Source organism: Paraburkholderia sartisoli (assembly GCF_900107685.1).
Lineage (GTDB): Bacteria > Pseudomonadota > Gammaproteobacteria > Burkholderiales > Burkholderiaceae > Paraburkholderia > Paraburkholderia sartisoli.
The window spans coordinates 513439-625245 of record NZ_FNRQ01000002.1; the positions used below are offsets into that span (position 1 = coordinate 513439).

114 protein-coding genes and 2 pseudogenes (1 of these 116 only partly in view) are annotated in these 111807 nt (G+C 62.8%); 48 read left to right on the plus strand and 68 right to left on the minus strand.

The window, feature by feature from the left end; translation table 11 throughout:
• Positions 1-43: 43 nt before the first annotated feature.
• A complete protein-coding gene (locus BLV45_RS09500) occupies positions 44-1645 on the minus strand; it encodes an APC family permease (RefSeq protein WP_090532115.1) in 1602 nt (533 codons plus the stop codon).
• A gap of 440 nt (positions 1646-2085) precedes the next feature.
• Between BLV45_RS09500 and BLV45_RS27000 the strand changes: the two genes are divergently transcribed.
• The 4 genes from BLV45_RS27000 to BLV45_RS09515 all read left to right on the plus strand — a co-directional run bounded on the left by BLV45_RS27000 (position 2086) and on the right by BLV45_RS09515 (position 4698).
• Entirely contained in the window at positions 2086-2325 is a 240-nt protein-coding gene (locus BLV45_RS27000) for a hypothetical protein (RefSeq protein WP_143130406.1), read from the plus strand.
• A gap of 303 nt (positions 2326-2628) precedes the next feature.
• Positions 2629-3249, plus strand: coding sequence for a ubiquinol-cytochrome c reductase iron-sulfur subunit (petA, locus tag BLV45_RS09505; RefSeq protein ID WP_090532118.1), 621 nt, complete (start codon positions 2629-2631; stop codon positions 3247-3249).
• 198 nt (positions 3250-3447) lie between these two features.
• Positions 3448-3777, plus strand: a complete 330-nt coding sequence (locus BLV45_RS09510) for a DUF1840 domain-containing protein (RefSeq protein WP_090532846.1) — start codon at positions 3448-3450, stop codon at positions 3775-3777.
• Positions 3778-4230: 453 nt separating this feature from the next.
• Complete coding sequence (locus BLV45_RS09515; RefSeq protein WP_143130407.1) at positions 4231-4698, plus strand: BspC domain-containing protein; 468 nt, start codon at positions 4231-4233, stop codon at positions 4696-4698.
• Between the two features lie 3 nt (positions 4699-4701).
• Here BLV45_RS09515 and BLV45_RS09520 read toward each other — a convergent pair whose 3' ends face one another.
• From BLV45_RS09520 to BLV45_RS09585, 14 genes and pseudogenes are all read right to left on the minus strand, one after another.
• Entirely contained in the window at positions 4702-5133 is a 432-nt protein-coding gene (locus BLV45_RS09520) for a MarR family winged helix-turn-helix transcriptional regulator (RefSeq protein ID WP_090532122.1), read from the minus strand.
• 119 nt (positions 5134-5252) lie between these two features.
• Complete coding sequence (locus tag BLV45_RS09525; RefSeq protein WP_090532124.1) at positions 5253-8423, minus strand: bifunctional diguanylate cyclase/phosphodiesterase; 3171 nt, start codon at positions 8421-8423, stop codon at positions 5253-5255.
• On the minus strand, positions 8420-9214 hold the full coding sequence (locus BLV45_RS09530) for a substrate-binding periplasmic protein (protein ID WP_090532126.1): 795 nt from the start codon (positions 9212-9214) through the stop codon (positions 8420-8422). The genes BLV45_RS09525 and BLV45_RS09530 overlap by 4 nt, the downstream gene beginning before the upstream one ends.
• A gap of 365 nt (positions 9215-9579) precedes the next feature.
• Positions 9580-10221 (minus strand): DsbA family oxidoreductase, encoded by a 642-nt coding sequence (locus tag BLV45_RS09535; RefSeq protein WP_090532128.1) that lies wholly within the window; start codon positions 10219-10221, stop codon positions 9580-9582.
• Between the two features lie 8 nt (positions 10222-10229).
• Entirely contained in the window at positions 10230-12617 is a 2388-nt protein-coding gene (locus BLV45_RS09540) for a DNA-binding protein (RefSeq protein WP_090532130.1), read from the minus strand.
• 209 nt (positions 12618-12826) lie between these two features.
• Positions 12827-13096, minus strand: a pseudogene (locus BLV45_RS09545) (transposase); the annotation flags it as partial.
• A 152-nt stretch (positions 13097-13248) separates the two neighbouring features.
• Positions 13249-13548 carry a type II toxin-antitoxin system RelE/ParE family toxin gene (locus BLV45_RS09550; protein WP_090532133.1) on the minus strand — a complete coding sequence of 100 codons (300 nt, stop codon included), beginning with the start codon at positions 13546-13548 and terminating at the stop codon, positions 13249-13251.
• Positions 13545-13802, minus strand: a complete 258-nt coding sequence (locus BLV45_RS09555) for a type II toxin-antitoxin system ParD family antitoxin (protein ID WP_090532135.1) — start codon at positions 13800-13802, stop codon at positions 13545-13547. The genes BLV45_RS09550 and BLV45_RS09555 overlap by 4 nt, the downstream gene beginning before the upstream one ends.
• Positions 13803-14109: 307 nt before the next feature.
• Complete coding sequence (locus BLV45_RS09560; RefSeq protein ID WP_090532137.1) at positions 14110-15363, minus strand: NAD(P)/FAD-dependent oxidoreductase; 1254 nt, start codon at positions 15361-15363, stop codon at positions 14110-14112.
• The gene (locus tag BLV45_RS09565; RefSeq protein WP_176954111.1) at positions 15360-15725 is read right to left on the minus strand and encodes a non-heme iron oxygenase ferredoxin subunit; all 366 of its coding nucleotides are present in this window, start codon (positions 15723-15725) and stop codon (positions 15360-15362) included. The genes BLV45_RS09560 and BLV45_RS09565 overlap by 4 nt, the downstream gene beginning before the upstream one ends.
• A gap of 52 nt (positions 15726-15777) precedes the next feature.
• Positions 15778-16842 carry a fatty acid desaturase gene (locus BLV45_RS09570; RefSeq protein WP_090532139.1) on the minus strand — a complete coding sequence of 355 codons (1065 nt, stop codon included), beginning with the start codon at positions 16840-16842 and terminating at the stop codon, positions 15778-15780.
• 497 nt (positions 16843-17339) lie between these two features.
• Positions 17340-17729 (minus strand): SirB2 family protein, encoded by a 390-nt coding sequence (locus BLV45_RS09575; RefSeq protein WP_090532140.1) that lies wholly within the window; start codon positions 17727-17729, stop codon positions 17340-17342.
• 155 nt (positions 17730-17884) lie between these two features.
• Positions 17885-18394: an Rrf2 family transcriptional regulator gene (locus BLV45_RS09580; RefSeq protein WP_090532142.1), complete on the minus strand. Its 510-nt coding sequence runs from the start codon at positions 18392-18394 to the stop codon at positions 17885-17887.
• A 234-nt stretch (positions 18395-18628) separates the two neighbouring features.
• Positions 18629-19000 carry a hypothetical protein gene (locus BLV45_RS09585; protein ID WP_090532850.1) on the minus strand — a complete coding sequence of 124 codons (372 nt, stop codon included), beginning with the start codon at positions 18998-19000 and terminating at the stop codon, positions 18629-18631.
• Positions 19001-19329: 329 nt separating this feature from the next.
• Here BLV45_RS09585 and BLV45_RS09590 point away from each other — a divergent pair, with 329 nt between their 5' ends.
• Positions 19330-19668: a hypothetical protein gene (locus BLV45_RS09590; RefSeq protein WP_090532144.1), complete on the plus strand. Its 339-nt coding sequence runs from the start codon at positions 19330-19332 to the stop codon at positions 19666-19668.
• A 98-nt stretch (positions 19669-19766) separates the two neighbouring features.
• Here the strand turns inward: BLV45_RS09590 and BLV45_RS27825 are convergent, their stop codons facing one another.
• Complete coding sequence (locus BLV45_RS27825; RefSeq protein ID WP_245753175.1) at positions 19767-20132, minus strand: hypothetical protein; 366 nt, start codon at positions 20130-20132, stop codon at positions 19767-19769.
• On the opposite strand from BLV45_RS27825, the gene BLV45_RS28210 reads away from it, so the two are divergent.
• Both BLV45_RS28210 and BLV45_RS09600 read left to right on the plus strand, forming a co-directional pair.
• The gene (locus BLV45_RS28210) at positions 20022-20321 is read left to right on the plus strand and encodes a helix-turn-helix domain-containing protein (RefSeq protein ID WP_407670999.1); all 300 of its coding nucleotides are present in this window, start codon (positions 20022-20024) and stop codon (positions 20319-20321) included. The two genes, BLV45_RS27825 and BLV45_RS28210, sit on opposite strands and share 111 nt — an antisense overlap.
• Positions 20212-20631, plus strand: coding sequence for a hypothetical protein (locus BLV45_RS09600; RefSeq protein ID WP_407671000.1), 420 nt, complete (start codon positions 20212-20214; stop codon positions 20629-20631). The genes BLV45_RS28210 and BLV45_RS09600 overlap by 110 nt, the downstream gene beginning before the upstream one ends.
• Positions 20632-20658: 27 nt before the next feature.
• On the opposite strand, the gene BLV45_RS09605 is transcribed toward BLV45_RS09600, so the two are convergent.
• From BLV45_RS09605 to BLV45_RS09620, 4 genes are all read right to left on the minus strand, one after another.
• Positions 20659-21147 (minus strand): RidA family protein, encoded by a 489-nt coding sequence (locus BLV45_RS09605; RefSeq protein ID WP_090532148.1) that lies wholly within the window; start codon positions 21145-21147, stop codon positions 20659-20661.
• Positions 21148-21221: 74 nt separating this feature from the next.
• The gene (locus BLV45_RS28215) at positions 21222-21353 is read right to left on the minus strand and encodes a hypothetical protein (protein ID WP_407670991.1); all 132 of its coding nucleotides are present in this window, start codon (positions 21351-21353) and stop codon (positions 21222-21224) included.
• 71 nt (positions 21354-21424) lie between these two features.
• Positions 21425-22279, minus strand: coding sequence for a phytanoyl-CoA dioxygenase family protein (locus BLV45_RS09615; protein ID WP_245753176.1), 855 nt, complete (start codon positions 22277-22279; stop codon positions 21425-21427).
• 264 nt (positions 22280-22543) lie between these two features.
• A complete protein-coding gene (locus BLV45_RS09620; RefSeq protein ID WP_090532152.1) occupies positions 22544-23593 on the minus strand; it encodes a LacI family DNA-binding transcriptional regulator in 1050 nt (349 codons plus the stop codon).
• Positions 23594-23754: 161 nt separating this feature from the next.
• Between BLV45_RS09620 and BLV45_RS09625 the strand changes: the two genes are divergently transcribed.
• Positions 23755-24564, plus strand: coding sequence for an SDR family oxidoreductase (locus BLV45_RS09625; RefSeq protein WP_090532154.1), 810 nt, complete (start codon positions 23755-23757; stop codon positions 24562-24564).
• 92 nt (positions 24565-24656) lie between these two features.
• Here BLV45_RS09625 and BLV45_RS09630 read toward each other — a convergent pair whose 3' ends face one another.
• The 6 genes from BLV45_RS09630 to BLV45_RS09655 form a co-directional block, all read right to left on the minus strand.
• Complete coding sequence (locus BLV45_RS09630) at positions 24657-25670, minus strand: LacI family DNA-binding transcriptional regulator (RefSeq protein WP_090532156.1); 1014 nt, start codon at positions 25668-25670, stop codon at positions 24657-24659.
• Positions 25671-25706: 36 nt separating this feature from the next.
• Positions 25707-26789, minus strand: coding sequence for an ABC transporter ATP-binding protein (locus BLV45_RS09635; RefSeq protein ID WP_090532158.1), 1083 nt, complete (start codon positions 26787-26789; stop codon positions 25707-25709).
• A 3-nt stretch (positions 26790-26792) separates the two neighbouring features.
• Positions 26793-27704, minus strand: a complete 912-nt coding sequence (locus tag BLV45_RS09640) for a carbohydrate ABC transporter permease (protein ID WP_090532160.1) — start codon at positions 27702-27704, stop codon at positions 26793-26795.
• The gene (locus BLV45_RS09645) at positions 27704-28612 is read right to left on the minus strand and encodes a carbohydrate ABC transporter permease (RefSeq protein ID WP_090532162.1); all 909 of its coding nucleotides are present in this window, start codon (positions 28610-28612) and stop codon (positions 27704-27706) included. Before BLV45_RS09645 ends, BLV45_RS09640 begins: the two co-directional genes overlap by 1 nt.
• Before the next feature lie 8 nt (positions 28613-28620).
• Positions 28621-29871: an ABC transporter substrate-binding protein gene (locus tag BLV45_RS09650; RefSeq protein ID WP_090532164.1), complete on the minus strand. Its 1251-nt coding sequence runs from the start codon at positions 29869-29871 to the stop codon at positions 28621-28623.
• 66 nt (positions 29872-29937) lie between these two features.
• The gene (locus BLV45_RS09655) at positions 29938-31317 is read right to left on the minus strand and encodes a GH1 family beta-glucosidase (RefSeq protein ID WP_245753177.1); all 1380 of its coding nucleotides are present in this window, start codon (positions 31315-31317) and stop codon (positions 29938-29940) included.
• Between the two features lie 293 nt (positions 31318-31610).
• Between BLV45_RS09655 and BLV45_RS27475 the strand changes: the two genes are divergently transcribed.
• Positions 31611-31751 (plus strand): hypothetical protein, encoded by a 141-nt coding sequence (locus BLV45_RS27475; RefSeq protein WP_176954112.1) that lies wholly within the window; start codon positions 31611-31613, stop codon positions 31749-31751.
• Positions 31752-31890: 139 nt separating this feature from the next.
• On the opposite strand, the gene rarD is transcribed toward BLV45_RS27475, so the two are convergent.
• Positions 31891-32772 carry an EamA family transporter RarD gene (rarD, locus tag BLV45_RS09660; protein ID WP_090532166.1) on the minus strand — a complete coding sequence of 294 codons (882 nt, stop codon included), beginning with the start codon at positions 32770-32772 and terminating at the stop codon, positions 31891-31893.
• Positions 32773-33300: 528 nt separating this feature from the next.
• On the opposite strand from rarD, the gene BLV45_RS09665 reads away from it, so the two are divergent.
• On the plus strand, positions 33301-33612 hold the full coding sequence (locus tag BLV45_RS09665) for a high-potential iron-sulfur protein (protein WP_090532168.1): 312 nt from the start codon (positions 33301-33303) through the stop codon (positions 33610-33612).
• 100 nt (positions 33613-33712) lie between these two features.
• On the plus strand, positions 33713-34753 hold the full coding sequence (locus BLV45_RS09670) for a tellurite resistance/C4-dicarboxylate transporter family protein (protein WP_090532170.1): 1041 nt from the start codon (positions 33713-33715) through the stop codon (positions 34751-34753).
• A 62-nt stretch (positions 34754-34815) separates the two neighbouring features.
• Here the strand turns inward: BLV45_RS09670 and acs are convergent, their stop codons facing one another.
• On the minus strand, positions 34816-36756 hold the full coding sequence (gene acs / locus BLV45_RS09675) for an acetate--CoA ligase (protein ID WP_090532172.1): 1941 nt from the start codon (positions 36754-36756) through the stop codon (positions 34816-34818).
• Positions 36757-36836: 80 nt separating this feature from the next.
• Positions 36837-37415, minus strand: coding sequence for an acetate uptake transporter (locus tag BLV45_RS09680; protein WP_090532174.1), 579 nt, complete (start codon positions 37413-37415; stop codon positions 36837-36839).
• A gap of 608 nt (positions 37416-38023) precedes the next feature.
• On the opposite strand from BLV45_RS09680, the gene BLV45_RS09685 reads away from it, so the two are divergent.
• Positions 38024-40141 carry a TonB-dependent siderophore receptor gene (locus tag BLV45_RS09685; protein ID WP_090532176.1) on the plus strand — a complete coding sequence of 706 codons (2118 nt, stop codon included), beginning with the start codon at positions 38024-38026 and terminating at the stop codon, positions 40139-40141.
• Positions 40142-40249: 108 nt separating this feature from the next.
• Here the strand turns inward: BLV45_RS09685 and BLV45_RS09690 are convergent, their stop codons facing one another.
• From BLV45_RS09690 to pdxR (BLV45_RS09700), 3 genes are all read right to left on the minus strand, one after another.
• Positions 40250-40729: a VOC family protein gene (locus BLV45_RS09690; protein WP_090532178.1), complete on the minus strand. Its 480-nt coding sequence runs from the start codon at positions 40727-40729 to the stop codon at positions 40250-40252.
• Positions 40730-40946: 217 nt separating this feature from the next.
• On the minus strand, positions 40947-41222 hold the full coding sequence (locus tag BLV45_RS09695) for a winged-helix domain-containing protein (RefSeq protein WP_176954113.1): 276 nt from the start codon (positions 41220-41222) through the stop codon (positions 40947-40949).
• A 67-nt stretch (positions 41223-41289) separates the two neighbouring features.
• Positions 41290-42819: a MocR-like pyridoxine biosynthesis transcription factor PdxR gene (gene pdxR / locus BLV45_RS09700; RefSeq protein ID WP_090532183.1), complete on the minus strand. Its 1530-nt coding sequence runs from the start codon at positions 42817-42819 to the stop codon at positions 41290-41292.
• 189 nt (positions 42820-43008) lie between these two features.
• Between pdxR (BLV45_RS09700) and BLV45_RS09705 the strand changes: the two genes are divergently transcribed.
• Positions 43009-43761, plus strand: a complete 753-nt coding sequence (locus BLV45_RS09705) for an SDR family oxidoreductase (protein WP_090532185.1) — start codon at positions 43009-43011, stop codon at positions 43759-43761.
• A 117-nt stretch (positions 43762-43878) separates the two neighbouring features.
• On the plus strand, positions 43879-44589 hold the full coding sequence (locus BLV45_RS09710) for an SDR family NAD(P)-dependent oxidoreductase (RefSeq protein ID WP_090532187.1): 711 nt from the start codon (positions 43879-43881) through the stop codon (positions 44587-44589).
• Positions 44590-44596: 7 nt separating this feature from the next.
• Here the strand turns inward: BLV45_RS09710 and BLV45_RS09715 are convergent.
• A pseudogene (locus BLV45_RS09715) lies at positions 44597-44860 on the minus strand (transposase); the annotation flags it as partial.
• Between the two features lie 7 nt (positions 44861-44867).
• Here BLV45_RS09715 and BLV45_RS28220 point away from each other — a divergent pair.
• The 7 genes from BLV45_RS28220 to BLV45_RS09750 all read left to right on the plus strand — a co-directional run bounded on the left by BLV45_RS28220 (position 44868) and on the right by BLV45_RS09750 (position 48114).
• Positions 44868-45335 (plus strand): hypothetical protein, encoded by a 468-nt coding sequence (locus BLV45_RS28220; protein ID WP_090532190.1) that lies wholly within the window; start codon positions 44868-44870, stop codon positions 45333-45335.
• A 109-nt stretch (positions 45336-45444) separates the two neighbouring features.
• Positions 45445-46152 carry a succinate dehydrogenase/fumarate reductase iron-sulfur subunit gene (locus BLV45_RS09725; protein ID WP_090532193.1) on the plus strand — a complete coding sequence of 236 codons (708 nt, stop codon included), beginning with the start codon at positions 45445-45447 and terminating at the stop codon, positions 46150-46152.
• A gap of 29 nt (positions 46153-46181) precedes the next feature.
• On the plus strand, positions 46182-46526 hold the full coding sequence (locus BLV45_RS09730) for a cupin domain-containing protein (protein ID WP_090532195.1): 345 nt from the start codon (positions 46182-46184) through the stop codon (positions 46524-46526).
• Positions 46527-46581: 55 nt separating this feature from the next.
• Positions 46582-46785: a hypothetical protein gene (locus tag BLV45_RS09735; protein ID WP_090532198.1), complete on the plus strand. Its 204-nt coding sequence runs from the start codon at positions 46582-46584 to the stop codon at positions 46783-46785.
• Positions 46786-46811: 26 nt separating this feature from the next.
• The gene (locus BLV45_RS09740) at positions 46812-47180 is read left to right on the plus strand and encodes a carboxymuconolactone decarboxylase family protein (protein WP_218133536.1); all 369 of its coding nucleotides are present in this window, start codon (positions 46812-46814) and stop codon (positions 47178-47180) included.
• Complete coding sequence (locus tag BLV45_RS09745; protein ID WP_090532202.1) at positions 47164-47739, plus strand: hemerythrin domain-containing protein; 576 nt, start codon at positions 47164-47166, stop codon at positions 47737-47739. Before BLV45_RS09740 ends, BLV45_RS09745 begins: the two co-directional genes overlap by 17 nt.
• A 93-nt stretch (positions 47740-47832) precedes the next feature.
• Positions 47833-48114 (plus strand): DUF6566 family protein, encoded by a 282-nt coding sequence (locus BLV45_RS09750; RefSeq protein ID WP_090532205.1) that lies wholly within the window; start codon positions 47833-47835, stop codon positions 48112-48114.
• Between the two features lie 140 nt (positions 48115-48254).
• On the opposite strand, the gene BLV45_RS09755 is transcribed toward BLV45_RS09750, so the two are convergent.
• From BLV45_RS09755 to BLV45_RS09775, 5 genes are all read right to left on the minus strand, one after another.
• Positions 48255-48515, minus strand: a complete 261-nt coding sequence (locus tag BLV45_RS09755; protein WP_090532207.1) for a ferredoxin reductase domain-containing protein — start codon at positions 48513-48515, stop codon at positions 48255-48257.
• Positions 48512-48778 (minus strand): hypothetical protein, encoded by a 267-nt coding sequence (locus BLV45_RS27010; protein ID WP_143130408.1) that lies wholly within the window; start codon positions 48776-48778, stop codon positions 48512-48514. Before BLV45_RS27010 ends, BLV45_RS09755 begins: the two co-directional genes overlap by 4 nt.
• Before the next feature lie 379 nt (positions 48779-49157).
• On the minus strand, positions 49158-49427 hold the full coding sequence (locus tag BLV45_RS09765; protein ID WP_090532211.1) for a DUF2249 domain-containing protein: 270 nt from the start codon (positions 49425-49427) through the stop codon (positions 49158-49160).
• A 35-nt stretch (positions 49428-49462) separates the two neighbouring features.
• Complete coding sequence (locus tag BLV45_RS09770; protein WP_090532214.1) at positions 49463-50005, minus strand: hemerythrin domain-containing protein; 543 nt, start codon at positions 50003-50005, stop codon at positions 49463-49465.
• Between the two features lie 33 nt (positions 50006-50038).
• Positions 50039-50455 carry an RrF2 family transcriptional regulator gene (locus BLV45_RS09775; RefSeq protein ID WP_090532216.1) on the minus strand — a complete coding sequence of 139 codons (417 nt, stop codon included), beginning with the start codon at positions 50453-50455 and terminating at the stop codon, positions 50039-50041.
• Positions 50456-50769: 314 nt separating this feature from the next.
• On the opposite strand from BLV45_RS09775, the gene BLV45_RS09780 reads away from it, so the two are divergent.
• From BLV45_RS09780 to BLV45_RS09790, 3 genes are all read left to right on the plus strand, one after another.
• Positions 50770-51003: a hypothetical protein gene (locus BLV45_RS09780; RefSeq protein ID WP_090532218.1), complete on the plus strand. Its 234-nt coding sequence runs from the start codon at positions 50770-50772 to the stop codon at positions 51001-51003.
• Between the two features lie 54 nt (positions 51004-51057).
• Complete coding sequence (locus BLV45_RS09785) at positions 51058-53385, plus strand: nitric-oxide reductase large subunit (RefSeq protein WP_090532221.1); 2328 nt, start codon at positions 51058-51060, stop codon at positions 53383-53385.
• Positions 53386-53500: 115 nt separating this feature from the next.
• Entirely contained in the window at positions 53501-53764 is a 264-nt protein-coding gene (locus BLV45_RS09790) for a DUF2249 domain-containing protein (protein ID WP_090532223.1), read from the plus strand.
• Between the two features lie 120 nt (positions 53765-53884).
• Here the strand turns inward: BLV45_RS09790 and BLV45_RS09795 are convergent, their stop codons facing one another.
• Both BLV45_RS09795 and BLV45_RS09800 read right to left on the minus strand, forming a co-directional pair.
• Positions 53885-54742: a PA4780 family RIO1-like protein kinase gene (locus BLV45_RS09795; protein ID WP_090532856.1), complete on the minus strand. Its 858-nt coding sequence runs from the start codon at positions 54740-54742 to the stop codon at positions 53885-53887.
• A gap of 317 nt (positions 54743-55059) precedes the next feature.
• Positions 55060-55776, minus strand: coding sequence for an SDR family NAD(P)-dependent oxidoreductase (locus BLV45_RS09800; RefSeq protein WP_090532225.1), 717 nt, complete (start codon positions 55774-55776; stop codon positions 55060-55062).
• Between the two features lie 124 nt (positions 55777-55900).
• Here BLV45_RS09800 and BLV45_RS09805 point away from each other — a divergent pair, with 124 nt between their 5' ends.
• Positions 55901-56818, plus strand: a complete 918-nt coding sequence (locus BLV45_RS09805; RefSeq protein WP_090532227.1) for a LysR family transcriptional regulator — start codon at positions 55901-55903, stop codon at positions 56816-56818.
• A gap of 709 nt (positions 56819-57527) precedes the next feature.
• On the opposite strand, the gene pdxR (BLV45_RS09810) is transcribed toward BLV45_RS09805, so the two are convergent.
• A complete protein-coding gene (gene pdxR / locus BLV45_RS09810; protein WP_090532229.1) occupies positions 57528-58940 on the minus strand; it encodes a MocR-like pyridoxine biosynthesis transcription factor PdxR in 1413 nt (470 codons plus the stop codon).
• Between the two features lie 90 nt (positions 58941-59030).
• Here pdxR (BLV45_RS09810) and BLV45_RS09815 point away from each other — a divergent pair, with 90 nt between their 5' ends.
• The 3 genes from BLV45_RS09815 to BLV45_RS09825 are packed head-to-tail and all read left to right on the plus strand — an operon-like array spanning position 59031 to position 60613.
• Complete coding sequence (locus BLV45_RS09815; RefSeq protein WP_218133538.1) at positions 59031-59489, plus strand: GNAT family N-acetyltransferase; 459 nt, start codon at positions 59031-59033, stop codon at positions 59487-59489.
• Positions 59486-60130 (plus strand): FMN-dependent NADH-azoreductase, encoded by a 645-nt coding sequence (locus BLV45_RS09820; protein WP_090532233.1) that lies wholly within the window; start codon positions 59486-59488, stop codon positions 60128-60130. Before BLV45_RS09815 ends, BLV45_RS09820 begins: the two co-directional genes overlap by 4 nt.
• A gap of 51 nt (positions 60131-60181) precedes the next feature.
• On the plus strand, positions 60182-60613 hold the full coding sequence (locus tag BLV45_RS09825) for a carboxymuconolactone decarboxylase family protein (RefSeq protein WP_090532235.1): 432 nt from the start codon (positions 60182-60184) through the stop codon (positions 60611-60613).
• Between the two features lie 195 nt (positions 60614-60808).
• On the opposite strand, the gene BLV45_RS09830 is transcribed toward BLV45_RS09825, so the two are convergent.
• From BLV45_RS09830 to BLV45_RS09845, 4 genes are all read right to left on the minus strand, one after another.
• Positions 60809-63349, minus strand: coding sequence for a branched-chain amino acid ABC transporter ATP-binding protein/permease (locus BLV45_RS09830; protein WP_090532237.1), 2541 nt, complete (start codon positions 63347-63349; stop codon positions 60809-60811).
• Positions 63346-64215 (minus strand): branched-chain amino acid ABC transporter permease, encoded by an 870-nt coding sequence (locus BLV45_RS09835; protein WP_090532239.1) that lies wholly within the window; start codon positions 64213-64215, stop codon positions 63346-63348. The genes BLV45_RS09830 and BLV45_RS09835 overlap by 4 nt, the downstream gene beginning before the upstream one ends.
• A 32-nt stretch (positions 64216-64247) precedes the next feature.
• Complete coding sequence (locus BLV45_RS09840) at positions 64248-65546, minus strand: ABC transporter substrate-binding protein (protein ID WP_090532240.1); 1299 nt, start codon at positions 65544-65546, stop codon at positions 64248-64250.
• A 166-nt stretch (positions 65547-65712) separates the two neighbouring features.
• On the minus strand, positions 65713-66609 hold the full coding sequence (locus tag BLV45_RS09845) for an NAD-dependent epimerase/dehydratase family protein (protein ID WP_090532858.1): 897 nt from the start codon (positions 66607-66609) through the stop codon (positions 65713-65715).
• A 114-nt stretch (positions 66610-66723) separates the two neighbouring features.
• Here BLV45_RS09845 and BLV45_RS09850 point away from each other — a divergent pair, with 114 nt between their 5' ends.
• Entirely contained in the window at positions 66724-68508 is a 1785-nt protein-coding gene (locus BLV45_RS09850; protein WP_090532242.1) for an FAD-dependent oxidoreductase, read from the plus strand.
• 261 nt (positions 68509-68769) lie between these two features.
• On the opposite strand, the gene BLV45_RS09855 is transcribed toward BLV45_RS09850, so the two are convergent.
• The 6 genes from BLV45_RS09855 to BLV45_RS09880 all read right to left on the minus strand — a co-directional run bounded on the left by BLV45_RS09855 (position 68770) and on the right by BLV45_RS09880 (position 75121).
• Positions 68770-69624: an IclR family transcriptional regulator gene (locus tag BLV45_RS09855; protein WP_090532245.1), complete on the minus strand. Its 855-nt coding sequence runs from the start codon at positions 69622-69624 to the stop codon at positions 68770-68772.
• Positions 69625-69887: 263 nt separating this feature from the next.
• The gene (locus BLV45_RS09860) at positions 69888-70721 is read right to left on the minus strand and encodes a sugar phosphate isomerase/epimerase family protein (protein ID WP_090532246.1); all 834 of its coding nucleotides are present in this window, start codon (positions 70719-70721) and stop codon (positions 69888-69890) included.
• A 61-nt stretch (positions 70722-70782) separates the two neighbouring features.
• Complete coding sequence (locus BLV45_RS09865; RefSeq protein ID WP_090532247.1) at positions 70783-71394, minus strand: NIPSNAP family protein; 612 nt, start codon at positions 71392-71394, stop codon at positions 70783-70785.
• Positions 71394-73142, minus strand: coding sequence for an FAD-dependent oxidoreductase (locus BLV45_RS09870; RefSeq protein ID WP_090532248.1), 1749 nt, complete (start codon positions 73140-73142; stop codon positions 71394-71396). The genes BLV45_RS09865 and BLV45_RS09870 overlap by 1 nt, the downstream gene beginning before the upstream one ends.
• 120 nt (positions 73143-73262) lie before the next feature.
• On the minus strand, positions 73263-74072 hold the full coding sequence (locus BLV45_RS09875) for an SDR family NAD(P)-dependent oxidoreductase (RefSeq protein ID WP_090532860.1): 810 nt from the start codon (positions 74070-74072) through the stop codon (positions 73263-73265).
• Between the two features lie 11 nt (positions 74073-74083).
• Positions 74084-75121: a Gfo/Idh/MocA family protein gene (locus BLV45_RS09880; RefSeq protein ID WP_090532862.1), complete on the minus strand. Its 1038-nt coding sequence runs from the start codon at positions 75119-75121 to the stop codon at positions 74084-74086.
• Between the two features lie 196 nt (positions 75122-75317).
• Here BLV45_RS09880 and BLV45_RS09885 point away from each other — a divergent pair, with 196 nt between their 5' ends.
• Positions 75318-76160, plus strand: coding sequence for a shikimate dehydrogenase family protein (locus tag BLV45_RS09885; RefSeq protein WP_090532250.1), 843 nt, complete (start codon positions 75318-75320; stop codon positions 76158-76160).
• Positions 76161-76249: 89 nt separating this feature from the next.
• On the opposite strand, the gene BLV45_RS09890 is transcribed toward BLV45_RS09885, so the two are convergent.
• On the minus strand, positions 76250-78031 hold the full coding sequence (locus BLV45_RS09890) for an FAD-dependent oxidoreductase (protein WP_090532865.1): 1782 nt from the start codon (positions 78029-78031) through the stop codon (positions 76250-76252).
• A gap of 538 nt (positions 78032-78569) precedes the next feature.
• Between BLV45_RS09890 and BLV45_RS27480 the strand changes: the two genes are divergently transcribed.
• Entirely contained in the window at positions 78570-79031 is a 462-nt protein-coding gene (locus BLV45_RS27480) for a hypothetical protein (protein WP_176954114.1), read from the plus strand.
• A gap of 16 nt (positions 79032-79047) precedes the next feature.
• Here BLV45_RS27480 and BLV45_RS09900 read toward each other — a convergent pair whose 3' ends face one another.
• Complete coding sequence (locus tag BLV45_RS09900) at positions 79048-80499, minus strand: NCS1 family nucleobase:cation symporter-1 (RefSeq protein ID WP_090532253.1); 1452 nt, start codon at positions 80497-80499, stop codon at positions 79048-79050.
• Between the two features lie 400 nt (positions 80500-80899).
• On the opposite strand from BLV45_RS09900, the gene BLV45_RS09905 reads away from it, so the two are divergent.
• Entirely contained in the window at positions 80900-81592 is a 693-nt protein-coding gene (locus BLV45_RS09905) for an NnrU family protein (protein ID WP_090532255.1), read from the plus strand.
• Positions 81593-81979: 387 nt separating this feature from the next.
• On the plus strand, positions 81980-82768 hold the full coding sequence (locus BLV45_RS09910; protein ID WP_090532256.1) for a sulfite exporter TauE/SafE family protein: 789 nt from the start codon (positions 81980-81982) through the stop codon (positions 82766-82768).
• Between the two features lie 46 nt (positions 82769-82814).
• Here the strand turns inward: BLV45_RS09910 and BLV45_RS09915 are convergent, their stop codons facing one another.
• Together BLV45_RS09915 and BLV45_RS09920 are read right to left on the minus strand one after the other, a co-directional pair.
• Positions 82815-83063: a hypothetical protein gene (locus BLV45_RS09915; protein ID WP_090532258.1), complete on the minus strand. Its 249-nt coding sequence runs from the start codon at positions 83061-83063 to the stop codon at positions 82815-82817.
• Positions 83064-83166: 103 nt separating this feature from the next.
• Positions 83167-83514: a BON domain-containing protein gene (locus BLV45_RS09920; RefSeq protein WP_090532260.1), complete on the minus strand. Its 348-nt coding sequence runs from the start codon at positions 83512-83514 to the stop codon at positions 83167-83169.
• A gap of 544 nt (positions 83515-84058) precedes the next feature.
• On the opposite strand from BLV45_RS09920, the gene BLV45_RS09925 reads away from it, so the two are divergent.
• The 5 genes from BLV45_RS09925 to BLV45_RS09945 all read left to right on the plus strand — a co-directional run bounded on the left by BLV45_RS09925 (position 84059) and on the right by BLV45_RS09945 (position 88244).
• A complete protein-coding gene (locus BLV45_RS09925; RefSeq protein WP_090532261.1) occupies positions 84059-85543 on the plus strand; it encodes a TAXI family TRAP transporter solute-binding subunit in 1485 nt (494 codons plus the stop codon).
• Between the two features lie 185 nt (positions 85544-85728).
• Entirely contained in the window at positions 85729-86376 is a 648-nt protein-coding gene (locus BLV45_RS09930; RefSeq protein WP_090532263.1) for a 2-hydroxychromene-2-carboxylate isomerase, read from the plus strand.
• A gap of 217 nt (positions 86377-86593) precedes the next feature.
• The gene (locus BLV45_RS09935; RefSeq protein ID WP_090532265.1) at positions 86594-87586 is read left to right on the plus strand and encodes a LysR substrate-binding domain-containing protein; all 993 of its coding nucleotides are present in this window, start codon (positions 86594-86596) and stop codon (positions 87584-87586) included.
• 17 nt (positions 87587-87603) lie between these two features.
• Positions 87604-87861, plus strand: a complete 258-nt coding sequence (locus BLV45_RS09940) for a type II toxin-antitoxin system RelE family toxin (RefSeq protein ID WP_090532267.1) — start codon at positions 87604-87606, stop codon at positions 87859-87861.
• The gene (locus BLV45_RS09945) at positions 87858-88244 is read left to right on the plus strand and encodes a helix-turn-helix domain-containing protein (RefSeq protein ID WP_090532269.1); all 387 of its coding nucleotides are present in this window, start codon (positions 87858-87860) and stop codon (positions 88242-88244) included. The genes BLV45_RS09940 and BLV45_RS09945 overlap by 4 nt, the downstream gene beginning before the upstream one ends.
• A 96-nt stretch (positions 88245-88340) precedes the next feature.
• On the opposite strand, the gene xdhC is transcribed toward BLV45_RS09945, so the two are convergent.
• From xdhC to xdhA, 3 genes are read right to left on the minus strand one after another with little or no spacing between them, the layout of a single operon-like run.
• Positions 88341-88934, minus strand: a complete 594-nt coding sequence (gene xdhC, locus BLV45_RS09950; RefSeq protein ID WP_090532271.1) for a xanthine dehydrogenase accessory protein XdhC — start codon at positions 88932-88934, stop codon at positions 88341-88343.
• Between the two features lie 10 nt (positions 88935-88944).
• The gene (gene xdhB, locus BLV45_RS09955; protein ID WP_090532273.1) at positions 88945-91326 is read right to left on the minus strand and encodes a xanthine dehydrogenase molybdopterin binding subunit; all 2382 of its coding nucleotides are present in this window, start codon (positions 91324-91326) and stop codon (positions 88945-88947) included.
• Between the two features lie 25 nt (positions 91327-91351).
• Complete coding sequence (xdhA, locus tag BLV45_RS09960; protein WP_090532275.1) at positions 91352-92863, minus strand: xanthine dehydrogenase small subunit; 1512 nt, start codon at positions 92861-92863, stop codon at positions 91352-91354.
• A 386-nt stretch (positions 92864-93249) separates the two neighbouring features.
• Here xdhA and BLV45_RS09965 point away from each other — a divergent pair, with 386 nt between their 5' ends.
• A complete protein-coding gene (locus BLV45_RS09965; RefSeq protein ID WP_090532276.1) occupies positions 93250-94461 on the plus strand; it encodes an MFS transporter in 1212 nt (403 codons plus the stop codon).
• A gap of 84 nt (positions 94462-94545) precedes the next feature.
• On the opposite strand, the gene BLV45_RS09970 is transcribed toward BLV45_RS09965, so the two are convergent.
• The gene (locus BLV45_RS09970) at positions 94546-95766 is read right to left on the minus strand and encodes a pyridoxal-phosphate-dependent aminotransferase family protein (RefSeq protein ID WP_090532278.1); all 1221 of its coding nucleotides are present in this window, start codon (positions 95764-95766) and stop codon (positions 94546-94548) included.
• A gap of 671 nt (positions 95767-96437) precedes the next feature.
• Between BLV45_RS09970 and BLV45_RS09975 the strand changes: the two genes are divergently transcribed.
• Together BLV45_RS09975 and BLV45_RS09980 are read left to right on the plus strand one after the other, a co-directional pair.
• Positions 96438-97442: a LysR family transcriptional regulator gene (locus BLV45_RS09975; RefSeq protein ID WP_090532280.1), complete on the plus strand. Its 1005-nt coding sequence runs from the start codon at positions 96438-96440 to the stop codon at positions 97440-97442.
• A 39-nt stretch (positions 97443-97481) separates the two neighbouring features.
• A complete protein-coding gene (locus BLV45_RS09980; RefSeq protein WP_090532281.1) occupies positions 97482-98486 on the plus strand; it encodes a 2-hydroxyacid dehydrogenase in 1005 nt (334 codons plus the stop codon).
• On the opposite strand, the gene BLV45_RS09985 is transcribed toward BLV45_RS09980, so the two are convergent.
• Complete coding sequence (locus BLV45_RS09985; protein ID WP_407671001.1) at positions 98483-99079, minus strand: plasmid fertility inhibition factor family protein; 597 nt, start codon at positions 99077-99079, stop codon at positions 98483-98485. The genes BLV45_RS09980 and BLV45_RS09985 overlap by 4 nt on opposite strands.
• Positions 99080-99272: 193 nt before the next feature.
• Between BLV45_RS09985 and BLV45_RS09990 the strand changes: the two genes are divergently transcribed.
• Both BLV45_RS09990 and BLV45_RS09995 read left to right on the plus strand, forming a co-directional pair.
• Positions 99273-100067 (plus strand): crotonase/enoyl-CoA hydratase family protein, encoded by a 795-nt coding sequence (locus BLV45_RS09990; protein ID WP_090532283.1) that lies wholly within the window; start codon positions 99273-99275, stop codon positions 100065-100067.
• A gap of 201 nt (positions 100068-100268) precedes the next feature.
• Entirely contained in the window at positions 100269-101450 is a 1182-nt protein-coding gene (locus BLV45_RS09995; RefSeq protein ID WP_090532867.1) for an MFS transporter, read from the plus strand.
• Between the two features lie 81 nt (positions 101451-101531).
• Here the strand turns inward: BLV45_RS09995 and fahA are convergent, their stop codons facing one another.
• Complete coding sequence (gene fahA, locus BLV45_RS10000; protein ID WP_176954115.1) at positions 101532-102854, minus strand: fumarylacetoacetase; 1323 nt, start codon at positions 102852-102854, stop codon at positions 101532-101534.
• The gene (gene hmgA / locus BLV45_RS10005) at positions 102851-104173 is read right to left on the minus strand and encodes a homogentisate 1,2-dioxygenase (RefSeq protein ID WP_090532287.1); all 1323 of its coding nucleotides are present in this window, start codon (positions 104171-104173) and stop codon (positions 102851-102853) included. Before hmgA ends, fahA begins: the two co-directional genes overlap by 4 nt.
• 237 nt (positions 104174-104410) lie before the next feature.
• Here hmgA and BLV45_RS10010 point away from each other — a divergent pair, with 237 nt between their 5' ends.
• Positions 104411-105226, plus strand: coding sequence for an EAL domain-containing protein (locus tag BLV45_RS10010; protein ID WP_090532288.1), 816 nt, complete (start codon positions 104411-104413; stop codon positions 105224-105226).
• 67 nt (positions 105227-105293) lie between these two features.
• Here BLV45_RS10010 and BLV45_RS10015 read toward each other — a convergent pair whose 3' ends face one another.
• Complete coding sequence (locus BLV45_RS10015) at positions 105294-106079, minus strand: IclR family transcriptional regulator (protein ID WP_090532870.1); 786 nt, start codon at positions 106077-106079, stop codon at positions 105294-105296.
• Positions 106080-106163: 84 nt separating this feature from the next.
• On the opposite strand from BLV45_RS10015, the gene BLV45_RS10020 reads away from it, so the two are divergent.
• Complete coding sequence (locus BLV45_RS10020; RefSeq protein ID WP_090532291.1) at positions 106164-107354, plus strand: acyl-CoA dehydrogenase; 1191 nt, start codon at positions 106164-106166, stop codon at positions 107352-107354.
• Positions 107355-107469: 115 nt separating this feature from the next.
• Here the strand turns inward: BLV45_RS10020 and BLV45_RS10025 are convergent, their stop codons facing one another.
• The gene (locus BLV45_RS10025; RefSeq protein ID WP_090532293.1) at positions 107470-108108 is read right to left on the minus strand and encodes a peroxiredoxin; all 639 of its coding nucleotides are present in this window, start codon (positions 108106-108108) and stop codon (positions 107470-107472) included.
• 365 nt (positions 108109-108473) lie between these two features.
• Here BLV45_RS10025 and BLV45_RS10030 point away from each other — a divergent pair, with 365 nt between their 5' ends.
• The 3 genes from BLV45_RS10030 to BLV45_RS10040 all read left to right on the plus strand — a co-directional run bounded on the left by BLV45_RS10030 (position 108474) and on the right by BLV45_RS10040 (position 109859).
• Positions 108474-108776, plus strand: coding sequence for a DUF883 family protein (locus BLV45_RS10030; RefSeq protein WP_090532295.1), 303 nt, complete (start codon positions 108474-108476; stop codon positions 108774-108776).
• A gap of 126 nt (positions 108777-108902) precedes the next feature.
• Positions 108903-109289, plus strand: a complete 387-nt coding sequence (locus BLV45_RS10035; protein WP_090532297.1) for a phage holin family protein — start codon at positions 108903-108905, stop codon at positions 109287-109289.
• Between the two features lie 75 nt (positions 109290-109364).
• Complete coding sequence (locus BLV45_RS10040; RefSeq protein ID WP_090532300.1) at positions 109365-109859, plus strand: DUF3318 domain-containing protein; 495 nt, start codon at positions 109365-109367, stop codon at positions 109857-109859.
• A gap of 97 nt (positions 109860-109956) precedes the next feature.
• Here the strand turns inward: BLV45_RS10040 and BLV45_RS10045 are convergent, their stop codons facing one another.
• The 4 genes in view from BLV45_RS10045 to BLV45_RS10060 are tightly spaced (at most 53 nt apart) and all read right to left on the minus strand, a layout consistent with a single transcriptional unit that may run on beyond the window.
• Entirely contained in the window at positions 109957-110385 is a 429-nt protein-coding gene (locus tag BLV45_RS10045; RefSeq protein ID WP_090532873.1) for a type IV pilin protein, read from the minus strand.
• Positions 110386-110402: 17 nt separating this feature from the next.
• A complete protein-coding gene (locus BLV45_RS10050; protein ID WP_090532302.1) occupies positions 110403-110879 on the minus strand; it encodes a pilus assembly PilX family protein in 477 nt (158 codons plus the stop codon).
• 53 nt (positions 110880-110932) lie between these two features.
• Positions 110933-111739 carry a PilW family protein gene (locus BLV45_RS10055; protein ID WP_090532304.1) on the minus strand — a complete coding sequence of 269 codons (807 nt, stop codon included), beginning with the start codon at positions 111737-111739 and terminating at the stop codon, positions 110933-110935.
• On the minus strand, positions 111736-111807 hold the end of the coding sequence (locus BLV45_RS10060) for a type IV pilus modification PilV family protein (protein WP_090532306.1). The gene runs 360 nt beyond the window's last position; the window shows 72 of its 432 coding nt (coding positions 361-432); its start codon lies beyond the right edge, outside the window — the gene reads right to left on this strand; it ends in the stop codon at positions 111736-111738. The genes BLV45_RS10055 and BLV45_RS10060 overlap by 4 nt, the downstream gene beginning before the upstream one ends.

Genomic DNA, 111807 nt, shown 5'->3' on the forward strand with positions numbered 1-111807 from the left:
CGCGGTGCGACAGACATCTTCATACAGAGATGAGCGATCACACCTAGCTCGTCCGGTCCATCCGCTCCATCATGAGCAATGTTTCATCCGCGCCCAGCGCGCAGCGCATCGCGAGCGCCATCACGATCACGCTCCATATCGACACCAGCAGAATGTCCCAGCCAAAGCCGATCACGCCGCGTCCACCGCCGATGCCGCCGAGCCACGACAGCAGCCAGATTCCGCCGAACCAGGGCAGCAGCCACGAAATGTTCTTCCAGCCAAACGCAGCGGCGGGTTTGCGCATGACAAAGTGGTAATACAGGGCGTACAGCACGAACCCGATCGCGACCATCGAGAAGAGGAAGCTATTGGTCTTCAATCCCGTCCAGTAGATCACAAGGTTGCTGCAGATGAACGCGAGCGGTGCGATAACGGATGCGCCCGTCATGCGGAACGGCCGCTTGAGTTCGGGCAGATTGCGGCGCAGCACGAGTAGCGCGATCGGGCCCAGCCCATAGGTCAGCACAGTAATGGACGTGATGTAATTCACCATCTGCTGCCATGCGGGAAACGGCAGCAGGAAAATTGCGCCGACCACCCACATCACGAGCACCGACAGCCACGGCACCTTGTTGCCATTGAGCCTCGTGAGCCATCGCGGACCTGCATCCATTTCGCCGGCGGCGAACAGGATGCGCGAACCGCCGGTGACGTACATCAGCCCTGTACCGCCCGGTGAGATGTACGCATCGATGTAGAGCAACGTCGCCATCCAGCCGAGCCCGAGGGATGCCGCGAGGCCTGCGAACGGCCCCATCTCACCCTTGAAGCTCAGATTGGCCCAGCCATGCGCCAGGTCCGCCGGCGTCAGCGCCCAGATGAACGCGACCTGAAGCATGATGTAGATCGCAGCTGCGATCAGTACCGCACCGATGACCGCGAGCGGGATATTGCGGTGAGGATTCGCCGTTTCTCCGCCGAGGTCGATGGCCGTGCGAAAGCCGAGATAACTGAAGACGATCCCGGCCGCCGGGAGAGCCGTGAACATGCCTGACAGCTTGTAGGTATCAGGCGCCGCGCTCATCACCGACCAGTGCGTGCTTGCCATCATCAGCCCGGCGATGGTGAGCACCGGCACCAGAATCTTCCACCACGTAATAGTCGAATTGACGTTGAGCAGCCATCGAACCACCATCAGGTTCAGCAGCGCCATGACTCCGAGAAGCGCGGCGCACGCGACAAAGCCGGTCGTGGTCAGCAGGCCTTCGCTGCCAGGGCGGATGAAGTACGGCAGGTAGTTGTTCGCATAGGTCACGATCGCTTCGGTTTCGACCGCCGGCACCGGCACATACGCGAGGAAGAGCAACCAGCACCAGATGCGGCCGAGGCCCTCGCCATGACTCGCATGGCTCATATGCACCAGCGCGCCGCTACGCGGAAACAGCGCAGCCAGTTCCGCAAAACACAGCGCGATCAGCATGATGATGACCGCGCCGAGAACCCAGCTTCCGATGCTTAACGGACCTGCGATTTTCGCCGCGTGGTACGCGCCGAATAGCCAGCCCGAACCGATAATGCTCGTCGTGCTGGCCAGTAAAAGTCCTACGACTCCGGCATCGCGCCGTAATTTCCCCGATAACGTCAGGCTTGAGATAGTGCTCATTCTGGCCTCCCCGCTCCTTGATTCGCCGGCGTATGTTTTCTTTTTTTTCGCGGCTGCGACGGTCGCGCTCTTCACGTTGTTCGACGCGGAAGGGTCGCGACTTCATGCATGGTTGGACAGAACCCGATGCAAGAAAATCCCTGAAATAGTTAATGACGGGACATAGGCCGCCTTGCATCGTCTGCTATCCGGTCGGGTACCCGGCAACCTTCTTTTTGCGGCAGCCAGGCCGATATTGGAAATATGTCACTTTGTGACCTATCATGGTGTTTCGACCGTCAATTTTCCACATTCTTTCGTCGATGAAAGAATGTGGCTCCGGTATGTTCAAGCGAAACCCGACCGGCACGTGTTGCGGAAATCGAAGCGTGAAATACTGCCTGATAGCGTTTTTCACGGGCCTGTTCGCGTCAGTTGCGTGTACGTCCACAGGTGCGCACATGGAACGCAGCATCGACGTCGCGATGGCTAGCCCTGTGAATCTGGATTCGCCACATGGGCCGAACGACGTTGCGCCCGGGAAGGCTGATCTGGCGCGTATCACCTATACGCCCACACGATCGAAGCACGGATCGGCGATCTCCCCCGCCTTGCTAAATAATGAAAACTACAATGGCGATCGGCGCGCACGCTTACGCGGTGACAGGTTCGAATGGCAGTGGCGCGGAAATCAGAAATGATTGTTTAACGCGACCCACTACGTCGGTCCATTGCCGACGGTAACGCCACGCTTAATGCCACTAACGTACGTGGACGGGCGACGCCCCGCGCTCAAGGACGTGCGTACGGTCGAACTGTCAGGATACTCATTCGACGGGGTCACTCTCCCGCTCAAACTCCGTTCGCGCGATACATGTCCCTTTGGGTATCGCGGTTAGAAAAGCAGGTGCATCGTAAGGTCGTTGACATTTCGTACCTGCCCCGAACGCGTCGACGCAATGACACTCAAACACATATCGGCGCTCGAATAGATGGAGTGCGAAATGAGCGAGTATCAATGCGAAATCCCGAATGTCGATCGCCGCAAATGGCTGATCGCAACATCGATTGCTGGAGGTGCTGGAGCGGTTGCCACGCTGGTGCCATTTGTCGACTCGTTCGCCCCGTCGGCCATGACCAGAGCCGCTGGCGCACCTGTTATCGCGGACATCAGCAGGCTTCAGCCCGGCGACATGATGACCATCGCGTGGCGCGGCGTGCCAGTGTTTCTCGTCAACCGGACGGAGAAAATGCTCGCCGACGTCGTGACTGCGAGCCCGATGGTGGCCGACCCCACGACACAGCACCCGTTTTCCATGCCGCTGCCGGCGTACTGCGGGAACCTGTACCGGTCTCGCGAGGATCATCGGAACATTCTCGTCGTCGTGGGTGTCTGCACGCATCTCGGCTGCACACCGCGCCCCCGGTTTCAGGAAGGCCCCCAGGCTAACCTGCCAGACAACTGGCCGGGAGGCTTCCTGTGCCCTTGCCATGGCTCCACGTACGATCTCGCCGGGCGCGTATTCAAGGACAAACCGGCACCGCAAAACCTGGATGTGCCGCGCTATATGTTTGCGTCCCCAGAGAGCGTGCTGGTTGGACAGGATGAACACGGAGAAGCCTGAGCGATTGCTTTGAATTTATCACGTTATGATATAAAATTCAGGCAGGTCTTCTCATGACCCTGTCTGGAGCTGCAAGGGCCGATACCGGACCAGAAAAATAATGTGCGGAGCCTGCGCGCGCCAACGGGGAGGACACGCTCCAGATCCAGTAAACAGGACTCCGCCATGCTGAAGACCTCTACGCAAGGAGGTTCCATCATGCTGGTCACATTCCAATCCACGGCCACACCTGACGTCGTCATGCTCAGGAACCTCGCTCAATACCTCCTTGGCCTGATTGGCAAGCGCCTGGATGCGCGCGGGGTGATCGCGCACGACGAATTGCCTCATATGATTGCCCGTCTGGAAACGGCCATTTCCGGGGAGGCGCGCGCCGAAACCGCGCTCGAAACACTCCATACCGTCCGGGGTGAGCATCGCTACGACATGAATGAAGATCGTGGCGGGGTTGCACACCGTGCGTGGCCGCTGCTCGACATGATGCGTGAGGCCCAAAAACGGGATGCCGATATTATCTGGGGCCTATAGGGGACGCTAGCGAAGGCAGATTAACGATCGCGACACCCTCCTGTTTTTCGACGCGTGCTGCTTCATGTGGCAGTTCGCCTGTACACGTGCGGCACGCTGGATGATCTCCCGGGTTTTTCCCAGTATCAGCCTTAAGTTTCGTTTAAGTCCTTCACAATACAGTCGCTCGTGCCCCAACGAATGATCGACTCGTCGTCTGGTCGTATCTTCGAGGGGGTCTGCGTGTCTTGATGCGTATATCCGTAACAGAACGCAGTTGTGAGCGTTTCCGGCAACTGGATTTCTCGGGGTGGCCTGCCAGCCTGCATCCCCTGTAGCGTGGCTGGCTTTCAGGACCCGTGCATACAGCCGGGTCCATTTTTTATCCTGCGGCGCGTGTGCTCTCGCGATTGCCATATCGCCGTCAAACATCTTCAGACTGGATCTGAAGAAGCGGGAGGATGGACTGACCGCATGTATACTCGTCGGCTATTTTGCTGCCTTGAGGTTCCCCGCTTTCGGCGGGCATCCCACTCCATGAAGATTATCTCCGCGTTTTTTCTGCTCCTCGCCTTTAGCCTCGCCTGCCACTACGCGGACGCACAGCCGCAAGACAGTTCTCCGGATGACTACGCCTATCTCAGGCGCATGCACGTTCCTGGCGTAGTCGTGAATTGCGTGGCCGCGTTCGACCGCTGGGTGAGGACCACGCCGCGCTATGACCTGTTCGTCATTTCGGAACGCCATGCGCTGAAGGCCACCATCCTGAAGGGCAAGCGGATTTCCCGTGACACGGCTCCACTGCCGGTCGACACCGTGGTGAAGACATCCGCTTTTGCCAAGGTTCGCGGCAAGTATGTGTGGATGCCCGTCAAGGCGACGTGCAATTTGTGGCACGGGCACGTGATCGGCCTTTCCGCACAGCCCGTGAATATCCACTGACCGTCATTCGTCAGGAGGCATCCGGTTGAACGCCCAGCCGAACGCCTCGATTTCCAGCTTGTGTTTTGACGCGAGCCGCGCGAGACACTGTTCCCCTTTGACTGTCAGGTGTACTTCAACCTGACGCCCGTCTGCCCTGCTCGCGCGCCGCGAGACAAGCCCGTTCGCTTCGCAGCGCGACACCAGCGCAACGGTGCCGTGCGGCGCCGCCTGAAGCCGCTCCGCCAGTTCCCCGACCGTTGCCCAGTCTCGCCCCGCGAAACCGCGCACGTGCAACATCAACTGATACTGCAACGACGTGACGCCCTCGGTATGCGTCACCTCTTCGGAGAAGCGAAGAAATCGACGCAGCTGATAGCGAAAAAGCGACATCGCTTCGAGATCTTCCTTGGCCGGCACGTCCGCTGAAACTGCAGTTTTCCTGCGCGTCGTCATGCTGTTGGTTCCCTTGCTCGAAATCGACTGGTTGATCCACCATCATACTCACGATCCTCCAGCCTGCGCGAAGCGGCGCGTGCGCACAACGACAAACCGCCCTTTCGACGCGAGCCGGATCAGTTCAACGTGCCTGAACCGACGCTTCGTTCATGGTTTCCTTCTGCCTGATTCGTTGCCTGACCTGTTGCCCGCGCGGCGCCGAAGCGGCTTGCAAACTCCTCGAAGGCTTCGATCGGCAGCGGCTTGCAAAAGAGGAAGCCTTGATACGCATGGCAGCCGGCCATCGCAAGGAAATCCCTTTGCGCTTCGTTCTCGACGCCCTCGGCGATCACGCCCAGGTCGAAGCTTCGCGCGAGCGCGACGATGGTCCTCGCGATGTCGGCGTCGTTGGGGTCGTCCAGGATGTCGCGCACGAACGACCGGTCGATCTTCAGTTGATCGAGCGGCAGACGCTTCAGGTAAGAGAGCGACGAATAGCCGATGCCGAAGTCATCCAGCGAGAACGTCACGCCGTGCGCCCGAAGCGCCCTCATTTTTTCGATGATGTCCTCGACGTTCTCGACGAGCACGCTTTCGGTCAGCTCCAGCTTCAGCCTGTCCGCCCTCGCGCCGGTTTGACAGATGACCTTCAGCACGCTCTCCACGAAGTCGGGCTCCCGAAACTGGCGCGCGCTGACGTTCACCGCAATCGACAGATGCGCCATCGATGGACGCGTCGCCCACTGCGCGAGCTGGCTGCACGCGGACGCAAGAACCATCTGTCCAATCTCGAGGATCAGGCCGGTTTCTTCCGCGAGTGAAATGAATTCGCCCGGCGGGATCAGGCCGCGCACCGGATGCATCCATCGCACGAGCGCTTCGGCGCCGGTTATATGATCGCCGTCGACGACCTGCGCCTGGTAGTGCAGCACGAACCGGTTCTCCTCGATCGCGTTGCGCAGACCCACCTCCAGTTCCGCCCGCTCCAGCACGACGGTCTGCATCGCGGGGTCGAAGAAGCACATCGCGTTGCGACCGCGCTCCTTGGATTTGTACATCGCGAGATCGGCCTGCTTGAAAAGCTCGTCGGTGGAGGTTTGTTCTCCATCGAATACCGTCACGCCGATGCTCGCGGTGCTGCGGAACTGGACACCGCTCAACTGATAGGCGCTGCCCAGCACGGCAAGAATCCGCTCGCCCGCTGCCTCGGTCTGCGCAGTCGCCACCGCCTTGTCGAAACTCAGGTTCCCCAGCACGACAACGAACTCGTCGCCGCCGACCCGGGCGACCGTGTCGCCCTCGCTCACGCTGCTCGACAGGCGATAGGCCACCTGCCGCAGGAGCATGTCGCCCTTGTCATGGCCGAGCGTATCGTTGAGCGTCTTGAAGTGATCCAGATCGATGAACATCAGCGCGCCGCAGACCTTGTCCCGGTGACTGTTCGCCATCGACTGCCGCAGCCGCTCAAGCAGCAGCGCGCGGTTGGGCAGGCGCGTGAGCGTGTCGTAGAACGCGAGTTCGCGGATTTTCTCTTCCGACTTCTTGCGCTGCGTGATGTCGTGGTGCGTGCCGACGTAATGCGTCACCGCGCCGCCCTCGCCGGTCACCGCCGAGATCGTCAGCCACTTGGGATAGATCTCGCCGTTCTTCCGGCGGCCCCAGATCTCGCCCTGCCATCCGCCCACGCGACGAATGGTTTGCCACATCTCCTTGTAGAAAGCGGCATCGTGAAGGTCCGACTTGAGCAGTCGCGGCGTGCGCCCGACGACCTCCTCCGCGGCGTATCCGGTGCATTCGGTGAACGCCGAGTTCACGCGCAGTATCGTGCTCTCGACGTCGGTGACCATCATGGCTTCCTGCGAATCGAACGCCACGGCCGCGATGCGCAGCTCCGCCTCGATCTGCTTGCGCTCCGTGATGTCGCGGCCGCTCGTGCGAAAGCCGATGAAGCCGCCCCGTGCGTTGCTGATCGGCACCCACGAAATCGACAGCCACACGTGCGAGCCATCCTTGCGCACACAACGAAACTCGAGATCGTCGCCGCGATATCCCTGCAGGCCTTTCTGGAATTCCGGCGCCACGCGCGGGATGTCGTCCGGATGAATCAGCGTGCGGGAAAAGTCCGGCATCGCCATGCATTCCTCGACCGTATAACCCGTGTAGTGCTCGACTGACGGGTTGATCCAGCGCGGCTTGCCATCCGGTCCCCACCAGATCTCCAGATTCACGGTGCAGTCCGCGATCGCGCGGAATTTCTCTTCGCTTTCGCGCAGTTCCTGCGTCATGTTCGACGCCAGACGCATCGCGCGGCCGCGTCCCGTCATCATGAGCCAGGTGAGGAGCGTCAACAGCAGGCTTAGCCCCGTGCCGGCGCAGGCGATCAACACTTCGGCGTTACGCCCGAGGCGGGAACGGAATCCATCCAACGCGCTGATCGAGAGCGTCCAGTCGTGTCCGTTGACGACCAGATATTCATGGGTGGAAATCAGTGGCGTCGTGTGCCGGTTGCCCGGATTCGGCGTTCGATAGAGCAGCGCCGCCTCCGACGGTTCCACGCCGTCGTAGATCGCGAACGCGAGCCCGTCGGGCTGTTCGCCGTAGAGACTGGCGATCACGTCGTGCATGCGAAACGACGCGTAGACCCAGCCGGTAATGTGCTTGCGACGCTGCGCGACGTCGTCCTGCGGCTCGCCGGGTGCGTAGACCGGCAGGTACATGATGAAACCCGGCCTGAGATCGGAATCCAGATCGGCCGACAGACTCACCTTGCCCGAGAGCGTCGCCATGCCGGAATCGCGCGACTTTTCGAGCGCGCGCCGGCGCACCGGATTGTCCCAGGCGTCAAAGCCGGGTGAGCTGCGCACGACACCCACATAGGGCTCGCGCTGAATGACCGGCGCGTAGTCGTCGCGACGTCCCGGAGGCTGAATCGCGTAGCCGGTGACGCCCTCCTCGCGCATTTGCGCGACGTGCGCGTCCTTGCGCGCCGCCGGCACCCATTCGACGACGCCCACGGCATGAACCCCGGTAAAGTTCACGTCGAGATTGAGCGCGTTGACATAGCGGCGGAACTGCGCACGATCGATCGTGCCGCTCGTGGCGAACAGGCTTTGCACGCCGCGCAGCATGAGTTCATACGTCGCCATCCGCTGTTCGACACGGCTGACCGCATCGCCCACCGAATATTCGAACTGGGTGCGCAGTTCGTTGCGGGTGGCTTGCCGCTCGTGATTCCAGACGATCCACGTCAGGCACAGCGACGTCGACAGGACGAGCAGCGGCAACAGGACGGAACGCGCCCTGCTCATGGTGTGGCCTGAAAGTTGACCATGGAATTGGCGAGGTCCGGCTTGAAGTACTTGTCGAAGATGCGGCGCACCGTGCCGTCGGCGCGCATCTCGTCCACGAGCGCGCGCCATTTCTCCCGTTCCGCGGGCGACAGCGCCTTGTTCGACATGATCAGACCGTGCGGCACCGACGGATCGTTGAATTCGACGATCGTCGTCACGTCGCGAATCTTTTTCTCGTCGATCACAGGGTAATCGAAGGGCTCGATAATCATGCCCTGAATGTGGCGCAGGATGAGCGCCTTATACAACGGCTCCAGCCCGCCCGCCAGGCTGACACGGTTCTCCGACGCGAGCTTGTCGACCAGCGCGTTCGCCGAGGCGCTATAGCGGAAACTGCGGATCACGCCGAGCTGCGCGTGCGGGTCGTTCTCGAAGTCCGCGACGTTGTGAATGCCGGCGTCGTTGCGGACCAGCAAATAGTATTTGTTGCTGAAGTACCACGCGAATGACGCGTAACCCCTGCGCTCGTCGTTGGCGATGCCCGAGAGACTGAAGTCGAGCGCGCCGGATTCGATCAGCTTCCAGATCCGCGCGCGCGACATCAGGCTGACCTTGATCTGGCAACCGCTCCGGCGGATCAGTTCTTCCGCGAAATCCTTGTCGATGCCGCTATCCGTATCGAGCGAATAAAGCAGGCCATGGTCGTGCAAACCGAGTGTGAAGGGACGGGAGCAATCCGGTCCAGCCGCAAAGGCACTGCCTGCCCAACATACCGCCAGTAGCACACCGCCCAGCCAGTTTCGAATCACAGCGCCTCCGCAGCGGAACGTAGCATCCGTTGAATTATTGTCCGCAACCCGACCCGACGGGGCTTCCCGCCGGCCATGCCTGACAGATTCCAGCCTCTTCAGGTTTTGTGTGCCCGTCCCGCCTCCGGCGGTGAACACCCTGGAATCAGGTAGACAAAACCTCCATACGCATTATCGGCAATAGTTCAAGGTTCCTGAGCGACGCGCATGACTTTTTTGACGGGACGTGCAGAACCCGTCTATGCGGACAGCAAGACGACAGAAACTCCGCAGGCCGCATGTCAACGGGCGATGGCCGGGGTTCCGCCGTGGTACGGAGCGCACCGCCCAGGCTCGCGAAAGCGCCTTCCCGGAATGCCGGAACGTTACGCTTCGGACAGAATCTGCTGGATAGCCTGCTCGAAGGTTTCCACGGGTTGCCCTCCGGACACCAGATAGCGCTGGTTGAAGATGATCGCCGGCACCGAGTGGATGCCCATTGCCTGATATTTCTGTTCTTCGGCACGAACGTCGTCGGCGTAGCGTCCGCTTTGCAGCACGTCGCGGGCCTCCCCGGCGTCGAGCCCCACGGACCGGGCTGCTTCGACCAGGACTTCGTGGTCGCCCGGGTCCTTGCCCTCGGCATGGTAGGCCCGCAGCAGCGCCATTTTGAGCGGCAACTGCCGGCCTTCGATACCGGCCCAATGCATCAGGCGGTGCGCATCGAAGGTGTTATAGGCACGCGTACGCGGTCCGAACGCAAAGCCCACGCTCTCGCCCCGCTCGCGGATCATCGCTTGCGTTTCGGCGATCTGTTCCGGTGTGCGTCCATATTTCTTGCCGAGATAGTCGACGATGGCCTCGCCCCCTGGCCCCATCTCCGGATTCAGTTCGAAGGGATGCACGACGATCCGGGCGTCGACCGCATCGCCCAGGCGCGACAACGCAAGCTGAAGCGAAGACAGGCCGATCGCACACCACGGGCATGCGATATCGGAGACAAAATCGATTGTCAGTTGTTGTGCCATTGCGTTCCTCAACTATCCACTTTGGACATGACGGCCGTAGCCGGGTTATACCGGTAGCCCTTCTGGGCGAGTTGCTGAACCATCGTCGCGCCGATCAGTTTCTGCTGTGTGTCCCGGGACACCAGTTCGTGATCCGGCTTGACCCGCTCAAGCTCGGATGAGAGGCGCCGCAACAGCGCGACTTCTCCCGTGCTGCGCGCGTCGATGAACAGTATCTTCTCACCTGCCTGGCTGAGTCTTTGTTTCAGTTCCTTTGCATGCGCCACCCACTGTTCGGCATTGGCGCGAAGCTCGTTGAAGGCTTTTTCATGGGCCTGGGCCTGCGCCGACATCTGACGCTGCAATGCGTCGACGTCTTCCGTACCTGTGGATTCACCTGCGTGCATGGCAAGCTGCCGTGCGCGTTGACTTTCTATCGAGTCGGCTGCCTCGTGCGCGGCGAGACGCTGCTCCAGTTGCACGACGTGCTTTTCGGCGGCATCCGCGCGGTCCTTCGCGGCAGACGCTTCCTGCGAAACGCGTGCGAGTTCGGCGCTCGCGGCCGTCTTCGCCGCAGTCATGGCGCTTTCGCGTTCGCGGGCCTCTCCGAGTTCCCGGGTGACGCGCTGCAGTTCGGCGAGCTGGGCCAACGCCTCTTCCTTGCGCGCCGCGCCTGCCTTGCGCTCCGCCACAAATGCCGTACGGGCCTGATCCCGTTGAGCCTCCATCGCGGCAAGCCGTGCAACGCCCTCGTCCACCTCTGCTTTCGCGGCTTCAGCGCGCACTGAAGCCGCGCTTGCCTCCTGCGACCAGCGCGTCACTTCTTGCGACTTCGCCTGGCACGCGTCGCTCAACGTTGCGATCTCTTGCCGCGCTTCGTCTAGCTGCTGGGTCATCTTCGAAATCTCGTCGCTCTTGGTTGAGACAACCGTCGTCAACGCTTCATGCGCCTTGTGTGCTTCCTCAAGCGACGTCCTCGTCGCGTTCAGCGCAGCCGCTTCTTCCGACGCACGCTGCACGAGTGCCGCGATGCGTGTTTCGGCGGCTTCAGCGCGCGATGAGGCCGCACTCGCCTCTTGCGACTTCGCCTCGCAGGCGTCGTTTAGCTTTGCGATCTCCTGCTGCGCGTGATCAAGCTGACCGGTGACCTGCGCTATCTCGTCGCTCCTGCTTGAGACAACAGCGGCTAACGCTTCACGTTCCTTAAGCGCCGCTTCAAGCGATGCCGTGGTGGCGTCGAGTTTCGCCGCTTCCTCCGACGCACGCTGCACGAGTGCCTCGATGCGTGTTTCGGCGTCTACTACACGCGATGAAGCCGCACCTGCCTCCTGCGACCAGCGGGTTGCTTCTTCGGTTTTCGCCTGACACGCATCGCTTAAGGTCGCGATCTCCTGCCGCGCCGCGTCAAGCTGCTGATTGACCTGCGCGATTTCGTCGCCCCTGCTTGAGACGACCGCGGTCAACTGTTCGTGCGCCTGATGCGCCTCTTCAAGCGCCGATCTAGTGGCTTCCAGTTTCGCCGCTTCTTCCGAAGCGCGCTGCACGAGCTCCTCGATGCGCGTTTCGGCGGCTACTACGCGCGATGAAGCCGCGCCTGCCTCTTGCGACCAGCGGATTGCTTCTTCGGTTTTCGCCTGGCACGCGTCGCCCAGCTTTGCGATCTCTTGCCGCGCTTCGTCGCGCTCCTGCGTGATCCGCGTGATCTCTTCGCTCTTGCTTGAGACGACCTCCGTCAACGATTCATGTGCCTTGTGTGCTTCCTCAAGCGACGTCTTCGTCGCTTCCAGCACAACAGCCTCTTCCGATGCACGTTGTACGAGTGCCTCGATACGTGTTTCAGCGGCTTCGGCACGCGATGAAGCCGCGCCTGCCTCTTGCGACCAGCGGGTTGCTTCTTCGGTTTTCGCCTGGCACGCGTCGCCCAGCTTTGCGATCTCTTGCCGCGCTTCGTCGCGTTCCTGCGTGATCCGCGTGATCTCTTCGTTCCTGCTCGAGACTGTCGCGGCCAGTTCTTCACGCACCTTGCGCGCGGCCTCGACTTCTTCCAGTACCTTCTGAAACTCGGTAAGCGCCTCGTCCCGTTCTACCTGAGCGGCGGCGACATGCTCGTTCATCTCCGCCACGCGCTGACTGAAAACCTTCTCCGCTGCTTCGTGCGACGCCGTCCAGATGCGGCCTGCGGCGCTCATCATTGTTTCGACAAGGCCCTCGGGCAATCCTGCCTCGGCCGGAGGTTTCTGCGTCACGGGCTGTCGCGCTTCGCGCCAGCGCTGCAAGGCCGCTACGATCGCAACAAGCGAGCCGCCACGAACCTCCGACCAGATTGTGACCGGGGAAACTCTTCTGCCTTCTTCGACCATGCGATCTGCAATTGCAGCGACCTGTTCATCGGTGATCGTGTCTGCGTCCGTGGACATAAGCGCCTCAATAATCAAGGTGACCGGGCCAAACCGGGCCAGAGTAGATTTTTCTATACGTTACTACGTCCAGCGAAATTCAATTGAAAGAATAATGAAGGGTTTGTCATCCGGGCAAACCCTGCTGGACCTGCTCATGCAGGCAGGCAGCGCGCGCTCAAACACATGCGACGGGTCCGTTCCCTTGCGCAGGGTAACCGGCAAAATCAACGGTATGCGAGGTTCAGATGCACCTCTTCGCATAGACGTCGCTCGGACCGGATGCCAAAGCAGTCACCCACGATCAACATGTGGATCATGAGCTCTGGGGCAATTAATGGACGACCCATCGGGCTGTAGAACGGTGCGAGGTGCTGACGCAGATCTCGCAGGCCAAGGAAGCGATCGATACCTCTCAACAGGTGCGTTTACGGGACGTGGTTGCTGAGATTGAACGAGTAGAAGAGCTTGTCCTGTCCGCAATCCAGTCGACCCGTCATGACGATTCACTCCCGTCGTTTGATGTCTTCCAGGATACTCAACATTCTGCATCGACAACGACTTTTTCAATAGCCTCAGCCGATCTGCGCCATCGGATCAACACGTCGCGCGATCAGAAACCGCCATGGAAACTGAATACAGTCTTGCCGTGCTACGGAAAAAGAATCGCGGCGTAATCACGCGCACCGTGCAGGACGTGAAGAATGTCGATGCGCTCAGGCTCGCCGACGACGCGGTAGAAAATCTGGTAACGGCCATGGGCCCGGTGCCGCACGCCTCGATCTTCGTAGCGCGGCACAAGCGGGAAAGCGAAGGGTATGTCTGTGAGGCTCAGGCATTTGTCGCGCAGTTCACGCACGAAGCTCACGGCGCGGCGTGGATTATCCCGGGCTATGTAATCGCCGATGGCTTCCATCTCGGCCCTTGCGGCAGGCAAGATGCGAACGATCATGCCTTGCGGTCCACCATTGCCTGATACCTGGCTTCGAGCTGGTCGAACACTTCCTCGGCTGGCGCCCCCCGGCCGGCATCGGAATCGGCGATGCTGCGCTCTATCACGGCATCCAGCGCGACAAGCTGCGTCTCGCGGTCCTGAATCAGTCGCACGCCTTCGCGTAAGACTTCGCTTTTCGAGCCATAGCGGCCCGTTTCCACCAGCTTCGTGACGTACCCCTCGAGTTGCTGCCCCAAGTCTGCGCTAATCATGGCTGAGTCCTCCAGGTGACCAGGCCAATTCTATATCGCTTATCAACTATTATCAAATGGATGCGCGATGCGCCCAGTCTTAATTCGACTATCGATCTCGTCGGGCTCTACCGCAAACAAAAAAGATCGCGCCTGCGAGCCCTTACGATCGTATGCAGCATCGACTTCGGGCCCGCCAATGGGTGTCAATGATTCGGCTGATGCTGGCGAAGGTCGCTTACTGACCAAAGGAGCCCAATATCCCAACGAGATATGAGCCCTGATCAAGCTTGCCTGGGCGTCTAACCGAAGACCCGCAAACGTCAGCTCATAACGCATCCGCCGTCAGCAACGGCTTCAGTTTCGCCGAGCAATCCGCCAACACCGCTGGATCGATGCGTGCGCGGCGGCCGATCAGTTCCTGTGCGACGCGCACGTCGCGGGCGACCTCGCTCACCAGGCCGACACCGCTTGTGCCGACCAGCACGCCTTCGCGATCGAGCGCGAAGAACATCCGCGAAGCCGATCCAGTATCCCGTACCACACTCGTCGTGCCGAACGCCGGCATGCCGGCGATCTGAATCGTCATGTCGTACTGGTTCGACCAGAACCAGGGGACCGCCGAATAGGTCTCGCCGTAATCGAGCATGTTGCGCGCCACGATCCGCGCGTGATCTTCCGCGTTCTTCCAGCACTCGAGCCGGATACGGCGGCGGAACAGCCGGTGCGGGAACGAGCACACATCGCCGGCGGCGAAAATCCAGGGATCGTTGGTGCGCAGCGTGTCGTCGACCGCGATGCCGTCCGCGACATCGATGCCTGCCGCTTCCGCGAGCGCGGTGCGTGGCGTCACGCCGACACCCACGATCACCGCATCGCATTCCAGCGTGGTGCCATCGGAGAGCTTGAGGCCCGTCACACGCGTGTCGCCAAGAATGCGCTCGACCTGTGTCGCGAAGCGAACATCCACCCCCATCTGACGATGCCGCTCGACCAGATAACCGGCGACGACTTCCGGCACGGCTCGCATCAACGCACGCGCCGCCGCTTCGATGACGACCACTTCGCAGCCACGCGCGATCGCGGTCGCCGCGACTTCGAGTCCGATAAAACCAGCGCCAATCACCGCGATGCGCCGCCCCGGCGACAGTTCGCCGACAATCGACAACGCATCGGGCACGGCGCGCAACAGATGCACCCCGGCGAGCGCGGCGCCTGGCACGGCGAGCCGGCGCGGCTCGGCACCCGTCGCGATCAGCAGCCGGCGGTACGACACCGTGCGCCCATCGCCGAGCATCACCCTGCGCTCCGCGCGATCGATCCCGCTTACCGGCGCATCGACGCGCAGATCGATGCGGTTGTCGCGATAGAACGCCTCATCAAAAAGCGCGCACTGTTCGACGGTCCTTTGCCCGAGCAGCACGGCCTTGGAGAGCGGCGGCCGGTCATACGGCGCGCGTCCCTCGTTGCCGAGGAGCGTGATCTCGCCGTCCCAGCCGTTGTCGCGCAACGCATGAGCGGTACGCGCCCCGCACTGCCCCGCGCCCACGATCACCATCGCGGCATGTTCAGCTGTTTTCATGCGGCATCCTTTGCGGCCGTGGCAGGCACGCCGATCAGTACGTTGTGGCCTTCGACGCGCACCGGCCAGGTCTTCAGTTTCACGCAGACGGGCGGGCTCATCGGCCTGCCGCTGACGATGTCGAAACGGCCCTGATGAAGCGGACATTCGATCTCGCCGTCCACCACAAAGCCGTCCGCAAGATGCGCCTGTTCGTGCGTACACCAGCCGTCCGATGCATGAAAGCCATCCACCAGCCGGTACACCGCGTAGCTCGCGCCTTCATGATCGAAACGCAGCACGTCTTCTTCGTCGATGTCGTCGGTGGTACACGCGACGACCCACTTCGTGTTGTCGATATCGATTGTCAGAATGCCTCCCATGGATGCAAGAAGTGATGGATCTACAGAGATGTGAAAGCCGAAGCAGTCTCTTTCAGGTACCCGGCTGTGCAGCGAAAGCCTGTCCGCCCGGAGATGGATCGGGCAGCGTGCGCGCGATCACGTGGGCCGGATCGCGCCGTTGCTTCCACAATGCCGGCACCATCTCGCGATAGGTTGCGTAAAGGCCCGGATACGCGGGCGGCAACTGGTCCTTGATGGCGTCGTGCAGACGCGGCAGCGCATGGAACGGCACCATCGGCAGCAAGTGGTGCTCGAGGTGGTAGTTCATGTTCAGGTACAGGAAGCGAAACACCGGATTGATGTGGACGGTGCGTGTATTGAGCCGGTGATCCTTCACGTTGACGCCGAGCCCGGCGTGCTGCGTGAGACCCAGCAACTGGTGCAGCCAGCCGCCGTAGAAACGCGGCGTCCAGACGAACATCAGCGGCAGGAAGCTACGGAACACGATGGCGAGAACGATTGTCGCGACGATCACCGCGAGATAGATCCGCGACGACAAAATCATCTTCGGCTTCTCGCTGGCTGGCAGGAACGCTTCGGTCGCGGCGTCGATGCGGCCGAACGCGTGGCGAATGGTCTTGCGAATCTCGGCAGTGCCGCCGACGAGCGCAAAGAAATCGAGGAGAACCGGCAGCACCTTTGTCGGGCGCACCACCTGGATCTCCGGATCGCGGCTGATGAAGTAGGTGTGCGTATGATGCCGCGCGTGGCTCCAGCGCCACCAGTACGCCTCGCGGATCGTCATGAACGACGACAGGTGGTAGAACGCATCGTTGAGCCAACGCGTCCTGAACGGCGTGCCGTGCGCGAGCTCATGCCAGCGCGCGTCGCTCGACGAGTAGATCGTGCCATACACGAAGAACGCCGGCACGGCCCACCAGCTGCCCCAGCTGAACCCCGCGACAACACCCGATGCGATCAGCAGCGCAAGCCACAACCCGAAATTGCGCAAAGCCGGCGCGTCGCTGCGCTTCATCAGTTCCTTGAGGACAGCGCGCGGAATGCGCGGCTGATACCACTGCTCGCTGATGCGATCGTCGAACGTCTCATCTGTCAGGCCGGGTTTCGTGTCGCCGGGTAGGGGCGTCGATGACATGCTTGTCTCCTGTCGATCAGAGTTAGCGCTTTAGCGCTTACTCCGGTCCCATGCAAGAAGTTGCGGTCGATCAGAGTTAGCGCTTTAGCTGTCGACCAGAGTTCGCGCTTTAGCGCGTTACTCCGGTCCCATGCAAAGCTCTTACTCCGGTCCCATGCAAGTTATTGCGGTCTGTCTGCTGGCTGCGTGGGGCCGCCGTGTTTATGAACCAGCGGCACACGCCGCCCGGCTGGAATAAACACTACTTGATCGACAACCGGCGATCACGACGAAATTTGATGTCTTTCCATCAAGACCCTGCCTGGGGATTGCGGGCAACGCGTGTCGACTTCAGGGCGACCCGTTGCCTCTACTGTTCACCGTGCCTTGTCGGGAAAATCGATGGTCACCGCACTTCTTCAACACTGCTTTTCGACGTTACGCCTGGCTTGCCTGACTCTATCCGGGGTCGTTGGAGATCACACCCCGCAGCACACCAAAGCCGCGGGCGCACCTGCTCATATCCAGGTGAAGAATCCGAGCGGAAGATGGGTACGTGCCACGGAAACAATGAATGCGAAAACAACAATCGCTCCCAGCCAGCTTGCGACGCAGATAACCCGATTGCTACCGTGCTTTAGCGCGACACTGCCGAGCACCACATAAACAAGCAGCGCACCGAGTTTCGTGAGCAGCCAGCTCGCATTTGCCGCGAAGCCAATCATCATCGCAAGCCGCACCGCGCTCACAAGCAGTAACGTATCGACGACGTGCGGAATCACTCGCACAAAGCGCGTTTGCAGCAGGCGAGAGTTGAAGGCCCGCAGTATGCCTCGCGTGACGAAGCCACCCAGGCTGAGGGCTACGCAAGTAATATGGATCGAGCGGATGACAAGGAATGAATTCATGATTCAGCGTCCATGAAAAGACAGAAAGCGGCGGTGCCGCTGAAATTCCGCCCCACGTCTGGCTGTTGCCGTGTCTCTCTGCGTCTTGCCACACGTCATGAGATGTCGGCGCGTCAATCCGCCCTTTAGCGATGCGCAACAGTGCAAAATGTTGCTTACCGCTCGCGTCTATTCTGAGCCGCTGGCTTGCGCGGCGCGTCGTTCGCGGGCATTGGCGTGAACCGCACGGGCGACGACGCCTGCAGCAAGCGCGAAAGCGTCTGGCGCTTTTCGATCAGGTCCGCGATCGTCCAGTGATCGAGTACATCGAGGTATGCCTTGAGTGCCGCAGTCAGCGCACCGCGCAAGCCACATGCGGCCGTGATGACGCATTGATTGTGTCCGGTATCGAAGCACTCGACCATGTGAAAATCCGGCTCCATGCTTCTAACCACATCGCCGACAACAATTTTCGACGCGGTGCGGCCAAGGCGCATGCCACCTCGCCGTCCACGGACCGTCGCCAGATAACCGGCTTTGCCGAGTGCATGAACGATCTTCACGAGGTGATTGCGCGGTATGTCGAACGCGTCTGAAATCTCCTGGATCGTCACCAGTCGATCGTCCCGCAGCGCGACATACATTAGCGTGCGAAGGCTATAGTCAGTGTAATCCGTCAGCTTCATCGAAGTTCCCCGCGTCAACCTGAAACACCGCCCGTCCTGGGACGACATCTGCCTGGGCCATAAATTGCACGAATATCTGATATTTTCATGACATGAAAACTGCCGGATCGCGCCTGTTTTATGGAAACTATCGCCATAACATATATTACAGCCATATTGTATTTTCCGTGACCGCCTTATTCTGACGGTGTCGAAAGCCTGGCTGTCAGACGACCGCTGAACCGTAGGGAGCATTCACCCCTTCCTGGCCATTCGCTTGAGCGCCCATTTGTATCGCTCAACCAGCGCTTCGGCAGCGGCAATTGCCTGATCCCGCCAGCGATTCTCGGCGGCTTCGATCAAGACATCTTCACGTGCCAATACTTCAGGCATCCAATATGCCCGAACGGCGCCAACCGGCAAATAGCAGGTCTCCCGGTCAATCGCGCTAAACAGTTGAAACTCTGGCTCGCTTTCAACCCGGGTCCAGATTGCCAGCAGACAAATCGCCCGCGCGGTCTCGACGATTCCAAGCCGACCTTCAAGCAAATCCTTCGCTCTTGCATGAATCTTCCGGCAATGCTTCCGCCAAAGTGCCTCGTTCCGTATTCCTTCGGGGATTTTCATTTCCTTGTCCATCGCTGCCCTGTCGCTCCATCGAAACGTCTTGTCAAACGCACGACGATTTTATCGGCATGTACTGAGTGATCGATACGGGTTGGTCCGTTTATGATGTCAAGATTCGTCAAGCATGGCAGGCGACTCTCTCCACTTGATTGCTCTTGAGGACCGACTGCGGTCGATACGTTCGGGTTGATCTACCGCCCGCGCTGGAAATTGCGCAAATACTCATCCTGATGTCCTCCGGATTCACGCGCCAGCGCTTATAGTGGAATCGTGGTCGCCCCCGGGCGGCCTTCCACTTCGGTACACGTGTCTTTGACGGGGGCTATCGGATGACTACCTCTTCTGACTATGCAGGCGGTTCGCAGGACAGCACGCCGGAGTCGTTGCTGACGCTCGTCGAATTTCTCGAGCTCTCGCTCGACAAGGGCGCGCGCGTCGTGATGATGCGTCACGGTGCGGACGTCTGTTCAGTTTATGTCGGTGACCCGGCAAGCGAAGATGCCGGCCTGACTGATCATGGAACCATCGCGGCAGCAGTGGCCGACGAGATACTCGAGCGCACCCAGGCAGGGGTAAACCGGATAGCAATAGGCAACCAGACGTACCGGTTTATTCGAAGCTTCACGCACATCGGCAATGTCGGCGCAGTGGTGTTTGCTCCGACGTGATGGCTGAGATAACAGACCTCGCCTTCCAGCCCCTGCGAACCCGAAAGCGCACGGGGGTCGCTCTGGCAATCCGCTCATTGATGACCACCCGCATTCCTTCACATAAGCGACACACTGTTGCCGCGCCGCAAAGACACGCGCCCCGCCGAATCATCCGACGAAACGGGTGGTAACACCCCCACTTGACGGTACCCCATCCAGATGAAACGATTGCCGCCAGGAACCCGACCGTCGATGAAATACAAACACCGGGGCTGAGCGACCCGCACAAGACCACGACTCGCTAAAGCATTCCCGGCATCGTCGCGCTTTGCCTCGAAAGCGATGGTCTCGCCAACCTGAGCTTCGCCCAGATCGCACGAGAAGCGGGTGTCGGCGAAAGCACCGTTTTTCGCTACTTCCCGAGCGGGGAAGCGCTTCTCAAAGCCTGCCCGCAAGACGTAACTCAGGAACCCCGTTTCCAATGTAAATCTCCGGCTGAGGTCTCTCATGCTCTTTCACGCTTCCATCCCTGCCTGTCACCCCGAAAACGTCGCGCGTGTCATCGCCGAATTGTGGGGCGGATTTCATGCACCGTTCCCCTCGTTCCCCGATTCGTGGATGGCGATCGCAGGCGACGACCGCGGCTCGATCATCGAGACCTATCCGGCTGACCGTGTCATTTGCCCCGGTGATGCGCAGGAATCCTGCGTTGCAGGTACAGGCGCATCGGCGCAATACAGCGCGTTTCACATCGCCATCGCGAGTACGCTGACACCCGACGAGGTACTCGCAATTGGAAAGCGCGAAGGCTGGCGCGCGGTGCGGTGTACGCGTGGCGACTTCTTCGACGTCATCGAACTGTGGATCGAAGAGACAACCATGATCGAAGTGCTGACGGACGAAATGCAGAAGCAGTATCTTGCGTTCGCCACACCAGAAAACTTCCGCGCCTTTGCGGCAACCGCGGCCGCGCAGGCCTGAAGCGATCATCAGACAGGGCTACCCCGGCTACCCATCGATCTCGATCTCTGCCTCGCATTCGACGGGCACGTTGAACGGAAGCGCCACGCCAATGGCCGAACGCGCGTGTGTGCCGATGTCCGGCCCGAAGAGTTCAACGATGAGATCCGAGAAGCCGTTCGCGACCTTGGGCATCTGATCGAAGCCCGGCGCGACGTTGATCATCGCAAGGACACGAAGCCAGGCCGTAATGCGGTCCAGGTCTCCAAGCACCCGACGAAGGCTGGCCAGCTGCGCAAGCGCAACAAGACGCGCCGCCGCATAGCCTTCGTCCAGAGATATTTCGGCGCCCACCTTGCCGAACGGCTGGGCGATGGTTCCGTCCGGATTCAGGCCTACGTGTCCGGAGACAAACACCCGCGTGCCGCTTACGCGCACCCACGCAAACGGCAGCGACATGCGCATGTTCTCCGGCATCTGGAGTGCCTGCGGCAACGCAAGTCCCATTTGCGCGAGCTTTGCTTCGATCCTTGCCATGTCTGTCTCCTTGATCAGGCGAACGACCATCGCGTTACCTGTTACCCGATACTAAACCCGTTAGATCGCCGCAATCAGACTGCCAGCGCGAGCAGCGCGACTATGTACTCACGACGAAACTTGTCGGACTGGGTCCTGGCTATCTCGCGACGTCGGGCATCATCGACATCGTGCAAAGCATGCTCGACCGCCTTGCGCAGGCTCATGTTGATCGACTCAATCGCGCTCTGGTAACTGGCTTGTTCTGTCGACCATGCGCGTTCCCGCTGCGACGCACCTACCGCATCGCATTCCTGCGCCCCTCCGCATTGGTTGCGACGGTAATCTCTTCCAGATTCTGCGGATACGGATAGTGCATGCCAAGCAGTTGACGCATCACCGGACTGGCTCGCCTGACGAACGCTTCGCCTGCCATCGCCCTGAGATCTTCCATCGGCTTGACGAATTTCGGCAGGTATTGAATCAGCACCGCACTACGATCCTGCGCGCTGCGATTGGGCATCGCACAGTGCCACGTCGCGCCAAAGAACACGATGGCGTCGCCCGGCTCCGCTTCCATGCGCTCGCAGCGCTCGAAGAACCCGTCGGCTTCGGCCGGATAGCGCAGTTCGTGCTGCGTGTGCGGCACGAACGCGGTCGCGCCTGTTTGCGCCGTGAACGGATCGAGCGGAATCGTCACCTGGGCGTTAAGCGGAAACGACGTGTTGATCGCGAGCGGAAACGAATCCGGCGCGTGGAAATCCCAGTACGGGTAGTCGATATGCGGTTCCTGGCCAGGGCCATCCGGCAGGATGCGATTCGCCGCGATCGAACCCATGATGAAATCTGAACCCAGAAAACGCCGCATTGCATCGACGATCAGCGGCTGCTCCGACATCTGCGAAAACACGTCGCCCTTGGCGAGCAGGTTCCAGACGCGTCGTTGCAGATGCAGGCGCTGCTCCTCGGCCGCCTGCCCCTGAAAATGCGTGACGGTCTGCGCATGGTCTTCAGAATGCGCCATCACCACGCGCCGCGCTTCGGCAATCTGCGCCTCGCTAAAGAGCCCGCGAATGCGGATCGCGCCCGGGCCATGCGTCAACGCTTCAACAATCCCATCCGCTGTGGCAGCACTGCTATCGACACTGTTCACGACCGCCTCCTTCTCCATGCACAGCGCTCGCGGCTGCGTCATGAACAAGCATAAGAGACGAGATGGTCAAGTTGCAAGAATAATTGCACATTATATTTTCATGGAATTTATTTTCCATTTCGAAAGCGTTGTCTGGCGCGGCGGGGCTTCCTTTTTGATGGCAAGCCATCATTTTTCGGCGTGAAGGTCTGGCCGGCTTCAACTATCGTTATCGCTATCCCGGCCAGCGTCCCTGTTGCCTCGCGCCATCGGTGCCGCCGGCAGTCAGTCGCCAGGCGGAAGGTTTTCACGCAGCAGCACGGTCACCGGAATCTGCTGAGGAAACGCGACACCCGGATCACGGTGATAGTGCCGCAGGACGATTTCGATCGAGCGCATCGCTTCGCCTGCGGGATTCTGGTCGAGCACGGCGTCGAGCGTGCCTTCGATCAGCAGGCGCCGTGACGCTTCATTCAGCTCGTGGCCGATGAACACCGTCGAGCGGACGCGATCCAGCGAGAGGAGCGCCGCGCCGACGCCCTCGTCGCCGACGGAAATGTTGTAGATCCCGCGCAGGTCGGGATAACGCCGGAAAGCGTCGCGCGTCAGTCGTTCGGTCACGACCGATTGCTCGCGGCTCTCTACCGTTTCGACGATGTCGCAGTTCGGAAACCGGCGCCGCAGCACGGAACGAAAGCCGCTTTCGCGTTCTTCATGGCCGAGGAAATCATGCATGCCCGTGAGTACGAGCACCTTGCCGCCCGCGTCGCCAAGAAAGCGTCCCATGAGTTCGCCGGCCACGCGTCCCGCGCAACGGTTGTCGATGCCGACGTAAGCAAGCCGCCCCGTGCCCGGCAGATCGCTTGCAAGCGTGACGACCGGCATCGTGCGGCTCAGTTGCCGCAACGCGGTCGTGATGTCGGGATGCTCGTAAGCCACGATCACGAGTGCATCGGCTTTTTGCGTCGCGCGCCGGATCGTCTCGACGACAGATGCGGGCTCAAGACTCTCGAAGTACGTCACCGCGCAGATCACGCGCTGCGCCTCGAACGCCTTTTGCGCCACCTCGAAACCCTGCTTGAGCGACACGTAATACGGCGCGACAGGCTGCTGCAAAAGAATGGCGATGCGCAGCCAGCGCACCGAAACGGAATCGAGCGCGCGATCGATCCTGAGCTTGCGTGCCCATTCGAGCACCACCGCTTCTTTCTCACGCGATACGCCACCGCGGCCGTTCAGCACGCGATCGACGGTCGCCTCGCTCACGCCCGCGGCCTTCGCGATATCGGCCATGTTCGTTTTGCGGCGCGTGGTGCTGGACGTGCGGTTAGTCATGAATGGATCGCAAAGCCCGACAGGATCAGTAGCCGACGATGACACGATCATCGCATCACCACCGCGGCACATCAAGCCGCACATACCAGGTACCGTTGCGCAGGCATCAATCCGGAAAGTGACGGGTCTGCATGGATCAAACCTTGATGGAGAGACACAGGATGGGACAGTTCGACTCGAAGGTAGCCGTCGTCACGGGCGGATCACAGGGACTCGGCGCGGCAATCGCGGCGCTTTTCGTGGAGCGTGACGCGCGAGGCATCGTGATCTGCGGGCGCTCCAGGGAGAAAGGTGAAGCAAAGGCCGTCGAACTCAGCGAGGCGGGCAGCGCGGAAGTGCGCTTCGTGCAAGCCGACCTGTCACGCGTCGAGGACTGTCAGGCCGTGATCGCAAGCGCGGATCGACACTTCGGACGGGTGGACGTACTCGTCAACGCCGCGGCGATGACCGATCGTGGCACGATACTCGACACAACGCCGGAGCGCTTCGACAGCATCTTCGCGACCAACGTCCGCGCGCCGTTCTTTCTGATGCAGGAGGCGGTGAAGATCATGCGTCGCGAGAAAACGGAAGGCACGATCGTGAATATCTGCTCGATGTCCGCACTGGCGGGGCAACCGTTCATCTCGGCTTACTGCGCATCGAAAGGCGCGCTTGCCACGCTCACGCGGAACACGGCATATGCGCTGCTGCGCAACCGTATCCGCGTGAACGGCCTGAATCTCGGCTGGATGGCGACGGATGGCGAAGACCAGATCCAGCGCACGTATCACGACGCATCGGATGACTGGCTCGCCGAAGCCAGTGCCGCGCAACCCTTCGGCCGTCTCATCGATCCTGAAGAAGCCGCGCGTGCGGTGGCATTCCTCGCGAGTGCGGAGTCGGGTTTGATGACGGGTTCAATGGTGAACTACGACCAGTCGGTGTGGGGTGGCTTTGACGACACACCTCATCCGGTCAGGGCGCTTTAGCAGGACACGTTATCGGGTGGCATGCGGTTTCGCTCGACGACTGACACTTTCGCGAAAGCGCCGCGTGGCACGCCTGATTCCGATGAACCGTCTCAGGTGCGTCGCGGTGCGGCAACCGAAGCGCGCATCGTCACGGTCACGGGAAAGTCGCGGAAGATCTCCCACGACGTGCCGTAGCATTCGTTGACGAGCCAGCGCACCGCATTCTGCGTCAGCTCTTCGGTGGGGATATGGACCGATGTGAGTCCTGGCGCCGTATAGGCCGCGGAATAGTTGTCGTCGTAGCCGATCACCGACACGTCATGAGGCACCGATATGCCCGCCTGCTGAAGGCGTGCCAGCGCGCTGACAGCCATCGTGTCGTTGGCGCAAAAAAGCGCGGTGAAACGCCGCTTCGATTCGAGCAGCGTCTGCACACCGGCATAGCCGCCTTCCAGCGAAAAGTCCGATTCGACCAGCGCGACCGCGGAACGCGCAATACCGTGCCGCGCGAGTTCGTCGAAGAAACCATCGATTCGCGCCAGATTGTCCGAGGCGGAAAACGGGCCGGAAATCACGGCGATATCGCGGTGTCCATGCTCGACGAGCGTGCGCGCCGCAAGCACGCCGCCCAGATGGTGATTGGCGCAGAACGACGCTTCTGGCAGCTGTCCAGACGCGCGATTGAGGAACACCATGCGCGGATGCATGTTGTGCAGCTTCGCGATGTCTTCGTCGTGCAGGTCGTGGCTGATCACCACGACGCCGTCGCAGTCGCGCCCGATCAGAAACTGCACGGCTTCGATCGCACGCTCGCGCGGCGAAGAGTCGCCGGACCCCGTCGCCACCACGACGTGACGGTGCACCGCGCGCAGTTCGGTATCGGTCTGCTTGAGAATCGTGCCGTAGTAAGACCCAAAAAACGTCGGCACGAACAGCCCGATCATGCCAAGCGACTGCGTCGCCATCGCGCGGCCAATCGATGAAGGCCGGAAATTCAGCTGCTCGATCGCGGCCTGCACGCGCGCGAGCGCGTCGGCCGAAACCGGACCCTTGCCCGATATTGCCCGTGATGCCGTCGACATGCCGACCCCGGCTAGTGCCGCGACGTCTTTCAAGGTTGCCACGCGTGCTCCACTGGTCGATATGTATTTGTGCGCTCGCTACAGACGTACACCGCCTGCTTCGTCAAACAGCGAAATATGCTCGCCGTCGAGCGTGAAGCCCGCGGCTTCGTCCACCGCGAACGATGTCTTGTCCTGCGCGATGGAAGCGATCTGATTGCCATGATAGTCGAGCCAGACGACCCGATGGTTGCCCATCGGCTCGACGAGCGAAACGGTTGCCGAGTGCGCCGCACCGGCTCCGGGCTTCACGTCTTCCGGGCGAATGCCAAGCACGCACGGCGTATTCGCATCCGGCATTGCCTTGAACGGATAGTGCGACACGTCCAGCGCCAGGTGCGAATGACGGAACCATACGCCGTTCTCGCGGCGCTCGATCTCACCCTTTAGCAGGTTCATCGGCGGCGAGCCGAGGAACGTCGCGACAAACAGGTTGTCGGGTTTCGCGTAGATCTGCGCGGGCGTGCCGATCTGCTGGATCACGCCGCCGCGCATCACCGCCATGCGGGTCGCGAGCGTCATCGCTTCAACCTGATCGTGCGTCACGTAGATCATCGTCGCGCCGAGCTGCCTGTGCAGATGTTTCAGCTCGCGCCGCAATTCCGTGCGCAGCTTCGCGTCGAGATTCGACAGCGGTTCGTCGAACAGAAACACGTCGGCCTCGCGCACGATCGCGCGGCCGATTGCAACGCGCTGACGCTGCCCGCCCGAAAGCTGTGCCGGGCGACGCTTGAGCAGCGGCCCGAGTTGCAGCATTTCCGCGGCACGCCCGACACGGCGCGCGATTTCGTTTTTCGGCGTGCCGTTGATGCGCAGCGCGAACGAGAGATTGCGCTCGACGTTCATCGTCGGATACAACGCGTACGACTGAAACACGAGCGCGATGCGGCGGTCTTTCGGATCGGCCCACGTCATGTCCTGTCCGCCGATTTCGATGCTGCCGCCGGTCACGTCGATCAGGCCCGCGATGCTGTGCAGCAGCGTCGATTTCCCGCAACCCGACGGGCCGAGCAACACGAGAAATTCGCCCGGCTCGACATCCAGGTCAAGCGCTTCGATCACGGTATTCGCGCCGAGCTGGACCTTCAGGTTGCGGATCGACACATTCGACACGTTGGACATGCGTTAGCCCTTGACTGCACCGGAAGCAATACCGCGAACGAACCAGCGGCCGGAAATAAAGTAAATCGCGAGCGGCACCATCGACGTGAGGATCGTCGCTGCCATGTTGACGTTATAGAGCCGCTCGCCGGTTGTCGTGTTGATGATGTTGTTCAGCTGCACGGTCATCGGCAGGTTCTTCGTGCCGGCGAACACGAGGCCGAGAATGAAGTCGTTCCAGATGCCGGTGACCTGCATGATGATCGCGACGACGATGATCGGCACCGACATCGGCAGCATCAGTTGCAGGAAGATGCGCCAGAAACCGCCGCCGTCGATGCGCGCCGCCTTGAAGAGCTCGAGCGGAATCGACGCATAGTAGTTGCGAAACAGCAGCGTCATCACGGGCATGCCAAAGATCGTATGAATCACGACGATGCCGGGCAATGAACTGAAGAGATGAACGCTGGCCAGCACGCGCACCAGCGGATACACCATCACCTGCACGGGAATGAACGCACCGACCAGCAGGATCGCGAACAGCACACCCGCGCCACGCGGACGCCAGAACGACAGCGCATAGCCGTTCACCGCGCCGACGAAAATCGACAGGATGGTACCTGGCACCACGATGCGCACCGAGTTCCAGAAACCGACCCGGATGCCGTTGCAATCGAGGCCCGTACACGCGGATTGCCATGCGGTGCTCCACGGTTCCAGCGTGAAATGAACCGGTAACGCAAGCAGGTGCCCAAGACGGATCTCGGACATCGGCTTGACCGACGTCACGAGCATCACGTAAAGCGGCAGCAGGAAAAACAGCGCGGCGGTCAGCAAAAACGCGTAGACCCCCACGCGTGCCGGCGTGAAGCGCGAGCGCCGCCTGACAGCGGGAGCAGCAGGAACAGTGGAATGCGCGGGATGCGACACGTTCATCAGACGTCCTTGCGCAAGGCGGCGCGGCTGCGCACATAGAAGAACGGCGCGAGAATCGCGAGCACTGTCGTGAGCAGCACGATCGAGGCCGCCGAGGCGAGCCCGATATTCGCGCGTCCAAACAGGTAGTCCATGATGAATTTCGCGGGCACTTCGCTGGCCGTGCCGGGACCGCCCTGCGTCATCGCGACCACCGCATCGTAGAGTTTCACGACCATCACGAACAGCAGCACGAACGCGGTTGAAATCGACGGCCCGAGCATCGGCACGACGATACTTGCATAGACACGCCAGCGCGGAATGCCGTCGATGCGCGCGGCTTTCCAGATTTCGTCATCGACGCCGCGCAGGCCCGCCAGCAGCAGCGCCATCACGAGACCGGACGCCTGCCAGACGGTCGCGATCACGAGCGTATAGATCACATGGTCCTGGTCGACGATCCAGTCGAAGCGGGCATGCGTGAAGCCGAGCTTGTGCAGGACTTGCTGAATCCCGAGCTGCGGATTCAGGATCCACTGCCACACGAGCCCGGTCGCGACAAACGACATCGCATACGGATACAGAAACACCGTGCGCAGCGCGCCTTCCGCGACAACCCGCTGGTCGATAAAGATCGCGAGCAGCAGACCGATCACCATGCACGCGACGATAAAGCACGCGCCATAGATCACGATGTTCTGCAGCGACAACAGCCAGCGGTCGTTGTGAAAGAGCCGCACGTACTGCGTCACGCCCGCGAAGTCACCCGAAGGAAACGTTCGCGAATGGCTGAGCGAAACACGTGCGGTCCACAGCATCGTGCCCAGGTACGCGAACGCGACCGTGAGCACCATCGGTATCATTGCGACCCACGCAGCCAGCGGAAACCGCCTGCGTAGCCGGCGGGGTTGCAATGGAAGCGCGACCATCGCCGCCGTCAGCTCTTGAGCGCGCTGGCAAACGCCTTTTGCGCATCGTCGACCGACTGGTTCCTGTTCCAGAAGTTCGTGACCACGTCCGTCAGCGCGCCCTGCACGTCAGGCGGTATCAGCATTTCCGGATTCGGCAGCTGGCGCGACTTGTCCTTCATGATCGCGATGCCCTCTTTCGCGCACATGTCGAGCGACGACTGATCGACATCGGGACGAATCGGAATCGAGCCTTTCTTCGCGCTGAACGCGACCTGCGCCTGCGGCGAGGTCATCACCGTGGCGAGCAGGTTCTGCGCCTTGATCGCCGTCGCATTGTCGGTCTTCGGGAAGACGAACACGTCGCCCGCCACCATGTAGGGCGACTTCGGACCAAAACCCGGGAAGCAGCCGAAGTCCTTGCCCGGCACCTGCTTCGCCGCCGAGAATTCACCCTTCGCCCAGTCGCCCATGATCTGCACGCCGGCCTTGCCCGAAATCACGAGCGCGGTTGCGTCGTTCCAGTTGCGGCCCGGCGAGCCCGGATCGACGTAGTTATGCAGACGCTTGAACGTGGTCATCACGTTCCTGAACGCAGCCGAGTTCACCGCGTTCTGGTCGCGATCGCGATACACCTTCAGATAAAGATCCGTTCCGCCGACGTCCGCAAGCACGGCGTCGAACGTGATTTTTTCCTGCCACGGCTGGCCGCCGAGCGCGAGCGGAATCACGCCTGCCGCTTTCAGTTTGTCGAGATCGCCGAGGAACTCATCGAACGTCCTGGGTTCATCCGCGATACCCGCCTTCTGGAAGGCGGGCTTCGAATAGAAGAACCAGTTCTGCATGTGAATGTCGACGGGCGCCGCGTAGAAATGCCCGTTGACCTTGATGCTGTTCAGGATCGACTCCGGAAAGATCGCGTTCCAGTTTTCCTTTGCAGCCACGGTGTCGACGTTGTTCAAAAGACCCTGATCGATCAGGTCATGAAACTGCTTCGACGTATTGAACTGGGCCGCCGTCGGCGGATCACCACCCACGATGCGGTTGATCGCCGTGGAGCGCGCCTGATCGGCGCCGGCTACCGCATTGTCGATCCATTGCCCCCCAGCCTTGTTATACGCATCGGCGAACTGGCGGATCGCGGCCGATTCGCCCCCTGACGTCCACCAGTGAATCACGTTGGCCTTGAGCGGCTCGGCGGCGTGGGCGGCCTGCGCTGCAAGACCGCCCATCGCGAGGGTCGCGACGATGCCGGCGAGTATCTTTCTTCTACTGTTCATTCCGTCTCCTCCAGGCTTTGCGCCCGTGTTTCCAGACCGATACAGGGACAACCGGAAATAACCCGCTCAGGCGCGTGCGGCGCGCTCCTTCAGAAACTTCGCGATCAGTTCGGCACTGCGCTTGAAGGTGCGCTTCTGCGTATCGTAATCGACATGTACGATACCAAAGCGGCGCTCATAGCCAAACGCCCATTCGAAGTTGTCCATCAGCGACCACACGAAGTAGCCGCGAATATCCACGCCTTTTTTGATCGCTTCGTCGACGGCGGCAAGGTGGCGCTTGAGAAACGCAATGCGCTGCGCGTCGTCGACACGGCCATCGATCACGTTGTCATTCGACGCCATGCCGTTTTCCGTGATGTAGATGGGCGGCAAGGTGGCATAGGTTTCGTTAAATCCGGTCAGCAGATCGCGCAAACCGTCCGGATACACCTCCCAGCCCATCTGCGTGCGCTCGACGCCTTCCAGCGGCACTTCCGTGAAGCCGTGCGCGCCGTCGCTCTTCACGTTCGTGCGGAAGTAATAGTTGATGCCGAGGAAATCGAGCGGCGCGGCGATCGTCTTCATGTCGCCTTGCAGCACGAGCGGATCGGTACCCGGCCACAGTTCGAACAGGTCTTCCGGATACGCGCCCTTGAGCAGCGGATCGAGAATCCATGCGTTGTGCTGCACCTCGAAGAGATGCGCGGCACGGCGGTCGGCGGCACTGCCGGAATCCGGCGTGCCGCGCCCGATGTTGGCGACGATACCCTTTAGCGACGCCGGATCGTTCGCACGCAGCACCGGCATCGCCATGCCGTGCGCGAGCAGCAGATGATGCATCGCCTGCGTCGCAAAGCGGCCGTTCGCGAGACCCGGCGCGTGATGGCCGTTGCCGTAGCCGAGAAACGCCGAGCACCACGGCTCGTTCAGCGTCATCCATGCATCGACCTGACCCGCGAGTTCACGGCTCATCAGATCGGCGTAATCGGTAAAGCGGTACGCCACGTCGCGATTGAGCCAGCCGCCGCGATCTTCCAGATGCTGCGGCAAGTCCCAGTGATAAAGCGTGACGAACGTCTTGAGGCCCTTCTCCTTCAGGCGGCCCAGCAGGCGCCTGTAGAAATCGAGACCTTTCTGGTTCGGGCGGCCGGCTTCGTCCATGACGCGCGGCCACGCAATCGACAGACGGTACGCGTCGACGTTCAACGCCGACAGCATGTCGAGATCGCTTTCCCAGCGGTTGTAGTGGTCACAGGCGACAGCGCCCGTGTCGCCCGCCAGCACCTTGCCGGGAAGCGCCGAGAACGTGTCCCAGATCGACGGCAGGCGGCCGTCTTTCTGCGCGGCGCCTTCGATCTGGTAAGCGGCAGTCGCCGCGCCCAGCAGGAAATCCTTGCGCCAGAGCGCGGAATCGGACGGCGGCGAAAACACGTCGTCAGACAGAGCAGATACGTCGTTTGCCACGGATTCTCCTGCACGCATTCGTTTGAACGGATCGTTGCGGGGCGCGAAGTGGAAGCGCTTCCACAAGACGTGCAAAAGATAGCAGCGCGCAATTCGTCGCAGCAATCAGGGTTTGTCTTTAGAACGCGCACGGGAAATCCTCGCGGCGCGGCGTCGAGGCCGGATGCACACATGCGTCGGGACAAGGTCACCGGACTTCGCAAAAATGATGCGCGACAGCAACGCTGAAACAGCGCACACTCGGGAGTTACGAGGACCAACGGGTCAGCGATACACGCAACGGGAGTAGCGTCATGGCAAAAGGTCAACTACGCAGCAATCGCGAAGTCAAAAAGCCCAAACAGGCAAAGAAAACCGCACCGGCTTCGACACCGTTCGGCTCGACGCCGATCAAGGTAGCGCCCCACGTCGCCGAAGCGCAGAAAAAGCGCTGATTCATCGCATGACCGGGCGGCTACGCCGTCCGGGTTTCGCGAACGTCGCTCGACGTTCGCACCGCACGCCTTGCCTTCAACGCATCGTTTTCCTTCCGCGGATCGTCAGCACGACCGGCAGCGCATGTCAGCGTGAATGCTACGTTGCGCGCGCCGGAAACTTCGCGCGCCACACGCCTTCGAGCGAATACACCGCCAGCGCGATCCAGATCGCGCCATAGCCGGTCAACTGCGCGCCGCTGAACGGCTCGCGATAGATCGCGACGCCGATCAGCAGTTGCAGGGTCGGCGTCACATACTGGATCAGGCCGAGCATCGAGTAGGGAATGCGGCGTGCGCCGGCCGCGAACAGCAACAGCGGAATCGCGGTGATCGGCCCCGCCATCGCCAGCAACGTCTGAACGCCCCACGAAGCGCTGACAAACGCGTTGTCGCCCTGCGCGGCGAGCAACGCCAGATACAGCACCGCGACCGGAAAGAGCAGCACGGTTTCAAGCGTCAACCCTTCGAGCGCGCCGAGCTTCGCGGTCTTGCGCAGCAGCCCGTAACCCGCGAAGCTCACCGCGAGCGTCAGACTGATCCACGGCAAACGCCCGTTCTCCCACGTGAGCCACACGACGCCGGCGGTCGCGATCGCAACCGCGAACCACTGCATGCGCCGCAGACGCTCGTCGAGAAACGCGAGCCCGAACAGCACATTGATCAGCGGATTGATGAAGTACCCGAGACTCGCCTCCACGATATGACCCGCGTTGACGGCCCAGATATAGACACCCCAGTTCGTCGACAGCAGCACGGCGCTTGCCGCGAAGCGCGCAAGCAGACGCCGGTCGCGCAGCACCGGTCCAAGCCAGCGCCACTGCATGCGCACGGTCAGCACGATAAAGAGAAACAGCATCGACCACACCATCCGGTGCGCAAGCATTTCGAGCGCGGCGATCTGGTGCAACGACTTGAAGTAGAGCGGAAACAGGCCCCACAACGTAAAAGCGAGCAATGCGTAAGCGACGCCGGGATTCATTTTTATCGGACTTGCTGGTGAGCTGCGGGGTGAGCGACCCGCTTGTTGACGGACATCCGGACGACGGGCGCCTGGACGGGAAGTGCCGCTTCCGGTGATCCGGCACGTGGGTGTTCAGGATATTCGAATTCGGTGATGGGATTCCGGCCATTTTCCCATGCGCATTACCATCGACGCACCTGTCGATACCGTCGAAGGCGACGTCGTTCTGATACACACATTTTCATATCAACTGGCAGAAGATGCGCCGGTCCGCGTCCTTCACAACAGCGTCACGCACGGACACGAAATATATATCGCGTCGTGATAGAATTATTCAGGCATCGGCGTCATCCAGCCGATGTCGACGAAATCACAAAACACGCTGATTTCAAGGCACGCGAAGCGCCAGCGATCCGGTTATCCCATCGGTGGATATAGCGTGTGTTGTCCGGTCTTCGATGGATCGACAGGATCCGGTCAACGTGACCGGACAAAGGGCGACACGCCTTGCACCCGTCGGCTCCATTTTCTACAGGAGCCCATGTCATGGCCCTCTCTCGCCGGCGTTTCATGATACTTGCCGCATCCGTCGCATCAACGACGGTTCTTTCCACTGAGTCGCGCGCCGACGCCCCGTTGCTTGCCGAGAGCGATCCGACCGCACTGGCGCTTGGCTACAAGGCGGACGCTGCAAAAGTGGACAAGACCAAATTCCCCCGGTTTCAGGTCGGACAGACCTGCGCCAACTGCCAGCTGTATCAGGGCAAGCCTGGTTCGGTGACCGGCCCCTGCCCGACCTACGGCGGCAAGCTCGTTTATGCCAAGGGATGGTGTAACGCCTACGTGAAAAAGGCCTGAAGCCGGCGCGCCGATGCTCAGCCACATGCAGTCGAATCTGGTTGCATGAGCAAGCAACCGGCGAAGCGTCGAAGGGCGCGAGGGCGCGAGGGGCCAACGAATGTCGACGTTCGATCCTGGTCAATCCTGGCTGCGGGAGTTTCCACCGACGGCCTTCGCGATGGTCATGGCGACGGGCATCGTCTCGATCGCGGCGCATCTCCTCGGCTACGACACCGTTGGATGGATTCTGCTCGGCATCAATGCCGTGGCCTGGCCCGTCCTGCTTGCCATCACGCTATGCCGCCTTCTGCGCTATCCGCGTGCGGTGCATGCCGATATCGTCGATCACGGCCGCGGGCCGGGTTTTCTCACGCTCGTCGCGGCGACCGCGGTACTCGGCAGCCAGCTGTCGGCGTATCGTGTCCTGCCACAAGCGTTGCCGTGGCTGCTGGGTCTCGCAGCCGGGCTCTGGCTCGTCGTCGCGTATACGTTCCTCGCCGCCATGACCATCGGACAGAGGAAGCCCGGTCTGCACGCCGGACTCAATGGAACGTGGCTGCTGCTCGTCGTCGCCACCGAATCCATTGCGGTCCTCGCGACGGCCGTCTCATCGCGCCATGGCGCCTCCGTGCCACTCGACCTGCTGGCGCTCGCGGCGTGGCTGCTCGGCGGCAGTCTATACATGATGCTGATCACGCTGATTTTCTATCGATGGTGCTTCGTGCCCATGAGGGCCGCGGACCTCACGGAGCCGTGGTGGATCAACATGGGCGCGATGGCCATTACCACGTTCGCCGGCAGCCGCCTCATCCTGGCGAGGCACGACCTGGCGGGCTGGCCGGGCGACGGCCAACTCGTGCTGCTGGTCCTGACTACCGCGTGCTGGGCCATGGCGACATTCTGGATTCCCCTGCTCGCGGCCCTCTTCATCGAGAAGCACGTCATCATCGGCGATCCGGTGTACTACACGGCGGCCGAATGGTCCGTTGTCTTTCCACTCGGCATGTACGCTGCCGCCACCTACGCTTATGCCGGTGCCGCCCATCTTCCTTTTCTCGCCAGCGTCGCGAGGATCACCATTCTGATCGCCTTCGCGACGTGGATTCTGGCCGCAATCGGGCTGCTGCGCTCGGCCTTCAGACTGGTCAGCGGGAAATGACGAACCGTCACAGTTGATCGTGCTGGCCCATATGTCCGGCACTTTCGTTGCGTTGTTCCGCTTCAATGCGCTATCCGGTGATCGATCAGCTCCTTCACGACGCGTGGGTCCGCCAGCGTGGAGACATCGCCCAGATTGTCGTAATCGCCGTCGGCGATCTTCCGCAGGATGCGCCGCATGATCTTGCCTGAGCGGGTCTTCGGCAGAACGGGCGCCCACTGAATGAAGTCAGGACTGGCGATCGGGCCGATTTCCTTGCGCACCAGCGCCACCAGCGCGTCGCGCAACGCCTCCGCCGGCTCGACGCCGACCTTGAGCGTCACATACGCGTAAATGCCCTGCCCCTTGAGCGCGTGTGGATAACCGACCACCGCCGCCTCGGCGACGTCGGGATGCGTCACCAGCGCGCTTTCCACTTCGGCGGTGCCCAGCCTGTGCCCCGAGACGTTGACGACGTCGTCGATCCGTCCGGTGATCCAGTAGTCGCCGTCCGCGTCGCGATGACAACCGTCGCCGGTGTAGTACTTGCCTTCGAACTGGCTGAAGTACTGCTCGCGCATCCGGTTCGGGTCGCCATACACGTAACGCATCTGTCCGGGCCACGAATCGAGCATGCACAGGCCGCCGGTACCCGCGCCCTCGATCACGTCGCCGTTCTCGCCGACAAGCGCGGGCTGTACGCCGAAGAAAGGCCGCGTGGCCGCTCCGGGTTTGAGCGTCGTCGCACCCGGCAGCGGCGCGATCAGAATGCCGCCCGTTTCCGTTTGCCACCAGGTGTCGATCACAGGGCACCGTTTCTCGCCGACGACTTCGTAATACCACAACCACGCTGCTGGATTGATCGGCTCGCCGACCGTGCCCAGCAGACGCAGCGACTTGCGCGAGGTCTTCCTGACCGGCGCGTCTCCGGCGCGCATCAGCGCGCGGATCGCGGTTGGCGCCGTGTAGATGATCTGCACCCGATGCTTGTCGCACACCTGCCAGACCCGTGAGCTGTCCGGATAGTTCGGGACACCTTCGAACATCACCGTGGTCGCGCCATTGGCAAGCGGACCGTAGACGATATAGCTGTGTCCCGTCACCCAGCCGACGTCGGCGGTACACCAGTAGACGTCGCCGTCGTGATAGTCGAAAACGTACTGATGCGTGAGCGCGACGTACGTCAGATAGCCGCCCGTGGTGTGTACAACCCCTTTAGGCTTGCCCGTGGAACCCGAGGTGTAGAGGATATACAGCGGATTCTCGGCGTTCATTTCTTCTGGCGGACAATCCGCGGCGCTCTGGCTCATCAGATCCTCATACCAGTGATCGCGGCCTTCGCGCCATCCGACCTTGCCGCCCGTACGCCTGACCACTACGCACGTGTCGACCTTGGGGCATTTCGCCATCGCCGCATCGGCGTTTTCCTTCATCGATATCGGGGAGCCGCCTCGCATCCCTTCGTCGGCCGTGATGAGGATGGTGGAAGCGCAGCCCTGTAGACGGTTTGCGAGCGCCTCGGGGGAGAAACCGCCGAACACCACGGAGTGGATTGCGCCGATGCGTGCGCAAGCAAGCATCGCAACGGCCGCCTCGGGGATCATCGGCATGTAGATCGTCACGCGGTCGCCGCGTTTGACGCCGAGCGATTTCAGCACGTTGGAGAACTTGCAGACTTCGGTGTGCAGTTCGCGGTAGGTCAGCGTCCGGCTGACGGCGGGATCGTCGCCTTCCCAGATGATGGCCGCCTGATCGCCGCGCGTCAGCAAATGGCGATCGAGGCAATTGCTGCAGGCGTTCAACGTGCCGTCGTAAAACCACTTGATGTGCAGGTCGTCGCTGGCAAACGAGACGTCTTTCACGTGTGAATACGGCTTGATCCAGTCGAGACGTTTGCCGTGCTCGCCCCAAAAACCCTCTGGATCTTCTGTCGAATGACGGTACATCGCCTCGTAACGGGCCTTGTCGGCCCATGCATGCTTTGCCCAGTCCGCTGGCACAGGAAATATTTGATGCTCAGACATGGCCTCCTCCTTGAGGACGTGTACTGCCATGCCGGCGGCGGAGGCACCCCTGGGCGCGCTGCCCCGCCGGCGCCGGATCGCTACGCGATTTGTGGATGGGGTTCCACGTAGGGATGAGTGGGCAGCACGGTCCGCCCGAAGCTTTCATTGATGAGCATCGCGGCTGACGCGTAGAACGCCAGCAAGGCCGTGATCAGCCCCGTATAGCCGCCCATGTGCGTGGCGAGAAGAGACCCCGTCCACGCTCCGATCGCCAGAAGCAGATAGGTGATCCAGAGGACCAGGAACACGACCTGCACGGACGTACTGGTGTGCATGGAGCCAATCCACATATAAAACGTAAACACGCCCCACACCAGCAGATACCAGCCCACGAACGCTTCGGGCACCTTCGTGCCGAGGAACGCGACAAACAGCGCGAAGGACCACCAGAACGCGCCATAACTGAGGAATGCCACCATCCCGAGTGTATTGCCGCGTGGAAACTCGAGCACGCCCGCGATCATCTGCGCCGTGCCGCCGAACGCAAACGCCAGCGCCAGTACCAGGCCCAATGCATCGGCATTGAACCAGCCTGCGTTGACCATGCTGAGCATCCACGTTGTGAATGCAAACCCGGCGAGTCCGAGCGGCGCCGGGTTGGAAAGTTTGCCACCCATGATTTGCCTCCGTGTGGTCGTTGTTTCCGGTTTTCCGATTGCCATAGGTCGAGCCATCCGCGAGCAGGACACAACCACGGCGCCGTTGGGGCTCGCGTTGCTTCATCGTCTGTCATGGCGATGGGCCTCTGTAGATTATAGGATATATATCACGTTGTGATATATATCTCGTACCCCCCCGACGGCTGCCAGGTTGCGTCCCGGTCGACCCCATCCGCCCCGCCCCGCCTGTTGCATCGATGCCGCAATCGCGGCTTTTTTTGCGCCAAGTTGCCCACGCTTTCATTTTTCCTATTGAGAAAAGTTCTCATTTGATCTATAAACGCAAATCATTCGCATTTGCGTTTATAGATCCATCGCGTCGAACGGGATGTTCCAGCTTCGCGGATTTCAACCCGACGCTCGAGCCTGGGACCCCATCAAGGCAGGCTTTTGTCGCTGCAAATCCGGCTTTCACGATGTCCCGTGAGTCGTTCGGAACGCCACAAAAACAGACCAGACCAACCACACCAGCAGGAGAACCTATGTCTGAGCGCCGCGGAAGTACTCTGACGGCATCTTCGACCGGCAGGCTTGCCGATCGGATCAAATCACTGCGCCCGACCGCCATGGCGCTAGCCCTGCGCAGCGTTCCCGTTGGCTTTCTGCTGACCGGGATCGCAGTCGCCCCGACGACGCACGCCGCCGAAGACACGCTGCCGGCGGTCGACGTCACCGCGCACAGCGACACGGATACGACCGGCTACGTCGCAAAAGGCATGACAGCTGCAACGAAGACGAACACGCCGATCGTCGAGACGCCGCAATCGGTGTCGGTCGTCACGCGCGACCAGATGGACCAGCAGAACGCGCAGACGCTGAATGCAGCGGTGCGCTACGTTTCCGGTGTGACGACCGAAACGCGCGGCGGCGTCGCGACGCGCTACGACCTGCTGATGGTGCGCGGCTTCACCGCCGACACGTATCTCAACGGTCTCAAGCTGTTGCAGAACAACCAGTACGCGGTGCCGCAGTTCGATCCTTACCTCATGGACAGCATCGACGTGCTCAAAGGCCCGGTGTCCGTGCTCTATGGTTCGGCGCAGGCAGGCGGTCTGCTCGACCAGGAAAGCAAGATGCCGACGACGCGGCCGTTGCACGAGGTTGGCATCGAGTTCGGCAACTATGCACACAGGCAGGCAACGGTCGACCTGTCGGGTCCGATCGCGGGCGACGATCATTACCTGTACCGGTTCACGGGTCTCGTGCGCGAGGAAGACGGCCAGGTCCAGTCGACCCGAAACGAGCGTATCGCCATCGCGCCGGCATTTACGTGGCGGCCTGACGACCGGACCACGCTGACGCTTCTCGCCCTGTATCAGCACGATCCGCGCAGCACGTCATACGGCAGCGTGCCGCCGCAAGGTTCGGCGCAGCCCAATCCGAACGGCAAGCTGCCCTCCGACTTCTACGACGGCGATCCGAACTTCGAAAGCTTCAACCGTTCCCAGGAGTCGATCGGATACAAGTTCGAGCGTCTTCTCAACGACACGTGGGCCGTGCGCATGAACGGCCGCTATCTGCATCTGAGCCAGGACTACAAGAGCGTCTACGGAAGCGGGCTCGAACCCGATCTGCGCACGCTGGATCGCGGCACGGCGGCGTCGTCGGACACGCTGAACACCGTGTCGCTCGACAACCAGCTCGAAGGAAACTTCGCGACCGGCGCCGTCAGTCACACGCTGCTCGCGGGCTTCGACTATCAGCACCTGGCTTCGGGTTATCTCTGGGGCTTTGGTGCGGCACCGTCGCTCGACGTCTTTGCACCGGTCTATGGCCAGACGATCGATCCTCCCGCGCTGTCGATGAATCACGTATCGTCGACGCAGTACGGTCTCTACCTGCAGGATCAGGCGCGCTGGAACAACTGGCTGCTGACGTTGAGCGGCAGGCAGGACTGGTCACGCACCGATACGCGTAACGACACCTTCGGCACACAGCAGAATCAGTCCGATCGAGCATTTACGAAGCGGGCAGGCCTGACGTATCTGTTCAAGAACGGCATCGCGCCGTATGTCAGCTACACCGAGTCTTTCGTTCCGCAGGCGGGCACGGACCGCAACGGCCGGGTGTTCGATCCGGAGCGTGCGCACCAGTACGAAATCGGTATCAAGTTCCAGCCGCCGAAGTACAACATGCTGTTCACCGCGGCATTGTTCGACCTGACGCGCGAGAACCTGCTGACGACCGACCTCGTCAACCCGAACTTCCAGACGCAATCCGGTGAAGCGCGTTCGCGCGGGCTCGAGCTCGAAGCGAAGGCGAGCCTCACGGATTCCCTGAACGTGACGGCAAGCTATACGTACCTCGACACGAAGTACACGAAGGACAACAGCGGCCTTGCTGGCAAGTTCGTCGCAGCGGTGCCGCAGAACCAGGCGTCGGCATGGGCGTACTACACGCTCAACCGCGGACCGCTGGCAGGCTTGTCGCTCGGTGCCGGCGGACGCTACACGGGGACGACCTACAGCTCTGACAACTCGTTCCAGGTTCAGAGCTTCTTCCTCGTCGATGCGACGCTGCGCTACGACCTTGGCCGTGCGTCGTCGAGTCTCAAGGGCTCGTCGCTCTACGTCAATGCGCAGAACCTGTTCAACAAGAAATACGTCGCGTCGTGCTACTACGGGTCGTGGTGCGCGTATGGGTACGGTCGTCAGGTTTTTGCCGGCATGAACTACAAGTGGTAAAGACCGGGTCTTGACGCGACGTGTCTCAATGCGAAGGGACACCGTTCGATGAACGGTGTCCTTTTTTCTGGGCGAACCGCCGCGTCGGTGCGTCGGTGCGTCGGCGTGTCAATCAGCAGCGGCCGCTGCGCGCTCTATCGCGGCTATGTCGATCTTCTTCATTTTCATCATCTCGTCCATCGCGCGCTTTCCGGCATCACGATCGGACCCGCTAACGAGCTCGAGCAGTCGCCTGGGCGTGATCTGCCACGAAAAGCCCCAGCGGTCCTTGCACCAGCCGCAAGGCGCTTCCTCTCCGCCATTGCCGACAATGGCGTTCCAGTATCGGTCGGTCTCTGCCTGGCTATCCGTCAGGACCATGAAACTGACCGCCTCGTTTGGCTTGAAACCGGGCCCGCCGTTCAGCCCCACGAAGCGGCGGCCGAGCACGGTGAACTCGATCGTCAACTCCGGACCCTGCCCAATGCCCGGTATGGGGGATGCATGACCTGCATCGACATGGCTGTCGGGAAAGGTGGCGGCGTAAAACTCCGCCGCCTCGCGCGCTCTACCTTGATCGAACCACAGACATGTCACTAACTCGGTCATCGCAATCTCCTTTCAGAAAAACGCGTCGTCAACTGGCTTTGAGGGCAGCATCCTGATGCCCACGCCATTGGGCGGTGGCAGCGGGTGCAAAGGTGCTATCCCGGCTCATTATGATCTGCTGCGTGCGCGCCGGGAGCGGCCAGGCGGCGTTTGACCCGAACGGTTTTTGCACCCGATATTCGCCCGGCTCCCACCAGGCGTTCCATTTTCTGGCTGATCACTGATTGAGCCTCGTGTGCATATGCGTGACGTGCGCCGGATTCGAGGCGACAGCATTGTGCCCAATGTCGGTAATGCGCCAGTTGCCGGCTCCATGTTGCACTGCGAGCCCCCGGTCATCGAGAAGCAGCAGGTGGTGCCTGATGGCCTCGAAGCTCACGTCCGGGTGAGTTTTCCCGAGCGCTGCAGCAATCGAATCATCGTTCTCGTCGCCTTTTTCGCTTGCCTCCAGGACAGCGAGAATGCCCCACAAAAGGTCTTGATCCCGTTTCATCGTCGTCCCCTTTTCTGGTTGTCGGAATGTATAGCTTAGTCCAAACGCAGAGTCCGGAAAGACCTGCTCAGCCCTCCAGACACGCCCGCAACTTTCGCGCGAGACGCCCTGCTTCATCCGCATCGGCGATGTTCGCGAAACCCATCACGAGGCCGCGCAGCGTGTGCCGCGCGCGGCCATTCGCGTACCAGATCGAAAGCGGCAGCACCGCGAGCCCCGCTTCGCGGGCGCGCGAGGCGACGGCGACGTCATCGACCGGGCCATCGGGGCCTTCGGTGAACTGCATCGCGAACTGGATGCCACCGGGCGGCAAATCGACAATCAGCCGTTCGCCAAACGCCTGCTCCAGCGCATGCACGATCAGCACGCGCCGCCCGGCGTACAACGCGCGCATCCGCTTCAGATGCCGCGCAAAATGCCCCTGCCCGATGAAATCCGCCACCGCCGCCTGCAATAGCGTCGGCGATCCGGCGTTCATGCTGAACGCCACCCGCCCGACGCGCTCGACAGCCCGCTCCGGCACCACGACATACGCGAGCCGCAACCCGGGAAACATGACCTTGCTGAACGTGCCGCAATAGATCACGCGGTCGCGCTGGTCGAGGCTCTTCAAAGCCGGCAATGGCCGGCCCAGATAACGGAACTCGCTGTCGTAGTCGTCCTCGATGATCCAGCTGGACGCCTTCTCTGCCCAGTCCAGCAGCGCCACACGTCTTGCGAGCGACAGCGTGTGCCCGAGCGGGCTCTGATGCGACGGCGTGACCACGGCGAAGCGCGCCTGCGCATCCAGCAGGATGCCGCGCTCGACGTCGATGCCTTCGCCATCCACCGGCACCGGCACGAGCTGCACGCCGGTCTCGGCCAGAAATCCGCGCGCGAGCAGATAGCCGGGATCCTCGAACCACATGCGATCGTTTGGACGGGCGAGGCTGCGCAACACGAGTTCAAGCGTCGCACGGTAGCCGCCGGTGACGAACACCTGTTCCGGCAGGCAGGTCACGCCGCGCGACAGCCCGAGACAGGTGGCGATATGTTCGCGCAGCGGCCGGTAACCGGCCGGATCCGGGTACGCGAACATCGCAGGATCGCCGCTGCGCGCGCGACGCGAGACGAGCCGGTTCCATACCTTGCCCGGAAACGCATCGAGCGCGGGCAGCCCCGGTTGCAACGGTCGCGGCTCGCCGCTCATCGCAGCGGCGACGGCCTGCTGGCGCGGCGTCGGTTGACCGCCGCGCGATTCGCCCGGCGTCTCCGGCGTGCCAGCTCCCTCTGTGTGCTGGCCACCGTGCGCGTCCTGAACAGCTTGCGCACGCAACGAGCGCATCACCGATGCCGGCAGCGACGGCGATACGAACGTGCCCGCCGCGCCACGCATCTGCAGGTAGCCCTCGTCGACAAGGATCGTATAGGCCAGCTCGACCGTGCCGCGCGCCGTGTTCAGCTGCGTGGCGAGGCCGCGCAGCGCGGGCACCCGGTCGCCGGGATGCAGATGACCCGCGGCAATCGCCGTCCTGAAACGTTCGCAGATCTGCAGATGGATCGGCAACTGCCGGTTCCGGTCGATTTCGATGGTCAACGGAGGAGTCGGCACGGTCATGACGGTCTGGCGGGCAAGGGGCGCGGGAACAACATGGACTAGTCGGAGCGACGATTCCTGGCACTGTTCGACAGCGCATGATACTTCCACAATAGCCTCACGCGATGCAACGGCGGCGGACACTTTCACGCGATACGACACCCGCCTCGCGCGCCGCGCGTTCATTTACTCTCATCTGGAGAATCTGCCATGAAGATCGTCGTGATCGGTGGTTCCGGCCTGATTGGCTCACGTGTCGTCACGCTGCTGAGCGACGCGGGCCATGAGGCGCTCGCCGCGTCGCCGCGCACCGGTGTGAACGCCGTTACGGGCGAAGGCCTGAGTAACGCGCTCGTCGGCGCGGACGTCGTAGTGGATGTGACGAACGCGCCGTCATGGGAGCCGCAGGCGGTGCTCGACTTCTTCCGCACCTCGGCGCGCAATCTCGGCAAGGCCGAGGTGGCCGCGGGCGTGCGCCATCACGTCGCGCTATCCATCGTCGGCTGCGACCGCACGCCGGAAAACGCGTATTTCGCCGCCAAGGTCGCGCAGGAAGAAGTGATCGAAGCGGCCGGCGTGCCATACACGATCGTGCGCGCGACACAGTTCATGGAGTTCATCGGCGGCATCGCGGATTTCAGCACGGACAGCGGCACGGTGCGCATCGGCGACGGACTATTTCAGCCGATCGCCGCGGATGACGTCGCGACGATCCTCGCGCAGGTCGCGCTCGCCGCGCCGCTGAACGGCACGGTCCAGATTGCCGGCCCAGACCGCGCGCCTTTCGCGGAGATCGTCAGGCGTTATCTGAAATCGGCAAGCGACCCGCGCCCGGTGGTGACGGATCGCGAGGCGCGGTACTACGGTGGCCGTGTCGAGGAACACTCGCTCGTGCCGCTCGGCGACGCGCGGATTGGCCGCATCAACCTCGACCAGTGGCTGGCGCAGGCTAAAAAGGGTTGACTGCAAAGGCTTGACTGCAGGGTGATGCGAAACCTGAATCAATGCGTCTACATTTCCCTTGATCCGAACCGTCGGCCCAATCGACGTTAACACCATACATCAATTTTCTGGGCAAGCATGAGCGCGTCACAAAAGGTTGTCGTCGTTACTGGCGCATCGCAAGGCATAGGCGCCGAAGTCGTGAGGGCGTTCCGCAGGCTCGACTACCGCATTGTTGCGACTGCGCGCTCGATCAAACCATCGGACGACGAGAACATCCTGACTGTAGCGGGTGATATTGGCGATCCGGCGACGGCCCAACGCGTCGTTTCCGAAGGTGTCGCGCGCTTTGGCCGGATCGACACGCTGGTGAACAACGCCGGCATATACATCGGTAAACCGTTCACCCGGCACACCGCCGAAGACTTCGCCGCAGTGGTGAACGTGAATGTCGCGGGTTTCTTTTACGTCACGCAACTCGCGATCGCGGAAATGGAAAAGCATTCGGGCGGCCACGTGGTTAGCGTGACCTCCAGCGCAGCTGACGCTGCGATCAGCGGCGTGTATTCGGCATTGGCTGCCCTGACGAAGGGTGGTCTGAACGCCGCCACGAAGTCGCTGGCGATTGAATATGCCAGGAAAGGTATTCGCGTGAATGCCGTCGCGCCGGGGATCATCAAGACGCCAATGCACGCGCCGGAAACTCACGCAGCGCTGGGCGCGTTCCATCCGCTTGGGCGCATGGGTGAGATGAGCGATATCGCCGGTGCGATTCTGTTCCTTGATTCCGCACCGTTCATCACGGGAGAAATCCTGCACGTCGACGGTGGCCAGAGCGCTGGTCACTAAGCTCTGTTCACATTTTTACGAATGGTCCAAACGCATCGGCAAGCGACGCGAACACGAGGTCGCTGTCCGCGCGCTTGTCGTAGCGAGTGGAGACCCGGCGAAAATGCTTGATACGGTTGAAGAAGCGCCCGACCACATTGCGTGTGCGGTATAGCGTCCGGCGATAACGGCGCTTCGACTTGCGGTTCGAGCGCGGCGGAATAACGACCTTGGCGCCGGTGGAGCGAACCGCCTCCGCAAAGGCATCGGCATCGTAGCCTCTGCTGGAAATCGGGCTGATGTATTTCTGTCTGCGTTATTTTGCCGCCGATCGTCGCCCGTTCAGCGAAAAGCCTGGCCTGATCGCGTTCTGGCTTTATACCGCTGGCCTCGTGCTCTGGATCGCACTGAATTCCTTCCCGATTGGCTGGCCGCAGCTCGACGCCGTCTACGAGCATGGACTTGCTTACGTCCGTAGCAGCGAACTTCATCAGACGATCCTCTTCTGGCAATGGACCCACCTGCCTGGCAACGTCGTGTTTGCAATCGGCGCGCTGCTCATGGCATGGGACTTCATCGCCAAGGTTGCGCCTTTGGTGCTGAAGTCCATAACATGCCGCCCGGGCAATGCGGCGGCGGATGAATCACCCACAGGATTGCGACATGCGTGGCTCCGTTCTCGGGTTTGCCTGCCTGACAGGGGCTTCATGCTGAAACCCTGGAGCCGGAGTGGCAACCCCGGGTTTTCGATAAAAATCACGTTATGATGTATTTGAGTGTCGGCACGGCCTGTCCGGAACGGCGCTTCGAAGAGCGTCTTCAAGCGATGCAGCAGCTGCGTGGCCGCGCCGGTACGCAGAACGATCGGGAGATATCGTGAGCGAATTCAGGAAATTCGAAATCTACCGCTACGATCCGGATCGGGACAGCGGCCCTCACATGCAGACGTTCGAAATCGAGATCGCGCCAGGCGACAGGATGTTGCTCGATGTGCTGATCCGGCTGAAGGCAGTTGACGAGACGTTCAGCTTCAGACGTTCATGCCGCGAGGGCGTGTGCGGCTCCGATGCGATGAACATCAATGGCAAGAACGGTCTTGCCTGTATTACAAACCTGCGTGAACTGCCGCGCCATACGATCTTGCGGCCCCTGCCTGGTTTGCCGGTCGTGCGCGATCTGATTGTCGACATGACGGCGTTCTTCAAGCAATACCACTCGATCATCCCTTACCTGATCAACGATACCCCACCGCCCGAACGCGAACGCCTGCAGTCACCACAGGAACGCGACCAGCTCGACGGACTCTACGAGTGCATCCTGTGCGCCTGTTGCTCGAGCGCCTGCCCCTCGTACTGGTGGAATCCTGACAAATATGTCGGCCCTGCGGGACTCCTGCAGGCGTACCGCTTCCTCGTGGATTCGCGCGATGAAGGCACGAATGCGCGGCTCGATAATCTCGAAGACCCCTATCGGCTGTTCCGGTGCCGCTCGATCCTCAACTGCACGGACGTGTGCCCGAAGGGATTGAATCCGGCGAAGGCAATCGGTCAGATCAAAACCATGCTGGCACGCCGGGGCATTTGAATTACCGGGATCAGAAAGAGAGAACCGTTATGGCGACACCACGTGCGACACCCGGCGATCTGATCGACGTCCGGCCACTCGGTCCGGGCCTGTCGGGTGCCAGGTCCTTCACCCTCGCGCGGACCGACCATCTTGAGGTCGTCCGGCTCGTGCTGTCAGCCGGCAAGCGAATCCCGGAACATCGCGCGCCAGGCGAGATCACGGTGCAGTGTCTGGAAGGTTCCTTGAAGTTCGGTACGGATGTCGTCGTGCAGACCATGCGAGCAGGCGACCTGCTCTTTACCTTGCCCGGCCAGGCGCACTGGCTCGAAGCGCTTGAAGCGCTTGAAGATACGTCAGTGCTCGTGACACTTTATCTGCCGCAGGGTCGTTGACAGGACCGTCACGGCATCACACGCATGGATCGAGTCTCCACTGTCCGGAGCGCCAATGAAAGAAGACCAGCGTATCGCATTCCTCGTCACCCGCGATGGGATGACCGCAGCGGTGACATGGGTACGCCGCACGATGATCATCTATCGCAGTGCGGTGCTGGCAAAGAGTCACTACGCAAGCGGCCAGCTCTATCGCCGCGAGTTCATTGAGGCTTATTGCGCGTTCAAGAAGTGGCTTGAGACCCGATCAACCGGTTGACCAAAGTCGTTTTTTGCAGGAGGTGCATGATGGACGATTCGATGTATCCATTGCCGGGCACGCAAACGGCAGCTCGACGTAAGGAACTGGCTCCGGAGCCACTCGCCGCATTCAAGGCGTTTAGCGACACGGTTTTCGCGGACGGTGCGCTGCCGGGCAAGATGAAACAGCTGATTGCCGTGGCCGTCGCGCATGTTACGCAATGCCCGTATTGCATACGCGGTCATACGGCAAGCGCCCTGAAGCACGGAGCGACGCAGCAGGAAATCATGGAGGCGATCTGGGTTGCCGCCGAGATGCGCGCGGGTGCCGCGTATGCACACTCGGCACTGGCGATCGACGAAATGAACCGGCAACAGGCTGCGGGCGGAGCAGGTCATGGCGAGCATCATTGACAACCTGCGCGCCGAGCATGGCAAACTGGAACACCTCATACGGCTTTTCGACGATCAACTGACCGCCGTCAGTCGCGCGTCCCCCACGAAGACCGCGCTGCTGGTGGACGCACTTTACTATCTGACGCGCTTTCCGGACGTCAATCATCACGTACTCGAGAACCGTATCGTCGAAAAGTTGCTCGAGAAGCGCGCGCTCCCTGCAGGACTGGGAAGCGAAATCGAAGCGCAGCATGCAACGTTGGTCCGTGAGGGACACGAGCTGCTTCAGGCACTGGAATCGATGATCCGGGAAGAGAACATGTCGGGCGAATGGATCGACCTTCACCTGCGCCTCTACAGCGAACGGCTGCGACACAACATGGCCATGGAGGAACTGATGCTTTTCCCGATGGCGCTCGCCCATCTCGGCCCCGAGGATTGGGACGCGATTGCCCGCACAGGGCCTGTGCCGGTCGCTGATCCGCTGTTTCATACACCGGTGCATGAGCGGTTCATACAACTGCACCAGGTCATTGCGCGCGAGGCCGACTGTGGCTGCGAAGATCGCGATAGTTAAATTTCACGTCGACTGCTGGCGTCGCCGTTGCCCGTCACGGGCAACCCGATATGAGGCCGGCTACGCATCACGAACCGATGAAAGAGGCATCGAATGCAGACGGTGACCCAGGACTCGTGGAAGGGTCGAACGATCAGAATCTGCACGATCCCGGTCCGTCGTATCATCACGCCGGACTCCATACCCGACGGTTACATCTCAACCGTCAGGATCGAGCGAAACGGTGACGTACTGGTCGATTGGCATATGCCGTTTTTCGGCGAGCGTTGGTTAAGCGAGGGCGAGGCACGGCGGGACGCACTGGAGTACGCTGTGAAGCTCATCGATAGCGGCGTGTTGGGCGAACCACGGGAGTCGCGCGATCACGCCGCCTGATTCAAGGTGTCATGGAACGCGGTCGCTCCAGTAGCGCCTCCATGGCGATGGCTCCGGCTTTCATATGAACACGCAAGCAGTCGATGCCCTGGGCACCGCGCCCACCTGAACCTCGAACGGCGTAGGTAACCGGGACACGATCAGTAGCCGAAAAATGCTTCACTGCGGATATCATCATCCGACGTGCCCGCGCGATGTAGCATGTCCCGCATTCGCGTCGCGACCGCAATCCTGTCCTCGAATGGTGCGCTCACGATGGAAAACGTATGACGGGCACTTTGTGCTTCGGCGGCGACAGAATCGGGCAGGATCAAATCGATAGCCTGCCCTGCAGCGAAATGGAAAGCCATCGTGCCCGATGCAATGACCTCGCGGCCGATGAGCCTGGCTTCGCTCGTCATCGCGCCCCCTTGTCAACGGGGAAATGGGCATCGTTGTCGCAGCCCGTCAGGTCAGAAGGATGGGCTGGATAATGTCTGGTGCGACTGGCCGCGCGCGTGGGCGCGTCGTGCCAGCTGGCCCCGCTTGCTACCGGGTCGCGCTCTGTATGTACCGCCGGCGGATCGCTCGCCGGGAAACTCTCTTCGCCAGCCTCGTCGATCAGGTTCTCAAGGTGCTTTGTGCGCAAGTGCGCTGCACGCTCAACTTCAAGATTACGCTTCATGGTTTTCCTCCAGGATTGTCCTCGCCGGGATGATGGGCCGAGGCATGCCACTGACGCCCGATGTCGTCGCTCCGCGAAATCGAACGACAACGGTTTCAGTCAGCGGCGTCACGTGCGGCTTGCCTTGACACATGTGACACCTGTCAATCTCCACCAGGTTGCTGTTCAACAATGGTTGAAGGTCGGGCCACCCGGCGCCGACCTGCTCCGGCGCATGAGCGATGAGGATGAGCGTAGCGATCTCGTGTGGCGATAACATCGGGAAATTCGTCGTGCAAGCGCTGCGACTGGTCAGCAAGGAAGGTAGCCCCCCGCTCCTCTGCCGTCGCGGTGCCGGGCAGCATCACACGAGAGGCATCTGACAGATTCGGCGGTCATTTCAATCCACCGCATTCACCGAGAAATCGATCACGATGTTGCCCGGCTCGCGGGCGACGTATCCGATGCCCACGCGGGGCCCAAAGTGCTGCTCGATTTGCGCCAGCAACGGCAGTGGATCGTGATCGTTGACAAAACGCATCACCTCGCCCGGCTCCAGTGCATTGAGCGCACCGAAAATGGCGGCGTGACGGAAACGTCTGGCTACGCCACGCGCATCGAACACGTATTGCTGGGAAAGGATGGGAAGAACGTCTGCTGGGTTTCTCATGGATGCTTCTCCTGAAAATCGGTCGGTCGTGACCGTCATTGCGGCGTATGGGTGCGCCGCGCCACCATGGCCGCACTCAGCCTGTCCAGTTGCTGCTGATCCAGGCAGGCTTCGGCAAATGGCAGAATATGGCTCTCTTCCACGGCCATGTGGGAGCGGTAGGCGCCGACAAAATCGTCTACCGAGACGCGTTCGAGCGGCCTCGCTTTCCCCTGGGCGATGTCGGCAAGCACGGCGCGCAATCGCACCCACGCGGCCTCCAGGAATCGATGCTCGCCGAGCAGGGTTGCGATCCGTTCAGTCACCGGAGAGTCCAGGCGTCGACCGGCCTCGATCAGCATGGGAAAGAGATCCTGCTCCTCGTCAGCATGGTGATGCGGGCCCGCCACGTCGAAATAACGCATGATGTTTCTGGCTGCCTGCTGCGCCTGCGTATCCGCGCCATGCAGAGGCAGGTACGCTTCGAGTTTCCCGAGCGTGACGCACTGCGCGGCAATGCGCTCGTGACACGCCTTGAGCATTTCGACAGGTTCATCGAACGAGGGCGCGGGCTTGACCAATAATCTGTCTGATTTCATTTCACGTTACTCATCGTTTCGCTTCGTTTCGCTTCAGCCAGCCTCGCAGTCGGCTCGCGGGCGTGTCAGGTAAGGCCAGTATTGGCGTGCATGTAGCGCGAACGCCGCACACCAGCACACCCCGGCGCCGTTGATCCTCCGGCCACTCGCAAGCAACGGGCCGATAACGCGCAGGCAGGCGGCGGCGATCACCAGGCCATAACAGGCGATGTCGGAGGACCCTGAGATTTCCTCCGGGGCGCGTGCCGGACGGGCGCCACCGGTCCGGTCGCAGCTCGTCTCGATGGAGCCAGCCTGGCTGCGCTCATGGATGATCTTTTCCAGATGGTTTCGCGAAATCCCACAGGCTCCTGCGATTTCGTCGATCGTCGCAACGTCACCGAGGGGGTGCTTCAACGCCAGGTACATCATCACCCGCAGCGTGTAACCGGTGTAGACGGTGAGGTGCATGGTGTTTCCATCCGTGAAGCAGTGTCGCTGGCCCAATGGTGCCGGGTGATTCAATCGCGCCTGCATATAACATACATTAAAAATATCTCATTTAAGCGAGATTCACAACCCTGCTGGCCGATAGTCACCAGGCCAGATATGGAATCCCCCTAGTCTGCTCAAAATCGCTGCGACGCCTGGTTCTGCGGCAAATTGACTCGCATCACAGTCGCTCGTTTGTCGTTGTGCTAAAACATTTATTAATGATACATGTTTTAGCTGAAAATGCGACGGGCGCGCTGACCCGTTCTCAACTTTCAGCAAAGGAGCAAACCATGCGATTGATTCAGCGTTTGTGCCGATTCTTCCTCCCGGATGCCGACCTGCCGGAGCTTTTCCCCCCAGGCCTGGTTGTTCCGGGGGGCGTGCCTGACAGCATCCTCGATTCCCTTCGCGAGCACGTCATGGCTGGCAACGCCTCCCCGGACGGAAAGTCTGATCCGGCCGGCGCGAACGTGCCGGCGACCGATCTTGCGAGACGAAGACGCGTCAGTTCGTCGAAGGTCTAGCCACGCCCGTCATCCAGTCAATAAACGCAACTCTGCACTGCTCAGAATGCAACCATGAACACGAAAACACTTTCCGCCGATGATAATCGTCCGCAGGACCGGACCAGCCGGGTGCTGATCTGGATTCTCCTCGTTGTCACCACGCTCTGTTGGGCGGGCATGATCGTGGCAACGCGTGCCACCTATCAGCAGGCAGCGCCGCTGCCGCAGCAGATGGTCACGCCGCACGGCACCGTGGTAATGAGCTACGCCGACATCGTTGCCGGCAAGTCTGGCTTCCAGAAAGCCGACCTGATGGACTACGGCAGCCTGTACGGCATGGGTTCTTACTTTGGCGAAGACTTCACCGCCGAATACCTTGTTCAGTTGGCGAAGGAAGTACAGAACGATCTGGCGTTATCACGCTACGGCAAATCGTTTGACGCCGTCACGGCCGATCAGCAGGCAAGTGTCACACGCGCCATGCAGGCGCAACTCCAGGGTATCGATCTGAGCAGGCAGCAGATCGTGCTTCCCGACGAGGTGGCACACGCGATTCAGACGCTGCAACACCGCATCAGCGCGGCGCTGCTCAGTGACAATTTCGCGCAGGGGTATACGAGGGCGCGTGCGCTCGACGCGTCCAGCGCCGCACAGACGGCGAATTTCCTGCTCTATTCGTCGCTCACGACCGTTGCACGGCGCCCCGGCAAGAACTACTCCTGGACCGTCAACTGGCCGGCCGAGCCGCTGGTAGGCAATGCGCCCACTGCAGCAACCTTCGAATGGACATGGGCGTCCTTCGTCCTGATCTTTTTCGCGATCGGCGCGGTCCTGATGATCTTTCGCCTCTGGATCGAGCCGAAGGCCGGCAACGAAACGTTCGAGCCGGTGCTGCGGGGCTTCAACGAGCCCACACCCAGTCAACGGGCACTGTGGAAGTATTTTCTCGTGGTGGCCGCAGTCCTGCTGGTGCAGATCCTCGCGGGCTCGATCATGGCGCACTACTACACCGATCGCTCGAGTTTCTATGGCATTGAGGTCGACAGGTGGCTGCCGTTTGCGGCCTTGCGCAGCGTGCATCTGCAGGCGCCGATCGTCTGGATCGGCGTGAGCTGGATCGGTGCCGGCCTGTTCCTGGCGCCGCTGATCGGCAAACGTGAACCGGCCGGACAACGGATGTTGGTCAACCTGATTTTCTGGGTACTCGTCGTGATCGTGGCCGGGGCACTGCTGGGCGATTACCTCGGGGTGATGGGCCTGATCCAGGCGCACTGGTTCTGGTTCGGCAACCAGGGACTGTCTTACCTCGAGCTCGGTCGCTTCTGGCAGATTCTCTTCTTCATCGGTCTGGCCGTCTGGTGTCTGGTACTGCTGCGTGCATTCTGGCCGACGCTCAAGACGCTGTTCAGGCAGAGCGGCGGGACACTCTATGGTCTTTTCCGGATCGAGCACCTGCTTTGGATCAGCACGCTGAGTGTCACAGTGCTTTACGTGTTCGGCATGATTCCGCTCGGCTCACCCAATCCGTCGTTCTCGATTACCGACTTCTGGCGCTGGTGGGTGGTGCATCTCTGGGTGGAACTGGCCTTCGAGCTGTTCACGGCAGCAGTGACCGGCTACTTCCTGATGGCGCTCGGGCTCGTGTCACGACAGATGGTCGAGCGCGCGGTGTTGTTCGAGTGGATCCTGATTCTGATCGGCGGGGTGCTCGGGACTGGTCATCATATGTACTGGGCGGGAGAACCCGGTCTCTGGGTGGGCGTTGGCAGCATGTTTTCGTTCATTGAGGTCTTGCCGCTCTTCCTGCTGGTGCTGGAAGCCATCGAGCAGCAGCGCCACATCCGGCACGAAAAGGATTTCCCGTACCGGCTTGCCTACCTGTACATCCTCGGCTCGGCATTCTGGAACTTCGTGGGCGCCGGTGTGTTCGGCGGGGGCACGCTCAATGCGCCGCTGGTCAACTATTACGAGCACGGAACCTTCCTCACGCTGAACCACGCACACACGTCGCTCTTCGGCGCTTTCGGGTTGCTCGCCATTGGCTTGCTATACATGGTGCTGCGCTATCTCAACGGCAGCCGCCCCTGGAGCGACCGGTGTGGAGTCTGGGCGTTCTGGCTCTACAACGCCGGCCTCGTGATGTGGATCGTGATGAACTTCTACCCGATTGGCTGGCCGCAACTGGAGGCGGCCTACACGCACGGCTATGCCTATGCGCGAAGTCTCGAGTTCTACAACACCACCACTTTCTGGCAATGGATGCGCATGCCGGGTGACATCGTGTTCGCCGTTGCTGCCTTGTTGATGGCCTGGGACTTTATTGTCAAACTCCTCGCCGCGCGCAAGGCCACCCGCGCCGTCGCTTCGTCGTCCACCGTGACACCTGCGAGACCGTTATGAGCTCCCTTTACGAGAATGCCGCCGTGGGACGCGGCTCGCGAGATGCTCCGCTGGCCTGTGCATTGAGGTTTTTCGTGAATCTCATTGTGTTTTCGTTTCATTCTGGAGTACGAATATGTCTACCCTAACAATCCCTGCCGCCGTGATCGTTCTCGACCTCGGCACTGTTGATCCGCGCGAGCGCCATTCAATGGTTTTCGACACGTTTGCCGGCCTGCCCCCCGGCCAGGCCCTCGAACTCGTGTCGGACCACAATCCTGAGCCGTTGCTCGAGGAGTTTGCTGCCGAACTGCCGAACGGGTTCTGGTGGCAGGGCGAAAAGGGTGCCCTCGACCTGTGGCGCGTGCTGATTGGCAAACCCGCGACGGCGCTCGACTGATCCATGACGATCATGCGGCTCCGCTGCCATACTGGGGATCGGTGCTGCCGCTACAGCCATTACAGCGGTTCCGCTCTTGTTCTATTCCGTGCTCACACCCGTCGCGCAACCGGGGGCTGCTTACAGTTGCCGAAATGTGCTTACATGTCGCCGCACTCGCGCATCTTCCTCAAGACGCGTGTCAGCGAGTTCCTGCAGCACGCCATCGAGATCCACCGGTCGCGTGTCGACTTCGATGCGGCCTGTCAATTCGGCATCGACATGCAACTGGCCTGCTTCGAAGAGCGTCCAGATCTCCGTGCCATAACGCGTGGCGAGTATGTGCGGTGCGAACCGTCCGAAGTACGCGGCCAGGTTGTCGACGTCACGCTTGAGCATCGAGGCGGCTTCGTTGTTGCCGGCGGCATCGACGGCCTGGGGCAGATCGATGATCACCGGCCCATCCGCCGCCAGCAGGATGTTGTATTCCGAGAGGTCGCCGTGAATCACGCCCGCGCAGAGCATGCGGACAACCTGATTGAGCAGCAGTGCATGCAGTTCGACGGCGCGGGCTTCAGTCAGATCGACGTCGTTGAGCCGTGGCGCGACGTCACCCGTTGCGTCGACCACCAGTTCCATCAGCAACACGCCATCAGTACAAATATAGGGCTGCGGCACGCGCACGCCTGCGTTGGCGAGCCGGAACAGCGCGTCGACTTCGGCGTTCTGCCATGAGGCTTCCTGCATCTGACGTCCGTAACGCGTGCCTTTTTCCATTGCACGCGCCTGCCGGCTGTTCTTGACTTTGCGGCCGTCCCGATACGAAGCGGCCTGTCGAAAACTGCGCTGCTTCGCGTCCTTGTAGACCTTTGCGCAACGCGTCGATTCGCCGCTGCGCACGACGTAGACCGTTGCCTCCTTGCCGCTCATCAACTGGCCGATCACTTCGTCGATGAGTCCTTCTTCGAGAAGCGGCGCAAGTCGTTTGGGGATTTTCATGCGGCCGCCGGTCGCGGCGTGTGGGATGCGCATTCCACATGCGTGGATGGCGAATGGCCCGCTGAGGCATGCACGATCGACAAACCGGTGAATCGGGCGACCGGTACTGCCGGTCGCAAGCGTGTTGCGTGGGAAACGAATGGAGTCATGCCGGATTATAGGGGACGGCGAGGACGAGGCGCCGCAAATCTCGTGGCGCCCGCGTAGATGCATTGTCTCCAAAGTTCCAGACCACACACCGTTCGACCCGACGGGTAGCACGCGACCCAACTCTGCCGTTCGATCCTGGGCCATCAGTTTCACGGCTGAGCCGCCGTTCACCACGGGACAGTGCGGCCCTTGCGGTCGAGGTACTCGAGGCCAGGTTTTCCCCGCTTCGAGAGCAGCGTGTTCACGATGTCCGGAATGGTTTCCTCAAGGCCGAACGGCGCGTTCGGACCGCCCAGTGCCGTGCGAATCCAGCCCGGAGCCATCAGCACCAGGGCGCGTGGCTCACCTGCATGGCGAGCAGCGTAGCTTCGCATGTACTGGTTCAGCGCCGACTTGCTGCCGCGATAGACTTCAAACCCACCGCTAGTATTGCTGGCGATGCTGCCCTGCCCCGACGACATGACGCCGATGAGGCCGTCATGGGGAACAAGATCCTGCAGCGCCTCGACGATACGCATCGGGCCAAGTGCATTCGTGACCATCACGCGGATGAACTCCCCGGTGGATACTTCAGCGATAGTGTCATCCGGATTCGCATTGGCGGTGCCGGCGTTCACGAACAGGATGTCGAACACGCGGCCCGACAAGCGGGCACGGAGTGCCGCGATCTGCTCCGGTTCGCAGATGTCGACGGTCTCGACCTCGACGCGGCCCGGGTTCTCGTCGGCCAGGTCATGCAGTTGAGTTCGGCCTTCGCCCGATCGCGTGGTGCCGGTGACGTTCCACCCCTTTTTCAGGAATTCGGCGGCCATGGCGTGTCCGAGGCCACGCGATGCGCCGATGAGCAGAATGGTGGGGGTCCTGTCGCCACTTGAGTGTTTCATCAAGATTCCTTGAGATTGAACAGCCCTGATTCTGGTGGAAGATCCATCATTGCACCAGACGCGTGGGATGCAATAATTGATTGCATGAAAATCAACGGATAGTCAATGCAAGGAGCGACGTGATATGCAAGACGTGGACTTGAATCTCCTCGCCGCGCTGGATGTATTGCTCGCCGAGTGCAGCGTGACCAGGGCCGCGCACCGACTCGGCTTGAGTCCCTCTGCCATGAGCAGGACGCTTTCGAGACTGCGGATAGCGACAGGGGATCAGTTGCTCGTGCTGGCGGGCCGAACGCTGGTTCCGACACCGTATGCAGAGCAACTCAGCGAGCACGTCCATGAACTTGCCCGAAACGCGAGAGCCGTGCTTCAACCCGTCAACAGCACCCTGGACGTTGCCACACTGGAGCGGACGTTCACGATTCGTGCGAATGACGGCTTCGTCGAACTGGTCGGCGCATCGCTCATGGCCGCGATCACCGAAACCGCGCCCCACGTCCGTATCCGGTTCGTGTCAAAGCCTGACAAGGATGCGCGGCCACTTCGGGAAGGCATGATTGACCTGGAGGTCGGCGTACCCGGAACCACCGCGCCGGAACTGAGGACGCGGTTGCTGTTTCGCGACCGGTTCGTGGGCATTTGTCGAACTGGGCACCCTCTTTTGACAAGGGTGACTGCGAAACGCTACGCCAGCTACCCGCACGTGGTGGTGTCGCGCAAACGGCAATTCTCCGGCCCGGTAGACGATGCGCTGGGCCAGTTGAGTCTGCGCAGAACCATTGCCATGGTCGTGCTCACCTATGCCAACGCAATGCAGATCGCACGCCATTCGGATCTTCTCGGGCTCGTCCCGCATTCATGCCTGGGGAGTGCCTTGCTGGGCGATCATGTGGGTAGTGCGGGCGTTCAGTTCTTTGAACTCCCGGTACGAACGCCCGGGATCAGCGTGTCGGCCATCTGGCATCCTCGCCTCCATGCTGATCCTGCCCATCGCTGGCTGCGCGATACCCTCTTTGCTATTTGCAAAAATGCTGGTCCATGAGCCATGGTGAGCCACGACACGTCATCGCTGTGAAGCGGAGATATTCCACCAGCCACCCGCCTACCCTGAACGCCGCCTCTGCACATTAAGGGATGCTTAAATGAGACCCGATCTGGAAAAAACATAGTTCTAAAGCAACCACCTGCGTTTGCCGATAAGAATGATGCCGGAAATACGGCGTAATTTTTTGGAGGTAACTATGTCAATACAGGCAGTGGGGCAGCATTCGGCGCAGCAGGTCGCGTCGAACACGACAGCTCAAGGTACGCAGTCGGCAGCCGGAACCTCGTCATCCAGCACGGCGTCTTCGTCGACGGCTTCCGCTCACGCATCGTATGAGGTCAGCATTAGCAATGCTGCGCGTGCGGCGCTGGCTGAGGCGACTGAGACATCTGTTCAAACAGCGAAAGAGGCCGGCCATGGCGATCGCGTCGCGCAGCGGCTTCTGGCAAAGGAGCAAGCGGCAAAAGCAGCCTGATCGGTACTACCCGACCTAACCTGATGTTGAGTCACCTGCGCAAACCGCCGCGCTCGTCTGGCGGTTTGCGCAGCATCCCGTTCGCGCTGATCCCCGCCGGCGTCAGCGGTCATTACGTCGCGCACCCGCTGCTCGTTGACACCATGTGTGCATCCCATACGCCGTGTCGTCCAGGCGAGTCGACCGATGCGGAGCGTTGCTGGCGAACACGACAGCATAAGCAGACCCTGGTCAGAGAGCACTGGCGAGCGTCCGGGACAACGCGCTCGCCTCCTGGCTGGACCTGACATTGGTGAACCCAATCAACAGTCCCCGTCTCGATGTTGCTTCGGCGTACCAGGCCGACAACGCCTGCACCGATAGTCCAAGGCTTCGCGCACGCATCGCAATCGCGCCATCGTCCGATCCGTTGTCGAGCATCGCAAGAAGATGCATGCCACCGGCTTGCATACGAAGTTGCGCGCGCGGTTCCAATGCGGCGCTCAGCGCATCCGCGAGCGTCGTGCGACGATCCGCGTAGATGCTCCGCATCTTGCGGATATGCCTCGCAAAAGCGCCCTCTTCGATAAACCTTGCCAGGGTCGCCTGTAGCAAACGCGGACACTGATTCTGCATTCGGCCAGCGGTTTCGGCGAACCGGACGACCTGCTCTTGCGGCACGACCAGATACGACAGACGCAGCCCCGGCGCGAGCACCTTGCTAAACGTGCCCGTGTACAGCACGCGCCCTGACCCGGCGGTATCAAGACTTTTTAAAGCGGGAAGAGGTCGCCCGCGATACCGGAATTCACCGTCGTAATCGTCTTCGATAATCCAGCGGTCGCCGGCTCTCGCCCAGTCCAGCAACGCGTGTCTGCGTGAAAGGGATAACGACACGCCCAACGGACTTTGGTGACTGGGCGTGACCACCGCAAAACGTGCATTCGCGGCCATTTTTATACCGGCCTCGACGTCCAGGCCGTCGTCATCGACGGGAACCGGCAGCAATGTCATTCCCGCCTCGATCAGGAAGCGCCGCGCGATGAGATAGCCGGGATCTTCGAACCAGCCTGTGTCTCCATGGCGCAGTACGCCATGACAGATCAAATTCAGACTGGCGCGATATCCGGCGCAAATAAAAACCTGGTCCGGCGAGCAGGCAACACCACGCGAAACGCCTAAATACCCGGCAATGGCCGCGCGCAGCGGCGCATAACCCTGTGAATCGGGATAAATCAGATCGTGCAGGCCGCTTTGCCGCATCTCACGCGCGGCCAGCCGGTTCCAGACCGTTCGTGGGAAAACATCCAGCGCGGGAAGGCCCATTTCAAGCGGCAGCGGCATCAAGCCGGTATGCGTCAGCGACGGCACGGTTTCTGGCACGACGACGGCCTGCCCGGCCGGCTCAGGTAACCTGATCTGCGGTGACACCACCGTCCCTGCTGGCCCACGAGCAATCAGATAGCCCTCGCCGATCAGAAGCTGATACGCCGATTCGACGGTACCGCGTGCCAGGTTCAATTCCGACGCCAGTCCCCGCACCGACGGCACGCGATCTCCCGGCCGCAACACGCCATCCGCGATGGATTGGCGAATGCGCAGGTAGATCTGGCGATAGATCGGACTGTCCGCGGCGGCATTGATGGGGCTAAATGGCAGAGTCATGTCCCACTCAAATTCATATTTCTTGACCCTGTAGTGTATGACATCAATCGCTTAAAGTACGTCAACGATGACGAATGAAGAGGGATAGCGATGGCGCCAGTCATGGAACTTCGGGAACTGGACAACCCTGTGCTGCAGCAAAGAGGCTTCGCGCTGATGCGCGAGCTACGGCCTCATCTGACCGACCCGATTGCGTTTGGCGAACAGCTCGCGCGTCAGTACATGCACGGATACCGGCTGCTCGGTGCATGCATGGGTGAGCAGATTGTGGGTCTGATCGGTTATCGCGAGATGGAAAACCTGCTGTACGGCCGCTTTGTCTATGTCGACGATCTGGTAATCGACACAGGTGAGCGTCAGCGCGGCCTCGGTGCAACGCTCGTCACGGCGGTGCGCAACGAAGCGACCCGCCTGGGGTGTCAGCATCTTGTCCTCGATACCGGCCTTCATATGGCGTTGGCGCAGCGCTTCTACTTCCGTCAGGGCCTGCTCGCGCGCGGCATGCATTTTGTCGAGGCGTTGGGCGCAACTACAAAGGGTGCGGCATGAACGACTTTTTATTTTTAAGCGCGAGCCCGAATCAACGCACTTCAGCCGCGCACCGTTTTGCCGAGGCGCTGCTCGAAGGGTTTGGCAAAAGGCATCCGGCGACCCGCGTGAACCGACGCGATCTCGCGGCGAACCCGCTGCCACCGCTAAGCGCCGCATACGGGGCGGCGGTCGCCAGACACACGCCAGCAGATGATCCCGCCTTTCTGCACTCGGAACACCTGATTGCCGAGCTGGAGCGCAGCAACCACCTGCTGATCGCAACGCCGATGCATAACTTCACCGTGCCGGCAGCGCTCAAGCTGTGGATCGATTACGTGCTCCGGATTGGACGCTCTTTCGCGCCAGGACCCGACGGCAAGGTCGGGCTGCTAGCCGATCGTCCCACCTACATCATCGTCAGTTCCGGTGGATTTCACCAGGGACCGCAGGCCCGACAGCCTGATTGCCTGTCCGACTACCTGAGACTTGCATTGCGGACAATCGGCATCCGTGACTGCCACTTCATCTATCTGCAGGGGTTGGTCGGCGGTGAGGAAGCGGTGGCGACCGCATTTGCCAGCGCGCACGAACAGCTATCACAAACGCCGCTCTTTGCCGGTGTCGAACCACTGTCGAACGCACTGGTTTCATCGACGTGAATTTTTTGCTTCACCTCTTCTCCACTTTTTTCACGCTTTCAGAGTCCGATCATGAGCCAGCTTCGTCTTCCTTTTTCGACACTATCTCCGGCCGCCTATCAAGGTCTTCTGGCGACAAGCAACGCGCTTTCCGACAGCAGCCTCGGCCGGCCAATGGTCGAACTGATCTATCTGCGCATCTCGCAGATCAATGGCTGCGCATTCTGTCTGGGCAAGCATGCGTCGACGCTCCGTGATTCCGGTGTCACGCAACGCAAGCTCGACCAGCTCGCGGGCTGGCGCGTCAGCGAGCTGTTCGATGCACGGGAACGCGCCGCGCTCGCATGGGCAGAGACGTTGACGCACGTCGCAGAACAAGGTGCGCCCGACGAACGCTATGCCCCGCTGAAGGCACTCTTCTCCGATACGGAAATCTCGGATCTGACATTCGCCATCTCGTTGATGAATGCGTTCAATCGTCTCGCCATTGGCATGCTGCTGTAGGAAGCAGGCGCGTCGCCTGCGCCGCGTCAGCGAAAAACGCTCACCGCCTCGACCAGGGTTTCCTGTGAGAGAGGGTTAGCCGCGGAACCGACTGGGCGATTGCCATGCCGGCATGGCCTTCAATACCCGCATGCATGATCCGGCTGTCGTCCTGGAAGCCGCCGTCACAGTACGGCGACCCCCAGGATCCGGTCATCACGCCGTCCTGGCTTCGGGATGGGGCGCCGCGTCGTCATGCATGACGCCCAGCAGCCTTGCCTGCGTGAACTCGTCACGCTCCAGCGCTTCGGCGGTGTCCTGATACGCCACACGTCCGTTGACGAGAACATAGACGCGGTCCGCGATCGGCAAGACCATGTCCGCCTGATGCTCGACGATGATCACACTCGCGCGCTCGCGTAGACGCACCACTGCATCGAGCACCTCCTGCACGACAGCCGGCGCGAGTCCTTCGAACGGTTCGTCCAGCAGAATCGCCCTGGCCGGCGCCATCAAGGCGCGCGCGATCGCCACCATCTGCCGCTCGCCGCCCGAAAGGTTCTCGGCACGTGTGTCCTTGCGGTTCGCGAGACGCGGAAAGAGCGCATAGATTTCGTCGACACTCGCGCCGCCCTTGCGCGCCGCAAGCCGCAGGTTCTCGTAGACCGTCAGGTTCGGAAAGAGCCGCCTTCCTTCGGGCACCATCGCCAGACCGAGCCGGTTGATCACATGGCTCGGCTTGTTCGTGATGTCGTGCCCGTCGAACATGATCGATCCGGAATTGATCTGCACGACGCCCGTGGCCGCGCGCAATGTAGTCGTCTTGCCTACGCCATTGCGGCCGAGAATAGCCACCACTTCGCCTTCGTTCAACGTCAGGTCGAGGCCGTCGAGAATCGTATTGCCGCCGTAACCGGCCTTCAGGTTCCTGATCGTGAGGAGCGGTTTCGTCGCGGCTGCGCGCGTCACACGCGTGGTCACGCGCTCGCTGGCCGGGACCGTCAACTTCGAGCGCCCCATGTATGCCTCGATCACTTCCGGGTGGGCCGCCACTTCTGCCGGTGCGCCGTCGGCGATCAGATGCCCGCGATGCAGCACGCTGATGCGGTCGGAGATCGCCAGCACGCGATCGATGTCATGTTCGATCAGCACCACCGCATGATGATTTGCCAGCTCGCGAATGATCTTCGCGACGATTTCACGGTCCGCTTCCGCGAGGCCCGCGAGCGGCTCGTCCAGCAGAAGGACCTTTGCCTGAGTCGCAAGAGAGATGGCGATCTCAAGCAGACGCTGCTCGCCATGCGACAGGTTCTCGCACGTCGCGCCCGCCTTGCCGACGAGTCCAACCGCCGCAAGCAGCGACCACGTGCGGGCATTCTGTGCCCCGGAACCATGTGCATCGAGCCACATGCCGAGGCGTCCGCGCTCGACGGCCTGCACGGCCACGCGCACGTTCTCGAACACCGTCAGGTTACGGAACACGCTCAGAATCTGGAAGGAGCGGCTCATACCCAGACGCACACGCCTGAACATCGCGAGGCGCGTCACATCCTGGCCGTCGAAGATGATGCGTCCGGCCGTTGGCTGCAGCACGCCTGTCAGCATGTTGAAGAACGTGGTCTTGCCCGCGCCGTTCGGACCGATGAAGCTGTGCAGACGGTACGGAAACACGTCGAGGTCGATCTTGTCGGCGGTGACGAGCGAGCCGAACTGCTTCGACAGACCGCGTACCGACAGAATCGGCGTATTCGGGTCGACGTCGATACGTGTGCTCCGGTACGGCTCGATGACAGCGGGACGCGCGGGAATCGTGTCGCGCACGAGCGTCCAGCGCGGCTTCTTCAGAAAACGCTGGACCAGCCCCTGAATCCCTTCCGGCGAAAAGAACGCGAACGCGATGATGATCGGCGCGAACAGCAGCCACCAATGTTCAGTCAGGCCGCTCAGCTTGTCTTCGAGCAGGATGAAGGCGATCGCACCCCACAGCGGCCCAAGGAACTGATGCACGCCACCGAGCACGGTCATGAGCAGGCTGTCGCCCGCATGTTCCCAGCTCAGGTTGTTCGCATACGCGCCTTGCAGCATCAGACAGAGCAGGCCACCGGCATAACCGATGATCGCCGCCGAGATGACAAACGAAAAAAGCTTCAGGCGATACGTGTCATAGCCAAGGCTCGACGCGCGTTGCTCGTTGTCGCGCAGCGCCTGCAACGCGCGGCCGAACGGCGAGTGAACCAGCCGCCACAACGCCCATGCGACCGCCACCACCGTCACGCAGGCAAACACGTGGAACGCCGGGAAGGTCGCGAACATCGGACGCGGCACGTCCTGCAAGCCGTTTTCGCCGCCGGTCACGTCGGTCCATTTGAACGCGATCTCAAAGGCGATCTGCGAGCATGCGAGCGTGAGCAGCGAGAAATAGAGCCCTCGCCGTTTCAGCACGATCGCGCCGATCAGCAACGCCATCACCGCCGTGAGCACGACGCTCAACGCCAGGGCGAGCACTTCGTTGTGAACATAGTGCTGCAACGACACGGCGACGAGATACGTCGACGTGCCGAAGAACACCGACGCGCCGAACGGCACGAGGCCGGTGTACGCGACCAGCAGGTTCACGCCCATGCCGTACAGCGCGTAGATCGCCACTTGCGTGGCACGCTCGAGCGGCGTGCCGGTCAGTGCGAGCAACGCCGAGACGACGGCGAGGCAGATCGCGAGCAGCGCGACCGGATGCCGGGATACGAGTTTGAAGTTCATTCGAAGCGCTCCCAACGTTCACCGAAGAGCCCGCGAGGACGCACGAGCAGCACGAGCGCCATCAGCACATACATCGCGACCGACGAACCTTCGGGGAAGAACTGCACGGCCAGCGCCGTGACGATACCCACCAGCAGACCCGCCACCACCGCGCCCGCGAAAGAGCCGAGACCGCCGATGGTGACGATCACGAACGCCGGCATCACGGCGGCCGTCGCCATGCTCGGCGTGACGGTCAGGAGCGGTGCCGCGAGCAGGCCGGCGGCACCGGCCAGCAACGCGCCAAGACCAAACGCACCGGTCAGGACACGCGGCAGGTTGATGCCGAGCAGGCCGACCATCTCCGGATCACGACTGCCGGCGCGCAGGATGCGGCCGTACGGCGTGAATTTGAGGAACCACCACAACGCGAGCAGAATCACGACCGTCGTGACGAGCACGAACAGGCGGTATTTCGTCAGCAGGAGCGGTCCATAAACGAAGAGGCCCGACAGCGCGGCCGGCGGACTGAACGGCAAGCCGCCCGAACCCCACACGAGCCGGATCAGCGCGGTCAGTAGCAGGGACAGCGCGAACGTCACGATCAGCCCCAGCAGCGGCTCCTTGCCATATAGCCTGCGGATGAAGATCACCTCGATCAGCATGCCGGCCGCGGCGACCAGAACGGGCGCGAGCACGACCGACCACCAGCCGAACTGCGTCGACAGCGCGATCGCGAAGTACGCGCCGAGCGCGAACAGCGCCCCGTGCGCGAAGTTGACGATCCCGAGCAACCCGCAAATGATCGACAGTCCGATCGCGAGCAACACGTAAAGAAATCCCAGCACCAACCCATTGGCGATCTGGGACAAGACAATTTCTGCCATGTCCGTACTCCGGTACCAGCGTGCTTGAAGAATCAGGCCTGACGCGGCGGCATGTTGCAGCCGATTTCCTGGCGTGTTCCGTACAGCTTGTCGAGATCAGCGGGGTTCTTCGGCACGACCGACACCTGATCGAGCCAGTCCCACTTGTCGGTGATGTGGTCCTTGACCTTGAACACGGTCCAGCGACGGACCATCTGGTGGTCCCACGAACGGTAATAGGCAGGCATCGCGCCGTCGTCCAGCCTGACGGTTTCGAGGCTCGCCGCGATGTCCGCGCCGCCCGTGCTCTTCGCCTGCTTGATACCCTCCAGCAGCCCGCGTGCGGCGAACCAGCCAATCCACGCCTTGTCGGCGGGCGGCTTGCCGTACTTCGCCGTGTAGTTCTTGATGAATGCGACCTCGGCAGGCGTATGGCCCGGTGAGCTGAAGTGCCACGGCTTGCCGTAGTAGCCGGTCGCGGCGTCGGGACTGATCGACCAGAGGTCCGAGTCGCCGATGATCGGACACGCCACCGGAATCGTCCCCTTGAGGCCCATTTCGGCGTACTGCTTGAGGAACGTCGACAGGTCGCCGCCGGGCAGGCCCAGCACCACGACGTCCGGCTTCGACTGGCGGATCTTGAGGATGAAGGAGCTGAAATCCGTGGTGTTCAGCGGCGAGACGTCCGCGCCCGTCATGGTGCCGCCCGCTTCCTTCAGCAGGTCCGACATGGAGCGCTGGATGTCCTGCCCATACGCGTAGTTCGCGACGAGGAAGTGCCAGCGCTTGCCCTTCGCGAGGAGCGACGGCGCGAGCGCGCGGCACGTCACCGGCGTCGGCGCGAGCGTGCGGAACGTGTAGGGGTTGCAGCTGCTGCCGGTCAGTTCACGGGCCGCCGCGTTCGGTGCGATATAGGGCATTTTCGCGCGATTCGCCACCGAGGCCATCGCGAGCGACGTGCCGCTATTGGTGCCGCCGATCACCGCGACGACCTTGTCCTCGTCGACGAGCTTCTGCATGTTCTGCTGTGCCGATTGCGGGTTCGGTTCGTCGTACCAGATCAGATCGACGCGACGGCCGCGCACCTGGTTGCCGGCGTCGGCGAGCGCGAGCTTCACGCCGTTCGCGATCATCTCGCCCTGTTCCGTCCACACGCCCTGCTTCGCCATCACGAGACCCAGCTTCAGCGGCTGTTCACCCTGTGCCCGCACGAATGCTGGTGCGGCCAGCACCGCCGCGCCGCTCGCGAGCGTCTTGCCCGCCGCCGTCAGCCAGCTGCGTCGCGTCATGCCGCCCGAAGTCTCGCGCGTGGCGTCGCTGTCTTTCATGTCTTCACCGTGGTCCTGGCTCATCTGTCTCCGCTCCTGGTTGCACATCCACTGGATGTCAGCTAAGTAGTGTTGCTGCCGATGTGATTTTTGCGAATATTAATTTCAACTGGAATAATATTCAACAATTTCGAACCCTTACAGGGTTTTCATGAATATGCGAGATCCGTGCGGGCAGGTCGAACGCCGTCTACTGCCGTGTGCGGTAGAACGCGATCGTCTGCCGCAATCCCTCTTCCAGCGAAGTCGCGGGTAACCCGGGAAGCAGACGGGCGAGCATGGGGTCGTCCGGAAATTCCGTGGCGATGGGCAATGCTGACCCGCTGGCGTCAAGGCGAGCGCCGGGCGCCAGCGCGGAGATCTGCGCGATCACCGTGTCGACCGATGCGATCTCGCCGGCGAGCGTAAACACGTGGGCGCCTGGCGCTGTCGTGAAGAGCGCCGCTTCGTACGCGGCGGCCACATCGTCGGCGAAAACGAGGCCCGTCGATCCCGTGAACGGAATCGTGTATTGCTCGCCACGCGCCGCGGCGCGGCACGCGAGACTCGGCCCCGCGCTCGATCCGCTCTCGCGCCCCGCGCCATAAACGACAAGCGGCCGGAAACCGATGCTCGCGATGCCGCAGTCGTTCCAGTACGCCCGCGCCGAGCCCTCGCACGCCAGCTTGAAGGCGCCGTAGTGCGTCTCGGGATGCGGCTGCGCGCCGTCGTCGGGGCCGAAAACGCCGGCGCTGCTCGCGTAAAGCACGCTGCGTAAACCCGCCGCACGCGCGGCATCGAACACGTTCAGCGTGCCGATCAGATTGATTTGCGCGCCGCGTACGGGGTCGCTCGCGCAACCGGGCGTCAGCACGCCGGCCAGATGAATGACGCCGTCGCAACCCTGCAGCGCGCGCGTCACATCGCTGGCGACAGAAATGTCGCCCGTCATCCATTCCACTTCGCCTGCCTGCCGCGGCGCGAGTTCGCCCAGCAGGCGCGCGTCGCTGCGCAAGTCGAACGCCCTCAAGCTGACATTTCGCGCCAGCAGCCGTCGCATGACCCATGCGGCAAGAAAGCCGCTCCCTCCCGTCACCAGCACCCGCATCGTCCGCTCCTCCGATGTATGGAAATATTTGATTTTCGTCATTTATAGAATACCATTCCACTAAGAAAACTTGTTCTATTTATTTCCGCATCACGCGGAAGGAGACACGAAGGCATGAACGCGACGAGGCAAACACATTGGGACGAGGAAGTTGACCTGCTGGTGTTCGGTGCGGGCGCGGGCGGCATGACCGCCGCGCTGGTCGCGCATCACGAGGGCATCAAGGTGCTCGTGTGCGAGAAGACGGACGCCGTCGGCGGCATCACGTCCACCTCGGGCGGCACCACCTGGGTGCCGGGCACAAGCCTGAGCACGAGCGCCGGCGTACCCGACAGCGTCGACGACGCGCGGCGCTTTCTCGCGTCGGTGGTCGGCGATCGCGGCGGTGACGAAGCGCGCGAGGCGTTTCTGCAAAGCGGCCCGGCGGCGATCGACGAACTCCAGCGCATCAGCGACGTGAAGTTCGTCGCCGCCACGGCGCACCCGGACTACGTGACGGGCCCCGGCGCGGCCTTCGGCGGGCGGGCGTTGGCGCCGGTCGCATTCGACGGACGATTGCTCGGCGCCGAATTCGTTCGCGTGAGACCGCCGCGCAAGGAGTTCATGGGGCTGGGCGGCATGATGGTGGCGCGCACCGACCTCGACGCGCTGCTCGCGCCCTTCGCTTCGACGAAGAACTTCTCGCGCACGCTGGCCGTCGTGGGCCGCTATGTGATGGACCGGCTGCGCTATCCACGCGGCACGCAACTGGTCATGGGCAATGCGCTGGCTGCACGGCTCTTCTACAGCCTGCGCAAACAGAACGTGGAAGTCCGCTTTGAAACACCGCTGATTGAACTGGTGATCGAGCAAGGCGAAGTCACCGGCGCCGTGGTCGAACAGAAAGGCGCGGGAAAGAAGCGCATTCGCGCGCGTCGCGGCGTGGTGCTCGCCACCGGCGGCATTACGCGCCATCCGGTGTTGCGCAAACAGTTGTTCCCCGCGGGTGCCGGGCCGTTATCGCTTTCGCCGAACACGCATACCGGCGACGGCGTTGACAGTGCGCTGAAGATCAACGCACAGCTGAACGATGGGCACGACAGCCCGGGGCTCTGGATGCCGTGCTCGATCCTGCGCTCACGCGATGGTCAGGACAGCGTCTGGCCGCACATCATTCTCGATCGTGCGAAGCCGGGGCTGATTGCGGTGAACAGTCGTGGCGAGCGCTTCGTCAACGAGTCGGACTCGTATCACGACTTCGTGATGGGCATGCTGCGCGACAGCGAGAGCGGCGGCGGCAAAGGTGACAGCGTGCCGGCGCACCTGATCGTGGATGCGGCGTTCATTCGCGACTATGGCCTCGGACTGCTGATGCGCGAGCGAAGCCGCAGTCGCATCGCCAGCTTCGAAAAGGCGGGGTATCTGATCAAGGGCAACACGCTGGCTGAACTCGCCGCGAAACTGGGCATCGATGCAGCGGGACTCGAGCGCACCGTCGACACGTACAACCGCGATGCCGCGCAAGGCCAGGATCCCGCGTTTCATCGCGGCGCGAGCGTGGTGAACCGGTTCAACGGCGACGCCGCACAGAAACCCAACCCCTGCGTTCGTCCGATCGGGCCGGGGCCGTACTATGCCGTGACGGTCTGGCCGGCAGACCTTGCCTGTAGCGCGGGGCTCGAGGGCAACGCGAACGGCCAGGTGCTCGATAACAACGGCCACGCCATTCCAGGCCTGTACGCGTGTGGCAACGACCTCGCCTCGATCTTTCGCGGCACCTACCCCGGCCCGGGGACCACACTCGGTCCCGCAATCGTGTTTGGCTGGCGCGTCGCGAAATACGCGGCTCGCGCCGTGCCTGGCGCATCCGGGGCGAGGCAGTTAGACCCCGTCGCGCCGAAGCCGCGTGTGACTGTGTGAGATTTGTAGGGGTTTGACGGCGGTCGCCTTCGTGGCGTCCGCCCAGACCTTGCTTTGCACGAAGCGCAGGATCGTTTCCACTGTCAGTGGTTCAATACCGCGCACGCGGTACCGGGTCTGATGGATCGCGGACGAACGCCGCATGGGACGTGTGCCGAGCGCCAGCACGGTGAACGCACAAAGAGCCCCACGGCAGATACGCTACCGCCAGGACGAACATACCGCGAGCGCGCCTGATGACCAGGCCGACGCGCAGCACGGTCACGCTGCCTTGGGCCGCCCCTTGCGCCTCGCCACGACCGGCTGCGCGCTGGCCGCCGCGGGCACCACTTTCACGCTGCGCTTGAAATACGGCGAGCTGAGCGTGGCCGCGCCCATATCCGATGCCGCCTCGAGCAACACAGGCGCAAGCTCCTTCAGGCGCGCATCCGGCAGCCGGCTTGTCGGCCCGGCCAGACTCACCACGCCCACGGCCACGCCCGTCACCGGATGACGGATCACCGCCGCCATCGACGTCATCCCGACCTCGTACGTGTCGCTGGCGATGCCATAGCCGCGTTTGCGCGCGCCGGCCAGATCCTGGAGAAACTGCTGGATCGACTTCGGCGCTCTCGGCCCGGTCTGCCCCGCCTTGCCAATGCCGCCCTGGCGCGAAACCAGTTCGAGCGCCTCTTCGTCGCTCAGGGTCGAAAGCCACGCCTGCCCGCTCGCGGTGCAGTGAAGCGGCGGCTGACTGCCCATGTCCGGGTCATAGCGAAGACCGGATTTGGCCCCCTGCGCCTTCCCGACAAACGTGATGTGATCGTCCTCGACCACGCCGAGCCGCGCCAGTTCGCCCGACGCCGAAGCCAGCCTGTCGAGCACCGGTTGCGAAATATCGAGCACGCCTCCCGTGGACAGCCAGATCAGCGCAAGCGACACCAGCTTGAGCGCCAGCACATACTCGCCGTGCTCGTCCTGCCGCACATACCCTTCTTCGCCCAATTCCGCCAGCAAGCGATGGGTGCCGCTGCGCGGGATGTTCAGCGTGTCGGCGATGGCGGCCAGCTGCATGCTGCCGCCCTGTTTCGCCAGCAGCTCGATGATGGCCAACGCCCGCTCAAGATTTCCAGCCATATTGCACGCTCGTTCGACTTAGATACCGAATGAGAACACGATTCCACATCGGAACTCAAGCGAGGCAAATCCCGATGTGGCGCCTGTCAACTGCCCGGTGGCGGCTTCGGCCCGCAGCACCGGTCCACGACGTCACGCGCCCCTGAAAAACACCGCGGCGGCAGCCGCCTGCGCGGGGACCGCCAGCGCCAGGAGCGCCTCACCCAGGCACAGCATGCCTGCGCGTGCTCTTCAACGGACTGTGTCGGGGCCCGTCACGCGCATCAGCCCGCCGCTTCAATCCGTGCGAGCAGGTCGAGCGTCGCCTCGCGCAGCTTGCGGGCGCGTTCGAGCGCAGGCGCGGTTTTCGCCCATTGCTCCGTCGGCACTTCGATGCTGAGCGGCAGATGGGCGGGAAGCGCGCGCAGGATGCCGGCGAGATCGATGCCGCCTTCGCCCGGAATCATCCGCTCGCAGCGTGCCTGGAAGAGCAGCGTCTCGAGGTCGGTCGGGCGCTCCGCTGGACCATCGCAGAACTGCACGTAGCCAAAGTACTCGCGCGGCAATGCCGCGAGTTCTTCCGTCGACGAACCGGCACGGTCGAAGTGAAGCGGGTCGATGATGAGGCCGGTATTGCTGCGACCCGCTGCCTTCACGATGCGGGCGCCCTGCGTGATGTCCTTCGCGTGGGTCCACGGCATCGGTTCGAGCGACGGGGACAGCCCGAGCGGCTTCGCGAGGTCGCAGAGTTGCGCGAGCCGCTCCGCGGTGCGCGCTTCGTCGGGGTCGTTGCCCGCCACGAGCACATAGCGTGCGCCAAGCTCAGCGGCAGTCTCGAGCATGGGCTTGTACTCCGTTACATCCGTCTCCGGCTTCAGGCGGAGAATCTCCACGTCGAGCACCTTGATGCCCGTGTCCCGCAAGCGCGCAAGCGTTTCACGTTTCAACGGCGTGTCGCCGACGATCTCGTGCCGCACCTCCTGGTCGGTTGCGGGCAACAGGCGCAGCCCGACGTAGTCGTAGCCCGCCTGCGCCGCGCAGTCCACCATCTGCGGCGGCGTCAGTTCAAGCGCGGTCAGCGCCGAGAGCGAAAGCGCGCGCGCGTTGTGCCGTGTCATGTCGTCTCCTTCATTTCGATTGATTGCTTGTCCGGGTGTTCGTTTCATGCCTGGAGCGTGTTCAGCGCAGGGGCGAAAACGGCGTCGGCACGCAGATGGTGGATTCCATCGTGGTCAGATGCACGGGACCTCCCTTCGGCGGCCAGATACCGTCTTTCACCGCCTCGGCGCGAATCCGCGAACGTTCGTCGACGCTCGCGTACGACCAGATGTTGAGAAAGCGCGGCACGGTGCCGTCGAGCGAATACATCGCGCCGATCAGCGGCGAGCGCTGCGTGCGCTCGGGCAAGGCCTTTTCCCACGCGTCGATCGTGGGCTGCAGGCTCGCGAGCTTCGTCCCGTAGACGCGCATCTCGTAGATGCCGCCATGCACGGCAGGCTCGATCGGCGGCAGGAAGGGGAAGAGTGAGTAGCTGTCGATCTTCACGTCGGTGACGAACTCGCCGCAACCAAACGGATTGCCTTCGAGCAGCATGCGCTTGCGCTCGCCGATCAGCGCCGCTTCCGATTCGAAGCCGCGCAGCACCAGCACCTGCCCCAGCGTGCCGATGTCCGAGTACCAGCAGCCGAGCAGGGTTGAGCCGGGCTGCTTGCCGCTCGTCTTGATGTTCTCGAAAACCTGCGCGTTCGAGCCGATTTTCACGGTAAGCGTCACTACGTCATAGAGCGTCATTACGTTTGTCCTTGCGCATGATGTGAGGAATCTGCAACCGGATCCGCCTGAGTCAGACCGGCAAGAGAAAGGCCCGCGAGGTAACCGAATGTCATCGCGGGACCGAGTGTGATGCCGCCAGCCGGGTAACAGCCGCCCATCATGCTGGCGCTGTCATTGCCGACGGCGTAGAGACCGGCGACCGGCCGATGCGCGTCGTCGAGGACGCGGGCCCCGGCATCGGTCGCGAGCCCCGCGAACGTGCCGAGGCTGCCGGGAAGCAGTTTGACCGCGTAGAACGGTCCTGCTTCGAGCGGCGCGACGCACGGGTTCGGCGTGTGCCGGGCGTCGCCCTGCACGCGGTTGTAGGGCGTGGAGCCGCGATGAAACTGCGGATCGGTGCCTTCCTTTGCATAGGTGTTCCAGGCCGCCACGGTGCTAGCGAGACCTTGCGGATCGATGCCGCATTGCATGGCCAGTTCGACGACGCTATTGGCCCGCTTCAGATAACCCGAGCGACGGTATGGGCCGGTCGGAAACGGAAACGGCTTCGACACGCCCAGCCCGTAACGACGCTGGAAACGATGGTCGCACACCAGCCACGCGCACACTTCCTCGCCTTGCGGCGTCGTATCGAAGAGCGCGGTCATCAGGTCGTAATACGACGACGCCTCATTGGCGAAACGCTTGCCTGCGCGCGTCACCGCGATCACGCCGGGTTTGGCGCGTTCGATCAGATGCGGAAACGCCACCGGCGGCTCGCCCTTTCGTTGCGGCACGAGCGACACCGGCGCCCACGCCGCGGGCGCTTCGAGCGCGGCGTCGAAATGGCCGCCGATTGCCTCGCCGATGCGAATGCCATCGCCCGTGTTGGACGAAGGCGCAGCCGACCAGTGCTCGCGGCCCGATGGCGTGTAAGCGAAGGTTCGCGCGCGGCGCGCGACGTCATGCGGATAGCCTCCGCAGGCGAGCACCACGCCACGCGCGGCCCGCACTTCGTTCACGACGCCATCGATCTCGACGCTCGCGCCAACCACGCGGCCCGCTTCGCGAATCAACCCTACTGCCCTGGCGTTCGGGCGCAGATCGACATCATTGTCCGCGGCTGACTTCAGGAGCCGCGCAACCAGCGCGTGGCCGTTGACCAGATGCATCGAGCGGCCATAACGAAGCTTGTGGACGGCGAACGTCGTCAATCGCCGCATGACGTGCAGCGCGGAACGCAGGGAACGCGTCGCGTTGAAGAAATGACCGAGGTCGGCGCCAGAGGCGATCGCCATGCCGTTGAGCGTCGTGACGCCGAGTGGCGGCCGTAGCCTGTCGATCAGCGGACCCAGCTCGCGGCCGTCGAACGGCATCGCGCAGACCGAACGGCCGCCGGTTCCAGCACCTGGCGTTGTGTGGAAGTCGGGAATCCGGTTGCCGTCGACAAAACGCATCGACGTGTGCTGCTCGAAGAACTCGACCATTTGCGGACCGTGTTCCAGCAACGCATCGGTCTTGCCCGCATCGAAATGCGCGCCAAGCTCGTTGCGCAGATAGGTGCGCGGCGCCTCGACGTCCTCGGTGATGCCGGCGCGCACGGCGAGCGGATTGCGGGGTATCCACATCCATCCACCGGACCATGCTGTCGTGCCGCCGAAAACCGCCTCCTTCTCCGCAACGATCACGCGCAGCCCATGCACGGCGGCGGTAACCGCCGCGGCGAGGCCACTCGCGCCTGAACCCAGCACCAGCACATCACATTCGAGCATCGGTTCGCGCTTCATTGCCAATCCGCTTTCCCTGGAGAGACCCACCCTGTTTGTTGAATACTATTCCATTTTACTATTTTATTCAAACAAGGCTTAACCCTTATCTTCCCGGGCCCGGACAACGCCGGGCCGTGTTCAGGAAGCCGCCCGCCCCGGAATCGTTCCGAGCAGACGGTCACAGAGACCACCGTCGACGCGCAAGTCCTGACCCGTCACGTAACTCGATGCGGGCCCCAGCAGCCAGGCAACCGCCTCGGCGATGTCCTCCGGGCGGCCGATTCGCGCAAGCGGCACCAGTTCAGTCCGAAGGCGCTCGACTTCGGGGTCGTGATACAGGGACTCGGTAAGCGGCGTGCGGATCATCCCCGGAGACACGGTATTCACGCGGATGCCGTGCGCCGCCCACTCCTGCGCGAGTTGCCGGCACAGCATCGAGAGCGCGGCTTTCGCCGCCGAGTAGGCGCCATAGCCCGGATGCGGGAACGTGCCGGACATGGAACTGACCGCGACGATCGTGCCGCCCGCTTTGGCGAGATGCGCCCGTGCGGCACGTGCGAGCAGCCAGACTGCGCGGGTGTTGATGTCGAACGTGCGGGTCCAGTCGTCGAGCGAACCATCGGCCAGCGCAGCCGGCGCGGTAATGCCGGCGTTGCAGACGAGTCCGTCGAGCCCGCCGAGCGCGTCGCCTGCGTTTGCGACGAGACGCGCGCAGTCGTCAGGATCGGCGAGATCCGCGGCTAGTGGGAACGCCTCCGCGCCGGCCGCGCGCAGTTCGCCGACCAGCGCATCGAGCGATGCGCTCTTGTGCGAGCCCGCGGCCGCGATCGCGATGGGCGAACCGTCCTGTAGCGCGCGACGCACGAGCGTGTGACAGATCGCCCGCCCAATTCCGCCGCTCGCGCCCGTCACGAGCACGCGCCGCCGTTTGCCGGTCGCCGGTTGCATGCGCGCCTCCATCACAGGGACGGCGCGACGCGCCCTCCTGCTGCAACCGCGCGATGCACGGCGAAGGTCGCGGCGAGCGTGCGCGCCGCGTCGTCGCCCGAACACACCGGCGTTTCGTCACCCGCGATCACCGCCGCGAAATGGCGCAACTGCTCCGCGTACGGATCGCCGCTGTGCGGCGTGCTGCGCTCGACGGTCAACGGTTCGTGCCAGCCCTTGCCGCTGCGGTACTCCCAGATGTCGAGCTGTGGCAACGTCAGCGAGGCATCGGTGCCCGACAGAAAATGCGTGTTCACCTGCTGACGCGGATAGTGCGCAGCCTCCCCTGCCGCGAGATCCCAGTTCCAGGGCGATGCCGCGCAATCGGATACGGCCAGCGTGCCGAGCGCGCCATTCGCGAATCGCAGGACGACGGCCGCGGTGTCCTCGACTTCGAAGCCTCGTACCGCACTGGAGGTCAGCGCCTGCACGTCGACGATATCGCCGAGCAGGAAGCGCATCAGGTCGATGTCGTGGATCAGGTTGATCAGGACCGGACCGCCTCCCGCACGGCGGCGCCATTCGACGTCGAAGTAGGCATCCGGTTTGTAGAAGGTCGCGAGACCCGTCGCGGTGACGGGTCGGCCGAGGCGCCCCGACTGCACGATGTCGCGCGCGCGCCGCAGAATCGGGTTATGCCGGCGATGATGGCCGACGAGCAGCGGCACGCACGCCTCGACGGCGGCGTTATTCAGTTGCCGTGCCTGTTCGACGGTGTCCGCGACCGGTTTTTCCATCAACACCGGCACACCGCGTGCAATGCAGTCGAGCCCCACGGTGACATGCGTCGCATTGGGCGTCGCGACGATCGCGCCTTCGGGGCGCACGTCGTCGAGCATCGACCGGTAGTCGGCAAACCAGCGCAACCCCTGCTCGCGGGCGAAACTTTCTGCCTGTGGCGAGGGATCGGCGACCGCGACGATCTCGCACTGCGCATGGGCGCGCGCACGCTCGACATGCATGCGCCCGATGGCGCCCGCGCCGATCAACACCAAACGTCTCCTGCTCATCTGCTTCTCCTTGATTGAACCGCGTCCGCGCATCCGGCCGCGAAGCCTTCCGTTTCATTCGAAACACTCTTTTATTGTTGAATAGTATTCCAATAAAGATTAAAGTTCACGGAAAATATGTAGCAGCGAGGGTGGCAGACAAACCGTGCTCGCTGCGCGTGCGGCAAAATGGACACCACAGGAGGCAGAGAACAGCATGAGCCAGCAGAACGCATCTTCGTTTTCCCCGTCGCTCGACGCAGGCCTGAGCGGCGCGACGCGGATCTATTTCATTGTCGGCGACCCGATCGCGCAGGTCCGTTCGCCTGCCGGCGTCACGGCCGCGTTGCGGGCGGCCGGGCGCGACGCGCTGGTGGTGCCCGCCCACGTCGCGCCGGCCGATCTCCCCGCGTTCTTCGCGGGCGTGAAGGCGATGCGCAACGTCGACGGCGTGATCATCACCGTGCCGCACAAGTTCAGCGCGGCGGAATACTGCGCGACGTTTTCCGAGGAAGCGCGCTTCCTCGGCGCGGTCAACACGCTGCGGCGCACGCCCGACGGCAACTGGCACGGCGCGATGTTCGACGGCACCGGCTTCGTGGCCGCGCTGACGGATGCGGGTTGCGATCTGGCCGGCAAGCGCGCGCTGCTCGTGGGCGCGGGCGGGGCGGGATCGGCGATCGGCCACGCGCTGGTGAGCGCGGGCCTCGCGTCGCTCGACATCCGCGATAACGACACGGCCCGTACGACGTCGCTGACCGACCGGCTCAATGCGCTGCAACGCGGGAAGGTTCGTAGCGCCGCATCCGATGTGGAAGCGCATACGTTCGATGTCGTCGTCAACGCGTCGCCGCTCGGCATGCGTGCGGACGACCCGTTGCCGATCGATGTGTCGCGCCTTCAGGCGGGGACCTTCGTGGGCGACGTCGTCACGAAGCCGCCGGTGACACCGTTGATCGAAGGGGCGCGCGCACGTGGATGTCAGACGGTGACAGGCACGCAGATGTTCGGCCGTGTCTGCGACCGCATGGTCGAGTTCTTGCTGGACGCGCCGCAGTAAGGCCAACGCGGTGCGAAGCGCGCGTAGCGGGGACGCTACGCGCGCGCGTCACGTCTGTGAGTACGAAGTGAGGCGCGCAATCGCAGCCGTCAGTGTGCGGACGCTGGATCGGCTGCGGTCGTCTTTGGCGTCACGCTGCCGATGCTGCGCGCGTCGTCTTTTTCATGGCCCGTTACACCCGCCGCATGACGGCCGGCGATGTACCCAAACGTCATTGCAGGGCCGAGATTGATGCCGCCCGACGGATAGAAGCCCCCCATCACGCTGGCCATATCCGTACCCACCGCATACAGACCGGCAATCGGTTTGCCATCCTTATCAAGCGCCTGCGCGGACCCATTCGTCTTCAGGCCGGCAAAGGTGCCGAAGCTGCCCGGAAATACCTTGACGGCATAGAAAGGCCCGTGTTCGATCGGCGCGACGCAAGGGTTGGGGCCTTTGTGCAAGGGGTCGCCGCCTTTGCGGTTATATGGCGTCGAGCCGCGTCCGAATTGCGGATCCTCGCCGCGGCGTGCGTGTTCGTTGAAGCGCTGGACGGTTGCGGCCAGCGCATCCGGCGCGATGCCGCAACGCTGTGCGAGTTCTTCGATCGTCGAGGCGCGTTGCAGATAACCGCTACGGATAAACGAACCGACCGGCACCGGGAACGGCCGTGCATAGCCCAGACCATACCGGCGCAGAAACCGGTGATCGCAGATGAGCCACGAAGCCACTTCCTCGCCTTGCGGCGCTGAAGCGACCATCGCGGACGCGTAATCGTAGTAGCCGTCGGCTTCGTTAACGAAGCGTTTGCCGCTGGACAGCACACCGATCACGCCGGGCTTCGCGCGATCGATGATGTGCGGGAAGTGGCCCACGGTGCCGTCGGCATGTTCGACTCTGGATACCGGCGCCCATGCAACCGGCGACGCGACGTCCGTCACGAGACAGGCCCCGGCCGATTCACCCAGGCTGATCCCGTCGCCCGAGCAGCTTTGCGGCGGCAAGGCGAGGTGTTCGCGACCCGTCGGCGTGCGCGGAAAGAGCGCCTTGCGTCGCGTTATATCGTTGGGGAAACCGCCGGCGGCAAGTACAACGCCTCGCGCTGCACGAATTTCCACGTCACCCTTTTCTGTGGCGACAACCGCGCCACGCACCACGCCGCCCTCGACAACAAGGCGCTGGGCCGGTGCGGATTCCATCAGCGTGACACCCAGGTCCTGTGCCGACTTCGCGAGGCGCGCCACCAGCGCCACGCCATTGACCAGTTGCATCGCGCGGCCGTACAGCGCGAGATCGAGCAGATGCCGCGTAAAGCGCCGCGTCACGTGGAGGAATGACTTGAGCGAGCGCGTCATGCTGAGGAATGCCATCAGGTCCGCGCCGGCCATGATCGGCATGCCCATGAACGAGGTCTCGCGCATGGTCTTGCGCAGACGCTTGATCAGCGGCCCAACCTGCCGTCCGTCGCAGGGCGCGGCAATGACCTGATGGCCTTGCGTCGCCGCACCTTCAACGTTGCCATGCACATCAGGGATGCCGTTGCCATCCACGAATTGCAGCGAGGTGTGCTCTTCGAAGAAGGCGACCATGTGCGGACCGTTGTCGAAGAATGCGTCCACACGCTCCGGGTCGTAACGCTGGCCGAGTTCGTTCTTCAGGTAGGTGCGCGGCTGTTGCGGGTCTTCGTCGATGCCGGCGCGTTTCGCGAGCGGATTGCCCGGCACCCACATCCAGCCGCCCGACCATGCGGTTGCGCCACCGAACACGGCGTCTTTCTCCACGACGACTACCTTGAGACCATGCCATGCCGCCGTTGTCGCGGCGGCGAGGCCCGAGGCGCCGGAGCCGATGACGAGCAGGTCGCAGTCCATCTGATTTGAAGTGTTCATTTCCACGATTGCCACGAAATGCGCCCCTGGCGGGCGCTGAATGCTGTCATGGCCGGGTTCATCAACGATGGCGTCCCCGGAATGAGATGACTGATTTCCTCTGCGGCTTCGTGCAAGGCCGGTGCGTATTCGTGCAACCGGAATTCAGTCAGACGAAAAACGGATCGCGCATTGTTCGCGGGTAAGCAGATAACTAAATTGAATTTAATTCCATGTGGAATACTATTCCATAAACGGGCGACTTTTGTCAATGTCGGCCCTGGAAATTCACCGACCCACGCGATCGAAACCGGAACAGGAAAGCCGAAGAAGAACGTCTGTTCTCAACCAGACCCGGTGCCATTCGACATCGACCGCATTGGATCGATTGGCGAGTGAAGCGGTCTTGAAAACCGCGTACACGTCGTGGTGACGCGCGACGAAAACGTCATCGGGCGCGCAAGTGCGTGTAAATTCGAACCCAGTGGTTTGCGACCCGCCACTGCGTCGTCGAACCGGTCGCCATCGGAGTCGGTCCTTCAGTCTGACGGGAGCCGGTATGAGCACGAAGCACAGCAAGAAAGGACATCTCGAAGCCGCCGCGTCGCATCACGAGCAGGCTGCCCGGTATCACCGCGCGGCATCGAGGCTTTTCGAGGGGGGGCATGACTTTGCCCACGCCGCACACGAGGCGCTGATCGCCCATGGCCACACGTTGCACGCGATCGATCAGGCCCACGACGCTGGCGCGCACAGCACCAGCGCGCCGCCGCCGGTAACACCTGCCCCGACCGGCGCTGGCGCAACCAGCGAAGCCGCGGCAAAACATCACGCAGCGGCAGCGGAGCTTCACGACCAGGCGGCGCAGCATATGCGCCACGCCGTCAAGCTCTTCGATCAGGACCGTAGCGCAGTCGGCCACGACGCCCAGCTGGCGCTCTCGCTTGCGCTGCGCGCCTTGTCCCATGGCAACGAAGCGGCCCGACTGTTCGTCAAGCTCGCTGCCGGCGAAACGTCGTAAGCGATACCGGATGAATTCAAACCAGTGAGACCGCGGTGCGCGGCCGCAGCGTCGCCATGATCAGGTACATGCCGCCGCCGATCACCACGCCGAAGAACCACCCATAGGTATTCCACCAGACCGGCAGCAGGCTGGTCAGGTTGGGCAGGAAGGTCGAAAACACGCTGCCGACCGCCGCGGAGACCAGCGCATTGACGTTCCAGCCGCCTTCGTAGCGGTACTCGCCGTGCTCCTGGTAGAGCGCCGCGACGTTGATGTTGCCCCTCGCCACCAGGTAGTAATCCACCAGGATGATCCCCAGCAACGGACCCATCGTGGCGCCGATGGCGTTGACGAAGTGCGCGGCGTTGCCTTCCCACGGCGCGAACGGATAGAGTACGAGCGCGATGGCCGCGGCGACGTAGCCGCCCTTCCTGAAGCTGATCTGTTTGGGGAACACGTTGGAGATGTCGAACGCGGCTGAAACGAAATTGGCCACCACGTTGATGCCCAGCGTGGCGACCGCGAAGGTCAGCGCCGCGATGAGGGCCAGCACCCAGCTGTCGAACCTGGCCGAGATCTGTTCCGGGTGGAGCAGCACTTCGCCGTACACCTTGAAGGCGGCGATGGTGGTGATGCCGGCGACCAGCGAGAACGCGATCAGGTTAACCGGCAGGCCCCACAGATTTCCTTTCTTCACTGCGTTGCGGTTTTTCGCGTAGCGCGAGAAGTCGCAAAAGTTCAGGTAGAGCGCCGCGAAGTAGGTTATCCAGGTCGCACCCACGGCCATCAGCGCCCAGAACGAACCTGGCTCGCCGCTGACGCCGGCGTCCCTTGTCTTGTCGAGCAGCACGTTCATCGGAATGCCATGGGTGAACGAAAAGCCACCCGCCTTGATGCACAGGCCGATCGCGAGGATCAGCATCGCGACCCACACCGCCGGGCCGGCCCAGTCCTGGAATTTGCGCACTGTCTCCATGCCCTTCTGGATGATGAGCAGCTGCAGCGCCCAGATGATCACGTAGCAGATCACCTCCAGCCGTGAGTGGCCGAGCAGCTGTGGACCCTTGTGGAACGCCAGCATGCTTTCATTACGGACCAGCAACGCGACCAGCGCACCCGAAGCGGCTGCCGTCTGCGCGCCGTACCAGAAGCAGGCCACCACGGCGCGCACCAGCGCGGCCAGGTTGGCGCCCCACACGCCAAAGGAGGCGCGCGCCAGCACCGGATAAGGCACGCCGGTCTTTTCGCCGGCGTAGCCGATCAGGTTCATCAGCGCGAAGATCACGAGCGAGCTGAGCCCGATCGCCAGCACGAAGTTGATGAAGCTGCCGCACAGCAGGAACAGGCTGGCGGCGAGGTAATAGCCCCAGAGGCTGTGTACGTCCGAGGTCCAGACGTTGAAGATGCTGAAGGCGCCCCAGTTGCGCTTCCTGGAAGGGGCGAGATCGTCGTTGTAAAGATCGGGGGAAGGATTGCGGATTTCCATCTGTCATCTCCTGTGAGTTCGTGGAACTGAGGAAACACCGCCGGACACGCCTGGGTGGAAATGCTCCCGCGCCTGAAGCCAGTTGCCGTGTCGATTCGCATGGGTAAACCCTGACCGGGCAGCCGCCATTTCCACGCATGATGGGCGCCATCGCAAGTTCGTCGTTGTGGTCCACGTGAGCATCGTATGAAGCTATTATTGGCCGGTAAAGAGCGAAACAAAGCCGCTACGCGACTGGATGGTGTTTCGCGGCGCAAGAGTCCCGCGTCCCGTCGAATTCAAGGTTTGGCGAGAGCTGTGTTGTCGCGGTTTCGGCGAGAGCGAATGGCCAACCGCGCCGCACGGATCGCCAATGCGGGCAACACGGTCAGCCAGCGACATGACTTGAGGAGCCAGGCCAATGGGAAGCACCAGCGCAGTTGCAGCGGCGGCAGTCGCCTTCGTGGGCAGCCACTTTGTCCTGTCCCATCCGCTGCGCAGCCGCCTCGTCCGTGCGATTGGCGAAGCGGGATTCCAGGGCGTCTATTCGCTGGTGGCGATCGTGACGTTCGGCTGGCTGGTCGTGGCCTACCGGAGCGCGCCCCTGACGGCGCCGCTGTGGCCGGCCGGAAACGCGCTTTGGGCGGTCGCGTCCGTGGTGATGCTGATCGCGTCGATCCTTCTGATGGGTTCCCTGATCCGCAACCCGGCGCTTCCCACCGGCGGCCGGCCCGGCGCGTTCCCGGAAGCGGCGCGCGGCGTGTACGCGGTGACGCGCCATCCGATGATGTGGTCGTTCGCACTTTGGGGGCTGTGCCACATCGCAGTGTTTCCGGTGACGAAGAACATCATCGTCGCGGTGGCTATCGTCGTTCTCGCGCTCGTCGGCGCCGCGTTGCAGGACCGGAAGAAGGAACAGCTCCAGCCCGATCTCTGGCCCGCGTGGGAGTCGAAGACGAGCTACCTGCCGTTCGCGGCAATCGCCGCTGGCCGTGCGCGGCTGGGCGGATTCGGCCTGCACGCGCTGGTGGGCGGCCTCGTCGTCTGGCTCGTGGCGACCTGGGCCCATGCCCCACTCTCCGGGTGGGCCGCGGGCATCTGGCGCTGGCTGTAGCGTCTGATAGTCGCCTCGCACCCTGACTGCGGTCGTTCAACCGGTTCCAGCGAGTGCCTGCTGCTGGCCGAACTGTCTGACGTTATCCGCCTTCTGTTGCGGATCGACATGCACCATCCTGTCCCATAGAAGCCCCGGATACGCAGGTCTCGCAACCTGGGCACGCATTGCGCGCATCAACCGCTGAATCCTGACACCCGGCACTTTCGTGATGCGGATCCGGCCGGCATTCCGTCGAAGACACACGTGCCGTACGCAAGCTCGCCGGTTTTGCGACAATAGCGGATTGTCGACGCCGCCCGTTCGCGGGCATCCACCCGGTATTTCGCCCTCGCGGCGATCCGCCTTTTTTTCAGATCACCCACGGTCAGCGAAGCCACGACCTCGATGTCACTACCTCATATCACCCTGCTGTATTCGTTGTCGGGCCTCGGCGTCGGCTTTCTGGTCGGGCTGACGGGCGTCGGCGGCGGCTCCCTGATGACGCCGATCCTCGTGCTGCTGTTCGGGGTTCATCCGGCAACCGCCGTCGGCACCGACCTGCTGTACGCCGCCGCGACCAAGGCGACCGGCACGCTCGTTCACGGCCTGAAGGGTTCGATCGAATGGCGCGTGACGCTGCGGCTCGCCGTCGGCAGCGTGCCCGCCGCGACCGTGACGCTGATCCTGCTGCATCGCTACGGCATGGACAGCCACCACACCAGCACGCTGATCCAGGTCGTGCTCGGCGTGGCACTGCTGATTACCGCGGTGGCGCTCGTGTTCCGCCCGCAGCTCGCACGCCTCGCCGCGCGCCGCGAGCGACCCGAGGCGCCGCTGCGCACGTTCTGGCTGACGGTGCTGACGGGCGCCATCCTCGGCACGCTGGTCTCGCTGACGTCGGTGGGCGCCGGTGCGATCGGCGTAACCGTGCTGTTGCTGCTGTATCCGGCGCTGCCGACCAACCGCATCGTCGGCTCGGACATCGCGCACGCGGTGCCGCTCACGCTCCTCGCGGGCGCGGGACACTGGCTGCTGGGATCGATCGACTGGTCGCTGCTGGCGTCGCTGCTGGTGGGGTCGCTGCCGGGCATCGCGATCGGCAGTTATCTGTCGTCGCGCGCGCCCGATGCGCTGCTGCGCAACCTGCTGGCCGCCACGCTGACGTTCGTCGGCGCGAAACTGGTGATGAGCTGAACGGAACGCCGGGCGCGTGGCGCTCGGGCTGGCCTGGCGCGAATCGCTATTTGAAGAACCGGCAGGTCAGGTCGACCTCGAATTCCTTCACCCACTGGCCGACGCTGTCCGCGTGATACGACTGCGCACGGCCGCCATAGCGCCGCACGGTCACGAAGCGGCCATGCGCGCCGCTCGTGTCGTCGACAAAGTTCGTGATCTCGAACTGGCGCGTCGAAAAACCATACCGCTCGCACGCGAGTTCGAACGCCGCCTGTTCGCCGGTCGGCAGGTCGATGTCGTCCTGATGTGCCATGTCGCCTCTCCGCAAGCCCGTTCCCACAGTATGCGCCGCAAAAAAGACATTCTGTTGTCAGGCACACGGAGTCGCTCAGGCGACACGGCACAACGCCATCCGCTTACTGTTTGCGCACCGTCAGCTTGTTGCTGACCGACGTCACGCCGGCAACGCCCTTCGCCACCGTACCCGCCTTCTCGATCTGGCTCGCATCCGGCACCGCGCCGGTCAGCGTCACCGCGCCGCTGCGCGCGCGCACGGCGATGTTCGACACATCGACGGAGCTTTTGGCGAGCGCCTTGCGCACGGCGAGGCCCAGCGAGCGGTTCACCTTTTTCGTGGATTGCGCGGACGGCGCGGCCATCGTGCCGCTTGCCGCCATCGCGTCACTCGATTGAGCGTATGCGTTGCACGCCACCACGACGCACACGACACCACCCAGCGCCTTCAGAAAATCGACCGGTTTCATGACTTCTCCTTTTTACTTCGGTTAGACCGCATCTATCCGCGGCTTCGTTACGACTACGCGCGGCCCGGTCGCGCGGCGTCACGGGACGCGGCAGACGACGGCCGACCTTGGCTTCGACACGCAGTGCGAGAGGCAGGAGAGGAGGTGGCGACGCGACCCGGCAGACGACGCGTCGACCAGCCCGCTGCGGCATGACACGCGCTCCCGGTTCTCTTCTGAACGGCCGGATGGCGCGACGCACGCGTTGATGTGCAGCGGCGAAGCACAATTTAATCTAGCCGCGCCAGAAGCGCAAAGGGTTTTAGCGCGGGGCCTGTCGCGTTTGTGCCGCGCGTGTGGCGTGCCATGTACCGTTCGCGTCCGGGTCGCGTTCCGGCCGCGTACGGTTCACGATTTGTTACGCGTTTGTCCGGCGTCCGGGCCGCCCCGACTGTGGTCGGGCCGTCAATCTCATGTACCATCGGCGCGAGCACGCGCCGCCTCCCTGCTGGCATTGTCCGGCGTGTTTATTCACTGTCCGTCTGCCCTGCTGCCCCGTCGACCGATGAAGTTTTCCAGAGGCCGTACCGGCCCCACCAACCGGACCAGCCGCAAGCCACCCCGCCTCGTTGCCCGCTTCGTCGCGATCTCGTGGCGCGACCTGGCCGTCACGTTCGGCCCGATCCTGCTGATCAGCGCCGCCGCGATCTACCTTGCCGTGCGCCTGATCCAGCCCGCGCCGCCCAATACGCTCACCATCAGCGCCGGCCCCGAAGGCAGTTCGTTCTGGAACGCCGCGCAGAAGTACAAGGCGATCCTCGCGCGCAACCGCATCACGCTGAACGTGCTTCCGTCGGAAGGCGCGCTCGACAACCTCAAGCGCCTGTCCGATCCGGACTCGAAGGTCGATGTCGGCTTCGTGCAGGACGGCATCGCGCCGCCTGCGTCGATCAACGGCCTGATGTCGCTTGGCAGCGTCGCGTACGTGCCCGTCGCGATCTTCTATCACGGGCCGTTCGCGCAGCGGCTCTCGGAATTCAAGGGGCTGCGGATCGCCGTCGGCGCGGAGGGCAGCGGCACGCGCGAACTCGCGCTCGCGCTGCTGAAGGCGAACGGCATCGTGCCGGGCGGCACGACCAAACTGCTCGCACTGTCCGGCGACGACGCGGCGCAGGCGCTGATCGACGGCAAGGTCGACGCCGCGTTTCTCACCGGCGACTCCGCGCAGCCGCCGACGATGGCAAAACTGACCCGCACGCCCAACGTGCGGTTCTTCGACTTCACGCAAACGGATGCCTACACGCGGCGCTTTCCGTATCTGACGGCGATCACCTTCCCGATGGGCTCGTTCGATCTCGGCCGCAACCTGCCGGTGCTCGATATCCATACGGTCGCGCCGACCACCGAACTCGTCGCGCGTGATTCGCTGCATCCGGCGCTCTCGGACCTGCTGATCGAAGCCGCACGCGAAGTGCATGGCAAGGCGAATATCATGCAACGCGCCGGCGAATTTCCGGCGCCGCGCGCGCACGACTTCCCGATCAGCGACGACGCCGCGCGCTACTACAAGTCGGGCAAGAGCTTTCTGTACCGCTCGCTGCCGTTCTGGCTCGCGAGCCTCGCCGACCGGCTGATCGTGCTGCTGGTGCCGATCATCGTCGTGCTGATTCCGGGTCTGCGGCTGGTGCCTTCGCTGTACGCGTGGCGTGTGAAGTCGCGCATCTACCGCTGGTACGGCACGCTGATCGCGATCGAACGCGAATCGATGGGCGAAACGTCGCCAAAGGACAAAGGAGCATTGATCGCGCGGCTCGACGCGATCGAAGACGCCGTGAACGGTCTCAAGATGCCGCTCGCCTACGCGGACCAGTTCTACGTGCTGCGCGAGCATATTGGCTTCGTGCGCAGCCGTCTCGGGCATCAGCACGAGACGGCCGCCGGGGAGCCCGCCGAAGAGCCCGCCGCCGCCGCGCACGACGCCAGTCGCGACGATACGCACGACGACGATCCCGCCGCACCGCCACCCTCCGCGCCGACGCAGGCCACATGACCGCACGACCGCACGACCGGGATGTCGGCCCGCCACGGCACACGGAAACCCGCCCGGGAACCGCACTTTCAGTGACCGCTGAACAACCATCGACGCATGCAGGCTGCAGCCGCGGCCGCCTTTGCGTAAGATCAAGACAAAATCGCCGGGCGCGCGGGATCGGCGCCTGAATCCGGGAGACATCCATGACTCATGCCATCGACGCCACGCAGCCGCTGTGGTTTTACGACTTTGTCTCGCCGTTCACCTATCTCCTGCTCGAACAGCACGATAAATGGCCGGACCTGCCGTTCGTGCTGACACCTGTTTCGCTGCTCGACCTGTACCGGCACTGGGGACAGCACTCGCCCGCGATCGTGCCGGAAAAGCGCACGTTCATCTACCGGCATGCGCTTTTCAGGGCCGAGCAGCTGGGCATTACGTTCCGGATGCCGCCCGCGCATCCGTTCGACCCGACGAAGGCGCTGCTTCTCGCGACGGCCGCGGAGGCCGATTTTGTCTGCGTACGGGAAATGTTCCGCTTCATCTGGCGCGAGGGTCGCGACCCGTCCACCGAGGAGGGCTTCGCCGCGCTGTGCGAGCGCATCGGGCTGCCGGACGGCCCGGCGATGATCGAGCGCGAGGCCACGCAGGAACAGTTGCGCCGCAATACGGCCGAAGCGACGAAGCTCGGCGTGTTCGGCGTTCCCACCTTCTGGATGAACAAGCAGCTGTTCTGGGGCGAAGACGCGCTGCCGATGCTGCTGTACTGCGCGCGCACGCCGAACTGGCTGGATTCGAAGGAAGTGAAACGGATCAGCTCGCTCCCGTCGGGGTTAAAGCAGATCATCTGAGACGGGAACCGCGCGCCGCCGGGTGCCGCCGGGTGTCGTGATGCCGGCCATACCGCGCGCGCTATGGCCGGCGCGCCGCAAAGGACTAAGGTTATGGACTACGCAAGGTAGCCGGCGCGGTCCTGCCGCAGCGGGTTGCCCGGCGAATCCCTGCAACCGCCGTGTCGGACCTGTCGTACCGACACGGCCTGATACGGCCTGATACGTCTGCCCGCGCATGGACGAAACCACTGCTTCCCTCGATATCTGGCTCGTTCGCGTGCTGCGTACGCTGCTCGTCGAGCGCAGCGTCACGCAGACCGCGCTGCGCCTGAACCAGACCCAGCCGGCGATCAGCACCGCGCTGCGCAAGCTGCGCGAAACGCTGAACGACCCGATCCTCGTGCGCGGCAAGTCCGGCATGGTGCCGACCGAATACGGCGAGTCGCTGCTGGCTTCGGCGCAGTGTGTGCTGCGCGAGGTCGACTTTGTCGCGACGCCGCACGGCGACTTCGATCCCGCGCGCTCACGCCGCACGTTTCGCGTCGCGGCGCCCGATTACCTGAACGATTTCTTCATGCCGACCGTCATCGCGCAGTTCCGCGAGGCGGCGCCGCATGCGCGTCTGGAAATCGACTCGCTGTATCCGACGCTCGATCACACCGCCGCGCTCGACGCGGGCGAACTCGATCTCGTGATCGGCAACTGGGCGAAGCCGGATGCGCGCTTCGAGAAAAGCGACCTCTTTTCCGACACCGTCGTGTGCATGATGCGCGCGGATCATCCGCTCGCGAACGCGCCGCTTACGCGCGACGCCTATCTGGAAGCCGCGCATCTCGCGCCGACGCCGTACACCGGCGGCAACGCCGGCGCGATCGACGTCGGTCTCGCGAAGGCGGGCGCGCACCGGCGCATCGTGGCGACGCTGCCCTACTTCGGCCTCGTGCCGCAGGTGCTGCTGCAATCGGACCTGATTTTCACGACGACGCGCCGCTTCGCGATGCACTACGCGCACATGCTGCCGCTCGCGGTCGTCGAGGCGCCGATTCCGTTTCCGAGGATCAAGTGCTATCAGATGTGGCATCCGCAGCCGGACCGGCCGAGCGACATCGGCTGGCTGCGCGGCTTGATGGCACAGGTGTCGGATGCGCTGGTCGCGCGTGGCGCGGGACGGGGGAAGAAGGTGATACGGCAGCACAATGCTAACAATAATTGCAATATAGCCAAATAAAAGCTAACATTGTTTGCATGTATCAGATCGAATTCACGCGGCAGGCAGCACAGGCGTTAAGAACCATGCCGCGCAACATCGCCGCAACCCTACGCACGAAGATCGATGCGCTGTCAGTCGATCCTTATGCGCCGAACGCCAATGCGAAGAAATTGCAGGGACGCGAGGGTTACCGGTTGAGAGTGGGCGACTGGCGAGTTCTGTACCAGCTGGAAGACGATCGTTTAATCGTCCTGGTATTAGCCATCAAACCGCGCGGGAGCGCTTATCAATGAAACACATTCAATTCATCGAACAGAACGGACACGCTGCGTTCGCCGTTGTCCCTATCGATATCTGGAATCGCGTCAGCAAACTGGTGGAAGACGCGGAGGACATTGCCGCGTTTGACGAAGCCGTGCAAGACGCTGATGACTTTCGCATTCCTGCTGCCGTGCTTGATGCGGAGCTTGCTGGAGATCATCCCGTGAAGGCGTGGCGCATGTATCGCCGTCTGACCATTGACGCGCTGGCGGAAGCGGCGGGTGTGAGCAAACCCTATGTGAGCCAGATCGAAAACGGGAAACGCAAGGGCGGTAGCGATGTCTTTGAACGACTGGCGACGGCCCTTGACGTACCGGTTGACGCGCTGATCGACGGGGATGAAGCGAAGTCGTAGTTTTGAATGCGTCTTCACCGGGATCACGATCGACATATCCGGGGAGCGGGTCGCCCCGTTCACGTCGCCGGTCAGTGACGGCGCGCAGCAGAGGACTCAGGCCCGCACCGGTTCAGACGCTTCAGAAACGCAAAAGGCGACGGCCGCTTCCTGCGTACGCACCTTGAACAGCTCCGCCGCCACCGCGATCGCAATCGAGGGCGGCGCCTTGTCGACGATGCCCGGCACGCCGATCGGGCAGGTCATCTCGCTGAGCCGTTCCAGGCCGACGCCACGCTCGATCAGGCGGCGCTCGAACTTCACGCGCTTCGTCTTCGATCCGATCATCCCGAAGTACGCGAAATCGCGCCTTCGCATGATGCGCGCCGCCAGCGAAAAATCCAGCGCGTGGTTGTGCGTCATCACGAGGAAGTACGCGCCGGCAGGCGCGTGATCGACGATCGCCTCGGGCGTGTCGGTCGCTTCGACCTGCACGTTGGCCGGCACTTCGTCGGGGAAAAGCTCGTCGCGCTCGTCGACCCACTGCACGACGCACGGCAGGTTGCCCAGCAGCGAAACCAGCGCATGACCGACGTGGCCCGCGCCGAACAGCACGATGTGCATCGGCGGCAGCGCTGGCCTCGATGCCGCAGCGGCACGGCGCCGGCCAGACTGAAGCGGAACCCCGGGATTCGTCGCGAGCATGTGCATGACTCCCGTTCTAGCCGCGCCGGTCCGTGCTCACCGCACGGACAGCGCGCACTGCGTTGATGGCCTTGAGAATCTCCTCGCTCGTCGCGGGCGCGTTGAGCGGCGGATTGACCTTGTAGTCGCCGACGCTCGCCACCGCGTCGCGGATCGCGAAGAACACCGAGAACGGCAGCAGCAGCGGCGGCTCGCCGACCGCCTTCGAGCGATGGATGCTGTCCTCCGCGTTGCGGTTTTTGAACAGGTTGACGCGGAAATCCGGCGGCGTGTCGTTCACGGTCGGGATCTTGTACGTGGAAGGCGCATGCGTCATCAGCTTGCCGCCTGCGTTCCACCACAACTCCTCGGTGGTGAGCCAGCCCATGCCCTGGATAAAACCACCTTCGACCTGCCCGACGTCGAGCGCTGGATTGAGCGACGCGCCCACGTCGTGCAGCGCGTCGGCGCGCAGCACGCGCATTTCGCCCGTCAACGTGTCGATCACGACTTCCGACACCGCCGCGCCGTACGAGTAGTAGTAGAACGGCCGGCCCTGCAGCGTCGCCTGATCCCAGTAGAGCTTCGGCGTCGCGTAAAAACCGTCGGACCACAACTGCACGCGGGCCACATACGCCTTCGAGATCACTTCCTCGAACGGCACGACCGTCCCGCCGACGAGTACGCTGTCGTTCGCGAACCGCACGTTCGCGGCGCTCACTTCGCCCGCGCCGAACTTCTGCGCGGCGAACGTGGCGAGGCGCTCGCGCAGCTGGCGCGCGGCGTCCTGCGCGGCCTTGCCGTTCAGGTCGGAACCGGTGGAAGCCGCCGTCGCCGATGTGTTCGCCACCTTGCTCGTGTCGGTCGCGGTCACGCGCACGCGTTCGAACGGAATGCCGAGTTCGTGCGCGACGACCTGCGCGACCTTCGTGTTGAGGCCCTGACCCATCTCCGTGCCGCCGTGGTTCACGAGCACCGAACCGTCGGTATAGATGTGGACGAGCGCGCCGGCCTGGTTGAAGTGCGTCACGTTGAACGCGATGCCGAATTTCACCGGCGTGAGCGCAAGCCCCTTCTTCAGGATCGTGTTGTTCGCGTTGAATGCGCGGATCGATTCGCGGCGCGCGCGATAGTCGCTCGTCGCCTCGAGTTCGTCGATGAGTTCGTGGATGACGTTGTCTTCGACGGTCTGGCCGTACGGCGTCAGGTTGCGTTCGGTCTTGCCGTACAGGTTGCGGCGGCGCACGTCGAGCGAATCGAGGCCCGTCGAGCGCGCGACGTTGTCCATGATGTACTCGATCGCGAACGCGCCTTGCGGGCCGCCAAAACCGCGGAACGCCGTGTTCGACTGCGTGTTCGTCTTGCCGCACTGCCCGGCGATCGAAACGTCCGGCAGCCAGTACGCGTTGTCGAAGTGGCAGACGGCGCGCGTCATCACCGGACCGGACAGGTCGGCGGAGAAACCGCAGCGCGAAGTCATGTCGACCGAGACGCCATCGATCACGCCCGCGTCGTCGTAGCCCACCTCGTACGTGTAGTGAAAGTCGTGGCGCTTGCCGGTGACCATCATGTCGTCGTCGCGGTCCGGGCGCAGTTTCACCGGGCACAGCAGCTTCCACGCGGCGAGCGCCGCGCAGCACGCGAACAGGCCCGACTGCGATTCCTTCCCGCCGAAGCCGCCACCCATCCGCCGGCATTCGATCAGCACGTTGTGCGAATGCACGCCGAGCACATGCGCGACCAGATGCTGCATTTCGCTCGGATGCTGCGTCGAGCACCAGACGTGCATGCCGTCGTCGTCCTTCGGCACCGCGTACGAGATCTGGCCTTCCAGATAGAACTGTTCCTGGCCGCCGAGCGTCATCTCGCCCGCCTCGCGATGCGACGCGCGCGCGATCTTGCCGCCGGCGTCGCCGCGCGCGAGCTTCATCGGCGGCAGCACGTACGACTGCGCGGCGCGCGCCTGCTGCGCCGTCAGCACCGCGGGCAGCTCCTCGTAGACGACCTGCGCGCGACGCGCCGCGAGCCGCGCCGTTTCGTGCGACGTGGCGACGACGATGAACATCGGCTGGCCGACGTACTGCACGACGCCATCCGCGAGCACCGGATCGTCGTGGATGATCGGGCCGCAGTCGTTCGTGCCGGGAATGTCGTCGGCGGTGAACACCGCGACGACGCCGGGCGTCGCGCGCACGGCGTCGAACGACATCGACACGATCTTCGCATGCGCCTTCGCCGACAGGCCGAGCGCCGCGTGCAGCGTGCCGGCGACGACCGGAATGTCGTCGGTGTAGGTGGCGCGGCCGCTCACGTGCAGATGCGCGGATTCGTGCGGGCGCGACACATGGACCTGCGTGAAATCGGCGAGATCCTCGCGCGCCTGGGCGTCCTTCAGGAACGGTTCAGCCTGCTGGTTCATTTGAATGTTCTCCGTATCCTGTTCGTTACGCGCCCGCGGCTTCGACCGCGCGGACGTCGAGCGCTTCCTTCGGCAGCGGATCGTGCGGACGCGTCTCCAGCCAGAAGCGGTACAGCGTGTTCTTCGCCGTTTCGAGACGGTATGCGTCGGTGGCCCGCATGTCCGAGAGCGGCGCGTAGTCGTTGCCAAGCGCGAGCATCGCGGCCTGCGCGGTCGCTTCGTGCCAGACGGCGTCGTTCAGCACGGCTTCGGCGTGCGTCGCGCGCTTCGGCGTCGCGGCCATGCCGCCGAACGCAATGCGCGGCTCGCGCACCGTCTCGCCATCGGCGATGAACGAGAACGCCGCGCACACGGCGGAAATATCGGAGTCGAAGCGCTTGGAAATCTTGTATGTGCGGAACTGCAGGTTCGCGCGGCGGCCGGTGCGCGTCGGCACCTTCAGGCCAACGACGAACTCGTGCTCCGCCATGTCCTTCTTCTGATACGCGAGGTACAGGTCTTCGAGCGGCAGTTCGCGCTCGACTTCATTGCCGCGCAGCACGACGCGCGCGCCGAGCGCGATCAGGCCCGGCATCGAATCGCCGATCGGCGAGCCGTTCGCGATGTTGCCGCCGAGCGTGCCCGCGTTGCGGATCGGCAGCGACGCGAAGCGCTTCCACATTTCCGTCAGCTCCGGATAGTGCTTCGCGAGTTCGGCATACGCGCGCTCGACCGTCACGCCCGCGCCGATTCCAATCCAGTCGGCGGAGGTTTCGATGTGCTGGAGCGCCTCGATCTGCCCGACGTAGACGATATCGCCCAGGTCGCGCATCTGCTTCGTGACCCACAGGCCGATATCGGTGCTGCCCGCGAGAATGCGCGTCGCCGGTTGCGCGGCCTTGATCCGCGCGAGCGCCTCGATAGTGCGCGGCGCGTCGAACTGCTGGCCGGCGTACTCATAGTGGAAGGTGTCGGTGCGCTGGAGCGTGGCCAGCGTGCGCGCGAGCGTCGCGATATCGAGCGGCGCTTTCGGCGGCGGCGCATCGAACATGCGCACGGCCGCGTCGACGATCGGACGATAGCCCGTGCAGCGGCACAGGTTGCCCGTCAGCGCGTTGCTGATATCCGTGCGCGACGGCACGGTTTTGTTCGCGCAGGCATGCTCGTGACCGTGCTTTTCGTACAGCGACCACATCGACATCACGAAGCCCGGCGTGCAGAACCCGCACTGCGAGCCGTGACAGTCGACCATCGCCTGCTGCACCGGATGCAGCGAGCCGTCCGGCTGGCGCAGATCCTCGACGGTGAAGAGCGCCCGGCCGTCGAGCGTCGGCAGGAACTGGATGCATGCGTTGACCGACTTGAAGTTGATGCCGCCCGCTTCGTCACGCTCGCCGATCACGACCGTACACGCACCGCAGTCGCCTTCGGCGCAGCCTTCCTTCGTGCCCGTGCAGTGCGCGTCTTCGCGCAGGTATTGCAGGACGGTGCGGGTGACGGGCGCGTCGCTGACTTCGCGAATCGCGTTGCGGTGATAAAAGCGGATCGGCTGGCTCATGTCTCTTCCCTGTTTCTCTGCGTCCGTGGGGACGGTCATGCAGTTGATGTCTCGAAAACTAACACCATCAATATTCACAACCCATAGCGGCGATCGCATGCGGGGCATATCGTTGCGATGATAAATCGCTCAGGGATTTACCTCATGGGCTTATATTGAACTGTCCGTTATGGCATGTTTCTACGTTTTATATGGTTTTATGTCATACACAATTGAAGAGCATGAAGACGCGTAGCCTGGAATTTCGATAAAACCGGTTACCTGATCTGGCCTTTTTCCATTTGGCACCGTTTTCCGGCGACGGAAAATATTAAGCAAATTCTGCAGAACGTCCCATTCCATGGGAAAATCACGACCTTCTGCCGTTTTCAAGTCTCGTTTTCCCCATGTCCGTCGACTCTGCCTCATCCCGCAGCGAATTTGCGACCACGCTCCAGATCATTCCGGTCGTCTTTTTTACGTTTCTTTGCTATCTGACGATCGGCATCCCGCTTGCCGTGCTGCCGGGTTACGTCCACGACAACCTCGGTTACAGCGCGATCCTCGCGGGTCTGGCAATCAGCGTGCAGTATTTCGCGACGCTCGCCTCGCGCCCCATCGCTGGCCGCTCGGCCGATACGCTTGGGCCGAAGAAAACCGTCACCATCGGCCTGATCGGCTGCGGCGCGAGCGGCGTGCTGCTGCTCGCGGCCGTGCTGTGCGTCCACTGGCCGGCGCTCAGCCTCGGTTTGCTCGTGATCAGCCGCCTCGTGCTGGGTTTCGGCGAAAGCCTGTGCGGCACGGGCGCGATTCTGTGGGGCATCGGGCGTATCGGCATCGCGCACAACGCGCGTGTGATTTCGTGGAACGGCATTGCGACGTACGGCGCGCTCGCGATCGGCGCGCCGCTCGGCGTGGCGATCGTGCATACGGTCGGATTCGAGGCGCTCGGTTTTGTCGTGATCGCGCTGGCAGCACTTGGCTTCTATCTGGCCCGGCCGATCGCGCCGGTGCCCGTCGTGCATGGCGAACGCATGTCGTACCGCAGCGTGTTCACGCGCGTGCTGCCGCACGGCATTGGGCTCGCACTCGGGTCGGCCGGTTTTGGTTCGATCGCCACCTTCATCACGCTCTTTTACGCGGCGCGCCACTGGCCGAACGCCGCGCTTTCGCTGACCGTGTTCGGCACGCTGTTCGTCGGCTCGCGTCTGCTGTTTGCGAACACGATCCGCACGTATGGCGGTTTTCGCGTGGCGATTGCATCGTTCGCGTTCGAGTGCGTCGGGCTGCTGATGCTGTGGCTCGCGCCCGAGCCGCATTTCGCGCTGGCGGGGGCCGCGCTCACCGGCTTCGGCTTCGCGCTTGTGTTTCCCGCGCTGGGCGTCGAGGCGGTCGCACTCGTGCCGCCGGCGAGCCGCGGCGCGGCGCTTTCCGCGTATTCGGTGTTTCTGGATCTGTCGCTGGGGATTACCGGGCCGCTCGCGGGCTATATCGCGGGGGAGTTCGGGTATGCATCGGTGTTTCTGTTTGCCGCGATTGCCTCGGCCGCGGCGGTCGTGCTTTCGATGATGCTGTATCTGCGACACACGCGTGTATCGAGGGCGCCGGCCGCGCTGTGAATCCGCCGTGAATCTTCAGGCGTTGCAGTCGAGCGCCTGACAAAAAAGCCCGTGCTGATTATTTCAGCACGGGCTTTTTTGCATTTACGCGGCGCGGGCGGCGCTGCGCGATCCGTTCGACAGCGACTTTTCCAGCGCGGCGACGCCGGCTGGCAGATCGATTGCGACACCGAGATCGACCATCGTGCGACCCAGCGCGTGCAGCGTGCGGAACAGATTATGTTCGCGGCACTGCTCGCCCATCTGTCCGATACGCACGATCGGCAGGCCGAACGAGCCCGAGATTTCGACCTGATGCTGGCGCGAGATGTGACCGCAGATATCGCCGGGACTCAGGCCTTTCGGCACCTCGATGCCCACCACCGAATTCAGGCGGCATGCCGGCGGCGCATAGAGCTTGAGGCCCATGGACGCGACACCTTCCTGCAGCGCGACCGAGCATTTCAGGTGACGGGCGAAGCGCTTTTCGAGCGTTTCCGCGCAGACGAGCCGGAGCGCCTCGTGCAGCGCGAGCACGCCCGAGACCGGGGCCGTGTAGTGATACCCCGCGTTATGCCAGAAGTTTTCCGCGAGCGACGCATCGAGACACCAGTGCGCGTTCGATTGCGTCCGCGCTTTGACGCGGGCCCATGCTGCATCCGAGAACGCGATCAGCGACACGCCGGGGATCGACGAAAGGCCTTTCTGACCACCGGTGATGACGGCGTCGATGCCCCACGCGTCCATTTCGAGCGGCATGGTGCTGAGCGTACAGACCGCATCGACGATGACGAGTGCGCCAGCGGCTTTCGCGAGCGCGGCGATGTCCTTCAGGTGATGATTCCAGACCGTGTTGGACGTTTCGCCCTGCACGACCGTGACGATTTCGGGGCGCTCACGGCGAATGGCATCCGCGATCTGTTCGAGGCTGGCGACTTCGCCGTCGGGGACATCGAGCGTGGACACGTGGGCGCCGACACGGCGTCCCATTTCCGCCATCCGTTCGCTGAAGAAGCCGTTCTTGATGGCGAGCACGCGGGTGCCGTTCCACGCGAGATTGGAGATGGCCATTTCCATGGCCGCCGATCCCGGACCCGCGACGCCGAGCACCCACTTCGAGTCCGTCTGGAAGACATAACGGGCCATGGTCTTGACCTGGCCGATGACCTTGACCATCGTGGCGCCGAGATGGTTGATGACGATCGTATTCGCCTTGGCGACGGCGGCCGGAATCGGCACCGGGCCGGCGCCCATCATCAGGAGAGGTTCTTCGGGAAGGATTGCGTCGAGGGACTCGACAGTGGGGCAAGGGATGAGGGTCGACATTCAGTTCTCTGGCGTTCAGCGGATGCTTGCTGCTTTGCGGTTTGGTGCTGCGACGGGTTTTCGATCATTCACCGTTATGCGGCTTTGCGCAAGGGGGTTCGCCGGTTTTGTTGTCGACGGGCGTTGTCCTTTCGCGATGTTTTATTTAATAAAAAACCTTGAAAAATCCCGAAAGAAACGTTCTTAAAGGTGAATGGCAACAACTCTGCACTCGAACGTTCGCCTTCCCCGTTCAGGAATTTGACGAACATCATTCGATTTGGCGTTTATCGCACTTCGATGACATGCGCGGCCCATGATGGCAGCGTGGCGCACTTACCGGATGCAGACGGAAACCACATCAAACAGGCGACAGATAACGATTCCTCGTGACATTGCCCATGCCCCGAAAAACCACCAGACGCCCGGTTGAGCCGGATTTTAATGCATCGTGGATTAAAGAAAATCGATTCCGTTTTCTGCTTCGGCACAGCAACGTATCGATGTTTTTATGAAGCGAAACGTTGTTGCTGTTTTAACTAAATATTGTAATTCCCCGAAACAGCCAATATGATTTTTTGGCGACCGAATTTTCCGGCGGACCGGTGAACCAGAAAAACCGGCCGCTGCCACAGGCCCGCTGTATGGCCAGCTCCGCACGGCGTTGCCGTGTCAATACGAGGCTAGATGCCATGAACCAGATTCATGCCATGCGTGTTTTCGCGAGAGTCGCCGAAACACAGAGTTTTCGCCGCGCCGCCCAGCAACTCGAAGTCTCGAATGCCCTCGTCACGCGCTCGATCGCCATGCTCGAAGCGCATCTGCAAACCCGGCTCATCAACCGCACGACGCGCAATCTCTCCCTGACCGAGGCGGGCATCCGGTATCTGGAAGGCTGCCGCGGCCTGCTCGAAGACCTCGATCATCTGGAAAACACGGTCGCCTATGCCGGGCGCGAGCCAGGCGGCACGCTACGGATCGTCGCGTCGGGCGCGCTGTCGCTGCTGTCGCTCACGCCGCTCCTGAACGGCTATCGCAGGCTGTATCCTAAGGTGCGCATCCGCCTGACGCTTGCCGAGCGCCATGTCGATCTCGTCGAAGATGGTTACGACGTCGGCATCGTGACGGCGTTCATGGTGACGGACAAGGAACTCGTCGAGCGCCCGATCGGCACCAATGCGCTCGTGACGTGCGCGTCGCCCGCCTATGTCGAGGAGCACGGCGAACCCGCGCGGCCGGAGGACCTCGTCAACCACGCATTCGTTTCGCTGCCCGCCGAACAGCGCAGCCCGACGTGGCACTTCGCGGATGCCAGGGGGCACACGGAACAGGTCACGCTACAGCCAGCCTATACCGTCAACAGCGCGCTGATGGTGCGACTCGCGGCGCTCGCGGGAATGGGCGTCGCGATCCTGCCGTCGCAACTGGTCGCCGACGACTTCGCCGCCGGCACGCTGCGCCGCGTCGTGCCGGATTACACGGTGGACGACCCGGAGGTGAAGGTGTCGATCGTCTATCCGGGCCGCCAGTATCTGTCGGCGAAAACGCGTGCCTTCATCGATTACACGCTCGAATATTTCGGCCACGGCGAGTCCGCCAGCAATGGCGCGAGTGCAGGCATGAGCGCCGAAGCGAACGCCCTGCCCGCGCCGTCCGGTTCGATGCTCACGGATCTGCACGAAATTCCGGGCATATAGTGGATGAACCCGCCTCACGCGACGCACAGGGAGAATTGCATGCGCATGATCCTCTTCAGCAGCCGTCAGTACGACATCGATACGTTCACCGAGGCGAAACCGGCTTTCGACTTCGAGGTGCATTTCCAGGAATCACACCTCGACGCCGAGACGGCGATTCTGGCGAAGGGCTACGAGATCGTCTGCCCGTTCGTCAACGATTCGGTCGATGCCGCCACGCTGCAGGCGCTGCACGCGGGCGGCACCAGGCTCATCGCGCTGCGCTCGGCTGGCTTCAACCACATCGATCTGGCCGCGGCGGCGAAGCTCGGCATGCCCGTCGTGCGCGTGCCGGCCTATTCGCCGCATGCGGTCGCGGAGCACGCCGTCGGGCTGATTCTCGCGCTGAACCGGCGTCTGCCGCGCGCCGTCGCGCGCACGCGTGAAGGCGACTTCTCGCTGCACGGACTGCTCGGTTTCGACCTGCACGGCAAGACAGTCGGCGTGATCGGGACGGGCATGATCGGGCGCGTGTTCGGCCGCATCATGGCGGGTTTCGGCATGCGCGTGCTCGCGCACGATCCCGGCACGCCCGCCGGCGACCTGCTCGCGCTGGGCGCGCGGTACGTGCCGCTCGACACGCTGCTCGGCGAATCGGACGTGGTCAGCCTGCACTGCCCGCTTCTGCCCGCGACGTATCACCTGATCGACGACCGCGCGCTCGCGAAGATGAAGTCCGGCGCGATGCTGATCAACACCGGCCGGGGCGGCCTCGTGGAAAGCAATGCGCTCGTCGGCGCGCTGAAAAGCGGCCAGCTTGGACATCTCGGGCTCGACGTCTACGAGGAAGAAGGCGGTCTCTTCTTCGAGGATCACTCGAACCTGCCGCTCCTCGACGACGTGCTCGCGCGACTGCTGATGTTCCCGAACGTGATCGTGACCGCCCACCAGGCGTTCTTCACGCGCGAGGCGATGAACGAAATCGCCGACACCACGCTCGGCAACGTCAAGGCATGGATCGAAGGCAAGCCGCTCAACGTCGTGCAGGTCGCGCAATCAGCCTAATCCGCCTGATCCGCCCGGGAGCGCACCGGTGCCGGGGCGCCAAGTGCGGCGGCCGCGGCCGTCGCGGCTTCCAGCGTGGCGGCTTCGAGCGCGACGCGGTCTTCCCCGGAGGCGCCGCACATCTGGTGCAGCAACGCGGCTTCGCGCTCGTGTACCTCGACCGGAAAGCAGCGCGCGCCCGCCGCCGCCAGATAGCGCGCGCGATGCTGGCCGTTGCGAAACGCGACCACGCCTTCCTTTTCGAGGCCGAGCAAACCGGCGAGTCCGCGTGCGCGGCGCGTGCTCACTGTCACGTACGGCATCTCGGGCACGCGCGCATTCGCGGGATCGAGAAATTCGCGGATGCCGCGCACCTTGCCGGGGTGCCATTCGTCGACGGGCCGCAGCACGTAATCGGTATCGTCGCGATCGGCACAGGTGATGAGCCGTCGCGCGTCGACCAGCACGACCTGATGGCGCGCGCCATCGGCGGTGAAGACGCGCTTCAGGCGCACATGCCCGTAATGCGCATGGTTATTCAGCGTGACGATCCAGAATGGTTCAACCGGCGACGGCACAACAAGCGATGCGGGCAATGAGATGGACACTGACAGTACGGGCTCGATACGCCGGCGCTCTCGCGGCCGGCACGTTAAAAAAGTGGCTTACGCTACGACGTGTTGATGAAAACGGCGTGACAGTCACGCGGCGACCCTGTCCGCCGCGTCGCGCATAGTCATACCGCATCGCTTCACCGTTGTTCCTTTTTCTCTCCAGACATCGATACCGACATCGCGGAGAACCGACATGACGACCGAAACCTTCGGCGAATACGTCCGCATCGAGGCGGACGGCGCGATCGCCACCGTGGTGCTCGACCGGCCGGGGCGCCGCAATGCCGTCGACCGCCCGGTCGCCGATGCGCTCGGCGCCGCCTTCCAGCGCTTCGAGACGAATCCCGCGTGGCACGCGGCCGTGCTGTTCGGCGCGGGCGGCTCGTTTTGCGCCGGCGCCGACCTGGGCGCGCTCGCCGACGAAGCCCGCCGCAACGAACTGCACGCGGACGGCAGCGGTCCGGGTCCGATGGGTCCGACGCGCATGGCGTTCACGAAACCGGTGATCGCGGCCGTTTCAGGATACGCCGTCGCGGGCGGCCTGGAGCTGGCCGCGATGTGCGATCTGCGCGTCGTCGAGGAAGGCGCGGTGCTCGGCGTGTTCTGCCGGCGCGTCGGCATTCCGCTGATCGACGGCGGCACCATCCGGCTGCCGCGCCTGATCGGTCTGTCGCGCGCGCTGGACCTGATCCTGACCGGCCGCGCGATCGATGCCCGCGAAGCGCTCGCCTTCGGTCTCGCAAATCGCGTCGTACCCGACGGCACGGCCCGCGCGAGCGCCGAGTCGCTCGCCACGCAACTGGCCGCGTTTCCGCAGGCCGCCCTCCTCGCCGACCGTCGCTCGACGCTGGAAAACAGCCTGCTCGATCCGCTCGCGGAAGCATTGCGCCGCGAAGGCGCGGGCGGCTATGCGGCCGTCTTCGAGCAGGGCATCGCCGGCGCGGCGCGTTTCGCCAACGGCGCCGGACGGCATGGCGACTCCGTCTAGCCGCCGGAATATCGCGTGCCGGAATGCCGTCCGGCACGGGGCGTGGCAGGCCATTTGCGCCAAAAACAACAGGCTGTCCGGTCTACAGCGGGTGATTAACAGCTTAGGTACAATCACCTACTGATTTCCCCTGGCTGCCGCCTGCGCCTTTCGTCCCGAAGCCGCGCGCCCGCCTTGTCTGCCGCGCCGAAGCGCCCCATCATGCCTTTACCTCTGCTTGCCCTTGCCGTCGCCGCTTTTGGAATCGGTACCACCGAGTTCGTCATCATGGGCTTGCTGCCCGATGTCGCGCGCGATCTGTCCGTGTCGATTCCGGCCGCGGGCATGCTCGTGTCGGCGTACGCGCTCGGCGTGACGGTCGGCGCGCCGATCGTCGCCATCGCGGTGGCCAACATGCCGCGCAAGAAAGCGCTGATGAGCCTGATCGGCGTGTTTATCGTCGGCAATCTGCTGTGCGCGGTCGCGCCGGGTTACGGCGTCCTGATGGCCGCGCGCATCGTGACCGCGTTCTGTCACGGCGCGTTCTTCGGCATCGGTTCGGTGGTCGCGGCCGGTCTGGTGGCGCCGAACCGCCGCGCGCAGGCCATCGCGCTGATGTTCACCGGTTTGACACTCGCTAACGTGCTCGGCGTGCCGCTCGGCACGGCGCTCGGCCAGGCGGTGGGCTGGCGCGCGACGTTCTGGGCCGTCACCGGCATCGGCGTGCTGGCGGCCGCGGCGCTGGCCGTCTGCCTGCCCGCGAAAATCGAAATGCAGAAGGCGAGCCTCATCCACGAATTCAGGGTGCTGAAGAATCCGCAGGTTCTGATGGTGATGGGCATCAGCGTGCTGGCTTCGGCGAGCCTCTTCGCCGTGTTCACGTACATCACACCGATTCTAGAAGACGTCACCGGCTTCACGCCGCATAACGTCACGCTCGTGCTGCTGCTCTTCGGGCTCGGGCTGACTGTCGGCAGCACGCTCGGCGGCAAGCTCGCGGACTGGCGCCTGATGCCTTCGCTGATCGCGTTTCTGCTCGCGCTCGGCGTGGTGCTGACGGTGTTTGCCGGCACGATGCACGCGGCCATTCCCGCGATGATCACGATTTTCGTGTGGGGCGTGCTCGCGTTCGCGATCGTGCCGCCGCTGCAGATCCTGATCGTCGACCGTGCGAGCGCCGCGCCGAATCTCGCCTCGACGCTCAATCAGGGCGCGTTCAACCTCGGCAACGCGACAGGCGCGTGGCTCGGCGGCATGGCGATCGGCGCGGGTGTGCCGCTGACGTCGCTGCCATGGGTCGGCGTCGCGATGGTGAGCGGCGCGCTTGCGCTGACGCTGTGGTCCGTTTCGCTCGAACGCCGCGCGCAGCGCGGCGCGATGCCGGGATCGGCTGGCGCGGCGTGATTGAGGCGCCCACGGCATCCTGACCGGATACCCGACTCGCGCGAAGGCCGACTCGAACCGCTCTTCGCGCGCCACTCCTGCTCAGCGGTGCGCCGGCAGGATCTCACCCACACACGGGCCAAAGCCAACGCGATAGCCGTTGCCCTGACACCAGCCCGCGAGCGTCAGCTCGTCGCCATCCTCGATGAACGCGCGCGTGCCGCCACCATGCAGTTCCAGCGGTTTCTGACCGTTCCACGTCAGCTCCAGCAAGCTGCCGGATGAATCGCCGGTCGGGCCGCTGATCGTTCCCGAACCCATCAGATCACCGACGCGCGTGTTGCACCCCGACACCGTGTGATGCGCAAGCTGCTGCGCCATCGTCCAGTACATGTGCCTGAAGTTGGTGCGCGAAATCGTGGTCGGTTGCGATGCGTTTCGCGGACGCAACATCACTTCCAGCGCGATATCGAACGCGTGCTCGCCCGCATGACACAGATAGTCGAGCGGCTTCGGCTCCTGCGCGGGCTGCGCGACGCGGAACGGTTCGAGCGCATCGAGCGTCACGATCCACGGCGAGATCGTCGTTGCGAACGTCTTTGCGTTGAACGGGCCGAGCGGCACGTATTCCCATTGCTGGATGTCGCGCGCGCTCCAGTCGTTCAGCAGCACCATGCCGAAAATGTGCGACTCGGCGTCCTCGCACGCAACCGGTTCGCCCAGCGCGTTGCCGCGTCCAATGATGAAGCCCGTCTCCAGTTCGATATCCAGCTTGCGACTCGCGCCGAACACCGGGCGCTCCGCGTCGGGCAGCTTCAGTTGTCCGTTCGGCCGGCGCACCGGCGTGCCGCTCACCACCACCGACGACGCCCGTCCGTTGTAGCCGATCGGCATCTCCGACCAGTTCGGCAGCAGCGCGTTCTTCGGGTCGCGGAACATCGAGCCGACGTTCGTCGCATGTTCCTTCGACGAATAAAAATCCGTGTAGCCCGGAATCTCGACCGGCAGATGCAACGTGGCGCCAGCGAGCGGTATCAGCGCGCGCGCCTGCAGCGCCGGGTCGTCGCGCAGCGCGGGCGTCGCCGTGTCGCGCGCGAGCAGCGCGCTCAACTGGATACGCACGCTGCGCCACGCGTCCTGGCCGAGCGCGATGAAATCGTTGAGCGAATCGCGTTCGAACACGCTGTTGCCGGCGGCTTTTCCGTCTGCGGAAAGTTTCAGCAACCCGGCCTGCCCGAGCGCGGAAAGATCGACGACGCAATCGCCAATCGCGACGCCAACCCGGCGCGTTGCGTTACGCGCGTCGCTGAAAATGCCGAACGGCAGGTTCTGGATCGGGAAATCGCACTGCGGTGCGTTCGCCGTTTCGACCCAGCTTTTGCGCGACGCGTCGAGCGTCGCCTGAAGATCGCCCGATGCGTTCATCGTTGCTCCGGATTGAAGTGTTTCGTGAGACCTTGCCAGCACTCGAAGTAATCCGCCTGAAGCTGCGCGGTTTCGAGCGCAAAGCGCGTCGGCTTGATGAGCGTGCGGGTTTCGAACATGAAGGCCATCGTGTCGCCGACCTTGTGCGGCTTCGACGTGTCGCTGTGCGAGGCCTTTTCGAACGTGCCCGCATCCGGACCGTGTCCGGACATGCAGTTGTGCAGGCTCGCGCCGCCCGGCACGAAGCCCTCGGCCTTCGCGTCGTACACGCCATGCACGAGACCCATGAATTCGCTCGCGACGTTGCGATGAAACCAGGGCGGCCGGAACGTGTCTTCGGCGGCCAGCCAGCGCGGCGGGAAAATCGCGAAATCGATCGTGTCGACGCCCGGCGTGTCGCTTTGCGCCTGCAGCACGAGAAAAATCGACGGATCCGGGTGATCGAAGCTGATCGAGCCGATCGTGTTGAAGCGCCGCAGGTCGTACTTGTACGGCGCATAGTTGCCGTGCCACGCGACCACGTCGAGCGGTGAATGGCCGATGTCCGCACGCCACAGGTGGCCGTTCATTTTCGCGACCAGTTCGAACGCGCCTTCACGGTCTTCGTACGCGGCATGCGGCGTCAGAAAGTCGCGCGGATTCGCGAGGCCATTCGAGCCGATCGGACCGAGATCCGGCAGACGCAGCTGCGCGCCGAAGTTCTCGCAGATGTAGCCACGCGCGGTGCCGTCCGGCAGCGTCACGGCAAAACGCACGCCGCGCGGAATCACCGCGATCTCGAACGGCTCGACGTCGATGCGCCCGAGTTCGGTCGCGATGTGAAGACGCCCCTCCTGCGGCACGATCAGCAGTTCGCCATCGGCCGTGTAGAAGTAGCGGTCCTTCATCGGGCTGTTCGCCGCATACACATGGATCGCGCAGCCGTTCATGCTTTCGGCCGAGCCGTTGCCGGCCATCGTCACCCAGCCGTCGATGAAATCGGTCGGCTCCACGGACATCGGCAGCGGGTCCCAGCGCAGCTGGTTGGGCGGCGTCGGCGGAACCTCGGCGAAGTTCGCGACGAGGCTGTGCGACGGCACCGGCGTGAACGGCTGATGCACGGCCGCCGGCCGGATGCGGTACAGCCACGAACGACGGTTATGCCCACGCGGCGCGGTGAACGCCGTGCCCGATAGCTGCTCGGCGTACAGCCCGTAGGGCGCGCGCTGCGGCGAGTTGCGGCCCGTTGGCAGCGCGCCGGGCAACGCTTCAGTGGCGAATTCGTTGCCGAAGCCGGACTGGTAGCCCGGCTCGATTTCGTGTCGCGTGGAATTGCTCATGCGGATTCTCCGTTGATGCCTGATGCGCGATGCGTTTGATGCGTCCCGATCCTTAATTTACGAATAGTAAAACCAATTACGAATAGAGGAATTAACGTAAACCCTTGCTGGAGGGGGCGCGGCGATATCGATATAAGCATTTTGTTCATGCCCCCAGCACGCACGCTGCTACCATCAAGGCATGCGGCAATGCGCCGCCCTACCCGATGCGCCGTCAACGGCCACCCACGCGAACCCATGATTCCGCCGACCATTCCTGAGCTTGTCGCCCGTGCCACCGAACATCCGTTCCTCGGCGAACACCTGGCGATGGGGACCGGCGACCAGCACGATCATGCGATCGCCCAGCTCGACAACCTCGCGATCGGCAGCCGCTACGAACCGATCTTCGACATCAGCGTGCATGCGCTTGCGCAGTCGCTTTCGACGGCGCCTGGGAGCGTCGATCGTTTCGGCGATGAGCTGGGTTTTCAGGCGGTCACGCAGCGCATCGATGGCGCGCCGTTCGATCCGTTCGGCGAAATCGACGAAGACCCCGAACTGGTCGCGATCGACCGCATGTCACGCGCGCTGCACGCGATCAATTTCTTTGGTGCGCAGCGCCACGGGCTGCTGTTTTTGCGCGTGCATGAGCGGCTCTTGAAGAGCGTGAAGTACGACCACGGAAGGCACTTTTCGAGCGTGCTCATTTCGTTTGGCCTGAATCCGGCGCGCGTGGTGATCGAGCTGCCTTCGGCAGCGGTCGCGCACCGGACCTTCCTCGGTTATCTCACGAAGAGTTACCAGCGTTACGGCTTCAAGGTGGCGGGGAACCTGCAGAACGCCGGCCAGGTGCTGTCCGTGTCGGACACGCGGCTCGACTTCATCAAGATGGACGCCGGCACCGCGCTCAGGGAAGCGACCGTGAAGCCGCTGGTCGGGTACACGGGACGCCTGAAAATCCCGCTCATCTTCGATCACGTCACCGACGAGAACCAGTTCGACCAGCTGCAACAATATGACGTGCGGTTCGTGCAGGGACCGCTTTTCGAGACGCACGACCGGACGGTTTGATTTTGCCGCGGGTTGCCGCGGTTGCCTGACGGCTGATGGCTGGCGGCTTGCGGTTGATCGCGTTGCGTCAGGCGGTGTCGCCGAGCCGCCGTGCGAGCGCCTTCAGACGCGGCGCCACCGTTTCGCGAAACACCACTTCCCCCATCGATGAAGCCGGCCCGCTGCAACTCAGCACCAGCCACCTTCCGTCGCGCGGCTCGCGAAACGGCACGGCCACCGCGTTCACGTCGTCGTGCCAGTCGCGAAACGAATAGCAGCAACCTTCGCGCGTGAAGGTGCCGATTTCATGCTGCGCGTCCGCCAGCAGCGCGGCGCCCTCCTTGCCCGCAGCCTTCGAGAGTTCCACGAGCAGCGCGGCGCGCACCTCGGGCGGCTGGACGGCGAGATACGCGCGGCCCATCGAACTCGTCAGCATCGACAGCCGCGAACCCGACGCAAGCCCCAGCGTCAACGCGGTCTCGCTACGGATCGTGTCGAGATAGATCATGTCGAGCCCATCGCGACAACCGAGCGACACGGCCGCGCCCACCTCGCGCGCCAACGTGCGCATGTGCGGGCGCGCAAGCTCGAGCGTGTCGGTGCCCGACAACAGCGCGAACCCCAGCGAAAGCACACCCGCATCGAGCGCGTACTTGCCGTGCGACTCGTCGAGACGCAGATAGCCCAGCACCGTGAGCGTGTAGGCGAGCCGGTTGACCGTCGCCTTCGGCAGGCCCGTGCGCTCGACGAAATCGCGGTTGCCAAGCATCGACTCGCCCGGCCTGAACGCGCGCAGCAGTTCAAGGCCGCGCGCGAGTGCAACCACGAATTTGCGATCGTCGAGCGGGTCGGAGGGGGTAGATGCAGGTGTCATCGGGTGATACACTCAGGTCTCATTTGCAAAACATTGTTCCGCATAGCGGAACTTGCGTCAAGCAGAAATCAGGAGAGACACATCATGGCTGAGGCCGCGCATTTTCATTGGGAAGACCCGCTGCTCCTCGATCAGCAGCTGGACGAAGACGAGCGCATGGTGCGCGACGCCGCCGCGGCGTACTCGCAGGACAAGCTCGCGCCGCGCGTGCTCGAAGCGTTCCGCCATGAAAAGACCGACATCGCGATCTTTCGCGAGATGGGCGAACTCGGCCTGCTCGGCCCGACGATTCCCGAGCAATACGGCGGCCCCGGCCTGAACTACGTCAGCTACGGGCTGATCGCGCGCGAGGTGGAGCGCGTGGATTCGGGCTACCGGTCGATGATGTCGGTGCAGTCGTCGCTCGTCATGGTGCCGATCTTCGAGTTCGGCTCCGATGCGCAGAAATCGAAGTACCTGCCGAAGCTCGCCACCGGCGAGTGGATCGGCTGCTTCGGCCTGACCGAGCCGAATCACGGCTCCGATCCGGGCAGCATGGTCACGCGGGCGAAGAAGGTCGACGGCGGTTTCTCGCTGTCCGGCTCGAAAATGTGGATCACGAATTCACCGATCGCCGACGTGTTCGTCGTGTGGGCGAAGCTCGAGGAAGACGGCAGGGACGAAATCCGCGGCTTCATTCTCGAGAAAGGCTGGAAGGGCTTGTCGGCGCCCACGATTCACAGCAAGGTCGGCCTGCGCGCGTCGATCACCGGTGAAATCGTGCTGGACGAAGTGTTTGTCCCCGAGGAAAACATGCTGCCGAACGTGAAGGGGCTGCGTGGTCCGTTCACGTGCCTGAACTCGGCGCGCTACGGCATTGCGTGGGGCGCGCTCGGCGCCGCCGAATCCTGCTGGCATACGGCGCGGCAGTACGTGCTCGACCGCAAGCAGTTCGGCCGTCCGCTCGCCGCAAACCAGTTGATCCAGAAAAAACTCGCCGACATGCAGACCGAAATCACGCTCGGCCTGCAAGGCGTGCTGCGCCTCGGCCGGATGAAGGACGAAGGCACGGCCGCCGTCGAAATCACGTCGATCATGAAGCGCAACTCGTGCGGCAAGGCGCTCGACGTCGCGCGTCTCGCACGCGACATGCTCGGCGGCAACGGCATTTCGGACGAATTCGGCATCGCGCGCCACCTCGTGAACCTCGAAGTGGTCAACACGTACGAAGGCACGCACGATATTCACGCGCTGATTCTTGGCCGCGCGCAGACAGGGATCCAGGCGTTCTTCTGATTCTTGCCGCCGTCGGGCTGGCCGCTTAAGAAAAACCCCGCTTTCCGGATTCGGAAGCGGGGTTTTGTCCTGCTGGCGAAAGCGTCAGTCTTAAGTATCGCCGACGCGCTTTGCCTTACTTGTTCGGCTGCGGCGTCATACGCAGATAAGGACGCAGCGCCTTGTAGCCCTTCGGGAACTTCTGCTTGAGGACCTCTTCGTCCTTCAACGACGGCACGATCACCACATCGTCGCCCTGCTTCCAGTTGCCCGGCGTCGCGACGGAATGGCTGTCGGTCAGCTGAAGCGAGTCGATCACGCGCAGCACTTCGTCGAAATTACGACCCGTGCTCGCCGGATAGGTGATCGTGAGACGCACCTTCTTCTTCGGATCGATCACGAAGAGCGAGCGGACCGTGGCCGTTTCGCTCGCGTTCGGGTGAATCATGTCGTAAAGCTCGGACACCTTGCGGTCGCCGTCGGCCAGTATGGGGAAACCGACGTTCGCAGCCTGCGTCTCGTTGATGTCCTTGATCCATTCCTTGTGCGACTCGGCGCTGTCGACCGACAGCGCGATCGTCTTCACGTTGCGCTTTTCGAACTCGCTGGCGAGCTTCGCGGTCAGGCCGAGCTCCGTCGTGCAGACCGGCGTGAAGTCGGCCGGATGTGAAAACAGCACGCCCCAACTGTCACCCAGCCATTCGTGGAACTTGATGCGGCCAACGCTGGAATCCTGCTCGAAATCCGGTGCGACGTCGCCTAGACGTAGACTCATGATGCCTCCTTGGTGAGTTCGAATGATCCGCTCATGGTGAAAACCGTGGCGCTCGGCAAAATTAGAGCATACGGGAAGTGCCGCGCACAATGAACGAACATTGCGTCACGCCTATATGAGTTTTTGTAATTTTCTCCGAATTGGACGAAACTTGACGGGCCAGATCAACTCAACCAGAAACCCGGATGGCGCGCAGGGTCACCGGTGCGTCACGTGATCTGTTTCGTTATCTGTTTTTATCAAGTGGCAGCTCGCATGTCGGGAACAGTTCCTGCATCCTGCTCATGTACGCAGCGCACCATGCTCGCCAGCCGTCGTTTCTTTGGTTACGATTCACGCGTAACGTGCCACGAATGGAGCTGTCAATGTCGGAAGCTAACAAGGAGAGATTGATGTCGGATATCAAAACCGTCCTCGCGGACGCAGAGGACCTGCTGAAGCAGGCCGCGAGCGCAACCGGCGAGCGCGCTTCGGAGCTCCGTGAAACGGCGCTCACGCGCCTGAAGCAGGCAAGAGAGAAGGCAGCCGACGTCCAGGTTGTCGTCGTCGAGAAGGGCAAGAAGGCGGCGCGCGCCACCGACGACTACGTGCATGAGCATCCATGGGCATCGGTTGGCATTGCAGCGGGCGTGGGTGTGCTGGTCGGCTTGTTGATCAATCGCAAATAAACAGTCACGGCAGTCGCCGCCGGGCTCACGCCCCGCGCGCTTCCGGCACGGTTGACCGGCGCATGCCTGGCCGGTCCGCCTTTTCTGGCGTACCTTCCGCCTCCCCATGCGCAACGCGCGAAAGTTATGACGATCGACACCCAATCGCAGCGCGCTGACCAAGGTCCGGTACGCCGCATCATCAGTTCCGTGTTTGCGATCCTGCAGACGCGGCTCGAGCTGATCGGCATTGAACTGGCCGAGGAAAAGGATCGCCTGCTCGCCGTGCTGTTTCTCGGCCTCGCGGCAATGATGCTCGCGACCATGGCACTCATCGCGCTGACGGCACTTGTCGCCATCACCTTCTGGGATACGTACCGCTGGCAGTCGCTGGCTGCCATCACGTTGGTGTATGCGCTGGCTGCGCTCTTTTGCGGGTTGAAAGCCCGTAACGGCTTGCAGAATGCGCCCATCGTTTTCGAGGCAACGCTGAACGAATTCGAAAAAGACCGCGAGACGTTCCGCAAGCAGTGAGGCAAGCGCGGCCGGTGTGCCGCGCGCCTTGTTTTCCCCCACTTCCCCACTTCTTCCAGACGCCCTCGACCGCCCATGAGCCAACTGCACCCAGACCGCGCGTTCCGCAGCAAGCACCCTTCGAAGGAACTGGCAGCGCCGCATCTGCGCGCGCTGCGCAAGGAACTGCTGCTCGTGCGTGCGGACGTCGAACGCATGGAGCTCGCGCAGGCGACGGTGGAACTGCGCCAGGCCGTGACGCATTTCAGCTGGCTCAAGTACTTTGTCCCCGGCTTTCGCGGGATGCGCTGGGGCGCGCCGAAAGGCAGCGCGGCCGGCATCGGCGGCCTGCTCAAGCAATATCCGCTGCTCAGCTCGCTCGCGTCGCTGCTGCTTGCGAAACCGCTGCGGGCGACGGTCGCCGCGGGCGCCAAACCGGCGCTCAAGTGGGGCAGCCTTGCACTCGCGGCGTGGGAAGCGTACCGGATCTGGCAGCAGATCAAACAGGACGGCGGCGGTGCGAAAACCAGCGCTGATTCTGGCACGGACGCGGATGCGGCCAGCGGTGATTCGTCACGCAAGCGCGGGTGAATTTCGACGTATCGCCGGGCTTGCGGAAACGTGTGCCTTGCCAGCGTCGCGCGTGAAACCACTGATCCCTGCGATGTTTCCGTAGACGGATTCACGTTCATCGCGTGCTCCAGCATTCGTTCGTATTTGCCATCGCGGAATCCCCGGCGCTCTGGTTTTTCCGCAAACCGGTCGCATCGATGACGAACGTCCCGCACGCGTCTTCGCGCATAGGCCCGTTTTCGACGGGTCGCGCTTCTACCGAATATCCACCGTTCGTATCGTCCGCACCCAGCACACGCAGACGGTAAACCGGCGTGCCGAACGCGGGAGCCTGATCGAGGCCCGCTGGCAAAGCGCCGATGTTCTTCTCCGTGGATGTTTCCAGGTACTGCGCAGCGCGATACAACGCGGACGCGGCATCGACCCGATGGCTGCGCGCCACCTGTGCGTGCCAGGAGGGCACGGCGAATACGGCGAGCACCGCGGCAATCGCCATGGCGATGACGAGTTCAAGCAACGTGAATGCACCTGCCTTTGAGTTCATGTCGTGTTTCATCCCGCTCAGAATGGTCGGGCGGCGACGCGCCGCCAGTGTCGTTCGGTCTTGCCGCCATCCATGACGATCTGCATCTGCAGCCATACCTGCGTGTCAGGCGCCGCGCCGAAGCCCCGGGCGGTCAGCAGATACGCCTTCGCTTCCGGACGAGCCGCCAATCGCCAGCCTTCGGCAAGACACTCGGGCGGCCGCCCTGACCCGGGCCATTGCGCGACAGGTACGATGGCGCCAGCCACAAAGGCCGCCTCCCGCATCCACCCCGTGGGTTCGCCTGTCACGGCTGGCACCGCGCCGGCACCTTCCGGGCTCACCCTGTCCGCGCACAGGAGCAACGCCGAATCCGCAGCGTGAAATGCCTGCAGGTAGTCCCGCAGATTCGTCGCGCCACGCGCGGCGGTGATCATCGACTCGAACCAGGCTGCGGATGTCGCCAGCATCATCGACGTAATCAGCAGTACGACCGGCAACGCGGCACCGCGCATGCGTCCACCGAGGCCAGTGCCTCGCGTTACAGGTCGTGGATAAATAGCCCGCCTCATGGCTGAACACCGGGGCCATTGCGAACCGCGATCCGCCGCCAGAACGCCTGTCTCGCGCGCGTGTCGCTGCCGATGCCGGACGCGCCATCGCAATCGACATAACGCACGCGCTGCCCGCGCGGCGCCCCGCGCACCAGAACGCACAGATCGACCGCCACGACCCGGGCCCACTGATCCGGTGCAAGCGCGGACGCATCCAACGGTTGCTGCGCGTTTGCAAGCCAGTACTGGATGCGCAGTCGCTCGATGCCCTCGAACACCGGCTGCCCATAGCCCGCCTTGCCGTTGCCCTCGCAGTAAAGTTCCGGCTCGCCAGTCGAAGCGCTGGTCTTCGCGTAGAAGCGGTTCACGACCGGTGCCGTGCCCGCAGACGCGCCACTGACGGCCTGGCCAAGACAGTCCGTGGGCTGGCCGCTTGCCGAAGGCCACGTCGACACGACATCGCCGACATAACGGATAACGATGCCGTCCGAATGGCTGGCCAGCGCTTCGCAGCCCGGGACGTCATCGGGTCCAATGGGCCGCGCGCCGGAACAGCCAAAGAGCGCAGCAGGCACATTCGCCGAAGCGGACGAGGTGACGTCAGCGGGCGTGAATCCGGCCATCTGGATCTGCTGCCCAAGCAGCGTCAACGCGCCGATGCCGGTTTCCTCGATGTGGGCGGCGTCGCTGGCGTTCGCGAAAGCCGCACGCTGAGACCGGTAGAGCGCCACGGCGCCAACGGTAACCACGAGCCCGAGTACAGTCGCGATCATCACTTCGAGCAGCGTATGACCGCGCGTCAAGTATCGACGACGCGTCATTTCGCAAACGCAATCGCAACGCACGCGGTTCCGGCCGGCAACGCGGTGTCCCCACAAAAATCGGGCAG

Excerpts from the sequence above, each read along its gene's own strand:
- BLV45_RS09500 (WP_090532115.1), bottom strand. The coding sequence starts at position 1,645 with ATGAGCACTATCTCAAGCCTGACGTTATCGGGGAAATTACGGCGCGAT.
- BLV45_RS27000 (WP_143130406.1), top strand. The coding sequence starts at position 2,086 with ATGGAACGCAGCATCGACGTCGCGATGGCTAGCCCTGTGAATCTGGAT.
- petA (WP_090532118.1), top strand. The coding sequence starts at position 2,629 with ATGAGCGAGTATCAATGCGAAATCCCGAATGTCGATCGCCGCAAATGG.
- BLV45_RS09510 (WP_090532846.1), top strand. The coding sequence starts at position 3,448 with ATGCTGGTCACATTCCAATCCACGGCCACACCTGACGTCGTCATGCTC.
- BLV45_RS09515 (WP_143130407.1), top strand. The coding sequence starts at position 4,231 with ATGTATACTCGTCGGCTATTTTGCTGCCTTGAGGTTCCCCGCTTTCGG.
- BLV45_RS09520 (WP_090532122.1), bottom strand. The coding sequence starts at position 5,133 with ATGACGACGCGCAGGAAAACTGCAGTTTCAGCGGACGTGCCGGCCAAG.
- BLV45_RS09525 (WP_090532124.1), bottom strand. The coding sequence starts at position 8,423 with ATGAGCAGGGCGCGTTCCGTCCTGTTGCCGCTGCTCGTCCTGTCGACG.
- BLV45_RS09535 (WP_090532128.1), bottom strand. The coding sequence starts at position 10,221 with ATGGCACAACAACTGACAATCGATTTTGTCTCCGATATCGCATGCCCG.
- BLV45_RS09540 (WP_090532130.1), bottom strand. The coding sequence starts at position 12,617 with ATGTCCACGGACGCAGACACGATCACCGATGAACAGGTCGCTGCAATT.
- BLV45_RS09550 (WP_090532133.1), bottom strand. The coding sequence starts at position 13,548 with ATGATCGTTCGCATCTTGCCTGCCGCAAGGGCCGAGATGGAAGCCATC.
- BLV45_RS09555 (WP_090532135.1), bottom strand. The coding sequence starts at position 13,802 with ATGATTAGCGCAGACTTGGGGCAGCAACTCGAGGGGTACGTCACGAAG.
- BLV45_RS09560 (WP_090532137.1), bottom strand. The coding sequence starts at position 15,363 with ATGAAAACAGCTGAACATGCCGCGATGGTGATCGTGGGCGCGGGGCAG.
- BLV45_RS09565 (WP_176954111.1), bottom strand. The coding sequence starts at position 15,725 with ATGGGAGGCATTCTGACAATCGATATCGACAACACGAAGTGGGTCGTC.
- BLV45_RS09570 (WP_090532139.1), bottom strand. The coding sequence starts at position 16,842 with ATGTCATCGACGCCCCTACCCGGCGACACGAAACCCGGCCTGACAGAT.
- BLV45_RS09575 (WP_090532140.1), bottom strand. The coding sequence starts at position 17,729 with ATGAATTCATTCCTTGTCATCCGCTCGATCCATATTACTTGCGTAGCC.
- BLV45_RS09580 (WP_090532142.1), bottom strand. The coding sequence starts at position 18,394 with ATGAAGCTGACGGATTACACTGACTATAGCCTTCGCACGCTAATGTAT.
- BLV45_RS09585 (WP_090532850.1), bottom strand. The coding sequence starts at position 19,000 with ATGAAAATCCCCGAAGGAATACGGAACGAGGCACTTTGGCGGAAGCAT.
- BLV45_RS09590 (WP_090532144.1), top strand. The coding sequence starts at position 19,330 with ATGACTACCTCTTCTGACTATGCAGGCGGTTCGCAGGACAGCACGCCG.
- BLV45_RS09605 (WP_090532148.1), bottom strand. The coding sequence starts at position 21,147 with ATGGCAAGGATCGAAGCAAAGCTCGCGCAAATGGGACTTGCGTTGCCG.
- BLV45_RS28215 (WP_407670991.1), bottom strand. The coding sequence starts at position 21,353 with ATGAGCCTGCGCAAGGCGGTCGAGCATGCTTTGCACGATGTCGATGAT.
- BLV45_RS09620 (WP_090532152.1), bottom strand. The coding sequence starts at position 23,593 with ATGACTAACCGCACGTCCAGCACCACGCGCCGCAAAACGAACATGGCC.
- BLV45_RS09625 (WP_090532154.1), top strand. The coding sequence starts at position 23,755 with ATGGGACAGTTCGACTCGAAGGTAGCCGTCGTCACGGGCGGATCACAG.
- BLV45_RS09635 (WP_090532158.1), bottom strand. The coding sequence starts at position 26,789 with ATGTCCAACGTGTCGAATGTGTCGATCCGCAACCTGAAGGTCCAGCTC.
- BLV45_RS09640 (WP_090532160.1), bottom strand. The coding sequence starts at position 27,704 with ATGAACGTGTCGCATCCCGCGCATTCCACTGTTCCTGCTGCTCCCGCT.
- BLV45_RS09645 (WP_090532162.1), bottom strand. The coding sequence starts at position 28,612 with ATGGTCGCGCTTCCATTGCAACCCCGCCGGCTACGCAGGCGGTTTCCG.
- BLV45_RS09650 (WP_090532164.1), bottom strand. The coding sequence starts at position 29,871 with ATGAACAGTAGAAGAAAGATACTCGCCGGCATCGTCGCGACCCTCGCG.
- BLV45_RS27475 (WP_176954112.1), top strand. The coding sequence starts at position 31,611 with ATGGCAAAAGGTCAACTACGCAGCAATCGCGAAGTCAAAAAGCCCAAA.
- rarD (WP_090532166.1), bottom strand. The coding sequence starts at position 32,772 with ATGAATCCCGGCGTCGCTTACGCATTGCTCGCTTTTACGTTGTGGGGC.
- BLV45_RS09665 (WP_090532168.1), top strand. The coding sequence starts at position 33,301 with ATGGCCCTCTCTCGCCGGCGTTTCATGATACTTGCCGCATCCGTCGCA.
- BLV45_RS09670 (WP_090532170.1), top strand. The coding sequence starts at position 33,713 with ATGTCGACGTTCGATCCTGGTCAATCCTGGCTGCGGGAGTTTCCACCG.
- acs (WP_090532172.1), bottom strand. The coding sequence starts at position 36,756 with ATGTCTGAGCATCAAATATTTCCTGTGCCAGCGGACTGGGCAAAGCAT.
- BLV45_RS09680 (WP_090532174.1), bottom strand. The coding sequence starts at position 37,415 with ATGGGTGGCAAACTTTCCAACCCGGCGCCGCTCGGACTCGCCGGGTTT.
- BLV45_RS09685 (WP_090532176.1), top strand. The coding sequence starts at position 38,024 with ATGGCGCTAGCCCTGCGCAGCGTTCCCGTTGGCTTTCTGCTGACCGGG.
- BLV45_RS09690 (WP_090532178.1), bottom strand. The coding sequence starts at position 40,729 with ATGACCGAGTTAGTGACATGTCTGTGGTTCGATCAAGGTAGAGCGCGC.
- BLV45_RS09695 (WP_176954113.1), bottom strand. The coding sequence starts at position 41,222 with ATGAAACGGGATCAAGACCTTTTGTGGGGCATTCTCGCTGTCCTGGAG.
- pdxR (WP_090532183.1), bottom strand. The coding sequence starts at position 42,819 with ATGACCGTGCCGACTCCTCCGTTGACCATCGAAATCGACCGGAACCGG.
- BLV45_RS09705 (WP_090532185.1), top strand. The coding sequence starts at position 43,009 with ATGAAGATCGTCGTGATCGGTGGTTCCGGCCTGATTGGCTCACGTGTC.
- BLV45_RS09710 (WP_090532187.1), top strand. The coding sequence starts at position 43,879 with ATGAGCGCGTCACAAAAGGTTGTCGTCGTTACTGGCGCATCGCAAGGC.
- BLV45_RS28220 (WP_090532190.1), top strand. The coding sequence starts at position 44,868 with ATGTATTTCTGTCTGCGTTATTTTGCCGCCGATCGTCGCCCGTTCAGC.
- BLV45_RS09730 (WP_090532195.1), top strand. The coding sequence starts at position 46,182 with ATGGCGACACCACGTGCGACACCCGGCGATCTGATCGACGTCCGGCCA.
- BLV45_RS09735 (WP_090532198.1), top strand. The coding sequence starts at position 46,582 with ATGAAAGAAGACCAGCGTATCGCATTCCTCGTCACCCGCGATGGGATG.
- BLV45_RS09740 (WP_218133536.1), top strand. The coding sequence starts at position 46,812 with ATGATGGACGATTCGATGTATCCATTGCCGGGCACGCAAACGGCAGCT.
- BLV45_RS09745 (WP_090532202.1), top strand. The coding sequence starts at position 47,164 with ATGGCGAGCATCATTGACAACCTGCGCGCCGAGCATGGCAAACTGGAA.
- BLV45_RS09750 (WP_090532205.1), top strand. The coding sequence starts at position 47,833 with ATGCAGACGGTGACCCAGGACTCGTGGAAGGGTCGAACGATCAGAATC.
- BLV45_RS09755 (WP_090532207.1), bottom strand. The coding sequence starts at position 48,515 with ATGACGAGCGAAGCCAGGCTCATCGGCCGCGAGGTCATTGCATCGGGC.
- BLV45_RS27010 (WP_143130408.1), bottom strand. The coding sequence starts at position 48,778 with ATGAAGCGTAATCTTGAAGTTGAGCGTGCAGCGCACTTGCGCACAAAG.
- BLV45_RS09765 (WP_090532211.1), bottom strand. The coding sequence starts at position 49,427 with ATGAGAAACCCAGCAGACGTTCTTCCCATCCTTTCCCAGCAATACGTG.
- BLV45_RS09770 (WP_090532214.1), bottom strand. The coding sequence starts at position 50,005 with ATGAAATCAGACAGATTATTGGTCAAGCCCGCGCCCTCGTTCGATGAA.
- BLV45_RS09775 (WP_090532216.1), bottom strand. The coding sequence starts at position 50,455 with ATGCACCTCACCGTCTACACCGGTTACACGCTGCGGGTGATGATGTAC.
- BLV45_RS09780 (WP_090532218.1), top strand. The coding sequence starts at position 50,770 with ATGCGATTGATTCAGCGTTTGTGCCGATTCTTCCTCCCGGATGCCGAC.
- BLV45_RS09785 (WP_090532221.1), top strand. The coding sequence starts at position 51,058 with ATGAACACGAAAACACTTTCCGCCGATGATAATCGTCCGCAGGACCGG.
- BLV45_RS09790 (WP_090532223.1), top strand. The coding sequence starts at position 53,501 with ATGTCTACCCTAACAATCCCTGCCGCCGTGATCGTTCTCGACCTCGGC.
- BLV45_RS09795 (WP_090532856.1), bottom strand. The coding sequence starts at position 54,742 with ATGAAAATCCCCAAACGACTTGCGCCGCTTCTCGAAGAAGGACTCATC.
- BLV45_RS09800 (WP_090532225.1), bottom strand. The coding sequence starts at position 55,776 with ATGAAACACTCAAGTGGCGACAGGACCCCCACCATTCTGCTCATCGGC.
- BLV45_RS09805 (WP_090532227.1), top strand. The coding sequence starts at position 55,901 with ATGCAAGACGTGGACTTGAATCTCCTCGCCGCGCTGGATGTATTGCTC.
- pdxR (WP_090532229.1), bottom strand. The coding sequence starts at position 58,940 with ATGACTCTGCCATTTAGCCCCATCAATGCCGCCGCGGACAGTCCGATC.
- BLV45_RS09815 (WP_218133538.1), top strand. The coding sequence starts at position 59,031 with ATGGCGCCAGTCATGGAACTTCGGGAACTGGACAACCCTGTGCTGCAG.
- BLV45_RS09820 (WP_090532233.1), top strand. The coding sequence starts at position 59,486 with ATGAACGACTTTTTATTTTTAAGCGCGAGCCCGAATCAACGCACTTCA.
- BLV45_RS09825 (WP_090532235.1), top strand. The coding sequence starts at position 60,182 with ATGAGCCAGCTTCGTCTTCCTTTTTCGACACTATCTCCGGCCGCCTAT.
- BLV45_RS09830 (WP_090532237.1), bottom strand. The coding sequence starts at position 63,349 with ATGAACTTCAAACTCGTATCCCGGCATCCGGTCGCGCTGCTCGCGATC.
- BLV45_RS09835 (WP_090532239.1), bottom strand. The coding sequence starts at position 64,215 with ATGGCAGAAATTGTCTTGTCCCAGATCGCCAATGGGTTGGTGCTGGGA.
- BLV45_RS09840 (WP_090532240.1), bottom strand. The coding sequence starts at position 65,546 with ATGAGCCAGGACCACGGTGAAGACATGAAAGACAGCGACGCCACGCGC.
- BLV45_RS09845 (WP_090532858.1), bottom strand. The coding sequence starts at position 66,609 with ATGCGGGTGCTGGTGACGGGAGGGAGCGGCTTTCTTGCCGCATGGGTC.
- BLV45_RS09850 (WP_090532242.1), top strand. The coding sequence starts at position 66,724 with ATGAACGCGACGAGGCAAACACATTGGGACGAGGAAGTTGACCTGCTG.
- BLV45_RS09855 (WP_090532245.1), bottom strand. The coding sequence starts at position 69,624 with ATGGCTGGAAATCTTGAGCGGGCGTTGGCCATCATCGAGCTGCTGGCG.
- BLV45_RS09860 (WP_090532246.1), bottom strand. The coding sequence starts at position 70,721 with ATGACACGGCACAACGCGCGCGCGCTTTCGCTCTCGGCGCTGACCGCG.
- BLV45_RS09865 (WP_090532247.1), bottom strand. The coding sequence starts at position 71,394 with ATGACGCTCTATGACGTAGTGACGCTTACCGTGAAAATCGGCTCGAAC.
- BLV45_RS09870 (WP_090532248.1), bottom strand. The coding sequence starts at position 73,142 with ATGAAGCGCGAACCGATGCTCGAATGTGATGTGCTGGTGCTGGGTTCA.
- BLV45_RS09875 (WP_090532860.1), bottom strand. The coding sequence starts at position 74,072 with ATGCAACCGGCGACCGGCAAACGGCGGCGCGTGCTCGTGACGGGCGCG.
- BLV45_RS09880 (WP_090532862.1), bottom strand. The coding sequence starts at position 75,121 with ATGAGCAGGAGACGTTTGGTGTTGATCGGCGCGGGCGCCATCGGGCGC.
- BLV45_RS09885 (WP_090532250.1), top strand. The coding sequence starts at position 75,318 with ATGAGCCAGCAGAACGCATCTTCGTTTTCCCCGTCGCTCGACGCAGGC.
- BLV45_RS09890 (WP_090532865.1), bottom strand. The coding sequence starts at position 78,031 with ATGAACACTTCAAATCAGATGGACTGCGACCTGCTCGTCATCGGCTCC.
- BLV45_RS27480 (WP_176954114.1), top strand. The coding sequence starts at position 78,570 with ATGAGCACGAAGCACAGCAAGAAAGGACATCTCGAAGCCGCCGCGTCG.
- BLV45_RS09900 (WP_090532253.1), bottom strand. The coding sequence starts at position 80,499 with ATGGAAATCCGCAATCCTTCCCCCGATCTTTACAACGACGATCTCGCC.
- BLV45_RS09905 (WP_090532255.1), top strand. The coding sequence starts at position 80,900 with ATGGGAAGCACCAGCGCAGTTGCAGCGGCGGCAGTCGCCTTCGTGGGC.
- BLV45_RS09910 (WP_090532256.1), top strand. The coding sequence starts at position 81,980 with ATGTCACTACCTCATATCACCCTGCTGTATTCGTTGTCGGGCCTCGGC.
- BLV45_RS09915 (WP_090532258.1), bottom strand. The coding sequence starts at position 83,063 with ATGGCACATCAGGACGACATCGACCTGCCGACCGGCGAACAGGCGGCG.
- BLV45_RS09920 (WP_090532260.1), bottom strand. The coding sequence starts at position 83,514 with ATGAAACCGGTCGATTTTCTGAAGGCGCTGGGTGGTGTCGTGTGCGTC.
- BLV45_RS09925 (WP_090532261.1), top strand. The coding sequence starts at position 84,059 with ATGAAGTTTTCCAGAGGCCGTACCGGCCCCACCAACCGGACCAGCCGC.
- BLV45_RS09930 (WP_090532263.1), top strand. The coding sequence starts at position 85,729 with ATGACTCATGCCATCGACGCCACGCAGCCGCTGTGGTTTTACGACTTT.
- BLV45_RS09935 (WP_090532265.1), top strand. The coding sequence starts at position 86,594 with ATGGACGAAACCACTGCTTCCCTCGATATCTGGCTCGTTCGCGTGCTG.
- BLV45_RS09940 (WP_090532267.1), top strand. The coding sequence starts at position 87,604 with ATGTATCAGATCGAATTCACGCGGCAGGCAGCACAGGCGTTAAGAACC.
- BLV45_RS09945 (WP_090532269.1), top strand. The coding sequence starts at position 87,858 with ATGAAACACATTCAATTCATCGAACAGAACGGACACGCTGCGTTCGCC.
- xdhC (WP_090532271.1), bottom strand. The coding sequence starts at position 88,934 with ATGCACATGCTCGCGACGAATCCCGGGGTTCCGCTTCAGTCTGGCCGG.
- xdhB (WP_090532273.1), bottom strand. The coding sequence starts at position 91,326 with ATGAACCAGCAGGCTGAACCGTTCCTGAAGGACGCCCAGGCGCGCGAG.
- xdhA (WP_090532275.1), bottom strand. The coding sequence starts at position 92,863 with ATGAGCCAGCCGATCCGCTTTTATCACCGCAACGCGATTCGCGAAGTC.
- BLV45_RS09965 (WP_090532276.1), top strand. The coding sequence starts at position 93,250 with ATGTCCGTCGACTCTGCCTCATCCCGCAGCGAATTTGCGACCACGCTC.
- BLV45_RS09970 (WP_090532278.1), bottom strand. The coding sequence starts at position 95,766 with ATGTCGACCCTCATCCCTTGCCCCACTGTCGAGTCCCTCGACGCAATC.
- BLV45_RS09975 (WP_090532280.1), top strand. The coding sequence starts at position 96,438 with ATGAACCAGATTCATGCCATGCGTGTTTTCGCGAGAGTCGCCGAAACA.
- BLV45_RS09980 (WP_090532281.1), top strand. The coding sequence starts at position 97,482 with ATGCGCATGATCCTCTTCAGCAGCCGTCAGTACGACATCGATACGTTC.
- BLV45_RS09990 (WP_090532283.1), top strand. The coding sequence starts at position 99,273 with ATGACGACCGAAACCTTCGGCGAATACGTCCGCATCGAGGCGGACGGC.
- BLV45_RS09995 (WP_090532867.1), top strand. The coding sequence starts at position 100,269 with ATGCCTTTACCTCTGCTTGCCCTTGCCGTCGCCGCTTTTGGAATCGGT.
- fahA (WP_176954115.1), bottom strand. The coding sequence starts at position 102,854 with ATGAACGCATCGGGCGATCTTCAGGCGACGCTCGACGCGTCGCGCAAA.
- hmgA (WP_090532287.1), bottom strand. The coding sequence starts at position 104,173 with ATGAGCAATTCCACGCGACACGAAATCGAGCCGGGCTACCAGTCCGGC.
- BLV45_RS10010 (WP_090532288.1), top strand. The coding sequence starts at position 104,411 with ATGATTCCGCCGACCATTCCTGAGCTTGTCGCCCGTGCCACCGAACAT.
- BLV45_RS10015 (WP_090532870.1), bottom strand. The coding sequence starts at position 106,079 with ATGACACCTGCATCTACCCCCTCCGACCCGCTCGACGATCGCAAATTC.
- BLV45_RS10020 (WP_090532291.1), top strand. The coding sequence starts at position 106,164 with ATGGCTGAGGCCGCGCATTTTCATTGGGAAGACCCGCTGCTCCTCGAT.
- BLV45_RS10025 (WP_090532293.1), bottom strand. The coding sequence starts at position 108,108 with ATGAGTCTACGTCTAGGCGACGTCGCACCGGATTTCGAGCAGGATTCC.
- BLV45_RS10030 (WP_090532295.1), top strand. The coding sequence starts at position 108,474 with ATGTCGGAAGCTAACAAGGAGAGATTGATGTCGGATATCAAAACCGTC.
- BLV45_RS10035 (WP_090532297.1), top strand. The coding sequence starts at position 108,903 with ATGACGATCGACACCCAATCGCAGCGCGCTGACCAAGGTCCGGTACGC.
- BLV45_RS10040 (WP_090532300.1), top strand. The coding sequence starts at position 109,365 with ATGAGCCAACTGCACCCAGACCGCGCGTTCCGCAGCAAGCACCCTTCG.
- BLV45_RS10045 (WP_090532873.1), bottom strand. The coding sequence starts at position 110,385 with ATGAACTCAAAGGCAGGTGCATTCACGTTGCTTGAACTCGTCATCGCC.
- BLV45_RS10050 (WP_090532302.1), bottom strand. The coding sequence starts at position 110,879 with ATGCGCGGTGCCGCGTTGCCGGTCGTACTGCTGATTACGTCGATGATG.
- BLV45_RS10055 (WP_090532304.1), bottom strand. The coding sequence starts at position 111,739 with ATGACGCGTCGTCGATACTTGACGCGCGGTCATACGCTGCTCGAAGTG.